The 115,343-nt window shown below is 47.0% G+C and carries 106 protein-coding genes and 4 riboswitches (1 of these 110 cut by a window edge); of the genes, 43 read left to right on the plus strand and 63 right to left on the minus strand.

Features of this window, described 5'->3' with window-relative positions:
- The first annotated feature begins 1,732 nt into the window (after positions 1 to 1,732).
- Complete coding sequence (locus tag P403_RS0107290) at positions 1,733 to 2,518, plus strand: alpha/beta hydrolase family protein (RefSeq protein ID WP_029332049.1); 786 nt, start codon at positions 1,733 to 1,735, stop codon at positions 2,516 to 2,518.
- 16 nt (positions 2,519 to 2,534) lie between these two features.
- On the opposite strand, the gene P403_RS0107295 is transcribed toward P403_RS0107290, so the two are convergent.
- From P403_RS0107295 to P403_RS0107305, 3 genes are read right to left on the minus strand one after another with little or no spacing between them, the layout of a single operon-like run.
- Positions 2,535 to 3,107 (minus strand): ferric reductase-like transmembrane domain-containing protein, encoded by a 573-nt coding sequence (locus P403_RS0107295; RefSeq protein ID WP_029332050.1) that lies wholly within the window; start codon positions 3,105 to 3,107, stop codon positions 2,535 to 2,537.
- On the minus strand, positions 3,095 to 3,985 hold the full coding sequence (locus P403_RS0107300; protein WP_029332051.1) for an FAD:protein FMN transferase: 891 nt from the start codon (positions 3,983 to 3,985) through the stop codon (positions 3,095 to 3,097). Before P403_RS0107300 ends, P403_RS0107295 begins: the two co-directional genes overlap by 13 nt.
- An 11-nt stretch (positions 3,986 to 3,996) precedes the next feature.
- Entirely contained in the window at positions 3,997 to 4,305 is a 309-nt protein-coding gene (locus P403_RS0107305; RefSeq protein WP_029332053.1) for a hypothetical protein, read from the minus strand.
- Positions 4,306 to 4,418: 113 nt separating this feature from the next.
- Here P403_RS0107305 and P403_RS0107310 point away from each other — a divergent pair, with 113 nt between their 5' ends.
- From P403_RS0107310 to P403_RS0107320, 3 genes are all read left to right on the plus strand, one after another.
- On the plus strand, positions 4,419 to 5,096 hold the full coding sequence (locus tag P403_RS0107310) for a response regulator transcription factor (protein ID WP_029332054.1): 678 nt from the start codon (positions 4,419 to 4,421) through the stop codon (positions 5,094 to 5,096).
- Positions 5,089 to 6,255 (plus strand): sensor histidine kinase, encoded by a 1,167-nt coding sequence (locus tag P403_RS0107315; RefSeq protein ID WP_029332055.1) that lies wholly within the window; start codon positions 5,089 to 5,091, stop codon positions 6,253 to 6,255. Before P403_RS0107310 ends, P403_RS0107315 begins: the two co-directional genes overlap by 8 nt.
- An 80-nt stretch (positions 6,256 to 6,335) precedes the next feature.
- Entirely contained in the window at positions 6,336 to 6,743 is a 408-nt protein-coding gene (locus tag P403_RS0107320; RefSeq protein WP_029332056.1) for a DUF2231 domain-containing protein, read from the plus strand.
- A 67-nt stretch (positions 6,744 to 6,810) separates the two neighbouring features.
- Here P403_RS0107320 and P403_RS0107325 read toward each other — a convergent pair whose 3' ends face one another.
- From P403_RS0107325 to P403_RS0107345, 5 genes are all read right to left on the minus strand, one after another.
- Positions 6,811 to 8,046, minus strand: coding sequence for a DEAD/DEAH box helicase (locus P403_RS0107325; RefSeq protein WP_029332057.1), 1,236 nt, complete (start codon positions 8,044 to 8,046; stop codon positions 6,811 to 6,813).
- 102 nt (positions 8,047 to 8,148) lie between these two features.
- A complete protein-coding gene (locus tag P403_RS0107330) occupies positions 8,149 to 8,448 on the minus strand; it encodes a DUF3817 domain-containing protein (RefSeq protein WP_029332059.1) in 300 nt (99 codons plus the stop codon).
- Between the two features lie 77 nt (positions 8,449 to 8,525).
- Positions 8,526 to 9,491 (minus strand): ring-cleaving dioxygenase, encoded by a 966-nt coding sequence (locus tag P403_RS0107335; protein WP_029332060.1) that lies wholly within the window; start codon positions 9,489 to 9,491, stop codon positions 8,526 to 8,528.
- 121 nt (positions 9,492 to 9,612) lie between these two features.
- Entirely contained in the window at positions 9,613 to 9,813 is a 201-nt protein-coding gene (locus tag P403_RS0107340; RefSeq protein WP_012371797.1) for a cold-shock protein, read from the minus strand.
- A 259-nt stretch (positions 9,814 to 10,072) separates the two neighbouring features.
- Positions 10,073 to 12,451 carry an immune inhibitor A domain-containing protein gene (locus tag P403_RS0107345; RefSeq protein ID WP_029332061.1) on the minus strand — a complete coding sequence of 793 codons (2,379 nt, stop codon included), beginning with the start codon at positions 12,449 to 12,451 and terminating at the stop codon, positions 10,073 to 10,075.
- Positions 12,452 to 12,698: 247 nt separating this feature from the next.
- Here P403_RS0107345 and P403_RS0107350 point away from each other — a divergent pair, with 247 nt between their 5' ends.
- The 3 genes from P403_RS0107350 to P403_RS0107360 all read left to right on the plus strand — a co-directional run bounded on the left by P403_RS0107350 (position 12,699) and on the right by P403_RS0107360 (position 16,612).
- Positions 12,699 to 14,192 (plus strand): HD domain-containing phosphohydrolase, encoded by a 1,494-nt coding sequence (locus P403_RS0107350; RefSeq protein WP_029332062.1) that lies wholly within the window; start codon positions 12,699 to 12,701, stop codon positions 14,190 to 14,192.
- Between the two features lie 22 nt (positions 14,193 to 14,214).
- Positions 14,215 to 14,649, plus strand: coding sequence for a GyrI-like domain-containing protein (locus P403_RS0107355; RefSeq protein ID WP_029332063.1), 435 nt, complete (start codon positions 14,215 to 14,217; stop codon positions 14,647 to 14,649).
- Between the two features lie 427 nt (positions 14,650 to 15,076).
- Positions 15,077 to 16,612 (plus strand): M4 family metallopeptidase, encoded by a 1,536-nt coding sequence (locus P403_RS0107360; RefSeq protein WP_029332064.1) that lies wholly within the window; start codon positions 15,077 to 15,079, stop codon positions 16,610 to 16,612.
- Between the two features lie 254 nt (positions 16,613 to 16,866).
- Here the strand turns inward: P403_RS0107360 and P403_RS0107365 are convergent, their stop codons facing one another.
- The 4 genes from P403_RS0107365 to P403_RS0107380 form a co-directional block, all read right to left on the minus strand.
- The gene (locus P403_RS0107365; RefSeq protein ID WP_029332065.1) at positions 16,867 to 17,730 is read right to left on the minus strand and encodes a hypothetical protein; all 864 of its coding nucleotides are present in this window, start codon (positions 17,728 to 17,730) and stop codon (positions 16,867 to 16,869) included.
- Between the two features lie 69 nt (positions 17,731 to 17,799).
- The gene (locus P403_RS0107370; RefSeq protein WP_029332066.1) at positions 17,800 to 18,783 is read right to left on the minus strand and encodes a YhdH/YhfP family quinone oxidoreductase; all 984 of its coding nucleotides are present in this window, start codon (positions 18,781 to 18,783) and stop codon (positions 17,800 to 17,802) included.
- Between the two features lie 295 nt (positions 18,784 to 19,078).
- Positions 19,079 to 19,585, minus strand: coding sequence for a hypothetical protein (locus P403_RS0107375; RefSeq protein WP_029332067.1), 507 nt, complete (start codon positions 19,583 to 19,585; stop codon positions 19,079 to 19,081).
- A 61-nt stretch (positions 19,586 to 19,646) separates the two neighbouring features.
- A complete protein-coding gene (locus P403_RS0107380; protein ID WP_029332068.1) occupies positions 19,647 to 20,408 on the minus strand; it encodes a hypothetical protein in 762 nt (253 codons plus the stop codon).
- Positions 20,409 to 20,553: 145 nt separating this feature from the next.
- Between P403_RS0107380 and P403_RS0107385 the strand changes: the two genes are divergently transcribed.
- Positions 20,554 to 22,188: a glycosyl hydrolase family 28-related protein gene (locus P403_RS0107385; protein WP_029332069.1), complete on the plus strand. Its 1,635-nt coding sequence runs from the start codon at positions 20,554 to 20,556 to the stop codon at positions 22,186 to 22,188.
- Positions 22,189 to 22,228: 40 nt separating this feature from the next.
- On the opposite strand, the gene P403_RS0107390 is transcribed toward P403_RS0107385, so the two are convergent.
- The 3 genes from P403_RS0107390 to P403_RS0107400 form a co-directional block, all read right to left on the minus strand.
- Entirely contained in the window at positions 22,229 to 23,050 is an 822-nt protein-coding gene (locus P403_RS0107390) for a DUF1028 domain-containing protein (RefSeq protein ID WP_029332070.1), read from the minus strand.
- Positions 23,051 to 23,152: 102 nt separating this feature from the next.
- Complete coding sequence (locus tag P403_RS0107395) at positions 23,153 to 24,559, minus strand: YfcC family protein (protein ID WP_029332071.1); 1,407 nt, start codon at positions 24,557 to 24,559, stop codon at positions 23,153 to 23,155.
- 173 nt (positions 24,560 to 24,732) lie between these two features.
- Complete coding sequence (locus tag P403_RS0107400; protein ID WP_029332072.1) at positions 24,733 to 25,014, minus strand: putative quinol monooxygenase; 282 nt, start codon at positions 25,012 to 25,014, stop codon at positions 24,733 to 24,735.
- Between the two features lie 144 nt (positions 25,015 to 25,158).
- Between P403_RS0107400 and P403_RS0107405 the strand changes: the two genes are divergently transcribed.
- The 5 genes from P403_RS0107405 to P403_RS0107425 all read left to right on the plus strand — a co-directional run bounded on the left by P403_RS0107405 (position 25,159) and on the right by P403_RS0107425 (position 31,711).
- Complete coding sequence (locus P403_RS0107405; protein WP_029332073.1) at positions 25,159 to 25,644, plus strand: cupin domain-containing protein; 486 nt, start codon at positions 25,159 to 25,161, stop codon at positions 25,642 to 25,644.
- Positions 25,645 to 25,718: 74 nt separating this feature from the next.
- Complete coding sequence (locus P403_RS0107410) at positions 25,719 to 26,609, plus strand: aldo/keto reductase (protein WP_029332075.1); 891 nt, start codon at positions 25,719 to 25,721, stop codon at positions 26,607 to 26,609.
- Between the two features lie 14 nt (positions 26,610 to 26,623).
- Positions 26,624 to 27,556 carry an aldo/keto reductase gene (locus P403_RS0107415; RefSeq protein ID WP_029332076.1) on the plus strand — a complete coding sequence of 311 codons (933 nt, stop codon included), beginning with the start codon at positions 26,624 to 26,626 and terminating at the stop codon, positions 27,554 to 27,556.
- 109 nt (positions 27,557 to 27,665) lie between these two features.
- Positions 27,666 to 28,112 carry an OsmC family protein gene (locus tag P403_RS0107420; protein ID WP_029332077.1) on the plus strand — a complete coding sequence of 149 codons (447 nt, stop codon included), beginning with the start codon at positions 27,666 to 27,668 and terminating at the stop codon, positions 28,110 to 28,112.
- Positions 28,113 to 28,549: 437 nt separating this feature from the next.
- Complete coding sequence (locus P403_RS0107425) at positions 28,550 to 31,711, plus strand: DUF3427 domain-containing protein (RefSeq protein ID WP_051667327.1); 3,162 nt, start codon at positions 28,550 to 28,552, stop codon at positions 31,709 to 31,711.
- Here the strand turns inward: P403_RS0107425 and P403_RS0107430 are convergent.
- Positions 31,686 to 32,090 (minus strand): (deoxy)nucleoside triphosphate pyrophosphohydrolase, encoded by a 405-nt coding sequence (locus P403_RS0107430; RefSeq protein ID WP_029332079.1) that lies wholly within the window; start codon positions 32,088 to 32,090, stop codon positions 31,686 to 31,688. The two genes, P403_RS0107425 and P403_RS0107430, sit on opposite strands and share 26 nt — an antisense overlap.
- A gap of 448 nt (positions 32,091 to 32,538) precedes the next feature.
- Between P403_RS0107430 and P403_RS0107435 the strand changes: the two genes are divergently transcribed.
- Positions 32,539 to 33,726 (plus strand): class I SAM-dependent rRNA methyltransferase, encoded by a 1,188-nt coding sequence (locus tag P403_RS0107435; RefSeq protein WP_029332080.1) that lies wholly within the window; start codon positions 32,539 to 32,541, stop codon positions 33,724 to 33,726.
- A gap of 110 nt (positions 33,727 to 33,836) precedes the next feature.
- On the opposite strand, the gene P403_RS0107440 is transcribed toward P403_RS0107435, so the two are convergent.
- Positions 33,837 to 34,826 (minus strand): zinc-binding dehydrogenase, encoded by a 990-nt coding sequence (locus P403_RS0107440; protein WP_029332081.1) that lies wholly within the window; start codon positions 34,824 to 34,826, stop codon positions 33,837 to 33,839.
- A 108-nt stretch (positions 34,827 to 34,934) separates the two neighbouring features.
- Between P403_RS0107440 and pepT the strand changes: the two genes are divergently transcribed.
- Entirely contained in the window at positions 34,935 to 36,167 is a 1,233-nt protein-coding gene (gene pepT / locus P403_RS0107445) for a peptidase T (protein WP_029332082.1), read from the plus strand.
- Between the two features lie 48 nt (positions 36,168 to 36,215).
- Here the strand turns inward: pepT and P403_RS0107450 are convergent, their stop codons facing one another.
- From P403_RS0107450 to P403_RS0107465, 4 genes are all read right to left on the minus strand, one after another.
- The gene (locus P403_RS0107450) at positions 36,216 to 37,229 is read right to left on the minus strand and encodes a WxLIP family cell surface protein (protein WP_029332083.1); all 1,014 of its coding nucleotides are present in this window, start codon (positions 37,227 to 37,229) and stop codon (positions 36,216 to 36,218) included.
- A gap of 16 nt (positions 37,230 to 37,245) precedes the next feature.
- Complete coding sequence (locus P403_RS16280; protein ID WP_051667329.1) at positions 37,246 to 37,953, minus strand: WxL domain-containing protein; 708 nt, start codon at positions 37,951 to 37,953, stop codon at positions 37,246 to 37,248.
- Between the two features lie 15 nt (positions 37,954 to 37,968).
- Complete coding sequence (locus P403_RS0107460) at positions 37,969 to 39,453, minus strand: hypothetical protein (RefSeq protein ID WP_029332085.1); 1,485 nt, start codon at positions 39,451 to 39,453, stop codon at positions 37,969 to 37,971.
- A gap of 256 nt (positions 39,454 to 39,709) precedes the next feature.
- Entirely contained in the window at positions 39,710 to 40,576 is an 867-nt protein-coding gene (locus P403_RS0107465) for a prohibitin family protein (protein WP_029332086.1), read from the minus strand.
- A gap of 294 nt (positions 40,577 to 40,870) precedes the next feature.
- Here P403_RS0107465 and P403_RS0107475 point away from each other — a divergent pair, with 294 nt between their 5' ends.
- Both P403_RS0107475 and P403_RS0107480 read left to right on the plus strand, forming a co-directional pair.
- The gene (locus P403_RS0107475; RefSeq protein WP_029332087.1) at positions 40,871 to 42,493 is read left to right on the plus strand and encodes an ABC-F family ATP-binding cassette domain-containing protein; all 1,623 of its coding nucleotides are present in this window, start codon (positions 40,871 to 40,873) and stop codon (positions 42,491 to 42,493) included.
- A 165-nt stretch (positions 42,494 to 42,658) separates the two neighbouring features.
- Positions 42,659 to 44,548 (plus strand): PhoX family protein, encoded by a 1,890-nt coding sequence (locus P403_RS0107480; RefSeq protein ID WP_029332088.1) that lies wholly within the window; start codon positions 42,659 to 42,661, stop codon positions 44,546 to 44,548.
- Between the two features lie 85 nt (positions 44,549 to 44,633).
- Here P403_RS0107480 and P403_RS0107485 read toward each other — a convergent pair whose 3' ends face one another.
- From P403_RS0107485 to P403_RS0107510, 6 genes are all read right to left on the minus strand, one after another.
- Positions 44,634 to 45,092 carry an SRPBCC family protein gene (locus tag P403_RS0107485; protein WP_029332089.1) on the minus strand — a complete coding sequence of 153 codons (459 nt, stop codon included), beginning with the start codon at positions 45,090 to 45,092 and terminating at the stop codon, positions 44,634 to 44,636.
- 104 nt (positions 45,093 to 45,196) lie between these two features.
- Entirely contained in the window at positions 45,197 to 46,144 is a 948-nt protein-coding gene (locus P403_RS0107490) for an ATP-grasp domain-containing protein (protein WP_029332090.1), read from the minus strand.
- Entirely contained in the window at positions 46,141 to 47,199 is a 1,059-nt protein-coding gene (locus P403_RS0107495; protein ID WP_029332091.1) for an LLM class flavin-dependent oxidoreductase, read from the minus strand. The genes P403_RS0107490 and P403_RS0107495 overlap by 4 nt, the downstream gene beginning before the upstream one ends.
- A 72-nt stretch (positions 47,200 to 47,271) precedes the next feature.
- A riboswitch (SAM riboswitch) is annotated at positions 47,272 to 47,376 on the minus strand.
- Positions 47,377 to 47,567: 191 nt separating this feature from the next.
- The gene (locus tag P403_RS0107500; RefSeq protein ID WP_084157651.1) at positions 47,568 to 48,239 is read right to left on the minus strand and encodes a DUF975 family protein; all 672 of its coding nucleotides are present in this window, start codon (positions 48,237 to 48,239) and stop codon (positions 47,568 to 47,570) included.
- 66 nt (positions 48,240 to 48,305) lie between these two features.
- Positions 48,306 to 49,595, minus strand: a complete 1,290-nt coding sequence (locus P403_RS0107505; protein ID WP_029332093.1) for a DUF2325 domain-containing protein — start codon at positions 49,593 to 49,595, stop codon at positions 48,306 to 48,308.
- Positions 49,596 to 49,687: 92 nt separating this feature from the next.
- Positions 49,688 to 50,467, minus strand: coding sequence for a DUF817 domain-containing protein (locus P403_RS0107510; RefSeq protein WP_029332094.1), 780 nt, complete (start codon positions 50,465 to 50,467; stop codon positions 49,688 to 49,690).
- Positions 50,468 to 50,626: 159 nt separating this feature from the next.
- On the opposite strand from P403_RS0107510, the gene P403_RS0107515 reads away from it, so the two are divergent.
- The 4 genes from P403_RS0107515 (at position 50,627) to P403_RS0107530 (ending at position 53,242) form a co-directional block, all read left to right on the plus strand.
- The gene (locus P403_RS0107515; RefSeq protein ID WP_029332095.1) at positions 50,627 to 51,295 is read left to right on the plus strand and encodes a YczE/YyaS/YitT family protein; all 669 of its coding nucleotides are present in this window, start codon (positions 50,627 to 50,629) and stop codon (positions 51,293 to 51,295) included.
- 156 nt (positions 51,296 to 51,451) lie between these two features.
- Positions 51,452 to 51,901, plus strand: coding sequence for a MarR family winged helix-turn-helix transcriptional regulator (locus P403_RS0107520; protein ID WP_029332096.1), 450 nt, complete (start codon positions 51,452 to 51,454; stop codon positions 51,899 to 51,901).
- A 16-nt stretch (positions 51,902 to 51,917) separates the two neighbouring features.
- Positions 51,918 to 52,553, plus strand: coding sequence for a nitroreductase family protein (locus tag P403_RS0107525; protein WP_029332097.1), 636 nt, complete (start codon positions 51,918 to 51,920; stop codon positions 52,551 to 52,553).
- Positions 52,554 to 52,606: 53 nt separating this feature from the next.
- A complete protein-coding gene (locus tag P403_RS0107530; protein ID WP_029332098.1) occupies positions 52,607 to 53,242 on the plus strand; it encodes a nitroreductase family protein in 636 nt (211 codons plus the stop codon).
- A gap of 134 nt (positions 53,243 to 53,376) precedes the next feature.
- On the opposite strand, the gene P403_RS16595 is transcribed toward P403_RS0107530, so the two are convergent.
- Positions 53,377 to 53,523, minus strand: coding sequence for a hypothetical protein (locus P403_RS16595; RefSeq protein WP_160167777.1), 147 nt, complete (start codon positions 53,521 to 53,523; stop codon positions 53,377 to 53,379).
- Between the two features lie 145 nt (positions 53,524 to 53,668).
- Between P403_RS16595 and P403_RS0107535 the strand changes: the two genes are divergently transcribed.
- Positions 53,669 to 54,991, plus strand: a complete 1,323-nt coding sequence (locus P403_RS0107535) for an NAD(P)/FAD-dependent oxidoreductase (RefSeq protein WP_029332099.1) — start codon at positions 53,669 to 53,671, stop codon at positions 54,989 to 54,991.
- 34 nt (positions 54,992 to 55,025) lie between these two features.
- Here the strand turns inward: P403_RS0107535 and P403_RS0107540 are convergent, their stop codons facing one another.
- The 5 genes from P403_RS0107540 to P403_RS0107560 form a co-directional block, all read right to left on the minus strand.
- Positions 55,026 to 56,471 carry a DEAD/DEAH box helicase gene (locus P403_RS0107540; RefSeq protein WP_029332100.1) on the minus strand — a complete coding sequence of 482 codons (1,446 nt, stop codon included), beginning with the start codon at positions 56,469 to 56,471 and terminating at the stop codon, positions 55,026 to 55,028.
- A gap of 123 nt (positions 56,472 to 56,594) precedes the next feature.
- Positions 56,595 to 57,668, minus strand: a complete 1,074-nt coding sequence (gene rlmN / locus P403_RS0107545) for a dual-specificity RNA methyltransferase RlmN (protein ID WP_029332101.1) — start codon at positions 57,666 to 57,668, stop codon at positions 56,595 to 56,597.
- A gap of 145 nt (positions 57,669 to 57,813) precedes the next feature.
- A complete protein-coding gene (locus P403_RS0107550) occupies positions 57,814 to 58,617 on the minus strand; it encodes an ABC transporter permease subunit (protein ID WP_029332102.1) in 804 nt (267 codons plus the stop codon).
- Positions 58,614 to 59,495 carry an ABC transporter ATP-binding protein gene (locus tag P403_RS0107555; protein ID WP_029332103.1) on the minus strand — a complete coding sequence of 294 codons (882 nt, stop codon included), beginning with the start codon at positions 59,493 to 59,495 and terminating at the stop codon, positions 58,614 to 58,616. Before P403_RS0107555 ends, P403_RS0107550 begins: the two co-directional genes overlap by 4 nt.
- A gap of 42 nt (positions 59,496 to 59,537) precedes the next feature.
- Positions 59,538 to 60,170, minus strand: coding sequence for a class I SAM-dependent methyltransferase (locus tag P403_RS0107560; RefSeq protein WP_029332104.1), 633 nt, complete (start codon positions 60,168 to 60,170; stop codon positions 59,538 to 59,540).
- Positions 60,171 to 60,254: 84 nt separating this feature from the next.
- Here P403_RS0107560 and P403_RS0107565 point away from each other — a divergent pair, with 84 nt between their 5' ends.
- The 3 genes from P403_RS0107565 (at position 60,255) to P403_RS0107575 (ending at position 63,493) form a co-directional block, all read left to right on the plus strand.
- On the plus strand, positions 60,255 to 60,584 hold the full coding sequence (locus P403_RS0107565) for a heme oxygenase (protein ID WP_029332105.1): 330 nt from the start codon (positions 60,255 to 60,257) through the stop codon (positions 60,582 to 60,584).
- Between the two features lie 161 nt (positions 60,585 to 60,745).
- Positions 60,746 to 61,492 (plus strand): uracil-DNA glycosylase family protein, encoded by a 747-nt coding sequence (locus P403_RS0107570; protein WP_029332106.1) that lies wholly within the window; start codon positions 60,746 to 60,748, stop codon positions 61,490 to 61,492.
- Positions 61,493 to 61,629: 137 nt separating this feature from the next.
- A riboswitch (Lysine riboswitch) is annotated at positions 61,630 to 61,805 on the plus strand.
- Between the two features lie 104 nt (positions 61,806 to 61,909).
- On the plus strand, positions 61,910 to 63,493 hold the full coding sequence (locus tag P403_RS0107575; RefSeq protein ID WP_029332107.1) for a Na+/H+ antiporter NhaC family protein: 1,584 nt from the start codon (positions 61,910 to 61,912) through the stop codon (positions 63,491 to 63,493).
- Between the two features lie 465 nt (positions 63,494 to 63,958).
- Here P403_RS0107575 and htpG read toward each other — a convergent pair whose 3' ends face one another.
- Complete coding sequence (gene htpG / locus P403_RS0107585) at positions 63,959 to 65,824, minus strand: molecular chaperone HtpG (RefSeq protein ID WP_029332109.1); 1,866 nt, start codon at positions 65,822 to 65,824, stop codon at positions 63,959 to 63,961.
- Between the two features lie 84 nt (positions 65,825 to 65,908).
- On the minus strand, positions 65,909 to 66,766 hold the full coding sequence (locus tag P403_RS0107590; RefSeq protein WP_029332110.1) for a hypothetical protein: 858 nt from the start codon (positions 66,764 to 66,766) through the stop codon (positions 65,909 to 65,911).
- A gap of 148 nt (positions 66,767 to 66,914) precedes the next feature.
- Here P403_RS0107590 and P403_RS0107595 point away from each other — a divergent pair, with 148 nt between their 5' ends.
- Both P403_RS0107595 and P403_RS0107600 read left to right on the plus strand, forming a co-directional pair.
- Positions 66,915 to 67,736 (plus strand): SDR family oxidoreductase, encoded by an 822-nt coding sequence (locus tag P403_RS0107595; protein ID WP_029332111.1) that lies wholly within the window; start codon positions 66,915 to 66,917, stop codon positions 67,734 to 67,736.
- A gap of 266 nt (positions 67,737 to 68,002) precedes the next feature.
- Positions 68,003 to 69,163 carry an ArgE/DapE family deacylase gene (locus tag P403_RS0107600; protein WP_029332112.1) on the plus strand — a complete coding sequence of 387 codons (1,161 nt, stop codon included), beginning with the start codon at positions 68,003 to 68,005 and terminating at the stop codon, positions 69,161 to 69,163.
- A 47-nt stretch (positions 69,164 to 69,210) separates the two neighbouring features.
- Here the strand turns inward: P403_RS0107600 and P403_RS0107605 are convergent, their stop codons facing one another.
- From P403_RS0107605 to P403_RS0107615, 3 genes are all read right to left on the minus strand, one after another.
- A complete protein-coding gene (locus P403_RS0107605; RefSeq protein WP_029332113.1) occupies positions 69,211 to 69,576 on the minus strand; it encodes a hypothetical protein in 366 nt (121 codons plus the stop codon).
- A 112-nt stretch (positions 69,577 to 69,688) separates the two neighbouring features.
- On the minus strand, positions 69,689 to 70,930 hold the full coding sequence (locus P403_RS0107610; protein WP_029332114.1) for an MFS transporter: 1,242 nt from the start codon (positions 70,928 to 70,930) through the stop codon (positions 69,689 to 69,691).
- Positions 70,931 to 70,947: 17 nt separating this feature from the next.
- Positions 70,948 to 71,403, minus strand: a complete 456-nt coding sequence (locus tag P403_RS0107615; protein WP_029332115.1) for a CBS domain-containing protein — start codon at positions 71,401 to 71,403, stop codon at positions 70,948 to 70,950.
- Between the two features lie 178 nt (positions 71,404 to 71,581).
- Between P403_RS0107615 and P403_RS0107620 the strand changes: the two genes are divergently transcribed.
- A complete protein-coding gene (locus tag P403_RS0107620) occupies positions 71,582 to 72,004 on the plus strand; it encodes a MarR family winged helix-turn-helix transcriptional regulator (protein WP_029332116.1) in 423 nt (140 codons plus the stop codon).
- A 148-nt stretch (positions 72,005 to 72,152) separates the two neighbouring features.
- On the opposite strand, the gene mmuM is transcribed toward P403_RS0107620, so the two are convergent.
- The 4 genes from mmuM to P403_RS0107640 form a co-directional block, all read right to left on the minus strand.
- Positions 72,153 to 73,085 (minus strand): homocysteine S-methyltransferase, encoded by a 933-nt coding sequence (gene mmuM, locus P403_RS0107625; RefSeq protein WP_029332117.1) that lies wholly within the window; start codon positions 73,083 to 73,085, stop codon positions 72,153 to 72,155.
- The gene (locus tag P403_RS0107630) at positions 73,060 to 74,463 is read right to left on the minus strand and encodes an amino acid permease (RefSeq protein ID WP_029332118.1); all 1,404 of its coding nucleotides are present in this window, start codon (positions 74,461 to 74,463) and stop codon (positions 73,060 to 73,062) included. The genes mmuM and P403_RS0107630 overlap by 26 nt, the downstream gene beginning before the upstream one ends.
- 80 nt (positions 74,464 to 74,543) lie before the next feature.
- A riboswitch (SAM riboswitch) is annotated at positions 74,544 to 74,645 on the minus strand.
- Between the two features lie 108 nt (positions 74,646 to 74,753).
- A complete protein-coding gene (locus tag P403_RS0107635) occupies positions 74,754 to 76,160 on the minus strand; it encodes a polysaccharide pyruvyl transferase family protein (protein WP_029332119.1) in 1,407 nt (468 codons plus the stop codon).
- Between the two features lie 303 nt (positions 76,161 to 76,463).
- Positions 76,464 to 77,378 (minus strand): ketopantoate reductase family protein, encoded by a 915-nt coding sequence (locus P403_RS0107640; protein WP_029332120.1) that lies wholly within the window; start codon positions 77,376 to 77,378, stop codon positions 76,464 to 76,466.
- A gap of 193 nt (positions 77,379 to 77,571) precedes the next feature.
- Here P403_RS0107640 and P403_RS0107645 point away from each other — a divergent pair, with 193 nt between their 5' ends.
- The 7 genes from P403_RS0107645 to P403_RS0107675 all read left to right on the plus strand — a co-directional run bounded on the left by P403_RS0107645 (position 77,572) and on the right by P403_RS0107675 (position 85,831).
- Positions 77,572 to 78,288 (plus strand): GntR family transcriptional regulator, encoded by a 717-nt coding sequence (locus P403_RS0107645; protein WP_029332121.1) that lies wholly within the window; start codon positions 77,572 to 77,574, stop codon positions 78,286 to 78,288.
- Positions 78,281 to 79,822: a gluconokinase gene (gene gntK / locus P403_RS0107650; RefSeq protein WP_029332122.1), complete on the plus strand. Its 1,542-nt coding sequence runs from the start codon at positions 78,281 to 78,283 to the stop codon at positions 79,820 to 79,822. The genes P403_RS0107645 and gntK overlap by 8 nt, the downstream gene beginning before the upstream one ends.
- Positions 79,823 to 79,844: 22 nt before the next feature.
- Positions 79,845 to 81,191 (plus strand): GntP family permease, encoded by a 1,347-nt coding sequence (locus P403_RS0107655; RefSeq protein ID WP_029332123.1) that lies wholly within the window; start codon positions 79,845 to 79,847, stop codon positions 81,189 to 81,191.
- Positions 81,192 to 81,210: 19 nt separating this feature from the next.
- On the plus strand, positions 81,211 to 82,611 hold the full coding sequence (gene gnd / locus P403_RS0107660; protein WP_029332124.1) for a decarboxylating NADP(+)-dependent phosphogluconate dehydrogenase: 1,401 nt from the start codon (positions 81,211 to 81,213) through the stop codon (positions 82,609 to 82,611).
- 219 nt (positions 82,612 to 82,830) lie between these two features.
- On the plus strand, positions 82,831 to 83,394 hold the full coding sequence (ahpC, locus tag P403_RS0107665) for an alkyl hydroperoxide reductase subunit C (RefSeq protein WP_028105377.1): 564 nt from the start codon (positions 82,831 to 82,833) through the stop codon (positions 83,392 to 83,394).
- 14 nt (positions 83,395 to 83,408) lie between these two features.
- Complete coding sequence (ahpF, locus tag P403_RS0107670; RefSeq protein WP_029332125.1) at positions 83,409 to 84,938, plus strand: alkyl hydroperoxide reductase subunit F; 1,530 nt, start codon at positions 83,409 to 83,411, stop codon at positions 84,936 to 84,938.
- A 350-nt stretch (positions 84,939 to 85,288) separates the two neighbouring features.
- Positions 85,289 to 85,831, plus strand: a complete 543-nt coding sequence (locus P403_RS0107675) for an ECF transporter S component (RefSeq protein WP_029332126.1) — start codon at positions 85,289 to 85,291, stop codon at positions 85,829 to 85,831.
- Positions 85,832 to 85,892: 61 nt separating this feature from the next.
- On the opposite strand, the gene P403_RS0107680 is transcribed toward P403_RS0107675, so the two are convergent.
- Positions 85,893 to 87,386 carry a malate:quinone oxidoreductase gene (locus tag P403_RS0107680; RefSeq protein WP_029332127.1) on the minus strand — a complete coding sequence of 498 codons (1,494 nt, stop codon included), beginning with the start codon at positions 87,384 to 87,386 and terminating at the stop codon, positions 85,893 to 85,895.
- A 208-nt stretch (positions 87,387 to 87,594) separates the two neighbouring features.
- On the minus strand, positions 87,595 to 88,965 hold the full coding sequence (locus tag P403_RS0107685) for an amino acid permease (RefSeq protein WP_029332128.1): 1,371 nt from the start codon (positions 88,963 to 88,965) through the stop codon (positions 87,595 to 87,597).
- A 162-nt stretch (positions 88,966 to 89,127) separates the two neighbouring features.
- Positions 89,128 to 89,204: riboswitch (glycine riboswitch) on the minus strand.
- A 213-nt stretch (positions 89,205 to 89,417) separates the two neighbouring features.
- On the opposite strand from P403_RS0107685, the gene P403_RS0107690 reads away from it, so the two are divergent.
- Positions 89,418 to 89,960 carry a histidine phosphatase family protein gene (locus P403_RS0107690; protein ID WP_029332129.1) on the plus strand — a complete coding sequence of 181 codons (543 nt, stop codon included), beginning with the start codon at positions 89,418 to 89,420 and terminating at the stop codon, positions 89,958 to 89,960.
- Here P403_RS0107690 and P403_RS0107695 read toward each other — a convergent pair.
- Positions 89,946 to 90,929: a PD-(D/E)XK nuclease family protein gene (locus P403_RS0107695; RefSeq protein ID WP_029332130.1), complete on the minus strand. Its 984-nt coding sequence runs from the start codon at positions 90,927 to 90,929 to the stop codon at positions 89,946 to 89,948. The genes P403_RS0107690 and P403_RS0107695 overlap by 15 nt on opposite strands.
- 248 nt (positions 90,930 to 91,177) lie before the next feature.
- Here P403_RS0107695 and P403_RS0107700 point away from each other — a divergent pair, with 248 nt between their 5' ends.
- Positions 91,178 to 92,422, plus strand: a complete 1,245-nt coding sequence (locus tag P403_RS0107700; protein WP_029332131.1) for an MFS transporter — start codon at positions 91,178 to 91,180, stop codon at positions 92,420 to 92,422.
- A 51-nt stretch (positions 92,423 to 92,473) separates the two neighbouring features.
- Here the strand turns inward: P403_RS0107700 and P403_RS0107705 are convergent, their stop codons facing one another.
- From P403_RS0107705 to P403_RS0107715, 3 genes are read right to left on the minus strand one after another with little or no spacing between them, the layout of a single operon-like run.
- The gene (locus P403_RS0107705) at positions 92,474 to 93,004 is read right to left on the minus strand and encodes an NUDIX hydrolase (RefSeq protein WP_029332132.1); all 531 of its coding nucleotides are present in this window, start codon (positions 93,002 to 93,004) and stop codon (positions 92,474 to 92,476) included.
- Positions 93,005 to 93,514 (minus strand): LURP-one-related/scramblase family protein, encoded by a 510-nt coding sequence (locus P403_RS0107710; protein ID WP_029332133.1) that lies wholly within the window; start codon positions 93,512 to 93,514, stop codon positions 93,005 to 93,007.
- A 24-nt stretch (positions 93,515 to 93,538) separates the two neighbouring features.
- The gene (locus P403_RS0107715; protein WP_029332134.1) at positions 93,539 to 94,018 is read right to left on the minus strand and encodes an LURP-one-related/scramblase family protein; all 480 of its coding nucleotides are present in this window, start codon (positions 94,016 to 94,018) and stop codon (positions 93,539 to 93,541) included.
- 160 nt (positions 94,019 to 94,178) lie between these two features.
- Between P403_RS0107715 and P403_RS0107720 the strand changes: the two genes are divergently transcribed.
- Both P403_RS0107720 and P403_RS0107725 read left to right on the plus strand, forming a co-directional pair.
- Complete coding sequence (locus P403_RS0107720; protein ID WP_029332135.1) at positions 94,179 to 95,765, plus strand: FMN-binding glutamate synthase family protein; 1,587 nt, start codon at positions 94,179 to 94,181, stop codon at positions 95,763 to 95,765.
- Positions 95,766 to 95,904: 139 nt separating this feature from the next.
- Positions 95,905 to 96,900, plus strand: a complete 996-nt coding sequence (locus P403_RS0107725) for a tRNA dihydrouridine synthase (protein WP_029332136.1) — start codon at positions 95,905 to 95,907, stop codon at positions 96,898 to 96,900.
- A gap of 48 nt (positions 96,901 to 96,948) precedes the next feature.
- Here P403_RS0107725 and P403_RS0107730 read toward each other — a convergent pair whose 3' ends face one another.
- From P403_RS0107730 to P403_RS0107755, 6 genes are all read right to left on the minus strand, one after another.
- The gene (locus P403_RS0107730; RefSeq protein WP_029332137.1) at positions 96,949 to 97,473 is read right to left on the minus strand and encodes an SF0329 family protein; all 525 of its coding nucleotides are present in this window, start codon (positions 97,471 to 97,473) and stop codon (positions 96,949 to 96,951) included.
- A gap of 365 nt (positions 97,474 to 97,838) precedes the next feature.
- Positions 97,839 to 100,613 (minus strand): glycoside hydrolase family 3 protein, encoded by a 2,775-nt coding sequence (locus tag P403_RS0107735; RefSeq protein ID WP_029332138.1) that lies wholly within the window; start codon positions 100,611 to 100,613, stop codon positions 97,839 to 97,841.
- On the minus strand, positions 100,610 to 101,713 hold the full coding sequence (locus P403_RS0107740) for an alpha/beta hydrolase (RefSeq protein WP_029332139.1): 1,104 nt from the start codon (positions 101,711 to 101,713) through the stop codon (positions 100,610 to 100,612). Before P403_RS0107740 ends, P403_RS0107735 begins: the two co-directional genes overlap by 4 nt.
- A gap of 255 nt (positions 101,714 to 101,968) precedes the next feature.
- Entirely contained in the window at positions 101,969 to 103,165 is a 1,197-nt protein-coding gene (locus P403_RS0107745; protein ID WP_029332140.1) for a DUF4317 domain-containing protein, read from the minus strand.
- 125 nt (positions 103,166 to 103,290) lie between these two features.
- Positions 103,291 to 103,470, minus strand: coding sequence for a hypothetical protein (locus P403_RS0107750; RefSeq protein WP_029332141.1), 180 nt, complete (start codon positions 103,468 to 103,470; stop codon positions 103,291 to 103,293).
- Positions 103,471 to 103,498: 28 nt separating this feature from the next.
- A complete protein-coding gene (locus P403_RS0107755) occupies positions 103,499 to 103,717 on the minus strand; it encodes a hypothetical protein (RefSeq protein WP_034801050.1) in 219 nt (72 codons plus the stop codon).
- A gap of 400 nt (positions 103,718 to 104,117) precedes the next feature.
- Between P403_RS0107755 and P403_RS0107760 the strand changes: the two genes are divergently transcribed.
- The 3 genes from P403_RS0107760 to P403_RS0107770 all read left to right on the plus strand — a co-directional run bounded on the left by P403_RS0107760 (position 104,118) and on the right by P403_RS0107770 (position 106,099).
- Positions 104,118 to 104,750, plus strand: a complete 633-nt coding sequence (locus tag P403_RS0107760) for an HNH endonuclease family protein (protein ID WP_029332143.1) — start codon at positions 104,118 to 104,120, stop codon at positions 104,748 to 104,750.
- A gap of 15 nt (positions 104,751 to 104,765) precedes the next feature.
- Positions 104,766 to 105,008: a hypothetical protein gene (locus tag P403_RS0107765; RefSeq protein WP_029332144.1), complete on the plus strand. Its 243-nt coding sequence runs from the start codon at positions 104,766 to 104,768 to the stop codon at positions 105,006 to 105,008.
- 80 nt (positions 105,009 to 105,088) lie between these two features.
- On the plus strand, positions 105,089 to 106,099 hold the full coding sequence (locus P403_RS0107770; RefSeq protein WP_029332145.1) for a serine hydrolase domain-containing protein: 1,011 nt from the start codon (positions 105,089 to 105,091) through the stop codon (positions 106,097 to 106,099).
- A gap of 168 nt (positions 106,100 to 106,267) precedes the next feature.
- Here P403_RS0107770 and P403_RS0107775 read toward each other — a convergent pair whose 3' ends face one another.
- From P403_RS0107775 to P403_RS0107785, 3 genes are all read right to left on the minus strand, one after another.
- On the minus strand, positions 106,268 to 107,203 hold the full coding sequence (locus P403_RS0107775) for an aldo/keto reductase (protein ID WP_029332146.1): 936 nt from the start codon (positions 107,201 to 107,203) through the stop codon (positions 106,268 to 106,270).
- 115 nt (positions 107,204 to 107,318) lie between these two features.
- Entirely contained in the window at positions 107,319 to 107,912 is a 594-nt protein-coding gene (locus P403_RS0107780; RefSeq protein ID WP_029332147.1) for a DUF4230 domain-containing protein, read from the minus strand.
- Positions 107,913 to 108,022: 110 nt separating this feature from the next.
- Positions 108,023 to 108,505, minus strand: a complete 483-nt coding sequence (locus P403_RS0107785) for a hypothetical protein (protein WP_029332148.1) — start codon at positions 108,503 to 108,505, stop codon at positions 108,023 to 108,025.
- Positions 108,506 to 109,398: 893 nt separating this feature from the next.
- On the opposite strand from P403_RS0107785, the gene P403_RS0107790 reads away from it, so the two are divergent.
- The gene (locus P403_RS0107790) at positions 109,399 to 110,082 is read left to right on the plus strand and encodes a Panacea domain-containing protein (RefSeq protein WP_051667333.1); all 684 of its coding nucleotides are present in this window, start codon (positions 109,399 to 109,401) and stop codon (positions 110,080 to 110,082) included.
- 909 nt (positions 110,083 to 110,991) lie between these two features.
- Here the strand turns inward: P403_RS0107790 and rlmH are convergent.
- The 6 genes from rlmH to P403_RS0107820 form a co-directional block, all read right to left on the minus strand.
- Positions 110,992 to 111,471, minus strand: coding sequence for a 23S rRNA (pseudouridine(1915)-N(3))-methyltransferase RlmH (gene rlmH, locus P403_RS0107795; RefSeq protein ID WP_029332150.1), 480 nt, complete (start codon positions 111,469 to 111,471; stop codon positions 110,992 to 110,994).
- Between the two features lie 72 nt (positions 111,472 to 111,543).
- Positions 111,544 to 111,705 (minus strand): CxxH/CxxC protein, encoded by a 162-nt coding sequence (locus P403_RS16410; protein WP_084157652.1) that lies wholly within the window; start codon positions 111,703 to 111,705, stop codon positions 111,544 to 111,546.
- A 358-nt stretch (positions 111,706 to 112,063) separates the two neighbouring features.
- On the minus strand, positions 112,064 to 113,356 hold the full coding sequence (locus P403_RS0107805) for a S1C family serine protease (protein ID WP_029332151.1): 1,293 nt from the start codon (positions 113,354 to 113,356) through the stop codon (positions 112,064 to 112,066).
- A 107-nt stretch (positions 113,357 to 113,463) separates the two neighbouring features.
- Positions 113,464 to 114,255 carry an MBL fold metallo-hydrolase gene (locus P403_RS0107810; protein ID WP_029332152.1) on the minus strand — a complete coding sequence of 264 codons (792 nt, stop codon included), beginning with the start codon at positions 114,253 to 114,255 and terminating at the stop codon, positions 113,464 to 113,466.
- Between the two features lie 10 nt (positions 114,256 to 114,265).
- On the minus strand, positions 114,266 to 115,102 hold the full coding sequence (locus tag P403_RS0107815; RefSeq protein ID WP_029332153.1) for a two-component system regulatory protein YycI: 837 nt from the start codon (positions 115,100 to 115,102) through the stop codon (positions 114,266 to 114,268).
- Positions 115,103 to 115,108: 6 nt separating this feature from the next.
- Positions 115,109 to 115,343, minus strand: partial view of a YycH family regulatory protein gene (locus P403_RS0107820; protein WP_029332154.1) — the final stretch only. The gene runs 1,082 nt beyond the window's last position; 235 of the gene's 1,317 nt are visible here — the last part of the coding sequence; its start codon lies beyond the right edge, outside the window; its stop codon occupies positions 115,109 to 115,111.

Here is a 115,343-nt window from a genome sequence, read left to right on the forward strand (position 1 = left end):
ATTTGTCAGGTCCTTTGGATGAACGGCGCAGTCGTATGGGATTCAAAGCTTCTTCCTTTCCGTTGCTTTTCTCAAGCGCATGACTTGTCAGGTCCTTTGGATGAACGGCGCAGTCGTAGGGGATTCAACGCTTCCTCCTTTCCGTTGCTTTCCTCAAGCGCATGACTTGTCAGGTCCTTTGGATGAACGGCGCAGTCGTACGTGATGCAAAGCTTCCTCCTTTCCTATGCTTTCCTCAAGCGCATGATTTGTCAGGTCCTTTGGATGAACGGCGCAGTCGTATGGGATTCAAAGCTTCTTCCTTTCCGTTGCTTTCCTCGGGCGAGGCGCAAGCCGTTGCTTCTTGTCCCGTAAGGACAAGAAGCAGGGTCTCGCCTGCCTCTGACAGCGCGTTAAAACGCGCCTTATCCCGTAGGAGTCAACGGAAAAGCAAAGCTTTTTTAAGCTCTCCCTAAGAAGAACGACATGTAACGCGAATACCTTGGCGCGCATGCCAGCTTGAATCGCTTCCGTAGCGAAAAGCGGGCGTCCGCGACCCTGCAACGCAGTGAAGCGGCGTGGACGCTCGCCGCTCGGAGACGAGACAAGGTGGAGCAGCGCGGCACACTACGCACCTTTTTATACCAGTACGCTTCCATTCGAAACGGAACATCTCTGACTTGGAATCAACGAAAAAGCAAAGCTTTTTTAAGCTCCATCCAAGAAGAACGACATGTAACACGAATATTTTGAAGCGCATGCCGGCTTGAATCGCTTCCGTAGCGAAAAGCGGGCGTCCGCGACCCTGCAACGCAGTGAAGCGGCGTGGACGCCCGCCGCTCGGAGACGAGACAAGGTGGAGCAGCGCGGTACACTACGCACCTTTTTATACCAGTACGCTTCCATTCGAAACGGAACATCTCTGACTTGGAATCAACGAAAAAGCAAAGCTTTTTTAAGCTCCATCTAAGAAGAACGACATGTAACGCGAATACCTTGGCGCGCATGCCAGCTTGAATCGCTTCCGTAGCGAAAAGCGGGCGTCCGCGACCCTGCAACGCAGTGAAGCGGCGTGGACGCTCGCCGCTCGGAGACGAGACAAGGTGGAGCAGCGCGGCACACTACGCACCTTTTTATACCAGTACGCTTCCATTCGAAACGGAACATCTCTGACTTGGAATCAACGAAAAAGAAAGCTTTTTTAAGCTCTCCCCAAGAAGAACGACATGTAACGCGAATACCTTGGCGCGCATGCCAGCTTGAATCGCTTCCGTAGCAAGCGGGCGTCCGCGACCCTGCAGCGCAGTGAAGCGGCGTGGACGCCCGACGCTCGGAGACGAGACAAGGTGGAGCAGCGCGGCACATCTTCATCTCAGTACGCTTCCATTCGAAACGGAACATCTCTGACTTGGAATCAACGAAAAAGCAAAGCTTTTTTAAGCTCTCCCTAAGAAGAACGACATGTAACGCGAATACCTTGGCGCGCATGCCAGCTTGAATCGCTTCCGTAGCGAAAAGCGGGCGTCCGCGACCCTGCAACGCAGTGAAGCGGCGTGGACGCTCGCCGCTCGGAGACGAGACAAGGTGGAGCAGCGCGGTACACTATACGCACACTTCTATCCTGGCTCTAAACAGGCAGAAGTAAAACGTTCTTTCCCTACTTTATTTTTTGTTCATAGACTTAACGATTGCTTTGCTTCCTAACTTGTATCACACTATGAAACATACGAAACTTTTTAAAGGAGCGAATGAGATGGAAACGATCACGAACAAAGCTAGTCTTTCTTTAATTGCCATACCGAGCGGAGGGGACGAAGAGTTATTCTGTCGCCTGTATTCTCCGGCAAGTACAGGTCCTGCTCCGTTAATCGTCCTCTTCCACGGGTTTCCCGGGAAACAATTGAACATGGACTGGGCGGTCCGTCTCCAAGAAATCGGCTACCATGTCCTCGTGACCTCTTATCGCGGCAGCATCGGCAGCCCGGGTGCGTTCCGTTTTCGTCATGTCCTGGAAGATGCGACAGCAATCATGGAGCATGTCGCTTCTCCGACCTTTATAGAACAGCATGATGTGCTCAGCGACCAAATTACGATTGTCGGTCACAGCATGGGTGGATTTGCTGGTCTACACGCTTTTGCTGCTGTTCCGCACATCAAACATTACATCGGAATTTCTCCGTTCAACTTCGGTTTAATCGGTCAACTGATCCTCGACTATCCGGAACACGAGGACGCCTTACGCGGCGTTCTCAGTCGTGGTGCGTCTTTCCTCACAGCGACTGACGGCGATACGTTACTCGAGGAGTTAAAAACCAACCATGCAAGTTGGAACCTTCTTGCGCTCAAGGAAGAACTAAAGGACCGCTCGGCATTGCTCGTCACGTCTGAACGGGATGAAACATCCGTCAAAGCGCTCCACCACGACCTCCTTCAAAACGCCGGTTACTTCGAAGAACTCGTCGTCGACAGTGATCACAACTACATCGAAAATCGGGAAGACGCTTTTGTCGCATGGACGAAGTGGCTCGAGCAACGATAATAAAACCGGAATCCTCTTAAGACGTCGAGGATTCCGGTTTTATTTGAACTTTTGTTTTAGGACGCAGACGCATCCGGTAAAGAATCAATGCGATGAATGTCAGTGTCGAAGCCGCATACCAGATTGTCGTAAACAACGTTCCCGTATCTGTCCCGATGAAGAGACCATGGAGCGTCATCAATCCCCAAGCCGGTAAGACAAGCCAGTGCGTTAATTTCCATAAGGTTTTTCCGAGCGTCTCTTTTAGGAAGTCCGACGTGATCAGGACAAAACCGAAGAGATAAAGACTGATTGTCCCAAAGGCATTCCACAGTGGTTCGTAAGAAGCGTTACCCGGTATCAAAATCTCGAGGATCGATAGCGGTGCATACGTATCCACGACAATCAACGTCGCGTGGAGGACAATCGCGAGCAGTCCGGCCCATCCGCTATAGAGGTGGATGTTATGAAGTCGTGCTTTTTGTTTTCGGAGATTCGGAAACGAGCCTAATAATCCAGCTAATACGGATAACGTCATCAAAAAGTGACCTGCTAGCCCACTCAGACGAATCATCGTCCAGGTCGAAAACATCCATTTCAACCAGTCCATAGTGCACACTCCCCTTTCTTCTCGGATAGGATTTCACCTGACGCGTCGAGTAACAATAATCGTCCATTCGGAAACCATTTGAATAACTTCTCTTGCCGTTCCTGTTCTGTCATCTGAAAAGCAAGTTTCGTCATTACTTCTGCTTCATACAGCTGTGGAGCAGAAGCCGTCACTTGAATGAGCGGTGTCTCAATCGGTCGCCCCGTTTTACCGTCAAGTAAGTGATGATTCATCCGTTCGCCGACATGCCAGGAGCGATAAATTCGATTCGAGGTTGCGATTGCCCCTTGTCGAAGGCTGATTTCCGCGATTTCTTCGTCTGTATGTGGATGTGTAACGCCAATCTTCCATGGTGTTTCGTCCGACCAGACGACGACATCACCGCCCGCTTCAATCAATCCGCGTCGACATTCTTTCCGAAGGCGTTGCGCCACCATCATTGCTGCTGCGCCTTTCCCGATTCCACCTAAGTCAATTGCTCCTCCACCGACACGTGTCACTTCAAGTCCTTCGAGAATAAATGGTGTAATCTCTGGGGGACCAACCCGTTCCGACTCAGTCGCATAGTGAAACGGAAAGGAATCCCGGTATCCGTTCGCCTGTTGTTGTTCAAGAAGAAACGGAGAAAAATAATGCTCCGTCTGTTCAAAATAACGAATCGAACGCTTTAGTAACCGAGCGAGTGGTAACGAAATCGATAAGGTTTCACCGATTCGAAGGCGATTCAACCGATTCACTTCACTCGCTTCAGCAAATCGTGACCACTCTCGATCAACGTAGCTGAAAAATCGTTCAATCTCCTGCCATTCTTCTTCAGAAATCTGATTTTCCGTCACGAATCGAATCGTATTATGCATCGAATAGAGTTGTCGTTCCATCACTTGACCTCCTATTTCGAGTGACTCGAGCGTCCGTCGCTATTTCCGCTCGGCTGGCTGAATCCAGAAGAATCCTCTCCTGACCATCCCTCATCATCATCATCATAATATCCGCCATCATCGTCTGACTCCTCGTCACCATAAGAATCCCTTTGCGTCGGTTGACTCGGGAAATTCGTTTCATTCGAATACGTATCCCCTGTACTGACCGGTGTCGTCGATTGTCCATCTGAGCTGACACTTAATTGACCAATCGCTAGACCGATAAACACCGTACTACTTAAACCGACCATCCATTTTGCAAACGGCTTTGGTTTCATCTTCCTTCATCCTCTCTCGTTTGTTGTTATCTTTACTGTAGCGCTAAAAACTGATAACTAGCTGACGGCAACTATGGGATAATAAGAAAAAATGAACGTGGGGGGGAAAATTCATGCGTGTATTGATTGCAGAAGACGATCAGCGACTCGCGAAGATGCTTCGACTTCATCTCGAACGTGCCGGCTACCAAGTCGATGTCGCACACGATGGTGTCGATGCACTCAATCAATGTCAGACGTTTCGTTACGATTTGCTTGTTCTCGATTGGATGATGCCCCATAAGAGCGGTATCGAGGTCGCAGCTGAACTTAGAAAAAATCGTTTTGAAGGTGGTATTTTAATGTTGACGGCACGTGATACAGAAATCGACCTCGTCCATGGTCTCGATAGTGGTGCCGACGACTATCTCGTCAAACCGTTTCAATCGAATGAATTGCTTGCCCGTCTCCGAGCACTGAGTCGTCGACAAAAAAAGGCCTTCGTCGATACGGTATCTTTTCAAGGACTTGAACTCGATGTCTCATCGCAAATGATTTCCTATAATCAGCATCCACTCGAATTGACACGTCGTGAATTTGAATTTCTATCACTCTTATTACGCCGACCGGAACAAGTGATGGGCCGTGAACTGATCATCGAAGTCGTTTGGGGAATTGGTGCCGACGTTACCGACAACGCTCTCGATGCCTTGGTCCGTCTCGTCCGTAAAAAATTAGAAGCAGTTGGCGCTGCACCACTCATCAAGACCGTCCGCGGTTTTGGGTATCGTCTTGGTGACCCCCATGCTTGAAATGATCCGAAAACGACTGACGCTTTTATTCAGTGGGACTTTTTTACTGTTGTTGATCCTCATACTCGTTGGTGTCTACTTTACGACGGCACGGTTACTCGACCAAACAGAGCTCACTCAATTAAAAAACATCTCGAACCGTGATGTCTTCGAACGAATCGAACATGGTGAAGACGGCTTGACGCCTAACCCGATTTATTTTCAAGTGCTGGACGAAACGGGTGCAGAACAGTATTCGAGCCTTCCGGATGATTTAACGGAAGGGACCGTTCAGCGTTTCGTATCCTCTGCTCAAGAAACTGAAAAAGTGACTGTCGAGGACCACCATTTTTTATTGTATCAACGCAATACGAACGAAGGCTCCATCGTGCTTTTAAAAGAAACGTCTGCTACACGCGATACACTTCAACGTTTAATTGCTGTCTTATCTGGAATCGCTGTCTTATCAACGTTGATTTTGATGGGACTCAGTTATGTTCTCGCTGGTCGAGCCGTCCAGCCCGTCCAACAAGCTTTCGACCGGCAACGTCGCTTCACGTCGGACGCCTCCCATGAACTGCGCACACCACTGACGATTTTATATAGTGGAATCGAATTGCTTGAAGCTGAATCGCTTAGTCGTGAGGGACAGACGATTCTCGACGATTTAAAAGCCGAGACGACTTCGATGCAATTACTCGTCGCGGACTTGCTGTTACTTGCCCGCGGGGGGCAAGCCGTGACCCTGCAATCTGTTGATTTCAGTACGCTCGTCTCAAAGACCGCTGAACGGTTCGCCCATACATTATCCAACCGGACACTGCGCATCGAGATTGAACCGAACCTCTCAATTAAAGGGGACGCTAACCAGTTGACGCGCTTATTAATGGTCTTTCTAGAGAATGCTTCTGTCTACAGTGATGGCGCGATCGAGGTCCGCTTGTTCAAAGCACCTGGCGAAGTTCAGCTAACAATCGCTGATGAGGGAATCGGTATCCCGAAAAGCGATCAGGCAAAAATCTTCGAACGCTTCTATCGCGGGGACCATGCTCGCCACGGAACAGGGACCGGTCTCGGTCTCGCAATCGCTAGCTCGATTGCTGATGCCCATAACGCGAGCATCGAGGTCGACTCCAGTCCAAATGAAGGAACACGGTTTACGATTCATTTCCCACATTAAGTAAAGCCGTCAGCTAACTATCAGGTAGCAGGGGTAAAGTAATGAATAGTCATACACTCATTACTTAAGGAGGATTTATCATGCTATTCGGTGTTCCGCTCCACCCCTTACTCGTCCATGCTCCAATCGGTCTGTTACTGTTCGCTACACTACTATTAGTCTTTAGTTTAAAATGGGTTCAATTGAAATTGTTTGCTCTGATCACCCTATTCACCGGTCTCCTCGCAGGGGTCGCTGCGTATCTATCCGGAGATGAGACAAAAGACTATGCCCGTTCGACGTTCAATGCGACACGGGCTGCGATTGAAGATCATGAACACTTTGCGCTTTACAGTCTGATTGCTTTCGGTATTTCCTTTGTATTGTTGATTTTCAATTATCGATCAAATAAAAAAATGCTTCTTATCTTCAGTCTAATCGTCGCAGTGATTGGTAGTGGATTACTTGCTTATGCCGGTCATCTCGGCGGACAGATCGTGTACAAATAAAGAGTCTTATCAATCAAAAAATCCCGTTTCCGATGAATGGAAACGGGATTTTTTTGATTGACTTTGCTTACTTCCGGTGTGTCCGTCCTGGGCGACGATTATTCGACCGGCGTGTATTGCCACGGCCTTCCGTTGTCGGCTTTTTCGTGCCTTTACTTTGGTCATGCTGTGCCCGAATCATTTCATCTGACAATTCAACGACGATTGGTGTAACTTCGACCCCAAGTTCGCGTTCCATGTCACGGAAACTCCGACCGTCTTTCGGTGTGACGATCGAAATCGCGACGCCGTCGTTTCCGGCACGTCCCGTCCGCCCGATCCGGTGGACATAGCTTTCTGCATCGTCCGGCAAGTCATAGTTGAAGACGTGTGTGACGCCTGTGACATCCAGTCCGCGTGACGCAACATCTGTCGCAATCAAGAATGGCGTTTTTCCTTGATAGAACTTCGCCATCGCCTTTTCACGTTTTCCTTGCGTCAATCCACCGTGTAACTCATCCGTCGGGTACCCTTGCATTTGCAATTCTTCGTTTAATTTCGTTACACGACGTTGCGTCCGACAGAAAATGATTGCGGCATACGGGCGCATTTCGTCGAGCATCGTCCGAAGTGTCGCTTGCTTACGACGATCCGTCGTTTCGACGACGAATTGTTCAATCGCATCGACCGTTACTTTTTCAGCTTCGACTTGAATTTCAATCGGGTCACGAAGGTAAGTTTTCGCGAGTTGCTCGACTTTTGGTGGCATCGTCGCAGATAACATGACGAATTGACGATCGACCGGTGCTGCCGCGATGATGTCTTCAATTTCCGGTAAGAAACCGATTTGAAGCATTTGATCGGCTTCATCTAAGACGAGTGTCTTCAGCGCGCTCAAATCAAGTGTTCCCCGTCCGACATGGTCTAAAATTCGTCCAGGTGTCCCGATGATGATTTGCGGCATCCGTCCGAGACGTTGGATTTGTTTAAAGACATCTTGTCCGCCATATACAGCAAGTGCCCGAATGTCTTCCATATTCCGAATCAACTTATGTGTTTCGTCGGCAATCTGACGCGCAAGTTCACGTGTCGGTGCGACGATCAATGCTTGAACCGTCTTGCTCTCTAAATCGATTTGCTCGAGAATCGGTAACAAGAAGGCAAGTGTCTTCCCTGTACCTGTTTGTGCTTTTCCTATTAAATCACGTCCCGCAAGCAAATGCGGAATAGCTTGTTCTTGAATCGGCGTCGGTTGCTTGATGCCTTGCTTTTGTAGTTTTTTTATCCACAGTTCTTGAATGTTTAATGTTTCGAATGTTGACATAGTATCCTCCTAAAAATTATCCACAGAAAAAAGCTGTGGATAACCTGCTTCGCATAGACAAAAACAGTTATCCACAGCCGTGCTTTTACTAGTATACACAATTTACGCGTTTGTTGCTTCCTGTTTTAGCTTTCGATCGAGCACAAACGTACCAAACGGAATGAAGGATGCGATGAAGGCAATCCCTGCTTTGACAAACGACCAGCGGTACTTAAATTTAACGACGGCAAGCCATAACGCATACATGACAAACAATACACCGTGCATGGCTCCAACGACCGAGACTGCTTCAGGAATTCCTGCCATATATTTTAACGGCATCGCAATCAGCAACAATACTAAAAATGAAATTCCCTCTACAATCGCAATTAACCGAAATTGACCTAACGTAGTTCTTAACATCCCGTCACTCCTTTTTCGTGATTCCTTCTTTTAGTATACGGGACGTTGACGTATCTGTGACCCGTGTCACAGGATTGTCAGATTTCGAGTGGACGGAGACGTGCTTCAATCTGCTCACGTTGTGGTTCTAAAAATGGTGGTAGAGCGAGCGTCTTTCCGAGTGTTTCAACCGATTCATCGGTTGCGAACCCTGGCGTATCCGTCGATAACTCAAACAGGATGTGATTCGGTTCCCGGAAATACAAGGCTTGGAAGTAATGCCGATCAACTTTTCCGGAGTTTGGAAGACGGTAGTGGTTTAAACGCTCGACCCACAAATCGTACTCCGCACTGTTCGGTACGCGGAACGCAACATGGTGGACACCGCCGCGACCAAGACGTTCGCGGTCGAGATCCGGTCGCGCTTCGAGGTGGACTTCGGCTCCGATTCCTCCTTGACCCGTTGCATACACTTCAATATCTGCAAACTCACCTACGAGCGACGGATAACTGCTGATTTTTTTAAAGCCGAGGACTTCCGTCAAAACGAGCGCTGTTGGTTCCGGGTCGTTAACGGTCAATGTCACGGCACCTAAGCCGACGATTGCATGTTCTGCTGGAATCTCGTCGTGTTTCCAAGGTACGCCACCCGGGACGCCTTGTTCGCCATCTTCCGCTACGAGGATTAAACGTGTCCCTTCTTGGTCACGAAAGGCAAGCGTCTGTCGCCCTGCCCGTTCGATGATTGAATCATGATCAATCTCTTTTTGCTCAAATCGCTGTGCCCAAAACTTGAGTGCTGCCGTTGTCTTAACGCGAAGTGATGTTGAAGAAATACTCGATGCACCAGGTACACCTGTTCCAAGATGCGGAATGTCGAAGAACGTTAGATCAGTCCCAGGATTCCCTTCCGCGTCCCCATAAAATAAATGATACGACGTCGTGTCGTCTTGATTCACTGTTTTCTTAATTAAGCGCATTCCAAGGACTTGCGTGTAAAATTGATAGTTCCGTTCCGCCATCCCGGTCAAAATGGAAACATGATGAATACCGAGTAATTCCATCTTTGCCACTCCCTTTTAAATTTGATTATATGCAAAGCATAGCGCACAGGTATCTTAGATTCAAGATATTAAGACAATAAAAAAACCGCTCTTCCGAAGAAGAGCGATTGAATAGTTGAAATTAAAGTTTTACGACGTTAGCAGCTTGTGCTCCACGTGCGCCTTCAGTGATTTCGAATTCAACTTCTTGACCTTCGTCAAGTGATTTGAAACCTTCACCAGTGATTGCTGAGAAATGTACGAATACGTCTTCTCCGCCTTCAACTTCGATGAAACCGAAACCTTTTTCTGCGTTAAACCATTTTACTTTACCTGTGTTCATGGGAACAACCTCCAAAAATAAATTACTTAATACATATGACGATGCATATGAAAGAAATTCATTATTGTCCCGAAATACATGGAGCGACGAAAAGATTGTTCGTGACGCAATGTGAATCAGTAGTGACAATAACAATATTAAGCTAACGCCAGTATAGTATGGATGCGCTTTAAAAGTCAAGTTGTCTGACCAATATTTTTCCAATTGATTCCACTTTTCAAAAGAAAAACAGACCTGGTTTCCCAGATCTGTTTTGTTCTTAACGGTGGATCCAGACAGCTCCAGCAGAGTTATCTTTCGCTTCACCGATGACTTGAATTTTAAGACCATTGTTCGGAAGAAGTTTCCCTGCATCCGGAATCAATTGGTTGATATACGATTTAGAATCATCGAATTTCGTTACACCCGAGAGACCTTTGTAATCGTAAAGACCACGTGTTGGTGAATCGATCAACCAAGAAGGTGCTTTATCGTAGCTGAATGCAGCATCCGCAACTTGGTAACGTGTGCTACCTGATACGACTGGCTTGCCTTTAAGCGTACCAACGATTGCTTCAGGGTGTGAATCGACGACACCGAGGAATCCTTCACCCGGGTGAACACCGACCCAGTTATCTGTGAAGCTAGAATCTGCGTACCAAACGACGAGACCTGTGTTGTATTTCACGCCACGCGCATGCTCAAGTGCTTTATCTGAGCCTGCGTAGTTACGCCATTCGAGGTAGTACGCATTGTCTGCATAGCTGAATCCGTCAGACGCGATGAAACCGTCGAGTTTAAACTTCGGTGTACCTTCTGCATCATCTTCGAAGACGACTTTACCATCGACTGTCAATTTCGCGTTATCAAGTGCGAAACCGTCGAGTGCAAGACCAGCATCACCTGTGTAATCAAATTTAAGCGTTACTTTTTTGCCTGCAAATTCGCTGAGGTCGTATGATTTATCGACCCATGCGCCTTTTGAAGACTCAGCACGTTGATCACCATCTGTATCTTCGTCACCGATGACGTCGATGACTTTTTCTACTCCACCAGCTGTCGCTGTAACTGTCAAGAAGTCATAATCGAACTCGACATCAAAGTACGCTTTGTAATCAAATTTAGCAGCTTTAGCAGCTGTCAAATCAAATTCTGGTGACGTCATTGACGTATGAAGATCGTTTCCTTTTGTGCTGTAGTAGTATTTTTTACCGAACGCCGGTGCAATTCCTTTGACCGGTTTTTTCGGTAAGTCTACTTTGATGATTCCTGGGTTCTTCGATTTTGTAACACTTTGATCGATATAAGAAGCAGTTCCTGCTTTTGATAACGAATCAAAATCGATTGTCTCGATATTCGCCCAGTTTCCACCCATCACGTTTTGGAAGAATTCTTTATTTTGTGGTGAGAAACTTGTTGGTTCTGTTCCGGCAACTTTCCCGTTCCAGCTACCGCCACTCATGATTGACCATGATGCGACCGGCTCGCCTTGACCTGTGTACTGTGTATCGTACTCATCTGGAAGACCTAAGTCATGACCGAATTCGTGTGCGAAAACACCGACCGCGCCGTCTTCAGGTTGAACCGTGTAATCATAGGCAGCCATTTTACCGCCCCAATAATCAGCTTTTGCTGTCGTGTTCGCTACAGGATAAACGCCATCAAGCGTCCAGCGGTGTGACCAAATCGCGTCATCTCCGAGCGTTCCGCCCCCAGCTTCCTGTCCAGTTCCTGCATGGATGATCATCAAGTGATCGACGAGACCGTCCGGCTCGTTTAAGTTGCCGTCTCCATCCATATCGTATTGATCGAATTGATCGTACTCTGCTAAGTTGATGCCTGATTTTACTGCAGCATTTAACGAGTCTTTGACGAGACCACGTGGGCCCTTAGCGCCTGGAAGGTTATCATTCCCGCCTTTAGGATTATCCGAACCGTAGTCTTTGGCTGTACCTGGAACTGTTAACCAGTTCGAGACCTTACCATCGACCGTGTAGCTTCCGCCTGATTGTTCTTCATAATACTGTTTAAACGTCTTGACCTTGTCTCCGTTAAAGAGTTCGAACTCTTTATTACCAAACATTAAATCTTGATAATGCTTTTGGTTGAAGTCATTCGAATACATGTATCCATCTTCTTGCACAACATTGTTATGCTTAAAGTCACTGTACTCAACGAGTAGAACAAGGACTTTATCTGTCCGTGTATCACCGTTGTATTTTGCTTGTTTGGCTTTGTCGACTTTGACAAACCCATCTTTTTTACCTTTTTTATAATTATCGTGCTTCTTGTTCAACTGTTTTGCGAGTTGATCTTTTTGTTTCGTCAAAAAGTCTTTTGTTTTTTGATCGAATTCTTTCGCTTTTTCTGACTCATGTTCAGCTGCTGGTTTACCGTTCGACTTTTTATCCAAATACTTTTGAACAGCCTTTTGTTTCTCAGCTGCAGATGATGCTTTTGAGACGACCCCACGATCCTGCAATACTTTTAAGAGACGTTCCTGATCGACTGTGTTCAAGTCCATCGGCGCTCCTACTGCTGCTTTTTCAGCAGCATCAACAGATTTTACCTTCCCACCAGGTAAAACCGGACTAACTGCGAATGCAGCTGCCGTGATTCCAGATAAAACGGCTAAGCTAAGCTGTTTCTTTTTCCCCACGTGAACTTACCCCCTATGTAGTAGTGAAAAGCATACTTTTAATATACTTTTCTGAATATTCAAATCATATGTTATTTTAGTTCGTTAATCAATTAGTTTTTGTATAATTAGGACTTTATAACTATACCTATTTTTGGAATTTAGTTTAATATTCTTACATTGTGCCGATATTAATAAGATAGACCATTATATAGTACTAGAAAAAAATTCTTTGTTACCCGCTTGGATTAAGAAGAGGAGGAGTTCCATGCAACCTTTAAAACGTTTTGAGCGACAAGTCTTAACAAACTATTTAATCGGCTCATTCGTTGCCGTTTTCGGTGTCGGCAGTTTGTTCATCTTCGAAACACTGACCTTCAGTCCACAAGAGCGGATACTCTTGCTTGGTATCATGGCAGAATCCGTCACCCTGATGTTCAGCTTGGAATATACAATCTATCGTCGACACGTTCGGTCCCTTTATATAGTATTTCAATCAAAACAGCCCACTGCCGACGAATTGAAAATTGCTTTTCAGACGACGCATCACTTCCCTGTTTTGACGATGCAACGCATTCTTGGTCCACACTTTCTCGGATTATCACTTCCTTCTTCTACCTTGACAGCTTTCGCCATATACCGTGGTTGGCTCGACATGCCCTATTATTTGATTGGTCTCGCTTGTTTCGGGGCGATTCTCGTCGCGATTCTTCATGCTCTGATTGAATTTTTTCTCACGTACCGGGTCACGGAACCGATGTTGCTCGAGTTGACGAAACGATCTCAGGCGGCAGGTTACGGCGACATCGTCTTAAAGAAACAACATATGGTCAGCTTGCGCCAAAAAATGTTGATTAGTACACTCATCATCGGTGTATTTCCAATCTTACTGTTCGTCCTCGCTTCTGCCGTTCAGTTAACGGAAAACGAAAGTCTTCAGTCTTACTGGAGTTGGGCGACGTTAATTTTGATTGTCATCCTCTGCCTTGCGACATTTTGCAGTCTTCTACTATATGAAAACATCAAAAAACCGATTCTTGCTTTGCAAGAAGGAGTTGCTCAAATCGAGTCGGGTCAATTGAATACGATTTCCAACCCCTACTCCGATGAATTCGCACACTTGATTGGTGGATTTAATTTGATGGTCGAAGGAATCGAAGGACGTGATTTAGAAAATGAACGCCTTTTAAACAGTTTATTTACGTTGTTTGCCGCGACTTTAGATGCTCGCGATCCTTATACGGCAGGGCATTCTTTACGGGTAGCGGAATATTCCGTTGAAATCGCCCGTGCCGCTGACTTACCTGATGAGCAAATCGAGTTATTACGAAAGTCTGCTCTTCTTCACGATATCGGTAAAATCGGTATCCGAGATGCCGTTCTTTTGAAGGACGGACGATTAACGGAAGAAGAATTCGATGAAATCAAGCGCCATCCGGTGATCGGTGTCCATATTTTATCGCAAGTTGATTTACCAGAGACGTTACAACCGATTCTTCCTGGGGTAAAGTACCATCACGAACGTTATGATGGCAAAGGCTATCCGGAAGGCTTGACCGGCGACGCGATTCCGCTTTTCGGACGAATCATGGCAATTGCCGATGCCTATGATGCCATGACTTCCGATCGCCCCTATCGAAAGGGGATGCCCGCTGAACAAGCATTGTTGATTCTCGAAGAAGGAAGCGGCACGCAGTGGGACGCAACTTTCACTAAACTTTTCTTAGACTTAAAGCGACGGAACTTGACCACTGCTTCTTGATTTCTGACGAAAGGAGTCTCAGATGCATCCTAAAATTGTTGAACGTCACGAGCTTTATGTAATCGGACTCAGTATGACGTGCGAAGAAAATGAACTCCATACATTGATGCCTGAACTATGGCGTGAATTCTCACGTCGAGCGCATGAAATTCCGGCAGTCGTACCGGACAGTTTTCCATTAGATGTCTCGCTTGCTCACCGCGGAACGAAGTATACGCAATGCGTCGGCTTACCTGTCTCTTCACTCGAACGGGTTCCTAAGGGAATGAAAGGATACCACCTCCCTCCTGCTCGCTATGTCTTTTGGAGACATGAAGGACCAGACATCGAGATTTGGAAATCGTTCGAAAAGATTCAGCGTTTTGCACACAAACAAGGGATTGAACTTGATCCGCTTGATTTTAAAATCGATGAGACCCGTGAAGGTACCCATCACTTATATCAACGAATTCTCTAAGGACTACTCAAACGAGTAGTCTTTTCCGCGTGTGGACAAACTCTAGCGTGAACTTACGATATCGAGATGCAATCCGTTCGCGCTTCCCTGTCTCGCCTCGTATCCATGCCCGGCTTTCCGTCACGTTATTACCTAAAAAGCGTCATGTTTCGTTGACTGCTACGGGAAAAGACGCTTGATCTACCGATAGCACGTTGTCTACAGTTTGAGGATTACTCATAGAATTTAAGGCCAGGAATCCCACTTCTTCAGTGATGGAAGTGCTAGAAGAGTATTTCTTCACTCGATTTGTCTCAATGACTAAATTGTTCAGTACGGGTACTAAATACCTATTTTCAGAAAATTCTATTTAATCCGAATGCCTTATTCTCGTTCTCTATTTTGTTTGGCATAGTTAGACTCAACCCAAACAAGGAGGCGATTTATTTTGAAAAAGTTTCTCGCTACATCGCTTGTCGCAAGTGTACTTGTCGTTCCTACAGTCGTAGGCGCAGAAGGTCTTCAATCTGGTAAGTTGACGAAAGCATCGTCCGAGCCAGCTGCATCAATCGTTAAAGAGTATGTCGAAGGTAAAGGTGACTTCTCTGTACAAGATGTTCAAAAAGATGGATCATCTCACATCGTACGTCTCCAACAAGAAGTGGATGGCGTCCCGGTCTTCGGTAGTGTCGTCGTCGGTAACGTTGCGAAAGACGGTACTTTAAAAGCAATCGTCAATGATGCAGTCAAGGTCAAAGGGAAACCAGGTCTTGATAAGAAAATTGCAATCTCTGAAAAGAAAGCTTTAAAATTGTATAAAAAATCAATCAAAGCAACAGAATTCGAAGTGGCTCCGACGAGTGAACTCGTTGTCTATCCAGTCAAAGACGATGCTGTCTATGCTTATAAAATCACATCGACTGTCTTAGCTGGCGACGAGCCGTCACGCTGGACATACTTCATCGATGCAAACTCTGGTAAGGTCATCAACAAATATGACCAACTGGCACATGCGAAACCAGTTAAGGCAATCACCGGAACAACGACAGTCGGTTCAGGTACGACGGTTCTTGGAACAAGTGCTACATTCAACACGACGAAGAATGGTTCTTACTACTACCTTCAAGATTCAACACGCGGTAAAGGCATCTCGACGTACGATGCAAAAAACCGGACATCACTTCCAGGATCACTTTGGGCGGATGCCGACAACGTTCTCAATGCTACTTATGACCGTGCCGCTGTCAGCGCACAAGTCAATGCAGTGAAAACATATGACTTCTACAAAAACACATATGGCCGCAACAGTTACGATAATGCGGGTGCAGCACTCAATTCAACGGTTCACTATTCTTCACGCTACAACAATGCGTTCTGGGATGGATCAAAAATGGTCTACGGTGACGGAGACGGTTCGACATTCACATATCTTTCTGGCGCACTTGATGTAGTCGCTCACGAATTGACGCACGCTGTCACGGAATACACAGCAGGACTCGTTTACCAAAACGAATCGGGTGCGATCAATGAGGCTGTTTCGGATATCATGGGAACAGTTGCAGAGTACTCAGTTGGCTTAAACTTCGACTGGCTCGTCGGTGAAGACATCTACACACCAGGTGTAAGTGGCGATGCACTTCGTTCAATGTCTAACCCAGCCGCTTACGGTGACCCAGATCATTACTCAAAACGTTACACAGGTACGGCTGATAACGGTGGTGTCCACACGAACTCTGGTATCGTCAACAAAGCCGCTTACCTCTTAGGTAACGGTGGTACACATTACGGTGTCACTGTACCAGGCGTCGGCGTACCGAAACTTGGTGCCATCTACTACCGTGCCCTTAACGTCTACTTGACTCCGACTTCGAACTTCAGCTACCTCCGCGCAGCAGTCGTTCAATCGGCGAAAGACCTTTACGGTTCTTCAAGTGCTGAAGCAGCCGCTGCAGCAAAATCATTTGATGCAGTTGGCGTCTACTAAGAAAACCTCCTCCCAAGGATTTTCTCTTTCCTCTCGAGTCGATGACTCGGGAGGTTTTTTTATTATGGATTCAACGTAAAAAAAGCACGTTCACTCGACGGAATGAACGTGCTTCAGATTTGAGATAAAATGAAAGACAGGACTGTGCATCTTTGTGAGATGACGATCCTGTCTTTTTTATCGTTGCGTTCAAATCCAACTCGCCATGTCCGGCTTTTGACTAGAAAACCTGACTAGCTCCAATCTCAATCGATTCATTTCCCAAGATCACGTGCGAGACGCAAGCGCGTCGAACCGTTATCCGGGAATGCCTTGAGTTGCAATTTTTCACCTTCATACCATGTGCCGTAATCCGTCTTGACGACCGGATCACCAAGTGCTGATAAGCCTGACGCTGAGACATTCATCCAGTCGATTGCTTCAACGATTCCATCCGATACGACGAGCAGGTACCCGGCGTTCGAGAAATGGTACGTATTGACGGCATCTTTTTGTGTGTTGCCGAGCTTGCCATACTTCGCCTCAAACGTTTCAAGCGGTTTCCCGAGGTATTGTTCCGGCTTGTCAATCGGCTGATTCGCGACGACTTGTCCGAGTGTCGAAAGGAGTTTCTCATCCTTTAGACTAGACGGAGCCTCCATCTGAACATCCGTTTCCGGGATGTAGCCTTCGACCGCATCACTTAACTTCAGATGTACCATGCCGTCTTTTGCGTCGAGGACTTCATAAACATCCCCTAAGTCCGCCTTATAGATGACACTAGTCCGATTTGCATCTTGATAGACATCTGCAAACGGTCGTTTGATCCATGCCGCTGAACTAATCTCAGGTGCTGCTTCTTTTTTCGATTTCTTCGACTCTTTTTTCTTCGCTTGATCGGCCGAATCTTTTTCTTTATCCTTTGCCGTTTCTTTGGCCGAAGCATCTGTTTTCGGTGTTTCGACCGTCGACGTCGCTTGCGAAGGATCGTTATGCGCGACCATATAGCCCCATCCGCCGACGATCAAAGCCGTCGCCAATAGGCCACCGAACGCAATGCCACGCCGGTTGCGCTTTTGTTTCCGACGCATGTGACGCGATTGCCGTGCCTGATCGTGCTCTTGTTCCTGTTGACTCATATTTGGTTCCTCCTGAATTGACCGAGTGATGTTTCATTCACTATACCATCTAATCCAGAACCAAATTGTTTAAATTTCGATGACAGTTCTGCCTTGATGTGTCCCTTCAAGCAACGACTTGACGACTGCCGGAACATCACTCAACGCTTTCATTCGGACCATCTCGGCAATCGATAAATGCCAGTCGTTCGCGAGATGATTCCATAAACGCTCACGCTCTGTGATTGGTAACTGAACAGCATCGATTCCAATCAAACGAACACCACGTAAGATGAACGGATAGACGGTCATCGTCAGTTCAGCACCACCGACGTTACCGCACGTCGTGACGAGTCCACCGTACTGGACGTAACGAATGACCGAGGCAAGTAGCGGACCACCGACCGTGTCGATGATCCCGGCATACAGGCCTTTTTTCAAAGGTCGCGTTGTTTCTTCCAGGAGTGATTGCCGTGAGATGACTTCCGCGACACCTGCTTGCTTCAAGCGGTCATGCTCGGCTTCTTTCCCGGTCACGGCATGGACTGTAAACCCGAGTTTCACGAGGAGTGCGACCGCAACACTGCCGACGCCACCTGTCGCTCCCGTTACGAGGACCGGACCATCTTGCGGCTTTACACGTTGAACGAGTTCATCAATCGACTGGGCAGCTGTCAGACCGGCCGTACCGTAACTCATCGCTTCAAGCGTCGTGATGCCGTTCGGTAGCGGCGTAATCCAGTCCGCCGGCACGCGGATATACTCTTGAAAACCACCCGATGTATTCATTCCGAAATCAAAGCCGTTGACGACGACCGCTTGTCCTTCGCTGAAGCGTTCATCAGATGACGTCACGACATGACCTGCCGCATCGACGCCTGGTGTATGTGGGTAATTTTTCGTCACCCCGCGATTTCCCGTGACGGATAACGCATCTTTGTAGTTGATGCACGAATAGGCGACACGAATCAACACATCACCTTTTGGTAAGTCGTCGACTTGTTTTTGTTCGAGTGCCCCGACGAATTGTCCTTCTTCCTCACGTACGACGAATGCTTTAAATGAATTTTTCATATCAATTCCTCCTTCAATATTTACTATTCCCCTAGCCTATACCCGAACCAAAGCAGTGGTCTACCTTTTTTTTAAGGAATAACAACATGTTATGCATAAAAAACCGCGATGCCGAAGCAATCGCGGTTTTTTGGCATCTGACGGAAAAAGTCTTTTCCGCAGGTAGTCAAAAGTGACAGGTAAACATGTCATCGGTCCGTGGTCATAGGTGTGCCGTGGCCGTTGTGATTCCCTTGTGGAAGCGTTTGAGAGTCAGAAATGCCATCCTTGATCAGGAGTCTCATCTGATCAAGGCTTACATATAACGGTGACCGTCAAAATCAATTTCCGTTCGGTAATTCGCGGCATTGATCGCATTCGAGATGCGGTGAGCAGCCCTCTCCATCTCTTGTGCCTTGATCCGGTATGCCTCAGGATCGTACAAAGCATGCCGGATGACCGTCGTTCCTTCAAATCCATACTGGAATTCGCGTTTCGGACGTGCGGCGAGTTCTTGGAACTGTGTCGCTTTTGCCCGTAATTGAGTCGCCAGTTCAATCGCTTCGACGAGCGGAATTGCTCCTTCTGTCGTCTCGATGGTCGTTGACAAGTTTGCTGCATAGACCAGTCGATCAAGTGTCCGCATATCACGCCGGACTTCATCCATAGCCGACTCGACATCGAGTAACGTCCGTTCTTGACCAGTCGGTAGGGCCTCCCCTTTTTCAAGGTCGATGAATGCAATACGCTCCATCTCTTCGACTAGTTGCTCCAATTGTTTCCGTAAGATACTTTTTAGTTTCACTGCGTCTGCTAAGTACATTCTTCAGTCCCCCGTTTCCTGACCTTCTGTTCCATGATACGTCGGGACTTTCTGAAAGGTTTCATCGGAATCGGTTGAGATAATTTGAAAAATCATGTTCGATGTCTGTCAGCGCAGTCGGTGGTACTTGAATTGATTGTTTTGAATCATACCGGATTACCTCATATAGATGCTGCAGTTCGGTTGACGGATGAAATCCGATTCGTTTGAACCACTCGCTGAACGACTCCGTCTCCCGGCGTTTCAGCCGCGCCGGCAACTGACGATTGAACAAAACGACCTGTTGCCGAACTTGTTCGACCGGCAATGGTGGGAATGTCTCCTCTGAATCCACCTTAGTCTGTCGGTATTGCTGCGGTGGCATTACTTCGTCTTCGGGTGCACCTTTTAAGCGACGACGGCGTTTTCGGAAGCGACGGACGAGTAGGACAAGTAACAGAACGGCCGCCAGACCCAGTCCAATCAAGAAATAGGGAAATCCTTCTGTCTCTTCAATTCCCACACCTTCTTCAAATTTTTTAAATCCAAGTGAGATGAACTTAAATTTATCTTTAGGTTCTCCTCCCATTTCACCTTTTTCATCCGTCTCGTAACCATAAACCACACCCTCAGGTTTCGGTTCTTTCTTCCAAAGTAACTTCAGCCACCACCAGTCGAGCGGCTTGCTTTCACAATCTTCTCTACACTGTTGCGCCGTCGCCGTCGCCGGAAAAACTTCGACATCACGCAGTGCCTGATACCCGGTCTCGGCTAACGGTTTCATGATTCCAAGCGCCAGCAAAACTATACCCATCATCAACAGTAATCGACTTCGAAATCGCATGCTCCCACCTCTTTAATGTCATTTTTATCCATTATATAATGAATCAAGCCTAATTTACGGAATTTTTTGATTTTAATCAAAAAGGGCTTGAACAACAGACAGGATGGGAAAAGAAATGGAGTGATTTCTAGAGAGGAGTTCAATCATGGTCATATTAGAAGATACGCACGATCCCTATCAAAACGGGCGATTGATTGCTGAATATACGGAAAGTAATACGAATCTTGCGGCCATTACCCATGCTGAACAATTGATGAACGAAAGTCCGTTCGTCGCACCGCGTCGCGCGCCGCATCCGAGCCGCTACTTACGTTCGTTAATCTCACCACTTTTTTTAACGGACCGTGCTAAACATATCTTGCCCCTGACAAAAGCTTTCGTCAGTGAACAGGATGAGGTCCGGCCGAGCTGGTTCGGTCGACTCACCTATGAATTCGAACAACTGGCCTGTCAGGTCGAAAAAGTCGATGTCCGGACGTACGGAGCCATCGGTGACGGAAAGACCGATGATACGCTTGCCTTCAAGGAAGCACTTGCTGACGGACATCGCCAAGTCCACGTCCCTGCCGGCACATACATCGTCCGCGGGATTCGTCTCCCGAACTATACGATTTTGACGGGTGATGGGAAAGGTCGGACGATTTTAAAATTACATGATGATGCCCCGAAAGGACGCCGGTTAATCACGAACCAAAATTACTTACTCGGTAATCATCATCTGCTCGTCGAAAAAATGACGCTCGACTGGAACATCGAGCGGATCGGTGCTGCTAAAAAGAGCAGTACGTGGGGCAACCATTCGAGTTGTCTGACCTACGCCCATGTGACATACGGCTGGGTCTTCGACGTCGAAGCAGTCGAGCCCGGGCTCCATTGTTTTGACATTTCGACGCCTTACTACAATTACAACGGGGACGGCGCACGGGCGAATTTAAGTAGTTCCTTCATTTGGTTCGATGGCTTGACCGGATCCGGTTTCGGTGATGATGGCATCACGACGCATCATAGCGATCACTTATTCATCTCGAACTGTTTCATGCATGACCCGAGTGGGCGAGCCCACGCCGTCGGCTTTTCGAACTCGAACGGCATTGAAATCGATGATGGCTCACGTGATGTCTGGTTGTTCAACAATGCGACGTCCCGTTGTTTCGGCGGGCTCGAAATCAAGGCACATGCGACATCGTCCGCTGCTTCGACTGTTAAAATCGTCGGGCACCTCTCAATCGATGACCATCGTTCGTTCAATTTCCGCCATATCGGTCACCATCAAGCAACAGACCCGACGTCACAAACTGCCTATAACATCATCGCGACACGGCTTGTCGCACAGACGCCTCAATATACACCGCTTTATGCAAACTCAAAACCGCGGGCACTCGTCGTCTCGGCATATCGGAACGTCGTCATTCATGACTTCACCGTCCTCGGTGACCCGAACTATGATTACCAGGAACAGCCGGTGATCGGAATCCAGTACAAAGCGGAAAACGTCACCTTGAGCCAAGTTAAGATGACGGGCTTCCGTCAGGCTAAAACGGACATTCAAGTCTTCGGTGGTGAAAACGGTGCAGATGACGTCCGGCTCATCGATGTCCGGATTGAAGATTCCGCACGCCACGGGATTACGATCGGCCCCCACATTGAACGCGTCCGTCTGACGAACGTCGCCATCAAAGGAGACGGGACGGTCGGCTTGAATGCTAAATCCGAACCGGAACTCGAACGCTTCATCGCAACTGGTTATCAAGTACCTGTCCGGACCCATCCGTCCGCATAAAAAAAGCTCTGCCTGACCGCGGTCAGTGCAGAGCTTTTTCTCATTGGGCGCGAAGATACGCGAGGACACGTGTGTCGATTGTACGGTCCTGATGCTCACGCATCTCGAAGTTTTCCGTATGCAGGTACGTCCGGAAAGCTTCTTCGAACGATCCCCGGTAACCGAGTTCGAGTAACTTATCCATCACTTCCGATTCGAGCGCATCATCAATCGGCTTGATTTCTTCCGGTTTACTTGGTTGCAGGTACAGCGTGTGCAGCTGATAAATCCGTTCGAGTTCTTGAATCGGACTCGGATGATCGTCGACACGCAAATCGATGTAGCGGTCATTGAAACCACCATATCCGCCGTTTTCCTTGACGACGAGAAGCGCAGCCGACTGCATTCCGCGTGAGTCTCCGCCTGCTGCTTGTCCGGCAGCGAGTGCACGTAACAACCGTTCACCGAGCGGTCCGTCCGTCGCCTCGAACACACGGGCCATCTCTTTGACCGTGTTGCCGTCGACTAAGATATTCCCTTGTGCGGCAAAATGTTTACCGGCGATTCCACCTGCCCAGTCGTTACAGGCGTCTCCCGTGAAGGTTGCGCTCCGCCCCGCTGCGTCGATCATTCCGACTTGCCGCTCTGCCCGCCCTTCGTCCGCGTCCGTCAACAATTTTAAGACTTCTTCCGCCGACTTCCCTTCAGAAATCATCCGTAATCCTTCCGGACCATATGTCGTATTGGCGAATGATTGGGTCGCGATTGCCCCGACACCCGCTTTCGCAAACGGGACGGCGCTACCGACCGCAAGAAACTTCGATTGAACAGCGACTCCCCATGCTTGTTCTTTTTCACAATAGCCAACGATTGAATATGTCATGTTGAAATCCCCCTTATGAACTTATAACTAACGTTCGTCTTAGAAGTTCCCGATTCCTGCACGGGAAAAACCTTCCGCGCCCATTGCACGGAAGGTCGACGTTCATTGAATCCCTAATGTGACGGCGAGAAGCAAGGCGACGCAGGCAAGTGTCACCCAAATCGCAAACAACTTCCAGACGAATCGTAACCATTTTTCATACGGGATGCCGGCAATTGCAAGGAACGCCATCAAATGGGCACTCGTCGGAAAAATCATATTCGTCAACCCGTCCCCATACTGGAAGGCGAGGACTGCGACTTGTCGTTCAATCCCTAACAAATCAGCGAGTGGCGCCATGATTGGCATCGTCGTCGCTGCTTGTCCACTCCCGGATGGAATGAAGAAGTTTGTAATCAACTGGACGATGTACATGCCGATGACGGCAAGCGACGTCGGTAAATGTCCGACCGCGTTCGATAAACCATAGATGACTGTGTCGATGACACGACCGTCTTCCAAGATGACGACAATCGCACGTGCGAAGCCGACGATTAAAGCACCGAACGTCACGGCTTTCGCCCCGTCAATCAAACTTTCGAACGTCCGATTGACACCGAGTGTCGCGATTCCGGCGAGCATTCCGATGATGAGGAACGATGCCGTCAACTCCGTTAAGTACCAACCCCACTCAAAGATTCCGATGACGTTCAGGGTGATGCCGCCAATCAAAACGATGAGAACAAACGCATGCTTCTTCGAAAATCGTGAAAAGGTTGTCGTCGTTTCTTCTTTCCGATGTTTCTCTAAGTCATAAACTAAGCTGCGCTCCGGGTTTTTTTTAACCTTTTGTGCATAATTCATGACGTATAAAATCGTCACGAGTAAAAAAGCTAAGTAGATTGCCGTCCGGTAACCAATCCCACTGAACAATGGCACTTCGGCAATCGACTGTGCAACACCAACCGTAAACGGATTGAGCATGCCGCCGGCAAAACCGACCGCTGCCCCGAGACTGACGATGGCAGCGCCCGTCATCGCATCGTAACCGAGTGCCCGGGCGAGCATGATACCGATCGGGACGAAAATAATCGTTTCTTCTGCCATGCCGATCGTCGCTCCAGCAACCGAAAAGACGAACATCGTCATCGGAATCATGATATGACCTTTTTGACCGAATCGATTGATCAATTGATTGATTCCGGATTCGATCGCTCCCGTCTCACGGATGATGCCGAAGACACCACCGACGAGAAAGATATAGAAGATGATGCCAGCACCCGCTTCCATGCCTTTTGGTATCGCTTCAAACAATCCAAACAAATTAACGGGTGCCGACTCGACTGCCCGGTATGTACCATCGATGACGACCGTCTGTCCATCTTGTTTCTCACGATCAAATTGACCTGCTGGTAACGTATACGTCAAGATAACTGAAATCAGTAAAATCCCCATGATAATCGCATATGTATGAGGCATTTTAAAGAAAGAGCGTGAAGACGGATCTTCCTGGACTTTACGTTCGTTCATTTAGTTGCCTCCTCTTAAGTCTAAATCTAGCTACTCTTAAGATAATGCCCTATTTTTGGAAAAAATAACAGATGTTCGAGGGAATTTTAATTTTTTTGTAACAAAAAAGAGAACTTTCGTTCGCTTTAGACATAAAAAAAAGCCTGACGATTGCCAGGCTTTCTTACTACTTATTATACAGTGAACGTTTGCACGTCAAGTGGCTTAGCGAGTGCAGTTTGTGCGAATGCGACGAACTGTCCGAAATGCGCGCTCGTGTTGTGTGTTTCGACTGCTGCTTGATCTTCCCATTTCTCAATCATCATAAAGACGTTTTCGTCCTCTGTGCTTTGGAATAGGTCATAGCTGACGTTTCCTGCTTCTAAGCGTGAACCGTCGACCAATGCTTTAGTAGCCTCCAAAAATTCAGTACGTTTTGCTGGTTGTACTTCTAATTTTGCTTCGATTGCGATCATGTGAAATCCTCCTTTATTTTTCGTTAACTTAGCTAGTTTAGCACCTCGATTATGCAAGTGCTACAAAGATGCCTAGACGATTACGTTAGTCTGATTTCGGGTAAAAAAATGGTATGTTTTTGACATCAGAGAGGAGTGTACACGATGGGTGTCGAGCTTTTTCATTTTGAGGATGATGGCGTGATTCCAAATAACCCACGCTATCCGGTCTTGATTTATCGTCATGTCTTTGAGGACCCGTCCGCCATCGAGACGACATTTCACGCGAATAATTGGCAGAACAGCTGGGTCGACGGTATTTTTGATTTCCATCATTACCATAGCGTCGCCCATGAAGTCATCGGCATTCTTGAAGGACATGCCACTGTTCAGCTCGGCGGACCGCTCGGAAAGACGTTTACGCTGACTGCAGGTGACGTCATCGTCTTACCTGCCGGAACCGGACATAAAGCGCTTGATACGAGTCGCCGCTTCAAAGTCATCGGCGCCTATCCGAACGGTCAAGACTATGACACGTTGACGGGTGATGCCTGCGAACGACCGGGTAATCTCGAACGGATTGAACACGTCGAGCGTCCATCGACCGACCCCGTTTATGGTCAGACCGGTCCGTTGTTTGAGTACTGGTGAGCAAACGGTTGACGTTTTTTTCTCATCCATCCGTGGTAAAGCCTATTATTGTGAATTTTGGAGGAGGAAACGAAATGAATGAGACAGAACGGACAATCCTGCTCGCCGCCTTAAAACAACAGACGGTGACATTCCCCGATTCAACGCACGTTCGGGCACACGGTCAAGGAACGTGGCATATGGGCGAAGAACCCGCAAAACGCGAAGCTGAAATCGAAGCTTTGAATGTCGGACTCGACAGTGGAATGGAATTGATTGATACGGCAGAAATGTACGGTGAAGGGGCGTCGGAACAATTAATCGGTGAAGCAATCGAAGGACGACGTGAAGAAGTGTTTCTCGTCTCGAAGGTTTATCCTCATAATGCTGGAGGAGACAAGCTACGCGAAGCGTGCGAACGTTCGTTACGTAACTTGAAGACGGATTATCTCGATCTTTACTTACTCCACTGGCGCGGTGACATCCCGCTCCAAGAGACGGTCGATGGTCTCGAACAGTTGAAGGCTGAAGGAAAAATTCGCCGCTGGGGTGTCTCGAACTTTGATGTCGCAGACATGAAAGAATTACTTGCGTTAGAAAACGGCGATCAATGTGCTGTCAACCAAGTACTTTATCACCTTGGCTCACGCGGGATTGAATACGAATTGATGCCGCTCTTAAAAGAGCACGGCATTCCAGTCATGGCGTACTGCCCATTAGCAGAAGGCGGGAGTCTCCGGGAGAAGCTACTTGATCACCCAACCGTTGAACGCCTTGCTGAAACACATGGTGTCGACCCGGCACAAATCTTACTCGCCTTCGTCGTGCGGAGCGGTGATGTCATCGCCATTCCGAAAGCCGGTCAGGCGAAGCACGTCGAAGAAAATGGTCGCGCCGCACTCTTACAACTGACGGATGAAGAATTCGCAGCACTTGATGAAGCATTCCCTGCTCCAACTAAAAAAGAACCGCTCGATATTGTCTAAGGAGGAATTTGTTTATGGATACGAAAGTCAAACTCGGAAAATCAGATCTCATGGTCCACCCAATTGGTCTTGGAACAAATGCCGTCGGTGGGCATAACCTTTACCCGAATCTCGATGAACAAGCAGGACGTGATTTGGTTCGTGTCGCTTTGATGAACGGCATCAACTTTTTAGATACGGCCTTTATTTACGGACCAGAACGTTCAGAAGAACTCGTTGGTGAAACGTGGAGCGAGACGGTCGAACGCAAAGACGTCATCCTCGCAACGAAAGGCGCGCACAAAATCGTCGACGACGAGGTCGTCATCGATAACTCACCCGAGTTTTTGAAACAGTCGGTCGAAGAGAGCCTGAAGCGTTTAAAAACGGATTACATTGACTTGTTCTACATCCACTTCCCGGATGACGCGACACCGAAAGATCAAGCGGTCGCTGCACTTGCCGAATTAAAGGAACAAGGAAAAATCCGAGCGATCGGTGTCTCGAACTTCTCACTCGAACAATTAAAAGAAGCCAACAAAGACGGACATGTCGACGTCTATCAAGGTGAGTACAACTTGTTCAAGCGGGATGCAGAAAAAGAAATCCTGCCTTATATCCGCGAACACGGGATTTCATTTGTCCCGTACTTCCCGCTCGCTGCCGGATTACTTGCCGGAAAATATGACGAGAACACGAAGTTCGATGATTTACGTGCGAAGGATCCCCTTTTCCAAGAAGATGTCTTCAAGGACAACTTAGCAAAAGTCGAGCTACTTCGCCCGATTGCAAAAGAAAAAGAGGTCGACGTCGCGCATGTCGTCCTCGCTTGGTACCTGGCGCAAGATGGCATCGATGCCATCATTCCTGGTGCAAAACGTGCCGATCAAGTAACGGATACGCTCCGGACGATTGAAGTCGAGCTGACGGATGCAGACATTAAAAAAATCGATCAAATCTTTAGTTAACATCATACAAGCCCTCGGTCGTAAGATGACCGAGGGCTTGTTCGTGAGCAAATAGCGCGAAAATCAAAAAGACAACACGTATGATAACAACAGAGGAGGCGATTTTGAAATGAAACATCATTTTCATTTAACAGCAGACTGGCCGGGAAACCGAAACGACATCGGCGACATCGAGACCGGTGACTTAAAAACGAAGATCTCGATTCCGGAGGCAATGGATGGTCCTGGCGTCGGGACGAATCCGGACGAGATGTTACTCGGAGCAGCCGCGACCTGCTACATCATCACGCTTGCCGCGATGCTCGAGCGCAGCAACATCAAAAAAGTATCACTGACGATGGAGTCTGAAGGCATCGTCGATGTGACGAACGGTGTCTTTACGTATGACCAAATCATTCATCGTCCCACGTTGATTTTACCTGCCGATACGACAGAGGCAATGGTCAAGATGGCACGTCGCCTCGCGGAAAAAGCGGAAGGTTCATGCATGATCACCCGTGCGCTTGCAGGAAATGTAAAAGTCTCGCTTGAAGCGGTGATTGAAGTAGAAGCTTAATCGATGACTTTCTCCATATAAAAATAGATTTTTATACTTCGCTCAATTTTGGCAACGTGCTTTCCTACGGGATTCGCGTTGCCCTTTTTAATTAGAAGATCTTTCTTTAAATAAAGAGCGGTCTGAACCTGTCTAAAAAAGATTCTTCCTTTTTTCGTGCTTTCCTCGGGCGAGGCGCAAGCCGAGGCTCCTTATTCTGACGAATAATGAACCTGGTCTCGCTTGCCTCTGTCAGCGCGAAAACGCGCTTCTTCCCGTAGGAGTCATGAAAAAGGAATCTTTTTTTACATCATCATTTTAGTAAAATAAGAAAAAAAAATCTCTAATTATTTTTGAACAATTGCAGAGTAATTTTCATTTGGAATTAGATTGTTGCTGCACGATTTCCAATTACTTCGTATACTGAATTTAGTTTGGAATTTATTGGAGGTAATCAGATGTCTTCGTTTCAGGAACAATTGCAGAACCAACACTCTACAACAGATCCTTCTACAAAAAACGCACCTATTCAAACAGCAGATTATACAACAGAATTATTAACTCATTTAAATGAGCTTTTTTATAAATCGATTGTTGATCTTCAACAAAATCAATTGACTGAAGAAATGATCGAAACGACGAATCGCTGGCTGTCCGCATTAAATGAACCGAGCTTGACGGTTCCATTACAACGACAATTAACAGCGTCTTCAACACCGCTCCCACTTCAATATGAAAAATCATTAAGAGCCTGGGATTTAATCGCACCCGGTCAGGAAAATCAAGAAAAGTTACTACATCATTTGATTGATGAGTTGGCTACTGCTCAATCGGCGGACTGGATGGTGAGTTTCACTCGACATTCTGGTATTCAAGCGTTAGTCCCAGCCCTTCAAGAAGCGGAACGATTAAATAAACCAATTCGTGTTCTCACTTCGTTTTATATGAATATCACTGAAGCGAAAGCACTTCGTACACTGATGCAGTTCCGTAATGTTGAGATTAAAATTTATGAACCGATCAAAAAGAATCAAGCATTCCATCCAAAAGCGTATTTATTTACGCGAGAAACTGATTTACATAGTGCCATTATCGGTTCGTCTAATTTATCAAAATCAGCACTTACAAATGGCCTTGAGTGGAATGTCCGAATTCCTCATTCTCCGCTTACTTCTCTTGTCTCTCAAGCACAGACGTTGTTTACTAATTTATGGACGAGCAACGAAGCAATCACATGTACAACAGAAATTTTAGAACAGTATGAACAACACCATTTAGATATGCCAAAGATCAGACAGTTTGTTGTAAACGACCGTGTTGCTGAAGACGCTGTAGACTATGACACGATCCACCCCAATGAGATGCAGCTCCCGGCCTTAGAACAGCTTCACCGGTTGCGCTTAAAAAACCAAACTAAAGCCATGGTGATTGCTGCAACAGGAACAGGTAAAACCTATTTAGCTGCTTTTGATGTAAAACAATTTGAAGCTAAACGTGTACTCTTTATTGCGCACCGTGGAAAATTACTCGCTCAGGCAGAGCAGACTTTCAAAAAAATTTTTACCGATTCGACAGCTACTTTCGGACGCTATCAGGCAAATCAAAAAGAAACAGACAAACAATTTACTTTTGCTACCATTCAAACATTTTCAAAAGAAGTTCATTTGGAACAATTTGATCGTTCCACATTCGACTATATTATTATTGATGAATTTCATCACGCAGCATCAGATTCGTATCAAAAGGTTTTAAATCACTTTACACCGCAGTTTTTACTCGGCATCACAGCAACGCCAGAACGAATGGACGGACTAAATATCTTTAAATTAGTCGATCATAACATCGCATATGAAATTCGTCTCTATGATGCACTGGCTCAAGATTTATTAACTCCGTTTCATTACTTTGGGATTCAAGATGATGAAGAAATTGACTATGAAATGATTCCTCAAAAAAACGGACTTTATATCGAAAAAGATTTAGTCCAAGCACTTGAACGGTCTTCCCGAACGGAATATATCCTTGAGATGATCAATAAGTTTGGCAACAGTGGCTCTACTCAAGTCGGTCTTGGTTTTTGTGTCAATATCAATCACGCTGAATTTATGGCTGCTGAATTTAATAAGCACCACATCGAAGCATTGGCGATCACAAGTAATCAAAGTGAAGTAGAACGAGAACAAGCTATTCAGCGGTTAGAAGACGAACATGATCCATTATCTTTCATCTTCACAGTCGATTTATTTAATGAGGGTGTCGATATCCCTAAAACTAACTTGATGCTTTTCTTACGTCCGACGGAATCACCAACAATTTTCATCCAACAACTTGGGCGTGGATTACGCAAGCATGATTCGAAAGAATACGTGACGATTTTAGACTTTATCGGGAACAGCCAGCGTGCATTTGTAGCCCCACTCGTTTTATCCGGACAACAATCATTCCATTCCATCGATCGTTATCATGTCGCAAACGCTGTCCAAAATCACTTCCCGATCCTACCAGAAGGATCACTCGCGATTCTCGATCGTGTAACCGAAAACTTTATTATCGAGCAAATGAAGAAAATTGAGTTTTCTACAAGTAAACAGCTACGTGAAAGTTACCAGCGCCTTACGACAATGATTGGTGATACACCGTCACTCAATGACTTAGTGACGCATCGTGATGCTCCGGCCATTGAAGCAATCATTCAACAATGGAAAAGTGTACTACGATTAAAACAACTTGAGAAAGTCGCAACGGATGAAGAACTCTCCCTTTTACTCAATCCGGATGCACGAAAAGTCATTGAACATATCGAAAGTTGGTTCCCAATCCGTGAGCCCTTTAGTTTATTGATGGTGCAATTACTTTTAAATCAAGAAACGATTTCGGTCGATGATGTTATTCAGGCAGCTGCAAACCGCTTTGCGATTTCAACTTCTGCGATATCCCATCGCTCGTCTCTTACTCAGCATTTGTTCAAACGATGGTCGACACCACTAAAAAATGACCGGCTACCGCTACTTGCTGTATTAAACGATGGACGCTTCCAGTTTTCAACGCAAATGACAGAAGCGTTATCCTCCAATGAACACTTAGCTTCATACTTAAGTGAATTGATTCAGGCTGGACTGCATGCTTTTGAACAACTATCGGGAGGTGAAGTCTGGTTAGCAAGTAATCAATCATTGATTTCGCGGATGACGTATAATCGCTCTGTCATCCAACGTTTACTCGAGTCACCGCACCAAGAAGGTTCCTGGCGAGAAGGTGTCGCACAAGCAGGGGAAGATTATGTACTGTTCGTTAATCTGCACAAAAACGAATCGATTGAGGACCAACTCAACTATCAAGATTACTTCATTGATAAAAAGCATTTCCATTGGCAATCCCAAAGCATTGCGACTGCACATGGAAAAGCAGGAGAACTCTATCGTCACCATCAGGAACGCGGTATTAAGATTCACTTATTTATTCGTAAAGCAGAAAAAGAGCAGGGCCGTTCCTTACCTTTTACGTACTTTGGTGAGCTGATTCATAAAAGTAGTCAAGGTTCTAAACCGATCAATGTCGAGTGGATCTTAAAAGAACCTTTGACGGCAGAAGAATTTATTTCGTGGAAAAAGCTCTCATAATTTTTTCAACAGCCGGGATATCTGCCGGAGCCCACTCTAACTGTTGTAAATTTTGAACGCTTACCCATCTAAGTTCTGCGTGTTCCAGCGCTTTAGGTATACCTGCAACAATTTCCGCGTAATATGTCGACAGCTCAACAATGATTTTTTCGTATTCATAAAGTGTTGTTTCAATATGTTCTTTCACTTGAACCGTACAATTTAATTCTTCGTTGATTTCACGGGATAGTGACTGTTCCGGTCGTTCTCCTTGTTCGATTTTTCCGCCAGGAAACTCCCACATGTTCGGTAACGACATTGCTTCACTTCGTAAGGCACAGAGTACTTCATTGCTTGAATTAAATATTACAGCACCGACAACTTGGATTGTTTTTTTCAAAATAACGTCCACCCCTTCTTTAAATCTTGTCTACAGCATTCAATATAAGTATAGAAGATGATTTATTTTATACATGAGTTAACAGAAGATCATCCTCGTAATTACGAAGGTGGTCTTTTTTCGAAGCAGAACCTTCGTTTCCACTCGACTCCTATGGGAAAAGAAAACATGACCGGTCATGTTTTCGTCAGAGCTGAACAAGACCCGAATCGGGACAAGCATTGGACCGAAGCGCGGCTTGTTGCTCGCCCATGGAAAGCGAGTGGAAAGAGAAGGTTCGATTGAAGAACGTTCACTTAAATTATCTCCACCTGGATCATCTTGACTTATCCACAGAAAGCAACAATCGACACGCTAAATATTCATCAATTTGAATTATCCACATGTGGACAACTTTTCCTATGCTATAATTTGACTACTTATCCACAACCAGAAATGAGGAACTCATGTGCCACGCGAAATCTATCCTGTCGTCGTCAAAGCGACGGCTGTCGAACAAATCAAAAATGGTCAGCCTTTATTGTATAAAGAACTGTTCCAAAAAAGTAACCATCTTAAAGAAGCAGGTGCGTTACTCCGGCTGACTACAGAAGATAAAGAATACCTTGCGACCGGCTATTTTGGCAAGCAAGAAAAAGGACTTGGCTGGTTACTCTCGACGGACGAAATTCAAGAAATTGACGACGTCTTTTTTAAAGAAAAAATTGAGACTGCCCTCGACCAACGCGATGCCTTTTTTGAAAATGAATTAATCGATACGTTCCGCGTCTTCAACGGCTCAGGTGACGGCATCGGTGGTTTGACGATTGATTGTTTTGACCACCATTACTTGATTACATTCGAAAATGAAGGGATTTATTCGTTTAAGCAGGAAATCGTCTCTGCCCTCGAGTCGTTAATCCACTTTAAAAGCATCTACGAAAAACGTGCCTTCCAAATTGATGGTCAACCCGTCAAAGGCGATGATTTCTTAGCCGGTGAACGGGGAGATTTCCCGGAAGTCCTCGAGGAGAACAGTCTTCCGCTTCTCTATCACCTGGACGCCGGCATGCGGACGGGTCTCGACATTAACCAACGCGACCTTCGTACAATCGTCAAACAACATGCGACAGGACGAACTGTCTTGAACCTGTTTTCCGATACAGGGACGTTGACCGCCGCTGCGCTGCTTGGTGGAGCGCTTGAGACGACGAGCGTTGATTTCTCGACCCGGAGCCGGAACAAGACGATTGAACAACTTGAACTGCATCAGCTTGATCCAGCGGCGCAAACGATCCTCGTCCAAGATGCGTTTGATTACATCGATCAAGCTGATAAGAAAACACGTTTTGATTTTGTCATCGTCCATCCACCGGCACTCGTCAAAACACAAGCACGCCACTTCCGCGCCGAAGTCGATTTACCCGCTTTAATCCAACAAACGATTCATATGACCCATCGCGGTGGACTGTTGTTGATTACGACGGATTGTCAGCTATTTGATCAACAGCGCTTCATGAAAATGGTCGAACAAGCTTTCAAAAAACTTCGTCAAACGTACGAAATCGTTTGGGAAATTTCCTCTCTTGAAGACTTTCCAGAGCATCCTTCTTTGAAAGAAGCGGAACGTAAAGCTGTTCTTGTCCGCCGTAAATAACCTCAAAACAAATAATTCTGCTAATCTTCTATCGATTAGCAGAATTATTTTTTGTATTAAAAGGAAAAATAAACCATACGCCGAATCTTTTAGGTTAGTCGACATTCTGATTAAACATCATATACGCTGACCTTTCCGAAATGCGAGTGTTGGTCGAAGGCTTTATATGCTTCGTTTAACGCTTCCACTTGGCGCGGGACACGCGAATCGATGCGAAGTTCAATCGTCCCGTCGGCGATGAGTCCAGCAACTTCTGCTAGATGTTTTTGTTGGCGACGCATCTCCTCTGTTTTTCCTTTCATCAATGGTAAGGCGACGAATAAGGCTTCAAGTGTCAATGCTTTACTATGCATCGGCGTCAAATCTTGTGTCGTCCGTGTCGCGATCGAGATGATTTTTCCGCGTTCTTTCGCTAAGACGAACGACTCTTGCAGATGATCACCGCCGACCGTATCGATGACGACATCAAACCCGTCAGGTGCAACACGTTCGAGTAGCGCTTCACTCGTTTCGTCGCGATACCGATGGACTTGTATCCCATGTCCTTCTAACCAGTTCGCTTTTTCATCATTCGCGGCACTCGCCGTCACGTCGCACCCGTAATGTGTTGCGAGCTGTGCGACGAGGTGACCGACCCCACCCGTTCCACCGACGACATATAGACGCATCCCGGGTTGGACCATCGCCCGTTCTTTTAAGGCCTCCATCGCCGTCAAACCGATCACGGGCAGGCACCCGGCAACTTCTGCGCTTAGTCCTGCTGGTTTAAGGACGGCCATACTTTCCGGGACAAGCATCTCTTCTGCAAGTGCACCGGATCTTTCCCCTAATCCGCCACCAAAGGCGATGACGTGATCGCCGACAGAAAAAGTCGTCACACTCGATCCGATTTCAACGATTTTCCCCGTTACATCGCCCTGGAGAATTCCAGTTGTCGGAGCTGCCGCCACATGACCAAAAAACATTTTCGTATCAAGTGGATTCAAGCTCGTCCCCGTAACACGTACTCGTAATTCGTTTTCCCCCGTTTTAGCGAGTGTGACGTCTTTTTCTGTTAACGTAGCGTCCGGTCCATACTGATCGACAACAAATGCTTTCATCTGTATTCCCCCTTTTTTCTTTCCCATTTTAGCATGGTTCAGAATACTCGAATATTATCGCTTCATGATATGATGAACGTAACTCAACTCAGAAAGGACGTTTTTTCATTGAAACAAGATTTGATTCGTCGATTGACTACATATGCAAAAATCGACACACAATCCAGCTATGAAAGCATGACCGTCCCGACGACGGAAGGACAGTGGACACTCGCTCGTCTTCTCGTCGAAGAATTAACAGAAATCGGCATGACGGATGTCTCGGTCGACGCCAATGGTTACGTCATGGCGACACTTCCTGCGAACACAGACGCCGACATTCCGACGATTGGTTTCCTCGCCCATCTCGATACGGCGACGGATTTTACAGGAACGAACGTCAATCCGCAGCTCGTCGATACTTATGATGGAGAACCGATTGTCTTAAATGACACAATTCCAGTCGTTTTATCACCAAAAGATTTCCCATCCTTGACGAACTACGTCGGGCATACCTTGATGACGACGGACGGGACGACATTACTCGGCGCCGACAATAAAGCCGGCATCGCTGAAATCATGACGGCGATGGCTTATTTGATTGCACATCCGGAAGTGAAACACGGACGGATTCGTGTCGCCTTCACACCGGATGAAGAAATCGGTCGCGGACCGCACCATTTTGATGTTGAAGCATTTGATGCCCAGTTTGCGTATACCATCGACGGTGGACCACTCGGTGAACTCGAATATGAGAGTTTCAACGCGGCAGGTGCTAAAATCACGTTCCATGGGACGAATGTCCATCCGGGTACGGCAAAAGATAAGATGGTCAATTCGCAAAAGCATGCGATGGCCTTCCAGAACCGCTTGCCAGGTGATGAAGCGCCCGAATTCACGGACGGATTCGAAGGATTCTACCATTTGATTTCTTTTGAAGGGTCCGTCGAAAAAACGGTCGTCCACTACATCGTCCGGGACTTCGATCGCCACAACTTCGAGGCACGAAAACACTTCTTAACGGCGCTCGTCGAGGAATGGAACAAAAAGTATGGCGCCGGTAGTGTCGAAATCGAATTAAATGATCAATACTATAACATGCGGGAAAAAATCGAACCGCATATGCAGATCGTCGACATCGCGCATGCCGCGATGGAATCGCGTGGTATTACGCCAATCATCAAGCCGATTCGTGGCGGAACTGACGGTTCGCAGCTTTCCTACATGGGATTACCGACACCGAACATCTTCACAGGTGGTGAAAATTACCACGGAAAGTTCGAGTTCATTTCTGTTGATAACATGGTGAAGGCGACAGAAGTCATCGTCGCCATCGCAAATGGGTTCGCTGAAAAAAAATAAGTACCTTCACACGTGCGGCCCTGCTGATTCAGCAGGGCCGCTTGTTTATTATTCGGAAGATGCTTTTCGTTTCAAGTGATAAATGTAACCGAGTAAAAGAACGATGATGGAAAGCGAAACAATCATCAACATTTTCGATGTTTCTCCAAGGAACGAATTCGGATGTTGTTCGACGTCAGGAACCGTTTTTTTCATCTGTTCCACTTGTTTTTCACTAATTGTAAAATCATCCTGCCACGTCCAGTTTTTTTCTTTCCCGACCACTTTAACATCGAGTTGATATGTTCCCGGCTTCAAAATCCCCATTGATGTAAGTGGGAACGTCATGTATGTCGTCGGAGCGAATTGAGCCGTCATTTCTTTTCGAACGATGACCTTTCCACCTTTTTTGACGACAGCTTCCACCTGAAATTTTTCACTGATGGCAGGTGCTTGGTTCGCGAGGGTGACGAGGACGCTCGGACGAGACAGATAGGAAGTTGCTTTTACTCCCTCGAACAGTAAATCCGGTTCAATCTCCCGGATTGATGACCGAACCTTTACACCAATGACGTACGCTTGGCGACTTTGAACACCGACTTCTGCGGATGCCACTTCTCGTTTGTCCTGTTTCTTGATTTCAATACCTGCGAGTAGGACCCCTTCAATCGCTCGTTTCGGCAAAGTCAGCTTCAACGAAACGATTTTCGACTCCCCTGCTTTAATTGTAATAGGCTTTTCCGAGACGCGAGCTAACTCGGATAGGGACACTTCTGCGAGCGTCAATGGTCCTTTCTCTTCATATACAATCAATCCGTTCCCGTTCGTCGTCGCATTTCGGAGCGAGACAAGGTAGGACTGATCGTCTGATCCGTGATTATAAATCCGAATTTTCATATCAGTTCGTTGTTCCGGAGGTATCCTTAAATCGAAATACGTGACACCGGAATCCACTTGAAATTCATTCGGTATCGCTTCAACCGAAAAATTGACGTTACTCTCGGCACTGACGACTACTCCGGTCATGAGTAGATAGATGACTCCACTTAATCCAACAAGATACTGTATACCACGTTTAATCAACCCATCCCCTCCTTAATCAAGGAATCGAATCCGTTAATACCCAGTCGATTGTCGCGACGTGCGTTCCTTTGATTTGCTGATTCAATGGAACATTCAATGTAATGTTGGCATTCGACCAAAGTGATCCGTCCGTCTCAGGTGATACATCAGTACCCAACCAAGATAGTAACCAAGAGTAAGGCGATCCAGCTGTCGACGTTAAAATATCTACTGCTTCACCACCCGCAATTAATTCAATCGCGCTTGTCACGGGTGCCGTCGCTCCGATGTTATAGGTAGGTGTATTCACGATACCTTCCGCTATCGATAATGATGCTCCAGGCAATGTGTTTTCCCCTCCGCTCGTGAACGTATTCAGCTTGGCAGTAACCGTCCATTCAGACAACACGACACGCCGGTCTGTCACTTGTAAAAAGGGTTTTTCGTCAGTCGATTCAAAAATAGCATCACTTCCAAGAATTTCATGTGTCCCAAAGTTAAAGTTCGGGGCATAATCTAGCGTCAACGGTCCTGTATTACCAGTCGGTGTGTTTTCACCCTTACCTGGATCAGGTGTGTACGAATCATCGGGATTGGTTGGATCCAGAATGTCAGGTGCTTTATTCGTCTCAAAAGTGATGGTCGCGGTTGAACTTCCTGACGACGTTTCTGCAAATACGAGGGACGGTCCACCTAGTAATAGGGCACTAGCAAACAATGAAGTAACGATTGACTGTTTTTTCATTCAAATCTCTCCTTCTCATGGTGCATTGACTAATGTCCATTGAATTTGCGTCTGATACGTAGTAGCTCGTGGTCGTTTCCCTGTCAAATCGAGAATGATTCCTTCACTTGGTCCATACGTCAAAATCGTTGATGTCGCTCCCATTTTCCCGGATGCAATTTCGTTATCAATGGTTTGTAACGTTTGATTTGTCGCACCGACTTTAAAAAGCAGCACGTCATCTAGTACATCACCTCCCTCGCTCGAGAGTGGTGCCGTCAACCTAGCGCGAAGTTTCCAATCATAATTCAAAGCATTTTGATGCGATATTTCAATCGTCATCGCTGTTTTTCGATTGATTACGCCTTCTCTCCCTTTGATTTCCTGTGTTCCAAAATCGAGAACTTCAGGTACTTTAAGGTTAAATACGGGACCGATTGTTAAAGTCGCCGTTCCAAGACCACTATTTAAAACATCCAAATCGACTACACTACTCGTCAATGAACTTTCAAATGTATACACTGAATTTGTTCCGACCGGAAGTGGATTGACTTTGAAACTTAACGTAAAGATATCTTTTGATAAAAGTGAGAGTGCAAGCAAAGAACCGACTTCTGCATAAATTTGATTACCGTTTTGTTGAATCGAACTGGCCGGTACATTTGCAACTTTTGCGCCCAGCAATCCTGTATAGGAATAACTCAAACTGATTGTCCCTGCCTGAATCGATTGCATCACTTCCTGTGGGAGTTGAAAAATCACGTATTTGCTTCCTAATCCTAAACTCAAAACGGATTGCATATCCGCAGCCAACGTAATTTTCCTTTGCGCTGCTTCATAAGCGGCAGTCAGGTTGACCGATCCTACCAACGCGACATCGAGTGCTCCTCTTTGTTCCGTTTTTTCCGCTCCTTCGTCGACAGGTATTTCCTTATCCTCTAATGCAGGATTTTGTGACTTTGATGCCGTTGATGATTCATCCTCGGATTTTAGTGATTCTTTGTCTTCTGGTACTTGAGGTTCTAGTGTCGAGGGTATGTCACTCTCGGGTGTTGGGGACTCTTCCTCTTCTGGTACTTGAGGTTCTGGTGTCGAGGGTATTTCAGTCTCGGGTGTCGGGGACTCTTCCTCTTCTGGTACTTGAGGTTCTAGTGTAGGGGGTATTTCAGTCTCGGGTGTTGAAGACGCTTCCGGTGATGCAGGCTCCATGTGATCAAGTTCGTCGTTTTCCGGTGGCACGACCGCTTGATCCTCACCTTTTGCCCTATCGTCTCCTTTCTTTTTTGTTTCTTCGATAAATTCATTTTCTGCTTCCTTCAAGGTGTTTTCACAATAATCGACTACATCGATTGGAATTTGGTCAGGTGACGGTTGTGCTTCGAGAATGCTTACACATTCTTTTAACGTCGGATTACCTTTAATCGTAATCGAAGTTGCATTCGCTAAAGCGTGTGTACCTGACAAGAAAATAATAAGCACTAGTATTGTTGGGATAGATTGGATTGGAGATTTTTTTATCAACCACTACCTCCCCCTCCTAACGACCAATTACGATTAACTCATTCACGACTTACTTCAACAATTACCTTATAAATACTAAAATAAACCAATTATTTTACAATTAAAAAGAAGTATCCTTCTTATTTTTTTCCTGAAATATGTTTATATGCTTGATATAACTCATTTATTCTATCGTTTCATTTTATCAAAATTATAATTTAGTGTTTAAAATCGTCAAAAAAATACACCTTCTCGTCTGAAGGTGTACTTTCATTACTTATTTCTTCTCTGTTTCTTGATCTGGAAGTGGTAACTGCACCATGCTGCCCGATCCACTCACGAGTGGTGATTTTCCGTCCCATTTCTTGACAGCTTCATATTGAATCATTTCGGCAGTCAACGTTTTTTGAAGTTCCTTCTGTGCTTTCGCCAAACCTTGCGCTTCAATCAAACGCGCATCGGCTTCCCCTTGTGCTTCGACACGAAGTCGTTCTGCTTCAGCTTTGGCAATCGCGAGATCCGTTTTCTTCTTATCTAGCTCTTGTGAGGCTTTAACACGAGAATCGATGGCTTCTTGTGTTTTTTCATCTGGTTTTGGAGCACCGAGTGCAACGTCCTCAATGATGAAACCGATTTTTTTAACGTCTTCTGCAAATTGCGTTTGGATGCTCGTTGAAACATTTCCTGACTCTTCACCGAACAATTCGAGTACAGTTACTTTCGAAATTTGCTCTCGTGACGCATCATATAAACGTTGTTTCAAATAGCCATCTGCGATTTCATCGATTTCGATTGGTCCAAACTTATTGAATACTTTCGTGACTTGATCGGGAGAGACTGCAAAACTGTACGTAAAGTCGACAACGATGTTCTTCCCGTCTTTTGTCGCGAGCGTCATATTGTCGAGCGACTTCGTTTGCGTTCGAATCGGATACTCCGTCACACGTGTGATCGGTGAAACGACGTGCCAACCTTGCGAAAGTGTTTCGTCCTGGACACCGCTTGACGGTTTGTAGACGACTCCGACTTGCCCCGGTTCAATCTGTTCAACGATGAACGGTGTCATGGCAAGGAGTGCGACGACGATGACACCGGCAATGATCATCGCTGGGTTAATTCTTTTCTTTGGTTTGATTTCTCTCATTATGAGTCCCCTTTGTCAATTTTGTCTTGGATATATTTATACAGTTCGATTCCTAACAAGGCGATGAGTGCGAAAAACAGTAAGGTAAACAATGTTGCCATGATTTCTCATCCCTCCTTCATCCTGTCTCTTTAACTTATACGGTTGATTTCAAAAAATGTTTCATGACCCTGGTTGCTAATTTTTGCAATCCGGTCTAAGATGTAAAGAACTTTGTCCTTAAAACGAGCGGTATCATTTTGTGGTACACTCGTAACAGCACATCACACACTAGAAACGAGGGTTCATCTCTATATGATTACAGTACAAAACGTCGGCCTCCGCTTTGCGGACCGCAAATTATTCGAAGACGTCAACATCAAGTTCACACCAGGTAACTGTTACGGTTTGATTGGTGCGAACGGCGCCGGTAAATCGACTTTCCTCAAAATTCTTGCAGGAGACATCGAAGCACAACAAGGCGATGTCATCATCACACCGGGTGAGCGTCTTGGCGTACTCCGTCAGAACCATTATGAATATGAAGAGTTCCAAGTCATCGAAACGGTCATGATGGGACACAAACGCCTGTATGAAGTCATGAAAGAAAAAGATGCGATTTATATGAAAGAAAACTTCTCCGATGAAGACGGCATGCGTGCCGCTGAACTCGAAGGGGAATTCGCGGAAATGAATGGTTGGGAAGCTGAATCGGAAGCCGCGATGCTCCTTCAAGGTCTTGGAATCAAAGAAAGCCTGCATACGAAAACAATGGCTGAATTAACAGGTGGAGAAAAAGTTAAAGTCTTGCTCGCGCAAGCGTTGTTCGGTAAGCCGGATATCCTGTTACTCGATGAGCCTACCAACGGTCTCGACCTAAAAGCCGTCAAATGGCTCGAAGAATTCTTGATCGGTTTTGAGAACACGGTCATCGTCATTTCCCACGACCGTCACTTCCTCAACAACGTCTGTACGCACATGGCCGATCTCGACTACGGTAAAATTCAACTCTATATCGGGAACTATGATTTCTGGTATGAGTCAAGCCAACTCGCTTCGCGGATGGCTGGCGATCAAAACAAGAAAAAAGAAGAAAAAATCAAAGAACTTCAAGCCTTCATCGCGCGTTTTAGCTCAAACGCTTCAAAAGCGAAACAAGCGACGTCACGGAAGAAGTTGCTCGATAAAATCACACTTGACGACATCCGTCCGTCATCACGCCGCTATCCGTTCGTCGGTTTCTCACCAGAACGTGAAATCGGAAATGATTTATTGACGGTCGAAGGTCTTTCGAAGACGATCGATGGCGTCAAAGTGCTCGACAATGTCCGTTTCTCATTAAATAAAACAGACAAAGTGGCGTTCATCAGCCAAAGCGATATCGCCATCACGACACTGTTCAAAATTTTGATGGGTGAGATGGAAGCAGACAGCGGAACATTCAAATGGGGCGTTACGACGTCGCAATCATACTTGCCAAAAGACAACTCGGAGTTCTTCGAAGGGTCTGACAAAACGATTCTTGATTGGCTGCGCCAATACTCGCCAGCTGATGAAAGTGACACGTTCCTTCGCGGTTTCCTCGGTCGGATGCTCTTCTCCGGTGAAGAAGTCATGAAAAAAGCATCAGTCCTCTCTGGGGGAGAAAAAGTCCGTTGTATGTTATCGAAAGCGATGCTCAGCGGTTCAAACGTCCTCGTCCTCGACGATCCGACGAATCACTTAGACCTCGAATCGATCACGGCACTCAACGATGGCTTGATTGCTTACAAAGGTGCGATGCTCTTCAGCTCGCATGACCATCAGTTCGTCGAAACGATTGCGAACCGCATCATCGAACTCACACCAAACGGAATCGTTGATAAAGAAACGACGTACGATGAGTACCTCAACAACGAATCCATCCAACAACAGTTAACTGCGTTATACGCACATTGATCTGTCGGCTGTCCTTTACATAAAGGGCAGTCTTTTTTTGTAAATCCATTCTTAACCTTCCGACACCAGACTGTCTCGCTTTCTTTACACCGCATACACAATCCCTTGTTTTAATTAAGAACGTAGCCACAACACGAGTTTAAAACAACATGGGGGGAAACAAATATGAAACGTACACTTATGGTCGGCCTATCGGCAGCACTTTTATCGTCAAGTCTGATTCCAACACTCGCAGATGCTAAATCAAACGAACATCATTCAAATAAAGCCATCAAACACATTGAATTTTTATCGATGGATGCACCAAAAACGATTGATCAAATGGTTAAAACGTATACAGATGCTAAAGTTAAAATCACATACAAGAACGGGAAAACAGAAGTAAAAGCACTCGATTACAACCAATTGTTCTTGTCGCAAGATAAAATCGTCGACAACAAAGGACAAAAAATCGCAGCCGGTACACCAATCGATGTTAATGGTGACCCAATCATCGACCGCAGTGTTCCCGATAAGCCGGAAGCATTCGTCTCGGATGCACCGGACTCGAACAGCTTGCTTGAAGTCCACGGCAAAAAGTACTTGGTCTCCCACTTCGAATACGATTCAATCGACAATGCAGGAAACTCCGTCCGCGGACTTCCGGCATCGATGACATTGACAGAAGTCACACAAGATAAAAAGACCGGTAAACTGGCGGTCAAAAAATCGAGTAAAATCGACTTCAAAAACGTCAACGGATTATGGACACCATGTAACGGATCAACGACGCCATGGGGAACACACCTCGGTTCGGAAGAATATGAGCCGGATGCACGTGCGTTCGAAGCCGATTCAAATTCATCCGCTTATAAAGAAGTCGCTGCATTCGCAGAACGTTACTTCGGTGACGCAAGTAAAGCCAATCCGTACTTCTACGGTTATACACCTGAAATCTCAGTCGACCGTAAAGGACAATCGTCTGTCGTCAAGCACTACAGTACAGGTCGTTTCTCACACGAGATGATGCAAGTCTTGCCTGACCAAAAAACGGCGATCTTTGGAGATGACGGCAATAACACGATGATGTTCATGTACGTCGCCGATAAGAAAAAAGACTTCTCAAAAGGAACACTTTACGCAGCGAAGTTCAACCAAACGAAAGCGACTGAAGGCGGTGCCGGTAAACTCGAATGGATTAAACTCGGTCACTCGTCAGATGCTGCTGTCAAAAAGATCATCGATAACGGAACGACGTTCAGCGACATCTTCGAAACGGCGACTGAACCAACACCCGGTTTCACAGCAGTCAAAACGGCAGCAAGCAAAAACGTCGAGTACTTGAAAGTAAAACCAGGCATGGAGAAAGCAGCTGCTTTCCTCGAATCACGTCGTTATGGCGCGACACTCGGTGCGACATCTGAGTTCAACAAGATGGAAGGCATCACGGTCAACGAAAAAGACAAAAAAGCATACATCGCGCTGTCCTACGTGTCAGGTAGCACAGAAAAACAAGCCGGTGCCGTCCAAGACGACATCCAGTTCGAAAAACGTGAATCTGGCGTGACGTATGAACTCGATCTCGGTCGTGCTAAAAAAATCGACAGTTCTTATGTCCCAACACGGATGAAGGCCCTTGTGATTGGTGAAGATTTAGCGAAACCGGATGCTTACGGAAATACGGCGAATCCAAACCTCGTCGCAAACCCGGATAACCTTGCTTACTCTGCTGCCTCGAATACGTTGTTCATCGGTGAGGACAGCTCACTGCACACGAACAACTTCGTCTGGGCATACGACTTGAAAACGAAGAAACTTTCACGTATTTTATCGGTTCCCGTCGGTGCAGAAGCTACAGGACTCCGTTCGCTCGACCGTGTCGGTGGCTATAGCTACTTGCTCAGCAACTACCAACATCCAGGTGAAGGTCTTGACGGCAAACAGATCACAGCAGTTGACCCGAAAGAGCTTGAACAAGCGATGCAAGATGGCATCGGCATCCAAAAAACAGGTGGTGTCGGCTACCTCTCCGGTCTTCCGACAGGCAACACTAAATCGTACTCGCACCACCATTAATCTGAACAACGAACGACTGCATCGTTCTTCACTAAAACAGGTGTCTCCCGTTTCCGTCATGACTGGAATGGGAAGACACCTGTTTTTAGTTTTGAATTTGTTTAACCTCTGCTTCGAGCCGCTCGAGAAATCCATTGACGATTTTCTCGTTCTCGCGTTCTCCGCCTAACGATAAGAGACTGCGACCGACGAAGTTGACACCTTCATTTTTCCCCGTGTAAATCAAACGACAGGTCGTCGCATCAATCCGCTTCAGCGCAAACGACATCTCGAGGCGAAACATCTTTGCTAACGTAAAACCAATCGTATTTTGTTTATAGTCCGGTTCATTCGTATAGGCAAGATCGGTCACGATGTAGGTTTCAAGCCGGTTCCCTTGCATATAGGTTTGGCGGTACGTCGATCCGACGACACCCGGTTTACGTTCAATCACCTCATGCTGGACGACACCCGGAATGAGTCGTTGCAGTCGATCATGGTCAAACAGATGCCACGCTTGTTCAATCGGAATCGGGAGTACCTTTTCTTCGCGCCACGTCACCATGACACCACCTCCTTTTAGTTTAAAAATACCCCGATGTCCGTCGTTCTAACGCTCGACTCCGGAACAATCAGGGTATTTTCCTTACTTTAAGTGGTTTTTAGTGTTCACTTCACGGTTTGACGTTCTAACGCGTGACCGAGGAATTTTGCAAGTTCCAGCATCCCGAACTTCCCAGCCGCCGCTTCAGCGTCTGAATTGTAATTCGTATTCGTATTGACGTCGTACGTATAGATCGTCCCGTCTGCATCCTTGATGAACTCAATCCCGGCGACCGCGATTTGGTTCGCCTTCAAAAATGCCTCGTATTGCGCGATGATCGGGTCATCGAACCCCTCAACGACTTGGAATTTCATCGGCGTCTCTGCCACCTCTTCTCCGACCGGGCAGAACAAATCATCGATGACACATGCATCGGCAGGGCAGAGCTCGAATCCTTCCGACGTATCGACACGGACCGCATAGACGAACTTACCACCGACGAATTCACAACGCGTAATGTACGGTTCAGGTGCTTGAATGTACTCTTGAATCAACGTGATGCCGTCGACCGGCTCATCGAATGTCGGTCCGTCAAGATAGGTCTCGAGTGCTTCAATCGAGTGGAACAACTGAACGCCGAGTCCTTTGCCGGCACGATTGTGTTTCGTGATGAACGACGATACTCCGATGTTTTGAGCAGCTTGGACGATTTGATCCCGCCCGACGGCTGCCGTCGTTTTCGGAACACGGATACCTGCTTTGCGTAAGGCGGTGTACTGGTTAACCTTACTGACTTCAAGTCGTAACGCACGGCTTCCGTTGAAAACCGTCCGATCATGTTCTTCGAGCCAAGCGAGGACCCCTTCCGTCAATTCTGGTGCATAGCGGTGCCCCCGTGTATGGGACGAGGCACTCATCCGGCTGTAAAAAACGCCCTCTGGTGGTGTTTCATCAAGTGGAACGATGCCTTCGTTGAGGTGCCACTGTTCATACGGTAAGTTGAGTTCCTCGAGTCGCTTGATTAAATGATCCGTCCATTCCTGATTTTCGTGTAAAATATGAATTTTCGTCATTTTAGTTGACCTACCTTTCGTTTCGCTTCGACACGTGGCATGACCTCGCGGGCAAAGCGTTCCATTTCTTCGAGTTGGGGAGAAAATTGAAGCAAGAGCAATGTCACGCCGACCGCTTCAAATTCAAGAATCCGTTCTGCGATTTGATCCGGCGTCCCAATCAGGTTCGGACGCAAGCCACGGTTTGAGACGGAATAGTCATTTCGTTTGACCTGTTGTTCGAGTTGCGATTTACTGACGAAGTCGTCATACCCGGCGTATCCGGCACCGTCTTCTTTCACGTCCGTAATCCGGCGCCATTCTTCGAGCGCTGCTGCTTCCGTCTCGCGACAGATGATATAAGCCGCCAGTCCGAAACTCGCAAGCGGCTGCTTCCCGGTCGCCGCGCGGCGGGTTTTCATATCCGTAATCTTCGTCGCGACTTCATCGACTGTTCCTCCGTGCATGACATAGGCATCACAGTGATTGACGATTGTCTGTTTCCCCGTCTCGCTCTCACCACCGGCGTACAGCTTGATACCGGGACGCTGAACGGGTTTCGGGTGAAGCTCTGCCCGTTCCAGCTGATAGTAGTCCCCGTCAAAACTGTAGGGTGATGCGTCCGCCCATAATCCTTTCATGACCGTCACGAATTCTTCCGTTCGGGCATACCGTTCGTCATGGGCTGTAAAAATCCCATTGTACTGACGGGCTTCTTCCTCCCACCAGGCCGAAACGACGTTGAGCGTGAACCGTCCATTACTCAATTGATCAATGTTTGCCGCCATCTTTGCTGTTGTTGCCGGATTATGAAAACCGGGTCGGACGGCTGTCATGATTTCCAACCGTTCCGTTGTTGCCGCGATGGCTGCTGCTGTCGTCCACGCCTCAAGACTCGGTTCGGCTATTCCTTTGATGTCGTTTAAATTCAATTCTGCAATCAATGTCGTCGAAAAGCCAATCCGTTCTGCCGTCTGTGCGACGTGTTTCGCATAATCGAATGTCGCCGGCATTTGTTCATCCTCGACGTTCCGTAACCAACCTCCGAAGATTGGTAGCCAAAATCCGTATTCCATCCCCCGTGCCCCCTTTTTGCATAAAAAATCGCTCTTTTCGTTTAGAAAAGAGCGACGAATGTCTACTGTCGGCTCTTATCTTCAAAGGAATGAATTCCTTTTGGAAGTAGCACCTTCCGCTCATGCGGGGTTGCTGAAGTGTCGTCGGGCCAGTCCCTCGACTTCTCGTGATAAGAATGATTGAAGTTAGCGTACATCTTTTAGCGGAGTAAAGCAACCTTTAAACCTTCTTTTCCTATCGGAATTAAAAAAACATTTGGAAAATCACTCTGTTTCTTGATACTTCTTTGTCTAGAATCTAAAAACAGGGATTGCACATCGGTTTAAGATGGCAATCCCTGCTTTATATGGTGCTGTTCAAAATCAATTCATTCTGGTGATACGAACGGTGGGTCATTGTGATTTGCATCCATCATGGCTGTCCGGTGACCAGTCGTCGAAACTTCTTCCCCACGCACGCGATCGTAGAACTTCGCGATTGTGACGCTGAAGTACGGGCCAATCCAGAGGAAACCGATTCCGAGCGTAATGATTCCGAGCAAGAACCAGCCGATGAACGAAAGGACAAGGAAAAATGCCTCTTTTTTATGGCCATCCATCATTTGGCGTGAACGTGTAATCGCATCGAGAATGCCGATTGACGGTTCGTCGCGCAAAATGTAGTACGTCAGCATGTACGAAAATGACTTGATGATTCCCGGAATGATGAACAGCAAGAACCAGAGCCCTAAGAAAATCGTCTGAACGATCGCAAGACCAACGGCTTTCAGAAACATTTTGTACGGCTCAAACAAGTCGGCGATTTTCGTCTCTTCGTCCCGGGCGACAGATAGTGCAAGCCATGACCAACCAATCGCAATTGGGAGCGTGACAATCGACAAGAGTAAGCCAATCAAGTCGATGAACTCGAAATCGTTACCTGATGATGCGGCTCCATTTGGAACACCTTGAATGATCAGAAACAATAGCATCATTAATGCCATGAATCCCCAGCGTCCCTGCAACGACTCGCGCGCTGCTAATTTTAATTGTTTTGACATCGAAAGATCCTCCTCAAAAATAAGTTCTACTCTACTTTACGGTACATCTTTGAGGAGGTTTCATTTTTAACGCTTGTCTTTTTTTAATTTCTGAACTGCTGCTTTTTCAAGCTGTTGCTGGCACGCCGTATACAAGGAGCGTCGTCCATCGAGTCGTTCGATCGCAAACGGAATATCATGTTTTTTCGCTTGTACGAGGACGTGTGCCGCTGCTGCGTGGGAAACACGACTTTTGACGACGACAATTGCGTCGGTCTTTTTCGCGAGACAGGCGATTTTTTTTGCGGCTTGGGCGTCTCCGCCCAAATGGATTAACTCGATGCCCGTCTCCGCAAAGAAGTCACGGTAGACGGCACGTTGTTGCTCATTACCGACGATGACGAGACGCATCCCGTCGTAGGAAGCAAAATCGAGCGCCGTTTTGTCAACGAATTCGATGGGTTGACCGGGTAACGTCGTCGTATCGAGGCGTTCGAGCTGATGGGCTTTTTTCTCCCGGAGGCGTCGTTCTTTTTTGACTTTCTTCGCCTTCGGTTTCCGCTGCATCATCTTATCGTAACGTCCTGTTTTCGTTTGTTTGTTCGCGAGGGATGTCGCGGCGGACTCGGGCGAACCACTCGATACGTCGCGCTGCGGTAACTCCGTCACGATTGGTACCTCGTAATGAAATGCATGTTTCCAGACAATCGTCAATGTCTCCGGATGACCTTTCCACATGACGAGATCGACGAGTTGTCCTGCTTTCAGCTGGAAGAACCGCATGTCTTCAAGTGGTGTCGTATAGTAGAACGGTTTTCCTGTCTCATCTTTCAGTGGACCATCAATCGTTGCTTCGATGATCCCGTGATTCTTGACGATGCACTTTTCAAACACGATCCGCTCTGCGAGTGGTTTTACCTGGTCCGTCGCGACGACGGCTAGGATTTCAAGTGATGTCCGCCGCTCATCTTGATGCAGGACTTGGACACGGACTTCCATCCCGTGCTCCAGGTTCCAGTCGCGGATTTCTGTTTCCGAGATATGACTGTTCGACCACTCGCGTAACGAACCACCCTTTAATTGCCGTTCGAACGTATAGGAATACCGTTGTTCGATAGTCCGTTCAACTTCTTCCTTCACTTCCTCGATGACTGTAGCAGGCGGACTGGCTGGTGCCCCCCGGCATTCTGCCGGCTCCGCCTCCAAATCTTCTAACCCCGTCGTTGTTTGACGTGGCGCATAGTACTGCGACAGCTGGACCCATTCATCGATTCCGTTGATCTCATCGAGTAACAAGTTCCAGTCATCCGCTGTTTCGACGATGTTCAGTTTGCTTGTCACTAACGCCTTCGCTCGTTCGATTACGTGATGCATCATGTTAAAAACCCCTTTGCTATTTTTTCCAACTATAGCAAGGTCAAGATGCTTCACCATTACAAAAAAACAACCAGGTATTTTTTTGTTAAGGGTTACGGTTTGACGTGAACGGCCGGATCACCTCTCCGGTATTTTTCGACGACGACAATCAAGACGGTAATGATGACGAGTAAGAACCACGAGGAGAGTTTTCCGAAATCGACAAGCGCCCAGCCCTCTTGTTGATGCGGATAGACCCAACCCTTGAAAAAGGTGACGATGTTTTCCGCCAGCCAGATAAACCAGGCAATCAATAAGAACGATAAAACAAGCGGGAGACGGTAAACCGTATCCTCTAGTCGGAAGTAGACCCACGATTTAAAGAAGACGACGATGACGAGTCCCATCAAGAACCACCGTAAATCGAGCATCCAGTGGTGCGTAAAAAAGTTTAAGTAAATCAAACTCCCGACAGCAAGTGCGAGGGTCGGACGTGGAAAGAACGTAAACCGAAGATCGAGTCGCCGAAATGCCTGACAGACGTAACTCGCGACACTGGCATACATGAAACCTGCGTAGAGCGGAACACCCAGCACCTTCGAAAATGCGTCTTCCGGATAACTCCACGAGCCGACTTGGACTTTAAACAGCTCAAGTCCTAATCCGATGACGTGAAAAATAAGAATCAGCTTGAATTCCTCTTTCGTTTCGTAACGGGTCAACAGTAACATGACTTGAACGAACAGACACCAAAGCAGCAAGACATCATAACGGGCAATCGGTTCATTCGGCAGATAACGCGATACTGCGAGTGCAGCAAAAATCGCGACCGGAAAGACACAACAGAGTGCTTCAAGATATGTAAAACGGATGAGATGGCGGACAAATCGCATCGATGTTCCTCCTCTTCTTTCTTTACATTATACGAGACGTTTGCCGTACCTCCCTCCTCCTCAAGTTGGACATTCAATAATTTGTTACTTCTGCTTTCGTTCATGAACGTGATACAGTTAACGAATATCTATCCTTTTGAATCGAGGTGACACACAACGATGTTCAAACGTCTCCATACGTCCTGGTTGCTGCGCGCAACGTTGAAATGGTTCTTATTTTTAAGCGGTCTCTTTTTGCTCGCCGTCGGTTCCTCCATCATGATCACCGCTAATCTCGGTGTCTCGACTTGGGATGTCCTGCATCTCGGTCTTCAAAACAAAACACCTTTATCGGTCGGAACGGTCATTCTTCTCGTCGGTCTGCTGCTCGTCTTCGTCAAGTACTTACTCGACCGGATTCGACCGCAAATCGGGACACTCGTCAATGCAATCTTCGTCGGTGTCTTCATGAACCTCGTACTTGGCTCGCATTTACTTCCATCGTTCTCGGCTGTTTGGCTAAACGCTGTATGGCTCATCTTCGGTATCTTCATCATCGGAATGGGGGCAGGGCTGTACGTCGCCGTCGGATATGGCGCCGGTCCACGCGACGGACTGACCTTGACGTTAGCGGAACGTTTCGGAACCTCGATCCGGATGATGCGGACGATCATGGAAATAACGGCATGTGGTCTCGGTTGGTTACTCGGTGGTCCGGTCTTTTTCGGGACGATTCTCTCGATCTTTTTGATTGGACCGTTTCTTCAATTTTGGTTAGTTTATTTCCGACGGATGATTGCCGCAATCGATGCCGGCGTCATTCGACCGAACGAACAAAAAATCAGCTAAACCGCCTGACTCGATATCGTTTCGAAAGAAATGGTATCTTTTTTTCGTGGATGAAGCAGATTAGTTGCACCTATAAAAAATACACGTTATATTCGTTTACATATCAATCTTTGATACGTCAAAGGTTTCTTGGAACGAAGGGAAGGATGTGATGACTTGAGTATTTCATGCACAGAAAAAGGACGTCTGATTTATGCGCTCGTCTCCGTCAATAAGACGATTGCTCAAAAATTTGATTTATGTACGGACGGTTTTAGCCAGACCCGAATGGACTTATTAGCCCAACTCGAGGTTGGCAAGACCATCAGTCAAAAAGAATTACAGCAACGGGTCAATGTCGACAACGCTGCCGTGACACGCCATTTAAAGCATCTCGAAACGAACGGGATGATTCAACGTGTCCGGTCAGCGACGGATAACCGTGTCATCCTCGTCTCATTAACAGATGAGGGAGCTACACGCATCACTCAGTTGCGCCAGCAAAAAGATGATTTCCTCGAACATCTATTAGAGGATTTCACAGGTGAAGAACAGGCAGCACTCGCACAGATGATTCAACGCATCGAAAATAATGCGTCAACATTACCTAAAACGACTACACGCTAAAAAGGAGCACTTACTCATGACAACTCAAACATCTACTGATTTTATGGAAATCGTAAAAGGCCGTCGCTCAATCCGCAACTACGACACGGACGTAAAAATCTCTAAAGAAGAAATGACACAAATTCTTGAAGAAGCAACGCTCGCACCGTCTTCCGTCAACATGCAACCATGGCGTTTCCTCGTTATCGACAGCGAAGAAGGAAAAGCGACACTCGCTCCACTCGCGAAGTTCAACCAAGTCCAAGTCGAGACATCATCTGCTGTCATCGCGGTCTTCGGTGACATGAACGCGATCGATCAACTTGAAAACATCTATGATACAGCTGTCGCACAAGGACTCATGCCGCAAGAAGTTCGCGACCGTCAAGTTCCAGCAATCAAAGGTATGTATGAAAACGTCCCTGCTAGCGCACTGAAAGATAGCATCTTGATCGACTCTGGTCTCGTTTCCATGCAATTGATGCTCGTCGCTCGTGCACACGGTTACGATACGAACCCAATCGGTGGGTACGAAAAAGACCAAATCGCAGAAGCATTCGGGATGGATAAAGACCGTTATGTACCAGTCATGCTCCTTTCAATCGGGAAAGCTGTTGATGCAGGATATCCATCAGTCCGTCTTCCAATCAACGATATCGCAGACTGGAAATAAGTTCGATTCGCTTCATCAAAAAATAGAGAACACAACAAGGGAGATTGAATACTATGACAACACAAACAACTACTGACTTTATGGAAATCGTAAAAGGCCGTCGCTCAATCCGCAACTACGACACGGACGTAAAAATCTCAAAAGAAGAAATGACACAAATTCTTGAAGAAGCAACACTCGCACCGTCTTCCGTCAACATGCAACCATGGCGTTTCCTCGTCATCGACAGTGAAGAAGGAAAAGCGACACTCGCTCCACTCGCGAAGTTCAACCAAGTCCAAGTCGAGACATCATCTGCTGTCATCGCTGTGTTCGGCGACATGAATGCGGTCGATAGCATCGATACAATCTACGACATGGCTGTTGAAAAAGGGCTTATGCCGCAAGAAGTCCGCGATCGCCAAGTACCAGCAATCAAAGGGTTCTATAGCCCAGAAGATACAGACACACTTCGTGACAGCATCTTAATCGACTCTGGTCTCGTTTCCATGCAATTGATGCTCGTCGCTCGTGCGCACGGTTACGATACAAACCCAATCGGTGGATACGAAAAAGATCAAATCGCTGAAGCTTTCGGCATGGATAAAGATCGTTACCTCCCTGTCATGCTGCTTTCAATCGGGAAAGCCGTTGACGCAGGATATCCATCAGTCCGTCTTCCAATCAACGACATCACAGATTGGAAATAAGCAATCCGCACGACGAAGAGAGCACCTCGTTTTAACGGGGTGCTCCGACTGTAGACAAAGTTCTATCGGAAGATAAAAGCGTCTTTTTTCGTTGCTTTCCTCGGGCGAGGCGGAAAGCCGGGATGGCAGACGGTTTAGAGCGCAATCCGTCTCGCATCGCTTTTAAAGCGAAAAGCAATCGGTCGCGACCCTGCAGCTTTGCTGTAGCGGCGCGGAAGATTGCCGCTTTGAAGACGAGGCGTGACAGGGAAGCGCAAACGGATTGCCTCTCGATATAACATGTTCACGCTTCATAAGCGTTTGTCTACACGCTGAGCACCTCGTTTTACGGGGTGCTTTTTTGCTGCACTTCCTGTCCCTCCTCTGCATTTAAGTTCAGTTCCAGTCGCTCCTTTTGTATACTGAACCAAAAAGGAGCGGATGCAGATGTATGATGTGACGATCATCGGCGCAGGTGTCGCCGGAATTTTTCTGGCCCACGAACTCGTACAGGACGGACAATCCGTCTTAGTGATTGACGCCGGAAAACCGTTAGCCGAAAGAACCGCGACAGATGCTTATCTCGGCTTTGGAGGACTCGGGAAATCAGAAGGAAAATACAATTATTCGACCGGGTTCGGAGGCGAACTGGAACAAAAGTTAGGTCCGGACACGACACTTCGCTTAATGCAACAAGTCGATGCCGTTCTTTGCCAATATGGGGCCGATGAGGTACCCCTTTATTCGACCCACAACCCGTCGCTTGCAGCGCGTGCAAAAAGTGCTGGTTTACATACGATTGAGACGACCGTCCGTCACCTCGGGACTTCACTTACGAAACAGGTGCTCGCAAAACTTGAAGACATGCTGATGCAGACGGTCACGTTCCGATTTTCGACGGACGTCGAACAGATCGAGAAGCAGGCAGATACTACATTCATACTCAAAACCGTGTCAGAGACATTTTCGAGTCGCCGAGTTGTCCTTGCGACCGGACGCTCCGGCACGAACTGGATGCGCCAGCAGCTCACGCAGCTTGGACTGACGCCAACAAAGACACGTCTCGACCTCGGGATTCGGATTGAAATGGATGAAGCGCCTTTTCGGACTGTATTACAGGACACGTTCGAAACGAAACTGGCATACGCATCTGACGCTGGAACGGCCGTCACCTACTGCATGAATCCGACCGGTCGGATCATCCGCAAATATCAAGAAGGTCTCGTCATGCCGGACGGACAAAATTTCCGCGAACAGACGACGGGGACGGCAAATTTAAACTTCACGTTGTTTTTACCACGCTATTTCGATACGTTGACCGCAGCGAATCAATTTGCGACTTCAGTCATCGGACAAATCAACCAGGGGTCGGACCGGATCGTCATCCAACGTCTTGGTGACTTGCTTGCCGGCGTAGCTTCTACAGCAACCGGAATCGCTCACAATCAAGTCGTCCCGACGCTCGAAGCAACACCAGGAAACCTGCTCGCCGAGGTCCCGGACACTGATCTCACCGTGTTACTCGGATTTTTCGAGCGGCTCGAACGTTTGCTCGAAATTCCGCTCTCCCCTGATACATTGCTTTACGGAATGGACGGGAAGTTCTACGCTCCGGTCCTTGCGACCGGACGCGACTTCGAAACAGACATCACGGGACTGTATGCAATCGGGGATTGTTCCGGCGCGACCCATTCGCTTTCGCAAGCAGCGGCGAGCGGTCTCCACCTCGGACAAGTCTTACAGCAAAAAACAGCCGTTTCGGGAGAGTAAAGCTCTCTCAAAACGGCTGTTTTTCATTCAGTTCTTATTTTTTAAACGCTTCATATACTTTCAGTTGTTTCCCTTTGACCTTCGTCGTCTTCATCGCGCGTAAGACGAGTGGCCCTTTACCGTTCAGAATCTCGACATACGTTACCGTATCTTGAATCGTGATGATCCCGATATCCTGAGCAGTCATCCCTTCGATTTTCGCAATCGTTCCGACAAAATCAACGGCCCGAAGTTTCTTTTTCTTCCCGCCATTGAAATAGAGCTTCATGATGTCAGCGTTCAGTTGCTCCGTTTTTGATGTGCGGACATCCGTCGTCGTGATTTTCTCTTCGAACGCATCTGCCGTCCGAATCAATTCACGTTCCGTCGGTGCTTGACGTTTTTCGATTGCTTCGCCACGGTACTGTTCGACTTCACGCAGACGGCGCATATCCGCTTCCGTCACGAGGCTGATTGCTTTCCCCATTGCGCCCGCACGCCCTGTCCGACCCGTCCGGTGCACATAACTTTCTTTTTCGACCGGCATGTCGTACTGGATGACGTGGGTGATGTTTTCGATGTCAATTCCACGTGCTGCGACGTCTGTCGCGACCAAGTAACGGAATTCGCCTGCACGGAATGCCTTCATGACCGCAAGGCGCTCGTCCTGTTCCATCCCGCCGTGAATTTTCTCGACCGGATACTCCATCGCCGTCAGTCCTTGGGCGACGAAATCGACATGTTCTTTCGTCCGGCAGAAAATCATACAACGGTCCGGATTTTCGACGACCGTGACGTCTTTCAGGATTGCGAATTTCGTCTTATCGGTCACCGGAATATAACTGTGATCGATTTGAGCGATTTCGGTTGCATTTGTCGTGATTTCGACCTCTTTTGGCGACTTCATGTAGCGTTCGCTCAGCTTGTGAATGTCTTGCGGGAATGTCGCCGAGAACAGCATCGTCGTCCGTTGTGTCGGTAGTTGTTTTAAAATCGTATCGACTTGCTCGAGGAAGCCCATGTTCAGCATCTCATCCGCTTCATCGAGGACAAGGTATTTGACCTTTTCAAGCGAAAGTGTCCCTCGCTCGAGGTGATCGAGCACACGACCTGGTGTTCCGACGACGATATGGGTTTTTTGTTTTAATTCCGTGACCTGACCACGGAACGGCTGTTTCCCGAAAACGGCTGTCGCTTTAATCCGCTTGTAACGTCCGATGTTCATCACGTCTTCCGTGACTTGCAGCGCCAGTTCACGCGTCGGTGTCAAAATTAGCGCTTGTGGTTTATTTTCTTCCCACTCGACGAGTTCACAGAGTGGAATGCCGAACGATGCCGTTTTCCCGCTTCCTGTGCGTGATTTGACGATGATATCTTTTTCAGACAAGGCGACCGGAATGACAGCTTGTTGGACATCCGTCGGCGTATGGTAACCAAGTTGTTCAATCGCTTCTAAAATTGGTGAACTGAGTTGAAAATCAGTGAATGGTTTTTTTGGCATGTGAATCCCTCATTTATTATATAGTTTCGAATTGACCGTACATCTCATGACCTCTCATTATGCGCTACTTTCCGCAGGACGTCAAAAGAGCTTCCCGTCAGAGTGACAGGAAGCTCCACTTGCTTATTTTGCTGCGACTTTATCTTTTTTGATTTGTTTACTACGTAACTGTCCACATGCTGCGTCGATGTCTGTCCCGTGCTCGAGACGAACACCACAGTTGAGACCGTTCTTTTTCAACGTATCGTAGAATGTCGAGATATCTTCTGACGTACTCCGTTGGTATTGACCATGCTCATCAACCGGGTTGTACGGAATCAAGTTGACATACGTCAAGTGACGTTTGTCTTCGAATAATTTCGCAAGTTCGATTGCTTGTGCTTTTTGGTCATTGACTCCACGAAGTAAGATGTACTCGATCGTGATTTTACGATTCGTCGTCTTGACGTAATAATCGATGGCCGGCATCAATTTTTCGAGCGGAATCGCACGGTTGATTTTCATGATTTGTGTGCGCAACTCGTTGTTTGGTGCGTGCAATGAAATCGCCAAGTTGACTTGAAGTTTTAAATCTGCGAATTTGTAGATTTTATCAGCAAGACCACTTGTCGAAACAGTGATGTGACGTGCACCAATTGAAAGACCGTTGTGATCTTTGATGACGTTCAAGAAGTCGACCATGTTGTCGAAGTTATCAAACGGCTCACCGATACCCATGACGACGACGTGGCTGACACGTTCTTCTTTACCGACAGCATCGAGGTGATGTTGGACGTTCATGATTTGTTCGACGATTTCACCAGCTGACAAATCACGGCTCTTCTTAATCAATCCACTCGCGCAGAAGCTGCAGCCGATGTTACAACCGACTTGTGTCGTCACACAGACAGAGAGTCCGTATTTGTGACGCATGAGGACTGTTTCAATCAAACTGCCGTCATACAACTTGAAGAGGAACTTGATTGTTCCGTCCGCTGATTCTTGTTTAACTGATTCTGTCATCGAGCCAATCGCAAAACTCTGATCTAACAACTCAAGGCAATCCTTGTTGACATTCGTCATTTCAGCGAAAGTAGTGACACGTTTACGATAAAGCCAATCCCAAACCTGTTTCGCACGGAACGGCTTGTGACCTTGATGCGATAACCAGTCTGTCATCTGCTCAATTGTTAATCCATAAATGGATGGTTTATTCATTAGTGAGACCTCATTTCTTTTTCCAGAACTATAACATTCCTTTATCTTAGTAAAAATCGAGCACTTACGCAACGTTCAAATCCTAAATGTTCACTTTCTGTAGATTTCGAAAGGCTGTTTCGCTTTGTTTTGTCAAAAAGATGCCTCAAATCGATAAATTTCGTTTTCGAAAACTGATGAAAGCAAAACTACTGAACATCAGACAGATTAGCACAAGTAGAATAAGGTGCAACAGTAAATGTTCTGTCCCCGCCAGCAATCGTCCCGTATCAAACAAACTGAAGATCGATCCATAACGCATCCAGTCCGTTTTTTCACTTAAGCCCGCTCCAATCGTCAAGACAATCGAGAGGACGAGGACACCGGCAGCGACGGAAAAAGCACGACGCTCATCGTCAAAGAGTGTCGCGATAAACAACGTAAAACTCGCAATCGCATAGAGTAAAAACAATGCATTGACTTGCAGGCGCAATAAAGTCATACCATCAATCGAGATACCAGACATCGTCCAGTCCGCCATCAGTAAAACGAGCCCATTCAATAGAATGAGACAGGTACTCGCAATCAGCATGACGATGAGCGCTGCTGCCGTATATTGAATCCGCGTGATCGGGGCTGCAAGATATAAAATCAATTCGCCATTGTCGATCGGACGGGCCAGTAACCGGGCTGCGAGTGACAACATATAAAACGTCGCAATGACTTGAAAAATCAATCCGTAATAATTGCCCCCTAAGAGATCGAGCAGATTGTTGAACGTCACCTTGTCATATTGAAATGCCTGTAGCACCTCTTTTGGGAGAGCTTCGAGTTTTGCCTCGAGCAGACCGGTCTTCATCATCGAGGGATACAAGGCGGCGAGCAACCATAAGTACAAACTGGTACCAAGCGAATAGGCAACGATCGGTTTGACGTTCTGCTTGAGTAAAGACCAGACGACCACGCTCATGATTCGTCACCCTCCCCGTAATAGTGCAAAAAGACATGCTCCAAATCATCCGTCGCCGTCTGAATCGAACGAATGTCGTACGCGGTCAGGAGACGGAGAACTTGATTCAGTGTCAATTGGTCACTTGTCAAAAAGGAGACACGTTGTTGCTTTTGCGTCGCCCCGACTTGAATCGCAAATTGTTCCGCCTGTGCAGCAAGACCGAATTCGACCGTATACTGTTTCCGGCTCGACCGGATCAGTTCATGGATATCGGATTCAACGATGATTCGTCCATTTTTTATCAACGCTGCCCGGTCGCACGACTTCTCCATCTCCGGGAAGTGGTGCGAACTCATCAAAATTGCTTTTCCGAGGCGACGTTCTTCCTCTAACCACGTCAGAAATCGTTCCTGCATCAACGGATCCAGTCCGCTCGTCGGCTCATCAAGGAGATAGACCGGTGCGTCCTTCATGAAACATCCGACGAGTGCGAGTTTTTGTTTTGTACCTTTCGACATCTTCCGCACCTTCGTTTTCGGATCGAACGGAAAGCGCTCAAGTAAGTCCGCTTGACGCTTCCGGTCCCCACCATGCAATTGTTGCATCAACTGTAAGATGTGGTCTCCCGTAAAGTCTCCCGGCAAACTGATTTCTCCCGGCAGATAACCGACGAGTCGTTTCACTTCTTTTGTTTCAACCCAGCAATCAAATCCACCAAACGTCGCCTGACCGGAGTCAGCAACAATCAAGCCCATCAATTGACGAAGTGCCGTTGATTTCCCTGCCCCATTTGGACCAATGAAGCCAAAGACCATGCCCGGCTCGACAGAAAAACTGACATCGAATATTCCTTTATCCGACGCGAACGCTTTCGTGACATGTTCGAGATGAATCACTTCAACCGCCTCATTTCTTTTTTAGGAAATGGCTACAGTTAGTTATACCCGTTCTGTTATCGTGTCGGACGTAGCGAATCGATAAATCACAAACCGTTCATCATGATTTTTTTCGAATAAATCGCGTAACCGGACTTCCTCGATTTGTTCGAACGCCGTCTGGTTCTCTAAAAAATACCGGTATTCATCTGCCGGATAATAAAGAATCAGATCGATGGTCCGTGGCGCCTGCTCGACCGACTGTAAGATATGGTTGACGACCTTGATAAAAATTTGAACGGAAAAAGGATTAAAAAAATAAAACTTTGTCGCTTCTACCGGAATCGGATAACTTTCTGCATAGACATGTTCAAATTGAAGACTCCCGCGCCGTTTTTTAACTTTTTTTAAGTAGTTCACCTGATTCGTCAGTGCATCCTCATAAAACTGACCGTTCATCTCGAGTTCGATGACGGAACAGTCAAACCGATCGTGGAGATAAAAGTTCAAGCGTCCCTTCCCGCACCCAAAATCAATCACCGTATCTTCAGGATGAAACGGATAGACCGCGCATAGCTCATCCAGGGCTGCATATGGGGTCGGTTCATAACGGTTATAGTGACTGAAGGCATTGTAGAGGTGCTGGACATCAATCGTTTTAATGTGGAGCCGGGCTTCATATTCTTGTTCCTTCATAGTTCAACTTCCTTCTTTCAAGCATCGTTGTCTCCATCGTACTATACTAAAGAGGTACGTAAATCGATAAAAGGGGATGTTTTTATGATCGTCGTAACGAACCGGATTAAAGTCAAAAAAGGGATGGCTGCTGCACTGGCACCTCGCTTCACACGCCCGAGTGGTCTCGACTCGATGGACGGATTCATTCGTGTCGAAGTTCTATTAACGCAAAATATCGAAGAACATGACGAAATGAACGTCAACATGTACTGGGAAGACATGAAGCACTTTGAAGCATGGCGGAACAGTGATGACTTCAAGGAATCGCATAAGCGTCCTGCGCAGCAAGAAGGAGAGGCACAGGAGTCACCGATGCTCGGCAGTGAAATCATCACCTATGAAGTCGCTTCTGTGAAAGAAAGTACACGTTAATTGATACGACTTAAATCCCCGAATCCTTAAATCGATTCGGGGATTTAATTTTTCAAACGTTATTTTGCAATTAACCTCGCACAATATTTAACAAGGGTTAAATTGTATATTGTTCCATTTATTGTTATTATATGTCCAATACTAGAGAGAGAGGACATATTATGATTGATTCCTTAACGATTTTTGAACAAGTCATTCGAGATTTGCCTGTCGACCGGTCGTTGACACGAGAAGATATTTGTACAGATGATTTTTTATTGCAGACGGAACATGAGTTATCGGTCTATTATTCCCCAATCGGTGACTACATCAATCCTTTCGCAAAAGTCATTATCGTCGGAATTACGCCAGGACTTGAACAGATGCGAATCGCGTTCGAAGAGATGGCCGATGCCTTACACCATGGCGTTTCGTTAGAGGAAGCGGCAAAAATCGCCAATTATTCAGCTAGCTTTTCCGGTGTGATGCGTCGAAATCTCGTAACGATGCTGGACGAACTTGATTTTGCGACAATGCTGTCGATTCCGACGACCGCTACTTTATTTAATGAACACCAGGAGCTACTCCATGCGACCTCCATCTTAAAACATCCTGTTTTCTATCGCGGGAAAAACTACAGTGGTCATCAACCGAAGATAGATCGTATCCCTTTGCTCCGACACTATGCGTATGAACACTTCGCAGCAGAATTGAATCAATTAAATGAACCTGCCCTGATTATTCCGCTCGGCCGAATCGTTGAGGCGACGGTCCGGACCTTACTTCATCAAGGACGGATTCGAAAACATTTTCTTTTATCGGGTTTTCCTCATCCCTCTGGTGCCAATGGCCATCGTAAACGTCAATTCGAAGACAACCGTTCCTACCTCAACCAACAATTGATTCACTACTTCACTAGGTCGAATTAAGTTACTACACGCTAACGATTTTTTTAATATACTGAACTCTATTTTTGTAGTACTTTGATATTTTTAAAAAAACAGACTTGAAACTTTTTTCTGAAATATGATAAGGTTTTCTTATTAAAAGAATATGACTATTCTATCGATGAGGTAGAGGCGCGGTCTTAATGAGTATTTGATCTGAGGATGACAACGAGGACGATCAAGGAAAGGTAATGCTGCCGAAGTATCGTCAAGTGTCTGACTTGATGGTACTGGTCGAATTGGGAAATACCCGTTCGATTGCCATACGTGTTTTGTATGGAGCGCTCCAATTCGGCTAAGAAAGACGCATCCAGCAAGGGTGTCGGCTTTGTTGCCGGTGCCCTTGCTTTTTTGTATGCAATGGGTCTCATCTTCTAAAAAAAGAGGAGGAACCACACAATGGTCAATTATTCAGATTCAATCGTTGCGCTCATTCCAGCTGTCATTGCAATCGCACTTGCAATCGTGACGCGCAAAGTCGTTATTTCACTTGGTGTCGGTATTTTGATTGGTGCTTTATTGCTGCATCGCTTTAATCCAATCGATACGGTCGTCTATCTCGGTAAAAACATCTTTAGTCTATTTTGGGCGGATGGGGCGTTAAATGAATGGAACGTCTTATTACTCATCTTCTTACTATTACTCGGTGTCCTATCGACGCTGATCCAAACATCGGGCGGTGCACATGCCTTCGGTGAATGGGCAACAACACACGTCAAGACAGCGCGCGGCGCTCGCCTCGCAGCATTTGGTTTAGGTATTTTAATCTTCATCGATGATTACTTCAACAGTCTTGCTGTCGGGAATGTCAGTCGTCCGTTAACGGACCGTCGTGGCGTCTCTCGGGCAAAACTTGCATACATCATTGATTCGACGGCTGCTCCAGTCTGCGTCATCAGCCCGCTTTCAAGTTGGGGAGCGTTCATCATCTCGATCATCGCTGGTATCTTAACGACGCATTCGATCACGGAGTATTCCGCATTCAGTGCTTTCATGATGATCGTGCCACTCAACTTCTATGCGATTTTCGCTCTATTGCTGACGCTTTACATCGCGTACACAGGGATTGCGGTCGGACCGATGCGGACGCATGAACTTCGTGCATTAAAAGGTGAACTTTTCGACGCAAGTAAAGGAACACCGATGGGGATGGCAGAGGAAGTCAAAGAACACGAAGGTGGGAAAGTACGTGACCTCGTCGTTCCGATTATCGTTCTCGTCATTGCAACGGTTTCCGCATTACTCTTTACCGGTGCTCAGGCACTCGCTGCTGATAATCGTGCATTTACGTTGATTGGTGCATTTGAAGCGACAGACGTAACACGTTCACTCGTTGCTGGTGTCGTCATCAGTTTAGTCGTTGCTTTCCTGATGTTGATTGGTCGGAAAATCCCGGCGCGCGAATACGGACACAGCATCTGGGCTGGGATGAAATCCATGTGGCCTGCTGTCGTCATCTTATTATTCGCTTGGACAATCATCGCTGTTATCGGTGACATGAAAACAGGTGAGTACTTAGCAAGCTTCGTCAGTAAGTCGATTTCTGCTTCGTACCTCCCCTTCTTATTGTTCTTGATCGCAAGCTTAATGGCATTCTCGACAGGTACAAGTTGGGGAACATTCGGGATCATGCTGCCGATCGGTGCTGACCTCATCATGGCGGTCGAACCGAATCTCTTACTTCCGACGCTCGCTGCCGTTCTTGCCGGATCCGTCTTCGGAGACCACTGTTCACCAATTTCCGATACGACGATTCTCAGTTCGACAGGTGCCGGTTCGCATCATATCGATCACGTCACGACACAACTTCCGTATGCGTTGGTTGGTGCAGCGACATCGGCAGTCGGCTACCTTGTGCTCGGTTTAACCGATTCATCCATCATCGGCTTCATCGGTGCACTTATCGCCTTCTTACTCGCACTCGTCGTCCTGAATGTCGTCTCGAAACGCGGCAAAGTGCCAGCTGAACTTCGCGCTGAATAATAAAAAAAGAACGCTCAGCTTAGCCGAGACGAGAAAAAAAGAAGGGATTGCCATCTACGATGATGTGCAATCCCTTTTTTAAGTTGTAGACAACATGGTATGGAGAAATAAAAAGAGTCTTTTTTTCGTTGCTTTCCTCGGGCGAGGCGCAAGCCGTTGCTCCTTGACCCTAAAGGACAATGAGCAGGGTCTCGCCTACCTCTGGCAAATCGCGTTCAAAACGCACTTTTTCCCGTAGGAGTCAACGAAACATGACGCTTTTTAGAGAATGTCGTGAGGAAAAGCAATCGGCCGTGACTTTACAGCTTTGCTGTAGCGGTGACGAAGGTTGTCGCTTTGAAGACGAGTCAGGACGGAGTAGCGAGAAACATCGACCTATCCGTTTAAACTCGTCGATTTTCAAAAAAACACAAAAAAAAGCGATTCTTCTCACTTAAGAGAAAAATCGCTTTTTGACCATCATACTTACACCATCAAGGCACACACTTCATTTGCAAACGCAACCGGATCTTCGATTGGTAAGCCTTCCATGAGCAACGCTTGTTGGTACATCAATTTCGTATAGCGTTCAAATTTCGGACGGTCTTCTTTAAAGGCCGTTTCAATCGCTTCGAAGACGTCATGCGACGTGTTCAACTCTAAAATTTTCACGGCTGAGACGTCTTGGTTGTTTGGCATCGACTTAAGAATTTTCTCCATTTCAATCGAAACGGCACCATCCGTCGCAAAGCAGACCGGATGTGATTTTAAGCGTGACGAAGCTTTGACTTCTTTGACTTGCCCAGCAAGCACTTCCTGCATTGCTGTAAACATCTCGACTTGTGTTTCGGTCGTTTCTGCTTGATCCGCTTGCTCGATTCCAAGATCACTGCTCGTAACCGATTTAAATTCTTTTCCTTCATAGTTGAGCAACATTTGAATCGCGAACTCATCGATTTCTTCCGTGAAGTACAGAATATCGAACCCTTTGTCTTTAACGAGCTCCGACTGTGGCAACTTATCTAATCGGTCGGTACTTTCTCCTGACGCATAGTAGATGTATTTTTGCTCTTCCGGCATCGCCGCGACGTATTCAGCGAGTGTGACCAGCTTCTTCTCTTTTGCTGAGTGGAACAGGACAAGGTCTTTGACCGTCTCTTTATGCATACCGTAATCATTGTAGATTCCAAACTTCAATTGACGACCAAAGGCTTGATAAAAGGCTTCATACTTCTCGCGATCGTCGCGAAGCAGTCCTTCGAGTTGCGTCTTAATCTTACTTTGAATATTTTTCGCAATCAGCTTGAGTTGACGGTCGTGCTGCAATAACTCACGTGAAATATTGAGTGACAAGTCTTCCGAGTCGACCATCCCTTTGACGAAGCTAAAGTGGTCCGGCAAGAGGTCACTGCATTTTTCCATGATCAAGACACCGTTCGCATACAGTTCAAGACCTTTCTCGAACTCTTTTGAATAATAGTCGAAGGACGGTTGCTCCGGGATAAACAAAATCGATTGATAACGGACGGCACCATCTGCACTGATATGGATGTGTTTGACTGGTGTATCAAATCCATATCGTTTTTCTTGATAGAAGTTCGTGTAATCCTCGTCCGTCAGCTCCCGCTTATTTTTCCGCCAAATCGGCACCATGCTGTTGATGGTCTTGACGACCTTCACTTCTTCCATCTCGTCCGACCCTTCGACCGGTTGACGTTCTGTCTCTTCCATCTCAATCGGGTAGCGGATGAAATCGGAATACTTTTTGACGATCGTCCGCAAACGATGTGTATCTAAATACTCGTCATAATTCTCATCTTCTTCGTTCGCTTTGATATGCAGCGTGATTTCCGTCCCGACTGCAGCTTTTTCGACTTCTTCAATCGTATAACCGTCGACACCGTGCGATTCCCATTTGTATGCTGTTTCGCTACCGAATGGTTTCGTGATGACCGTGACGACGTCCGCGACCATGAAGGCCGAATAAAAGCCGACACCGAACTGTCCGATGATGTCGTGTCCATCTTGCGCAGCGTTCTCCGCCTTAAAGGCAAGTGACCCACTCTTCGCGATTGTTCCGAGATTCGCTTCGAGCTCCTCTTTCGTCATCCCGATTCCTGTATCACGAATGACGAGCTGACGTGTCGTTTGGTTCGGTTCAATCGTAATCTTATAGGCATCCTTTTCGAACGTCAGTGTCTCGTCCGTCAATGCTTTGTAATAAATCTTGTCTATCGCGTCACTAGCGTTCGAAATCAACTCACGTAAAAAGATTTCCTTATGTGTGTAGATGGAATGAATCATCATTTCGAGTAAACGTTTCGACTCTGCCTTGAACTGTTTCGTTTCCATTTCCGATACCCCCCTAGTTCTTTTTAGCACTCTAACTATAAGAGTGCTAATACATATCTATTATCACGGATTGGAAAAATAGTGTCAATCCCCTTCTTCGAGTCGTTTTCGGACATACTTTCCGATGTTTCGTAAGTGCGCGGTCGATCCATACGTGCCATGACTGACACCATGGCAATCCGGGCGATTCCCGAGCCCGATGAACTGTTCACTCGGCTTAAAATGAAGACCGATGATTGGAACGGAAAATTGTTCCGAATACCCGAGTTCGACGACGGCATCCGGGTACCCCGGGACCGGCTCGGGTGCTTGCCATGTAGCCGTCGGATCGATTGTCCGGTAACGTTCCGTATGTTCCCGTCCGAGAAGAATAATGCCGCGTAATCGAAAAAGACGAATCAATCTCAAAAGGAACGTCTGACCAAATACGGTTTCTTCCAGTTCATGTCGCTGAGCGATCGTTCCCATATACCGTTTCGTCGGAAATGGAAAGAAGTCCGTATGGATGACCGGCTCTCCCGTCCCGTAAAAAGAAGCTCCGAATCCATTCAGAAAACCTTCCAATTTTCCTCCTCCCTCCCGTCCGAACCACGTTTTATAAATGTCGGGCTGCTTGAAGTAACGATTATAGGAATCAATCATTTGATCGAATCGTTGGTCCGTCCGGTACTCTGTAAGCGGCGTGTCGACTTCCCTTAAGACGAATGGTCCCGTCGTCTCATAGCGTAACGTGCCATCCCGGTCCAAAAACTGGCCTGCCGACGGATTCGTCGCAATCGTAAGCCAACTACGTTCGCTTATGTCACCAAACCATAAGACAGGTGTCGTCCGGTCAATCAACTCACTCCGGAACTGCCCTTTTTCTAAATCGATTTGGTACAGAATCGCCTCATCGAGTAATTTTTTTGCGTATTCACGTTGTTCAGATGTCAGCGTTCTCATTCCTTTCCTGTCGGGTTTTCACTTTTCATCTGTTCCCGTTCTCATGAATTGCTAGACAGTTCAGTAGGTTTATCCTCTGAAGTCCAGGGAATCATTCATAAGGTGAACAACATGCGGAGCAAGAGTACTTAGAAGGAGGAAATTACACATGGGTCGATTAGAGAATAAAGTAGCAGTCATTACAGGTTCAGCAACAGGAATTGGTCAAGCAACGGCACTCGTCTTTGCGGAACAAGGAGCGAAAGTCGTCTGTGCTGACGTCAATCTTGAAAAAGCACAGGAGACGGTCGAAAAAATCAAACAGGCTGGTGGACAAGCGGAAGCGATTCACGTCGACGTCACGCAAGTCGATAGTGTCGAAAATCTTTCAACACACCTGAAAGAAACGTATGGGACGATTGATGTCCTCTTCAACAATGCCGGCATTGATCAGCAAGGCGGAAAAGTCCATGAATATCCGATTGAACTGTTTGATCAAATCATCGCGGTCGACTTACGCGGTACATTCTTGACGAGTAAATTCTTGATTCCATTAATGCTTGAAAAAGGCGGATCAATCATCAATACGTCATCAATGTCAGGTCGCGCTGCTGACTTGAACCGTTCAGGTTACAATGCAGCAAAAGGCGGAATCACGAACTTTACACGGGCGATGGCAATCGATTATGCGCGTGACCGTATTCGTGTCAACTCGCTCTCACCAGGTACGATCGAAACACCACTCATCGACACGCTCGTCGGTGGAAAAGACGAAGACCAAGGAAAACAATTCCGTGATGCCAATGCATGGATCACACCAATGGGTCGTCTCGGGAAACCACGTGAGATGGCAACGGTTGCCCTCTTCCTCGCTTCCGACGACAGCTCTTACGTGACAGGTGAAGACATCACAGCGGACGGCGGAATCATGGCCTACACATGGCCGGGTGAGATGTTGATTGATGATAAATGGAAGACGGATGCTGAATAACGATCCATTTGACGCATAAAGCATCGCAATAGCTAAATAAAGAGGAGGATGATTTCGAATCGTCCTCCTCTTTTTCGTATGTCCTTCGACTTACTAAATCAACAATCTGCGCCTTTTGACCACAGTCCTTTGACGCATCCTCTTAAAAACGGACCATTTGATTCTAAGAAATACCGCGATTTTAAATTTTCTCCTCGCTTGTTTATCTCTCGGAGCGCTTTTTTTCGGGGAATACTCTAGTGAATGTAAATCAAGGAGGAATCAGCATGACACAACAACAACAAATCGAATCACTGCAACACTGCCTACAAATTCCGAGTGTCAATCCGCTCGACGGGGAACGAGACGTCGCGACTTTTGTCTATGACTACTTGACCACTCACGAAATCGAAACCGAATGGATCGAGGTCGCTCCAAAACGAATTTGTCTCATCGCGACCCTTCCGGCAAGCGAGATAGCCGCCGAACCAAAAATAATCGGCTTCTCGGGTCATCTTGATACCGTACCTGTCCAAACGACCGGTTGGACAAAACAACCTTTTGGTGGTGAAATCAGCGACGGACGGATTTACGGTCGCGGGGCATCCGATATGAAGTCTGGTGTGATGGCAATGGTCAATGCGATGATCGAGTTAAAGGACTGTGCCGACCGCCCGAATCATCTCAAACTGCTCATTACATCGGATGAAGAAAACGGTATGACCGGTGCGAAACATTTGACGGAACGTGGTGACGCCGACGATTTAGATGCGCTGTTGATCACAGAGCCGACAAGCGGGATGATTGGTTATGCTCAAAAAGGTGTCATCGGAATCGAAGTGACGTGCGTCGGTAAAGGGGCTCATAGTTCCGCACCGCAACTCGGAAAAAATGCCATCGATGACCTGTATCGTGTCATTCGGGAAGTGAAGTCGGACCGTTTCACAATCACGGACAATCGCCACCCGGAACTTGGTCCTGTCGTCGCCTCGATTACGTCGATCCAAGGCGGAGAAGGTCCGAATGTCATCCCGAGTAACGCTTCCTTTTACATGGACATTCGGACGATTCCCGGGTTCGGACGCCTCGAGATTCTAGAAGCTTTTGCGCATATCGAACAACGGCTGCTTCAAGAAGATCCGACGTTTGCGATGACCCTACGTGTCATCAAAGAAATCCCTTCGTGTGAAACGGATGCGAATGCACCGTTCCTCGAAACGGTTGCACGACACATGGAAACCATCACGGGTCATCCGGCGCGTCGCGTTGCGATTCCGGGTGGGACGGACGGAGCCATGTTCAGCCAAGCCAACCGGTCGTTCCCGATTGCCGTCGCTTCGTTCCACGACTTCCGTCTCGCCCACCAAGTCGATGAATCGATTCCCTTGTCGGAGTATCTCCAGACGATTGCGTTATGTAAGCAACTCGCACTTGAACCCCTAGCCTGAACGAAAAAAGCCGCTCAAGCCTTCTCTTTCGAAGACTCGAGCGGTTTTTACGTATAGACACCGATACTGGCAAGCGCTTGTCCGAGGTAACTTTGATCACTTTGCAACGTCATTGTATGTTGACTCTTCCATCTGATTTCAATCGAAACGTGACCAAGGCGATGATAGGTCAACGTCATGTGAAAATCTGCTTGCGTATAGGTCGCAGATCCACGAAGTTGCTCATGGACCGTTAAAAAATCATGCGCAAAGGAATCATACTCAGCGAACGACATATTTAATCGATGACTGGTCTGGTTGTCCGATTGCGATGGGACGACATCGATTTCTAGTCGTTCCTCCAGGCGATTGACCTGTAAAATACGCCATTCGACCTTCCCTTCATAACCGATGAAAGCAATCGTATGTTCCATTCGTTCCCTCCATTCTGTTTCCTACCATCGTAAGCGACGATCGTCTTTTTTGTCGACCTAATCAAAAACACCCTTTCTTCCGCTTCTGCAGAAGAAAGGATGTTCGTTTACATCAATGCCCGCTATCGATTGTATCGATATGACGGATGTGTTTGAGATTGACCCCGATGATGACGACAGAGAGTAAGACAAATCCGCTCCCGACGTAAAACGGTAAGTTTGCGTTAAAGATTTCAGCCAATTTACCGGCCATGAATGGCGCGATGGCTGCCCCGAGGAAACGTAAAAAGCTGTATGCAGCAGATGCGGTCGAACGTTCGACCGGTGCCGCGTCCATGACGGCTGTCGTAATGAGTGTGTTGTTATTACCGAGTACTGCCCCGGCAAGAATCACACAGACGATGACGACAGCTGGTGTTTCCGTAAAGATCCCCATCAATAGTAAGAGAACGGCGAACAGTAACAGCATCAACACCATCGCTTTAATCGTCCCGAGCCATTGTTTTAACTTCGGTGCCGTCAAGACAGACGTGATGGCGAGCAACATCCCCCATCCCAGGAAAACGAACCCGAGACCTTGTGCCGGCAGTTTCATGACGAACGGCGCATAGGCCATGATCGTAAAGAAACCGACGTTATAGAGGGCCGCGACGATTCCGAGTGTCAACAGCGACCGGTGTTTCATCGCTTGGAACGGCGCGAGCAAGGAAATCTTTTGCCGTGGTGCTGTCGTTGTTGCAACTGGTTTTGGCATCAAGAACAACAAGACGAGGAAGGCGATGACCATGATTGTCGCGACACCCATGAATGGTGCGCGCCATGTGATCGAACCGAGTGTCCCTCCGAGGAGTGGTCCAATCGAAATCCCGAGACCAACGGCTGCTTCATATAAGATGATTGCTTTTGCCGTCCCGCCTGACGAAAGGGAGACGATGGCGGCAAGTGCCGTTGCGACGAACAAGGCATTCCCGAGCCCCCAGCCGCCACGTAAGGCGACAAGCGTCCAGATGCTATCGGCTTGTGATGCAAATCCCGCGACCGTCGCGATGACGGCGATTCCTAACATCAATGTTCCTTTTTGACCAATCCGTGATGAAATCGCACCTGTGATCAGCATTGCGAATGCCATGACGGCATTATAACTTGTAAATAAGAGCGTGACTTCACTTTTTGAGGCTTCTAAATTATCAGCGATCGTTGGTAAAACCGGATTGACGAGCCCCATCCCCATGAATGCCGTGATACTCGCAAAAAATACTGCCCACACGGCAATCGGTTGGTGGAATAATCCATGCTTGCTTTCTTCTAACACCGTTTCCGGCGCAAGCGTCGTTGTTTTATTGGCAAGTGCCATATTGTCCCTTCTTTCTCTTATAAGAACCGTTTAAAGGAGTGACGGATGACGTCGCCCCGACTGATGATTCCGACAAGCTTTCCTTGTTTTAAAATCGGTAATTTTTTAATCCGTTTCGAACCGAGCGTCGCTGCGATTTCTTCCATCTCCGTTTCAACATCTGCTGTGACGACTTTCCGGCGTGCCATCTCCATGACCGGACGGTTCAGAATGTGACGTACCCGCGCGTCATAATCTTCTTCATCCCCTTTGATGACATCTACATATAAAAACGTATCGACGATGATGTCTTTGTGCTTTCCAATCGCCCGCATGATGTCACCATCACTGATGTACCCAACGACTTCGCTCTCGTCATTGATGACGGGAACACCGCTGATTCCGGATTGGATGAAACGTTCGACGACATGGCGGATGACGTCTGTTTCGTGGACTGTGATCACTTCTTGTTTCATCGATTCATAAGCTTTCATCGGAATTCTCCTTTTGTGTGCGTTCTGAATAAATAAGTTGTATGATGCAATTAAATAACAAAAATGATTGTATAATACAACTAAAGGACTGTCAAGTTTCCTGACCTCTCATTGACAGGGGCTAAGTCCTTGCGTAATGATGGGAAACATGAAGCATTTAGGAAAAGAGGGGATTAACATGTCTGATCAGGCACTCGAAGTGATTGAACTAGAACTTGCGATTCTGATTCGTCGTTTGACGACAGCGACGGCCGATAACCGAAATTTAGATCGCGCGTCGTATTTGTTACTGCGTCAACTGTCCGAGTCTGGTCCAGTCGGGGTGAAGACCTTAGCTCGCGAATTGCAACTTGACGTCTCTACCGTCAGCCGGCAAGCAGCAGCACTCGCGCAAAAGAAATTTGTTGAAAAAGTACGCGATGAAGCAGATGGCCGTGCCTTCTTCTATCACATCACTTCACTTGGACAGGAAGAATTGACGATTTACCGGACGGCACGCCTCGCGAGCATCGAACGCTTACTGACAGACTGGTCAGGCGATGATACGGAAGCATTTGGACGCCTGCTCCAACAATTTAACCGTGAACTGCGGGAACGGTAATCAGATACGCCTTAAAACGTCATGAACGAGAAGAATAGGGATAGAAAACGCCGATGACTCCGTATGAAAAACGGGATCATCGGCGTTTCTTGCGCACAGGGCGGAACCGTCCGGCACTACGATTGATTTCAGCTCGATTTTTGCAACATTACGTTCTTTCGATGGCGGCATGTATCCGTTCAATTTGTTCCGGTGTCGTCCGGCAACAACCGCCAATCAGGCGTGCCCCTGCTGCATACCACTCACTGGCAACTTCATCAAAAGCTGTACACACCGATTCACCAGACCATGTTTTCTCGACGGGATCATACTGTTCCCCGGAATTCGGATAGACGATGATTGGGACGTCCGTCAGTTGCTTCAATCCCGTTACGAAATCTGTCGTGATTGACGCCGGAAAGCAGTTTGCACCGAGCGCAGCGAGTTGCGGATGGTGGCCGACTGCTGCGACACAATCCGCAATCGTCGTGCCTTCACTGATGTGTTCCGCATCGCGAAGGGAAAATGCGAGCCAGGCCGAGTGTTCCGGAAATTCTTCCAATATCCGAAACAGGACGGTTGCTTCTTGAAGCGACGGAATCGTTTCGAAGGCCAGCAGATCTGCTCCTGCCGCAATCAATGCCTCGATTCGGGGACGATGAAAGTTCTCAAGGGTCGCATCATCGACGCCGTAGTGTCCGATATATTCTGATCCATCGGCCAAATACGCCCCGTACGGACCGACTGATCCGGCAATCAACGATTGTGCTCCTGCTCCGGCGACTTCTTGACGTGCACGTTGTGCCAAGTAGACCGTCTGCTTGATCAGTTCGATCGCTGCACCCGTCTCGATTCCCCGTTGTTCAAACCCTTGCAAACTTGCTTGATAACTCGAGGTGATGGCACAGTCCGCACCGATTCGAAAATAGTCGGCATGGACACGATGAATCTGCTCCGGCTCTTCGACCAAGACCCGTGCCGACCAGAGTGGATCGGCGAGATCACTCCCGTGCCGCTCCAGTTCTGTTGCGAGCGCCCCATCAAGTAAAATAAACGGTTTTTCGTTAAGTAAGGCTTCAACTGGATTTTTCTGTTTTGACATCTTCCACACTCCGTTTCTGTGATTTTTTCGTCAGGTAATGCACGAGATAACAAAGTCCGATAAAGGGAATTCCAAAATATAAGGCAACACGCTGCGTCGGATCAAAGGCAATCCCGATCAGTGACAACAGGCAAATCAAAAAGGAGACGATCGGGACAACTGGATAAAATGGTGTCCGGTACACCAAGTCTTGCACGTCGTGTCCTTCTCTCAGGTAACGCCGCCGAAATAAGTATTGCGAAGCACTGATGCTCATCCAGACAACGACGACAGCAAGTCCTGAAATCGAGACGAGTGCGATATAGACGCTTTCTGCTGCGTAGACACTCGATAGTAGTGCAAACAATCCGCCGAGCATGCTGGACATGACGGCACGTGTCGGAACACCGTTTTGACTCAATTGAGCAAAGAACGGTGAAATCATCCGTTGATCCGACAGTGACCACAACATCCGTGACGCAGCATACAAACCGGAGTTCGCTGCCGATAAGATTGCTGTCAAGATGACAAAGTTCATGATGTCCGCCGCAAATGGAATCCCGATCCGTTCAAACACGGCAACGAACGGACTCTCAAGCACACCTTTTGCATCCGTCGGCAGTAAAATCGCCAGGACGATGATCGTGCCGACAAAAAACACGACCAGCCGGACAATCGTCGTCCGAATGGCCAGAGGAATCGTCCGCTTCGGATCAACCGTCTCGCCTGCCGCAACACCAATCAGTTCTGTACCTGAATAGGCAAAGTTGACGGCGAGCATCGTCATCAAAATCGCAAAGGCCCCGTTCGGGAAGAGTTCCCCTTCCGTCAGCGGTCCGAACAACGGAGCTGCTTCTCCTGACGCCAGTGGAATAAAGCCGACGATTGCTGCTGCCCCTAAGACGATGAAGGCGATGATCGTCATGACTTTCACGGCAGAAAACCAAAATTCGACTTCGGCGAACACACGCACTGTCAGTACATTAATCACTAAAATAATGATGACGAACAATCCGCTGAACAACCAGACCGGCACGTCCGGAAACCAGCGTTGCATCAATAAACCAGCTGCTGTGAATTCGGACCCAAGCGCAACCGTCCACGTCAGCCAGTAGAGCCAGGCGACCGTACAGCCGGTTCCCGGTCCAATGTACTTTGTTGCATAACTATGAAAGGCACCGGTTTCCGGCATATGTACAGCGAGTTCCCCTAAACAAAGCATCACGAGATAAACGACGAGTGCCCCAAGCAAGTAGGACAAAATCGTCCCGATTCGACCTGCTTGCTCTAATGTGTACCCCGTACTTAGGAACAGCCCCGTCCCGATGACGCCACCTAACGACAGCATGACGATATGACGGGATTCCATCTTTCGTCGAAATGTTGTTTTTTGCTCCATCCTCCACCACTCCTCTTTCTCGCTCAATAAAAAAACGCACTCCTGTACAGACAGGGTGCGTCGGTCGACAACATCAAGAGCGCTTATCGATCGGGTACAACACCCGCAGGAATTAGCACAGTATCTTTCGACCTGTTGCTGAGGCTTCAAAGGGCCAGTCCCTCCACCTCTCTGGATAAGAATGTAATTTTTCATAACAATAGCAGTCCTTTTTTGAATTGTCAACACAATTCAGATAATACAATTCAAAAAAAACGTCTCACACTGCATTGGCATGAGACGTTCTTTTATTATTTTTTTACGAAGAGATTAGCTGTCTTAAGGGCCACCCGAACTGCTTTACGGTTCAATGTACCTTCTTGATGTTTAACCACCTTCGTCTGCTTGTTGAGTTTATCTTGTAACGTTTTAATCTTTTTGTCTTTATCTTTATCATGTTTTTGAATCGCAGCGATTTTTTTCTCTTCTTCTGGAAAGAATGATTCAAAACGTGCGATTGCTTCTTCCATACTGATTCCTGTAATCGGTTTAACCGCTGGGAGGAGTTCTGTTTTCGCCATTTCACGATCAAACGGCACGTTCTCTGGATAGTTCGTGTCTTGATAGATATGCTCCAAGTCGTTCGTGTTCAAGAAGTCAAGAAAGTTATCGAAGTTTTTCACTTGAATCCGCGCCGGGCTTTGGAAGTCTGCTGTTTCGACGACGTCCGAAAGCCGTGTATACGCCGTGATGTCATTTGCCCAGATGTGAGTCAATTGATGGTAATCTGTTAATTCACGCATCCTTGCATCTTTAGGAATCAAAATACTCGGTGTTCCAGTGAGTGTCGCTGTGATGTTTCCGTGGAGACGTGCACCAAAGCTCAAGTCAGCTTCTTTGAGGAAGTCGAACCACGTTTGAGCGTTTAAGAAGAAACGAACACGGCCATTCATATACACCGGGTGTGACATTCTAGCTGCATAATTCATATCTGAAAGGTCTCCAAACGGATGAGTTCCAGTGTACGTCAACTTCAATTCTTTCATCCATTGTGGGATGAAATAGTGATTTGGATACTCTTCCATTCCACGTGTGATAAAATCAAGGACATTTTTGGGTGAAAAACGTGATGAATTGACACTAATCATCGAATCTTTCGTGATGTTTGTCTCACGGATGTGAAGATCACGACCGAATGCATACATCGATGGGCAACCGATGACTTTATGATCGATGCCTTCACGGAAACCAAGGCGTGTCAGGTATTTCGACGTGATTTCACCACGAAGTCCAATGATTCTCGAACGTTCGAGGACTGCGCTGACGAATGCTTTAACATCCTCGTCGAACGGGAATCCGCCTTTTAAGTCCGGCTCGAATGGTGCGCGTAGACCAACACCGATCACGACGACGGGAATTTTCAATTTTTTAATCAATCGTGTGTATTTTCGAAGGGACGATGCGAACTCTTGACGGAATGCATCCGCAAGTGGAATGACGTAAAGATCAAAATTTTCGTTGATCTCATCTGCACGTTCTTCATCATAGTAGTAATAGTCAGGCGTGATCGTCGTTCCTTCCGTCATCAATGTTCGGAAGATACTGTACTGATAGATCAAATTCCCAACGTTCCCTCCGATTGAATTTTCTCTCATTATATACTCAGCATCAAACTGTTCAAAGGGTGTCATACCTGCACGAATAATAATACGCTTCATGTCAAATTATCCCCTCTCACAAATCCAAAAAAACATTAACAACTTATATTTTAGAGATATCTAAATCATATCCCTTACTTATATTTAAGTCTATTTTAATTAAAGAGATAGAGTATCATTTAAAAGAATATTCTCATCATTTAAATTTTATTTAATATTTTCCCCACTTATAATCAGAGTCAGTCAAGAAAAATTTACGAACATAACATTTTCTAGCTACATAAATAGCTTCTCTTAAGGTAAACAATAGAGTCACCTTGGAGAAGCTATTTGTAATTCTCGATTTCGAAGCCCTTCAACAGCTTAAATAGTAATTGATAGCTGTTCATATATCTTTAAATTCGTATGAATCATCCGTAACGTCGGGTATAGCGATGGCTCCGCTCCTTCTATTAAACTGCCAAACAGATGGTCTGCTTCGACCATGCCTTGTTTTTCCATATCCCGTTGCAAGGATGACTTCATATCCGGTGCCATTTGATGCATCCGTTTTTCCTGCTCCTGTTCGATCTGGTCCACGAACGTTGCCCCTTGACTGTCCATGGCTTGTTTTGCTTCTTGTAAGACATTCCGAATGACACGATTCCCTGCAGCATCGTCGCGAATCGGACCAATCGGTGCCCGAAATAGCGAAGTCACTCCGGAAAAGGTCGTAATGAAGAGATACTTTTGCCACATATCTTGTATGATGTGGTCTGATGCTTTAATCGATGCTTTTGTCCCTGCAAGTGCTTCCTTCACCTCAAGCAAGCGATCCGTCCAGTCCCCATCTCTTGGACCAAATACAAGTTGATGGGCAGGACTCGTCTGAATGACGCGTCCATTCGCATCAAGCGTCGATTCAATGAAGCATAAGCCACCGAGGACACGGGTCTCGCCAAATTTAGCGACGAGTTGTTCGATATGCCGCATCCCGTTCAAGACCGGTAACACATATGTATCAGGACCGACGAATCCTTCGAGATCTCCGATGACATGCCCCAGGTGATACGCTTTCGTCGACACGATGACTAGGTCAAACGTCTCTTTTGTTCCGACTTGGATTAAACGTGGCGTCAACGACACGTCTCCGTGTGGACTAATGATTTCAAGACCCGTTCGCTCTAACTCCTCTGCCCGACGCTCACGGACAAGAAACGTCACGTCTTCCCCTTTTTCTGCTAGGCGTCCTCCGAAATATCCTCCGACAGCCCCTGCACCTACGACTAAAATCTTCATCATGTATCCTCCTTCGTATAAAGAACAGCATGTTTTTCTCAGAAAATTGTTTTCTACATCCTATCATACTGCAGGTAATGCGAATGTAAACCAAACGAAATAAAGCGTTTTCATTAAAGCGCTTGCATTTTACATTCAGTCGTTTATACTACTTGTATACAAGTATACTCATAAAACAAAGCAGGTGATTTTTATGTCTGATTTTTTATACCCGATTAAATGGTTATCAAAAGCATCAACTGGAGACCGGGTCGCCCATGAACTCCGGATGCGCATCATCTCCGGAAAGATTGAGCAAGGGACCATCCTTTCTGAAAATAAATTAGCGACGGATTTTTCCGTCAGTCGTTCGCCCGTTCGCGACGCTCTAAAAGTTCTCGCTGCTGAACGCATCATCCGGCTTGAGCGGATGGGGGCCGTCGTCGTTGGTTTGTCGGAAAAAGACATCCGTGAGATTTATGACGTCCGTCTGTTAATCGAAACGTTCGTCTTCGAACGAATCGTCCGGATGGACCGTCAAGAACTCGTCCGCGAACTGAGCAAGATTCTTGAGATGATGAAAGTCGCGATCAAGTTTAATGATGCCGACGAATTTTCGTATCAAGATGTTTTGTTCCACGAGACGATCATCCGGTCGATTGATCACAGCTATGTCAGCATGATTTGGCAAAACTTAAAACCGGTCATGGAAAGCTTCATCCTCTTATCGATGCGGACTCGCTTCGAAGGACAGATGGAGGATTTCGACCGGATCATCGCCAACCACGCACTTTATATCGAAGCCATCGAAACAGGAGACCGTGAACGGATGGTCACGTCTCTCCACCAGAACTTCGACGATGTCCAAGAAGTCGAAGATTTATGGCAATCGCAACAGATGATGACGAAAGGAGTCGAACCACATGACTGAATACATGCTAGGAATCGATATCGGGACGACGAGCACGAAAGCCGTCCTCTTTACGACAAAAGGAGAAGTCGTCGGTCAGACGAACGTCGGCTATCCACTCCACACGCCAAACCGCTCGACTGCTGAACAGGATCCGGAAGAAATTTTCCACGCCGTCCTCGAAACGATTCGTCTGCTGACGAAGCAGTACCCGAACCAAAAACCAAAATTCGTTGCTTTCAGTAGTGCGATGCACAGCTTGATTGCCATCGATGAGGACGACCAGCCCTTGACTGCCTGCATCACCTGGGCAGACAGTCGGAGCGAAGCCTGGTCGAACCGGATTAAGGAAGAGTACGGAAATGATGTCTACCACCGGACCGGTACACCGATTCACCCGATGTCCCCTCTCGCGAAAATCTTTTGGCTCGTCGAAGACCGGCCGGAGATTGCCGAGCGGACGAAAAAATACATCGGAATCAAGGAATTTGTCTTCCAGCGTCTGTTCGGACGTTACGTGATTGATCATTCGCTCGCATCGGCGACAGGATTGTTCAATATCCACGACATGAAGTGGGACTTGAAAGCCTTAGAGATCGCCGGCATCGATGCTTCAAAATTGTCGGAACCTGTCTCGACGACGACACAGTATTCGGACATTAATCCAGAATATGCAAAACAAATCGGACTTGATCCGGCAACACCTTTCATGATCGGCGCCAGTGACGGGGTCCTATCGAACCTCGGCGTCAATGCCATCCGTAAGGGCGAAATCGCCATCACGATTGGGACGAGCGGTGCGATCCGGACGATCATTGACTGCCCGCAGACGGACGAAAAGGGACGGACGTTCTGTTACGCCCTGACTGAAAAGCACTGGGTCATCGGTGGTCCGGTCAACAATGGCGGGATGGTCTTACGCTGGATTCGTGATGAGCTCGCGTCGGCTGAAGTTGAGACGGCGAAACGACTCGGGATTGATCCGTATGCAGTCTTGACGAAAATCGCTGAACGGGTCCGTCCGGGTTCAGACGGACTGTTGTTCCATCCATATCTATCAGGCGAACGGGCACCGCTTTGGAATCCCGACGTCAGTGGCTCATTCTTCGGATTGACGTTGTCACATAAAAAAGAGCATATGATTCGTGCCGCTCTAGAAGGTGTCATCTACAACCTGTACACTGTCTTCCTGGCACTGATTGAATGTATGGATGGTCCTGTCACACGGATTCAAGCAACCGGGGGGTTTGCGCGATCTGAAGTGTGGCGTCAGATGATGGCCGACATCTTTGAGTCGGAAGTCGTCATTCCAGAAAGTTTTGAAAGTTCATGTCTCGGGGCTTGTATTCTCGGATTGTATGCGACTGGGGAAGTCGATTCATTCGAAGTAGCTGCTGAGATGATTGGGGAAACACATCGTCATGTACCGAATGAAGAAGCGATGCACGAATACCGTCAATTGCTACCGATCTTCATCAGCTTGGCACGGACGCTTTCAGCTGACCATCGGCGGATCGCAGAGTATCAACGTAGCTTGATTCAGCAAGAAAACTAATTTATCTTATGGGGGAAGTCACATGCCGTTAGTCATCGTTGCCATTGGGATCATCACACTACTCGTTTTAATCATGGGGTTGAAATTAAACACGTTCGTTTCATTAATCATTGTCTCGTTCGTCGTCGCTATACTACTTGGAATGCCGCTCGACCAAATCGTCACGACGATTGAAGCCGGTCTCGGCGGAACACTCGGTCACCTCGCGCTGATCTTCGGACTCGGTGCGATGCTCGGAAAATTAATTGCTGACGCCGGTGGTGCACAGCGAATCGCGATGACACTCGTCGCGAAATTCGGGGAAAAGAACATTCAATGGGCAGTCGTCGTCGCTTCATTCATCATCGGGATCGCGTTATTCTTCGAAGTCGGACTCGTTCTATTAATTCCAATCGTCTTTGCGATTTCACGTCAGCTTCGCGTCTCGATTCTCTATCTCGGGATTCCGATGGTCGCAGCACTTTCTGTTACACACGGCTTTTTACCACCTCACCCCGGTCCAACTGTCATCGCGGGTGAATACGGGGCAGATTTAGGGCAAGTCTTACTTTACGGTTTCTTAGTCGCTGTTCCGACGGTCATCATCGCCGGACCGCTCTTTACGAAAGTCGCAAAACGTCTTGTGCCGGAATCATTCAAAAAAACAGGTAACATCGCCTCACTCGGCGAACAAAAAGAATTTGATTTAAGCGAAACACCTGGATTCGGAATCAGTGTGTTTACAGCAATGCTACCGGTACTCTTGATGTCGATCGCCACGATTTTGACATTGTTACAAAAAACGCTCGGCTGGGACGGCAATGCAGTCCTTTCTGCCATCCAGTTCATCGGGAATGCTTCCACAGCAATGTTGATTTCGTTACTCGTCGCAGTCTACACGATGGGACTTGCACGTAATATCCCAATCAAGACCGTCATGGATTCATGTACGACAGCGATCACACAAATTGGAATGATGTTACTCATCATCGGTGGTGGCGGTGCCTTCAAACAAGTCTTGATCGATGGAGGCGTCGGTAAATATGTCGCTGAACTCTTTGCTGACACAACACTTTCACCGATTTTACTCGCGTGGTTGATTGCCGCAATCTTACGGATTTCACTTGGTTCGGCGACGGTCGCTTCACTGACGACAGCTGGACTCGTCATCCCGCTCCTCGGTCAATCAGACGTCAATCTCGCCCTCGTCGTGCTTGCGACTGGTGCTGGTAGCTTAATCGCTTCGCACGTCAACGATGCCGGGTTCTGGATGTTCAAAGAGTACTTTGGTTTAACTATGAAAGAAACTTTCGCGACGTGGACGCTGCTTGAGACAATCATTTCCGTCTTCGGACTTGGATTCGTCCTCCTCCTCAGTCTCGTCGTCTAAAAAAAGGAGTCGTTACACTATGCTAAATTCAATCGGAGTCATCGGCCTTGGTGTCATGGGACGCAACATCGCCATGAACATGGCGAGCCATGATGAAAACGTCGCTATCTATAACTACACACCAGACTTAACGGAACAACTCGTCGCGAACCGCGAAGGGTTACCGCTTCATCCGTACTATGACGTCGAAGCCTTCGTCCGCTCACTCGAGCGTCCACGCAAGATTTTCGTCATGGTCACGGCGGGAAGTGCCATCGATTCCGTCATCGATTCGCTTATCCCGCACCTTGAGACGGGCGATATCATCATGGACGGTGGGAACTCCCACTTCCTCGATACGGAACGTCGTTTTGATCAACTAAACGAGCACGGCATCGAGTACATCGGTGTCGGTGTCTCGGGTGGTGAAGTGGGAGCCCGGACCGGTCCTGCCATCATGCCGGGCGGAACAAAAGAAGCGTACGATCAAGTCGCGCCGATTTTGACAAAAATTGCAGCACAAGTGAACGGCGACCCATGTTGTGTCTACATCGGACCTAAAGGGGCCGGACACTTCGTCAAGATGGTCCATAACGGAATCGAGTACGCTGACATGCAGTTGATTGCAGAAGCTTACAGCTTCCTCCGTGTCCGCCTCGGACTCGATGTCGAAGAAATTGCGGACATCTTCTCCTCATGGAACGACGGCGAGTTAAAAAGTTATCTGATCGAAATCACGGCTGACATTTTACGGAAAAAAGATGACGAGACGGGTCTTCCCTTGATCGACGTCATCCTCGATCAAGCCGGTCAAAAAGGAACGGGCAAATGGACGAGCTTGCAGTCCATTGATAATGGGATCGCTTCCTCTATCATTACGGAAGCCCTCTTCGCCCGTTATCTCTCTGCCGTCAAAGCAGAACGTGTCGCTGCCGCCTCTGTCCTCGGTGGACCGGAAGCCCGTCCAGCGCTCGACAAGGACGTCTGGATTGAACGTATCCGCCAAGCACTCTACATGGGTAAGATTGCGGCTTACGCACAAGGCTTCACCCAGTACCGCACTTCATCCGAACTGTATGACTGGAACTTACGTCTTGAAGAGATCGCCTTGATTTTCCGTGGCGGCTGTATCATCCGCGCCGAGTTCCTCAATGTCATTAGCGAGGCGTTCGCAACGGACGCATCACTCGACAACTTGATGCTCGCGCCGTACTTCGCAGACAAGGTACAGGCGTATCAAACGTCGCTCCGTCAAGTCGTCGCAGAAGGTGCACTTACAGGTCTCGCGTCACCGTGTCTCAGCACGTCACTGACGTATTACGACAGTTACCGGACAGCGAATTCAAATGCCAACATCCTGCAAGCACAACGTGATTATTTCGGAGCCCACACATATGCCCGGACCGATCGCGAAGGAACGTTCCATACCGAATGGCAATGACTTATACAGCTCCATCAACCTGTTTCATTCAGGGAGATGGAGTTCTTTTTTTGTTCATAATTCATTTCTTGAAATAAGAAATTACAGGTTATACCTTGACAAAACTAGCGCACTATATGAAATTAGTATTAGATTAGAATTATTCTAGTGTGATAAGTACAGTTATTCTTAACGACTAGAACAGATTCTTAAATAGAACCCAACAGGAGGATTTTTATCATGTCTTTAATCGGAAGTGAAGTAAAACCATTTAGTGCATCAGCATTCCACAACGGAGAGTTCGTCGACCTTACAGACGCTAACCTTCGTGGAAAATGGAGTGTCGTTTGTTTCTACCCAGCAGACTTTACATTCGTTTGCCCGACTGAGCTCGAAGATCTTCAAAACCAATACGCAGCACTCAAAGCGCTTGACGTTGAAGTGTACTCCGTTTCAACAGATACGCACTTTACACATAAAGCTTGGCACGAAACTTCAGAAACAATCGGTAAAATCGAGTACGTCATGATTGGTGACCCGTCACACGTCATCTCACGTAACTTCGAAGTCTTAAACGAACAAGATGGACTTGCTGATCGCGGAACGTTCATCATCGATCCGGACGGCGTCATCCAGACTGTTGAAATCAACGCGGGTGGAATCGGCCGTGATGCAAGTACACTCGTCAACAAAATCAAAGCAGCACAATACGTGCGCAACAACCCAGGTGAAGTTTGCCCGGCGAAATGGGAAGAGGGTTCTGCAACACTCACACCTAGCCTTGACCTCGTAGGGAAAATTTAAGGAGCGGATTTGAGATGGCTTTAGCAGCAGATATTAAAGCACAACTCGCTCAATACCTCGATTTGTTAGAAGGAGACATCGTCCTCGCCGTCAGCGCCGGGACGGACTCCGTCTCACTCGAGATGAGCGAACTCGTCGAAGAAATCGCGAGTATGTCACCACGCATCAGCATCGAACAGGCGACGCTCGCCCGGACACCGAGCTTCAGCGTCAATCGCGCTGGTGAAGTGAGTGGAATCACGTTCGCAGGGATTCCGCTCGGTCACGAGTTCACGTCACTCGTCTTGGCTTTGCTCCAAGTCAGTGGTCGTGCGCCGAAGATCGATGCGCCTGTCATCGAACAAATCAAAGGCATCAAAGAGACGTATCACTTCGAATCGTACATCAGCCTCAGCTGTCACAACTGTCCGGATGTCGTCCAAGCCTTGAACGTCATGAGCGTCCTCAACCCGAATATCAGTCACACGATGATTGACGGTGGCGCGTTCAAAGAAGAAGTCGAGCAAAAAGAAATCATGGCTGTCCCGACCGTCTTCGTCAACGGCGAAGCATTCGGCAACGGACGGATGTCACTCGAAGAGATTCTTGCGAAGCTCGGTACGGGTACAGATGCAGCCGATTTCGTTGACAAAGATCCGTACGACGTCCTTGTCGTCGGTGGTGGTCCTGCCGGTTCAAGTGCTGCGATTTACGCAGCACGTAAAGGCATCCGGACCGGGATCGTCGCAGAACGTTTCGGTGGACAAGTCATGGATACGATGAGCATCGAGAACTTCATCAGCATGAAGTACACGGAAGGTCCGAAACTCGTCGCGAGTCTTGAAGAACACGTCAAGGAGTATGGCATCGATGTCATGAACCTGCAACGGGCAACACGTCTCGAGAAAAAAGACCTCGTTGAACTTGAACTTGAGAATGGTGCGGTCCTCAAAACGAAAACGTTGATTTTGTCGACAGGTGCACGCTGGCGTAACGTCGGTGTCCCAGGCGAACTTGAGTTTAAGAACAAAGGTGTCGCGTACTGTCCACACTGTGATGGTCCACTCTTCGAAGGAAAACGCGTTGCGGTCATCGGCGGCGGTAATTCCGGTGTTGAAGCGGCAATCGACCTCGCAGGTCTCGTCAAACACGTCACGGTCCTTGAGTTCGCACCTGAACTGAAGGCAGATGCAGTTTTACAGCAACGTCTCGCAAGTCTTCCGAACGTCACGGTCGTCGCAAACGCCCAGACGAAGGAAATCACGGGGACGGATAAAGTAAACGGCATCACGTATGTCGAGCGTGAAACAGGCGTCGAACAACACGTTGAGCTGGAAGGCGTCTTCGTCCAAATCGGTCTCGTGCCGAACACGGACTGGCTTGGTGATACGGTGGAACGTAACAAATTCGGTGAAATCCTCGTCGACCGTCATGGTGCGACGAATGTCCCTGGTGTGTTCGCAGCAGGTGACTGTACCGATAGTGCGTATAAACAAATCATCATCTCGATGGGCTCGGGTGCGACAGCTGCACTTGGTGCCTTCGATCATATGATTCGTAATTAATCGTTTAGACGTCTTGCTTCGGCAAGGCGTTTTTTGATTGCAAAATCTAGTATGAACAGAAGCTCCATCAACTAAAGAGGATTTTTCCCGTGCTTTTCTCGGGCGAGGCGCAAGCCGCGGCTTTTACGACCAACAGGTCTTAAAGCCGGGTCTCACCTGCCTCTGACAGCGTGTAAACACGCTTTTCCCGTAGAAGTCACGGGAACTCCTCTTTTACGTCTATACTTTCGTTAGTAAAGATTAAGATTCAAACTGACCCCTATAAATTGTTCGATATTGACACTTTTAGCTAGTCCAGTATTTTGATAGATTTAAGCTATTCAAAATCTATCATAAAGAAGGTCTGACTCATGCAAAACGCAACACCGTATTCAAGCACTCGTACCCGGCAACTCGTCATCACCTCGATGTCGATTGCACTTGTTTTTGTCGCAACATTCTTTATTAATATTAAATTGCCAATCGCAGCGAACGGCGGACTTGTCCATATGGGGACGGCGATGTTGTTTATTATCGCCCTCTTGTTCGGACCGCGAACTGCCATGATCGCCGGAGCAGTCGGAATGGGACTCTTCGATATCGTATCAGGCTGGACACTTTGGGCTCCGTTCTCGTTCGTCGGACGTGGTCTGCAAGGTTTCGTTGTCGGTTATATTGCCTGGACATATGGTCGTAAAGCAACGAATGTCAGTGTCAACGTACTTGCAATGATTGCTTCTGTTCCATTCATGCTTGGCGTTTACTATATCTGTGAAGGGATTCTTTATAGTAACTGGATCGCTCCTGTTGCCTCAATCCCAGGTAACCTCGTTCAAAACGTCGTCGGAATCCTCGTTGCGATTCCAGTCAGCGCAGCCCTAAAGAAAACAGCATTTTTCCGCCAACGCGGATAATCCATATGAAAAGCCCTGTCTCCTAACGATTAGGAAACAGGGCTTTTTCATTTTGTCGTTTTTAATGAATCGGTTGTGCGGCTGTTAATTTAAGGGTCTCGGTCGTTTCCGCATGGATTTCGTCAAACAGATCCGGGTGCGCAACAAGCGATGTTCCGTATGACGGAATCATCTCCTTGATTTTAGCTGTCCAACCGTCGATTTGATTCGGAAAACATTTTTCGAGCACTTCGAGCATGACCGGTACAGCGGTCGAAGCTCCCGGTGACGCACCGAGTAAGGCCGCGACGGACCCATCCGCCGCACTGACGACTTCGGTTCCGAACTGAAGCGTCCCTTTTCCTTGTGGTGTATCTTTGATAACCTGAACGCGTTGTCCCGCGACGACGACATCCCAGTCTTCAGTTTTTGCGTTCGGAATGAATTCACGTAGCTCGTTCATCCGTTGTTCTGTCGAAAGCAGCACTTGTTCAATCAAATATTTCGTTAAGCCCATTTCTTTTGCTCCGGCAGCAAGCATCGTCAAGACATTGTTCGGTTTGACGGACGCGAGCAAATCGAGATTCGAACCGGTCTTAAGGAATTTCGGTGAGAACCCGGCGAACGGTCCGAATAACAGTGATTTCTGCCCGTCGATGTATCGTGTATCCAAATGCGGGACTGACATCGGAGGTGCTCCGACTTTCGCTTTCCCGTACACTTTTGCATGGTGCCGTTCCGCGATGTCCGGATTTTTACAGACGAGGAACAAACCACTGACCGGGAATCCGCCGATTTGTTTTGATTCGGGAATCCCTGTTTTTTGGAGCAATGGCAGACTGCCGCCACCGCCGCCGATAAAGAGGAACTTCGCCGTATGATGTTCAATCCGGTTGTCCTGTTCGTTTTTGACTTTGACTTCCCAGCCGCCGTCGACTCGTTTCAAGTCTTCGACGCCGTGCCCATAATTGATTTCAACGCCCTGTCCTGCGAGGTGCGTGAATAAAATCCGTGTCAGCGCACCGAAGTTGACGTCTGTCCCCGAATCGATTTTTGTTGCAGCGATTGGTTCCGGCGACGTCCGCCCTTCCATGATGAGCGGAATCCATTGCTTCAGCTGCTCCGGATCATCGGAAAATTCCATCCCTTTAAAGAGTGGATTCGCTGATAGCGCTTCCAATCGTTTTTTCAGAAACTCGACGTTCTCCGCTCCTTCGACCATACTCATATGCGGAATCGGCATGATGAATTCTTCTGGATTCGGTAAGACGTTTTCTTTGACGAGATGCGACCAAAACTGGCGTGACAGTTGGAATTGTTCATTTACTTTCACGGCTTTACTGATATCGATCGTTCCATCTGCATTCTCTGTCGTATAGTTGAGTTCACATAACGCGGCATGACCCGTGCCCGCATTGTTCCACTCATTCGAACTTTCTTCCCCTGCGCTCGGTAACTTCTCGAACACTTTAATTGTCATGTCAGGCGCAAGCTCCTTCAATAAGACCCCTAGCGTCGCACTCATGACTCCTGCACCAATCAATATTACGTCTGTTTGTTTAGGCATACTGCTCATGATATCCTTCCTATCCCCGTTGATATTATGGACCTGCCATGAAAAATAGAGCGCTCTCATGACGACAACTTACCTTTCCATTATAACCCTATCACAGGTCGTTCATATATTAAAATATTGGGTGTTTGTCCCTAAAAAAATCATCCGAATTGCTGCAACGAAAAAGAAAGGCGCCTCTCTTCCTATATAGAAGAAAAGCGCCTCATTTTTACGCACTATGCCGTTCTGCTTTTTGATGCTTTTTCATCCGCAACTGATACAGGACAAACAATCCGATAAACCAAACCGGTGTCAGGAGTAAAGCCGGACGGGTTTCATCCGCGACGAGCATGACGACGAGGATCAGACCGAACAATCCGAGGACGAGGTAGTTGACGAACGGTGTCCACGGCGCTTTGAACGTTGACGCCGCATGCAATTTCGGTTGTGTTTTCTTGTATTTCAAGTGACAAACGAGAATCACACCCCAGACCCAGATGAAACAGATTGCACTGATCGTCGTGACGATGCTGAAGGCCTGTCCCGGAATCAATTTACTGAGTAACGCCCCGCCCGACACGACGAGTGTCGAGACAAATAAAGCATTCGCCGGGACATGGTTTTTATTGAGCTTCGAAAAATTAGCCGGTGCCTGTTTTTGATTACCTAAGTTGTACAGAATCCGACTCGTCGAGAACATCCCACTGTTACAGGCTGAAGCAGCAGACGTCAAGACAACAAAGTTGATGACGCCGGCAGCGAGCGGGATTCCGATCAAGCTGAACGTTTTGACGAACGGACTTTCCGTCGCATTTAGTCCCGTCCACGGATTGATCATCAGGAGGACCAGTAACGCTCCGACGTAGAAGAACAGAATCCGTAACGGAATCTTGTTGATGGCCGATGGAATGTTCTTTTTCGGATCGGCTGTTTCCGCTGCTGAAACCCCGATTAATTCAACTCCGACATAGGCGAAGACGACCATCTGGAAAGACAACAGGAAGCCGGTCACACCGTTCGGGAACATTCCGCCGTGTTGCCACAAATTACTGACGGTTACAGGACCTGAATCGGTTTGGAAACCGATGATCAGTAAGACGATCCCGACACCAATCAAACCTAAAATCGTAATGACCTTAATCAAGGCGAACCAAAATTCAAGTTCCCCAAACAGTTTGACTGTCAGTAAATTAAAGCCGAGTAAAATCAGGAGCGAGATCACAGCCGGAATCCACTGCGGAATATCGAACCAGTATTTCACGTACACGCCGACCGCAATGACGTCCGCCATCGCCGTCATGATCCAGCAGAACCAATACGTCCAGCCGGTCACGAACGCGGCACGTGGACCGAGATAATCTTCTGCGATATCCGTTAATGATCCGTATCCGGCTTTTGACAATAACAATTCTCCCAGTGCCCGCATGACGAAGAAAATCGCAATCCCGACGAGTAAATACGCAAAGACGATCGATGGTCCCGCGAGTTGAATCGCTTTCCCAGATCCTAAAAACAATCCTGTCCCAATCGTTCCCCCAATCGCAATCAACTGGACGTGCCGATTCGATAAATCCCGTTTCAATCCTTCTTGTTGTTCCAAACCTGAACTCCTCCTTGAATGCTTTCTCTAGTTCCCCCGGTCGGACTGTTCTGTCAGTCCAACAAAAAAAAGAGACTGGACGGGTGTCCAATCTCAAAAAAATCATCAGAATAGCAAATAATCATCCCTTGACTGGCGACGCCAATTCAAAGAATCAAGATTTAGTACTCTTCTGTCCTTTTGCCTGAGATTGTGAACCCTTCGGCGCCGCATCATGCGGTCTCTCCAGAAGCTGCTCCTGCCATAGTGTGACCCATGACAATCATAGCTTTCTCTTTTATTCGGTTGCTGAGGTGACATAATCACCTGAATTGTTTTTAATACTATTAATCTTCCGATTGTTTGTCAACCGTTTTATAAAATTTTTCATTTCTTCTTTCATAGTTTGAAACAGGAATCGATGTTGATTTTCTAGAAAAAGTAAATCACTACATTCGAACAGGAGAATTATCATGAAAAAACTTTACTTGATCCGCCACTGCGAAGCATCAGGACAAGAACCGGACGCTCCGTTGACGGAGAACGGCCATAGACAAGCTAAAGAATTGGTTTCCTTTTTTGAATCCCGTCCCGTCGACCGTATCCTATCAAGTCCTTTTCGCCGAGCAATTGAATCAATCGAAGCTGTTGCTTTTCAAACAAATTGTTCCATCGAAATCCAAGATGACTTGCGTGAACGTGTCCTAAGTCGTCAACCACTGACCGATTGGCAGGAGCATCTCCAAAGAACGTTTACTGATTTTGATTATGCGTGTCCGGGCGGAGAAACGAGCGCAGAAGCGACGCGGCGCATCCAAGACGTCCTGAATGACGTTTGGTCTCACTCTGCTGAGACGACTCTTCTTGTCACGCATGGCAATCTACTTACGCTATACCTCCACTCACTCGATTCTTCTTTTGGTTTTGAACAGGGACAACACCTTCGCAATCCCGATGTATTCCTCGTGACAGAAGTTGACGATGCTCTCGTTTTCGACCAGTTAGATCTCTTCTGATTCCACTGATTGGTTGTACCGACCGTAACGTTCGAGTTCAAAAACGGTTTTCTCGAAATCGAGTAAGCCGTTTTCTTGAAGTTGTAAATAATTTTCGCGATAGGCAATCGTCATATTTTTACCCGTACTTATCCTTTTAGGTCTTTTTAAGTCCAACTCATACTCAAAAGAGTCTTTTAATAGGCTAGACATACACGTGTCACGATAGACTTTGACGTCATCGTTTGTTTTCGCTTCAATCTTCGCACGCAATACCGTTTCTTCCAGTTGCCAGTAATGATTTTGTTGCTCATTTCCCTTCCACCAAAACCCCCAAAATCCACCTCTTGCGTTTGCTACGTAACCCCACTTCCCATCAAGCACGTCTTGTAAATCACGATAAAACCCTTGCCAGGAGAATGTTGTCCATTTCGCGACCGGAAGCGTTTTATACGAATTGATCTCATCGTCCAGCCGCTTCAGATGTTGAAGATAGTCTGCTAAAATCGCATTCTTCGGAAGCTTCCAATCATCATGTTCTAAAATCTTAATCATTTCTTGGCGTGTGAACAGTTGATAACCTGCTTTATGAATACTCCGATGATTTGACTGTTCGACAATTTTGTAATAAATCGGCAAAGGGATACAGTCTCGTGTTACGACATTCGTTTTTACTTCTTCCAAGTAACGTTCGAGTTGTCCGGAATGTTCCGAAGTGAATGTTTTATCTTCAATTAAGATTGCATATTTTTCATTAATAATGGCTAATATATCTAATCCTTTAAATTGACGAATGATCCGGACTTGATGAATGGTTTCTTCCAAGGAACGGTTATGTAGTGAAAACACTTTATGAATAAACCGTGTCGCAACACGATGTAACTCCTGATCGACTGAATGCAGATCCGCTTCCCCCCACTTCAGCAGCCAACATAAAAAAGCATCTTGTGACAGTTCGCTCGTGGCGTAATCAAATAAATTAGGCTTCATCAATAGAGACCCTCCTTTTCCTTTTATTAATTATATCCAATAAATGGATTAAACGCCTACAGTATTAATTCATTCTTTTAACGAATGAATTAAGTTTATATTCATGCCATTTACTTATAGTTCTTATAAGATATATCTATTTTACTTCCCCTTCGAACTCGACTACATTTAACGAATTGATAACAAAGTGAAGTAGTTCGAATCCTTGTCTACAGGGAGATTCGGCTTAGGAAAAGAAGGGGTACATTATGTCTACACAAGCAAGTCACACACGAAAAGGGTATTTGATGATGGTGGTTCTCTGGTTCGCGTATGCGACGTTCGCCATGAACTGGGTCGCCGGATCCTCATTAACCCCGCAAATCACGGCTCATTTTTTCGGAGACCGGACCGTTGACCCGTTGATTTCACAGCTCGTCAATTACTCAATCACGACAGCACGCGTCTTTGCGAACATCCTGGCAGCACTCATCTTGATGAAACTGGGACCGAAAAAAGCACCGATGCTCGCCCTGTTGTTCCTGATGATGTCGATCGTCGCCATTTATCTGCCGAACTACTGGGCTTATACGGCAGCACGAATGGTCATGGGACTTGGTGGTTCGATGGTCATCGTCTACATGAATCCGGTCGTCACTCGCTACATCAGTAATCCAACGGAAAAATTGCGGATCAATGCGCTCAACACTGTTTCTTATAATGTCGGAGCATTCGTCGTTTCATTACTGTTTACGTTTTTTGCGACCCAGTTCACGAACAACTGGCAACTGACATTGACGATTTTTGCTGCGTTGACCGCCGTTCTGTTCCTTGCTTGGTTGATGTTCAGTGAAGAGTTCGATTTGAATACGGCAAGTGATCAAAGCGAAGTCGTCACGGCTTACGGCTATCGCGATGCCATCAAAGACGGATTTCTTTGGAAGTACGCATTAGCATTCGGTGGTTTCTTGACGCTCTACATTTTGTCACTCGTCGGTCTCAAACCGGTGTTTGATACGTACACCGAACTGAACGGTTCACTCGTCAACCTGCTTGTCTCCGGTGCCGGAATCATCGGAACTTTTGTTGGTCTGAAAATCGGCAGTCGCGGCACACCGCGAAAACCGATTCTCCTGACTAGCGGACTCATCATGATTGGCAGTTTCATCGTTACGGTTGCGTTCGGCAACATCTCGCCACTCGTTTCGTACATCTTTGCCTTCATTTCCGGTTTTGCGATGTACATCCAGTATCCGATTTTCATGAACTTGGCACATGAGATGAAAGGGATGACACCGCAAAAAATCACCGTCCTCTTCGGTCTGTTTTGGGCAATCGCTTATGCGACGCAGACGATTTTCACCATCATTTGGAGCTATGCCCTCGGTCATATGGGCTATACCGTCTCGATGGTCGTCTTTTTCGTCAGCTGTTCGACTTATCTGTTATTCAGCTTTTTCTTACCTGAAACAAAACCGAAGCAGACGCAACCCGCTTCGAAAAAAACGGCGTAACATTGCAAAAACCCATCATGTTTCCTAACGGAAATACGATGGGTTTTTTAGTTACAATAACGCGTATGATGTAATGTTGCCGCGTTGCTTACATAACGCGAACAATGTCGAAACCAAACCTTCATGATACGGAATGAACGTCCCTGCTTGAATCCGGGCGATGATTTCCTCCTCCGTCGCCCAGGCGACACCTTGCACTTCTTCCTGTTGTAAGACGAGTGTCGACAAATCGATATCTGCCTCAATTAAGTAAACATCATCGAACCCTTCATCAAAATGCGACGTCAGATGTGGGCGCAGGCCCTCAAAATCATAGCGCAGGCCAATCTCTTCAAACAGCTCCCGTGCTGCCGCCTGCTGGCTCGTGTCTCCCGCGACGGCACTTCCACCGACAGTCAAGTCCCATAAGTTGGACCAGCCTTCTTTAAAAGGTTGCCGTTGCTGAATCAACATTTTACCGCTTGAGTTAAACAGACAGACGTGCACGACTAGATGATAATCGCCCGCTTGTAACTTCTTTCCCCGTGTCCATGTCCGTCCTGTTTTCTTGCGGTCCGCTGTATAGATATCCCATTGTTCCATTTACTTCTTCCCCCCTGCCCAATTGTCTGCGAACAGCGCCGAGACCGTTTTGTCTGCTTTCGCCCGGTCGAGTCCGAGCACGACACTTAAAAACAGTGCTTCCGCCGCCTCATCAAACAGTGTCAGTTCGTACTGTTTTCCGAAACGAACCCACCGTCTTTTGCCTTGACCGATTTTGTTTCCTTGATACGTGACACTGAACGTCATCGTCGCCCAGTTGATGTCGATTTGCAGATCCCGGCTGTCGATCCGGTAATCCGCAAACATCAAAAACCCGGTTTTTTGAATGGTCGCAACGACACGCCCGTCCACTTCCACCAGGATATGCGGCAGCATGCTGAACGTCTGTTTCGTCACGCGGCCGATCTCGGCAGCTTCTTGTACGAGTTGCCAATTTTTCTGCATTTGCAACAACTGTCCGGTCACTTCATGTGTGACGTGTCCGGTTTCATCTTGAATGGTAAAACGTCGGTTCAAATCGATTGTCTGGTTCATCAAAAGTAGTTTCATCGGTTCCTCCCTGGGTTCGATTGGTTATGAACTGGCTTCTTCGTCCTCTTTGACACAGTCAATTGCGACGACCAGCGCAATCAACACCTTCTCGACGTCTGGATCAAAGACTTGAATCTCGTAGCTGTCACCAAACGTGAACCATTTTTTCTCGACGCTCCCGACGACTTCCCCGTGACGTTTGATTTGAAAATCCATGTCCCACCAATCGCCGTCGATTTCTAAATCTGCCGCGTCAATCGTGTAACGGTCTTTAAAGAATGTAAATGATTTTTCGATCGTCAGTGTTTCGCCATCGACCTCAACAAAAAACTTCGGCAACAGGCTGAATACTTTCTTCGTGATGAGGGCGACTTCTTCCCCATCGACGCTCGAAATCGAAAAGGTCTTCGGAATCTGCATGAAGCTTCCTTCGACAAGATAGACATCCTGTTCCTGCTGATCTTGAATCGAAAAACGTCCCCGTAAACTGAATACTTTCTGTTTCATATAGAGTGTGTGCATGGCTCTTCATCCTTTCGAAATTCAGAAGTTTTACTACTTTACGTATCGTTCCAGCATTTAGTTTCAACACAATACGAATATTTCACATAGTTAGTTAGGTTTGTTAGCGTCTCGTGAGTGGTATCAGAATAAGACTATAGTCCACTTAGGAGGTCCACTCATGTCCATTAATACTGTCATCTTGATTACCTTACTTCTGCTCGTTGCGCTCGTCGTCATCGTCCCGCTTATTGTCGTCCTTTATTTATGGGCGACCGATTCACGTCAAAAAGAACATGCCGTCCTCCGAAATTTTCCTGTCCTCGGTAAAATGCGTTATATCTTAGAAAAGATGGGCCCGGAACTTCGGCAATACCTGTTCTTAAACAACAATGAAGGCAAACCATTTTCCCGAAACGATTACAAATCAGCCGTCATCGCCGGTAAATACAATTCACGGATTCTCGGTTTTGGATCAGAACGTGACTTCGATGAAGCCGGTTTTTATATCCAGAATGCCCTCTTTCCGACGAATCGTGATGAACTCCGGGTCGCGAACGATAACAAAGTCCCGACCTACTTATATGAACTCGATCAAGATAATTTATTCACCCGGAAAGAACATCTCGTCGAAAAACAAGTTGCGCCCTTTTTATTACGGGACGACGACGCCCCGATCATCGGTCAAGCGACGTGCCGCCAGCCGTTTCAAGTCCGCGGACTGATCGGACAATCGGCGATGAGCTTCGGTGCACTTGGCGACCGGGCGATCACTGCGCTGTCGATTGGCCTCGGACGCGCTCAAGGCGCCTGGATGAACACGGGCGAAGGTGGACTGTCCGACCATCATTTAAAAGGGGACGTCGATATCATCTGCCAAATCGGGCCCGGACTGTTTGGCGTCCGAACGGAAGACGGTGACTTTTCATTCGAAGAGTTTGAACAGAAAAGTCGAATTCCTCAAGTCAAAGCATTTGAATTAAAACTTGCCCAAGGTGCAAAAACGCGTGGTGGTCACCTCGAAGGTGAAAAAGTTACACCGGAGATCGCCAAGGTCCGGAAAGTCAAAGCCGGTGTCGGCATCGATAGCCCGAACCGCTTTAATGAGTTCAAGACGAACGCCGAGATGCTGACGTTCGTCGAGAAGTTACGCGACATCGGTGGGAAGCCGGTCGGTATCAAAATCGTCGTCGGGAAAGTCGATGATATCAAGGATCTCATCGCCTACATGGCGGAGTCCGGCAAACACCCAGATTTCATTACGATTGACGGCGGCGAAGGCGGGACCGGAGCGTCATTCCAGGAACTCGCCGACGCGGCGGGCCTTCCGATCAAATCGGCGCTCCCTTATGTCCATCAGCTCCTTGTCGCATACGGGATTCGCGACCGGATTAAACTGTTTGCGTCCGGTAAGTTGATCAGTGCCGATAAGATTGCCGTCGCCTTAGGGCTCGGTGCTGATTTCGTCAACATCGCCCGCGGCCTGATGTTCAACGTCGGTTGTATCCAGGCGCAAGTCTGTCACACAAACCATTGTCCAGTCGGTGTCGCGACGACGGACCCGAAACTACAAAAAGCCCTCATCGTCGACGAGAAGAGCTTCCGGGTGACGAACTACATCATCTCGCTTCGGGAAGGTCTCTATAATTTGACGGCAGCGGCCGGACTTGAAAGCCCGACACAGCTGACAGCTGAACATATCATCTACAAGGACCAAAATGGTCATGTCACGAAAGCGACGGCACTGAACTACAATCCACTGAAATGATGGACGCATGCAAGCGGCTGACTCCTAGGACCTGTAGAGTCAGCCGCTTGCACTTTTTCTGCAATACGCTTAAAGTATATAGTTGATGAAATTTTAATTGAGCAAAATGACTTACCTTAAGGAAAGGGTTTTATATACGATGAAAAACAACTTTTGGCAGGACCTGCCACGACCATTTTTTGTACTTGCTCCAATGGAAGATGTCACGGACGTCGTCTTCCGTCACGTCGTCGCGAAAGCAGCGCGGCCGGATGTCTTCTTCACTGAATTTACGAATACGGAAAGTTACTGTCATCCGAAAGGCAAACAGAGTGTCCGTGGACGACTCGAGTTCACCGAAGACGAACAGCCGATGGTCGCCCATATTTGGGGCGACAAACCGGAATATTTCCGTGAGATGAGTATCGGGATGGCGGAAATGGGCTTTAAGGGCATCGACATCAACATGGGTTGTCCCGTCCAGAACGTCGCCGTCAACGGAAAAGGATCCGGACTGATCAACCGTCCCGACGTCGCAGCTGAACTGATCCAAGCAGCGAAAGCCGGTGGTCTGCCGGTCAGCGTCAAGACACGTCTCGGCTATTCGAAAGTCGAGGAGTGGCACGACTGGTTACGCCATATTCTCGAACAGGATATCGCCAACCTGTCGATTCACCTGCGGACGCGTAAAGAAATGAGTGCCGTCCCGGCGCACTTCGAACTGATTCCGGAAATCAAGAAACTTCGGGATGAAGTCGCACCGCAAACCCTCTTGACGATCAATGGAGACATCAACGACCGGCAACACGGGCTTGAACTCGTCGAGCAGTATGGTGTCGACGGCGTCATGATCGGTCGCGGGATTTTCCATAATCCGTTTGCCTTCGAAGTCGAAAAGAAAGAGCACTCGAGCGAAGAATTACTTGATCTGTTACGTCTGCAACTCGACCTGCACGATCAGTATTCAGCTGAATTCGAACCCCGTCTGTTCAAACCGCTCCGTCGGTTCTTCAAGATTTATGTCCGCGGTTTCCGCGGGGCAAGCGAACTGCGCGCCCGTTTGATGGAGACAAATTCAACGGATGACGTTCGGGCGCTGCTCGACGAGTTCGTCGAACAGGAAGGCATTCACGCCGTTAATTCGTTTTCGATTTAATGTAATCACGCAAAAGAGCAAGGCATCGTGCCTTGCTCTTTTTTGTCGTCAGTTCGCTTCCGCTTCCAGTCGAATCTTTAAACAGGTCAATTCAAATGGTGTGTCGCAGGTCACCCGTTCGAGCCGCCGTTTTCCGACACGCCGGTCGAGTAAGGCAAAGCCGCGGATAAACGGATGCGAGTGCGTTAATGCTTCCTCAATCGAGAGCGTCGGATACAGCAGCAAACCCTGTTGCACGGCATAATTGGCATGCCACCCTTCTTGTTCCAACTCACGTTCGATTTGTTGGTCTAATTCACTCGATGCCTTATACCAGTCTGATTGAAAGATTTCCAACGTAATCCGTTCCGGCTTTTTCGGTAACCGTGCTTTGGCTAACGCATAACGCCGGTCTGCTTCCAACGTAAACCGTAAATCTTCCGCCTTAAAAAAGGGTTCGCCATCCAGCGTCATCCAGACTCGAGCTTCACCATCGTGAAAATGACGGTCGACGGTCGCATAGAGATTTATACGCGGCTGAAGCGGTGGTGCGACGAACGATAAGATCTGCTTTCTAATTTTTGAGAATTGCATCGGGTCCTCCTTTTACACACATCAAACACCAGGCAGCTACTGACTGCCTGGTCCAGCGTGTAGACAAACGCTTAAGAAGCGTGAACATGCGATATCGAGACGGATTGCGCTCTAAACCATCTGCATGCGCCGCTTTCCGACACGGTATTACCTAAAAAGCGTCACGTTTCGTTGACTCCTACGGGGAAAAGTGCGTTTTCAACGCACTTTCAGAGGCAGGCAAGACCCTGCTCGTTGTCCGTGAGGACCAAGGAGCAACGGCTTGCGCCTCGCCCGAGGAAAGCAACGAAAAAAGACGCTTGATCTCCCGATAGCACTTTGTCTACAGTCTGCACCAGGCAGCAATACACCGCCTGACGTTTAGTTTACCCGTTTTTCATATGGAACGATTCCGTTAACGTAAAGGTGATGTTTTTGAGCTCCAATCCACCGAGTGCAAAGTAGAGTTTGAAGTAGTTGTGTGGATTAAAGACAAAGACGTCTTTCGTCTGCGTCACCCATTCGCCGTCCGTGCCGTTAAACGTAAACGTTGCGACCGGCATGTTGTTCGCAAACAACGTCACCGGCATCTGCGCGAGTTCACCGGCGTACGACCGGGCTTCGAACGTGACGTGATACATACCCGTTTCTTCTGCCGTCACGGCGAAGACATGACTGCTTCCGGTCGACGTATCGAGTTCGTCGAAGACGATCGGGACACCACTCTGCAGTTGCTGATGCGTCACCGCCTGTTCGTTCAGATCATCCGTTTCTTCCAGTAATCCAGTGACGTCGACCGTCGCTTCCTGACCAAGCGTCCGCTCCATGACCGGTGACCGAAGGATGAACTGACAGATGTTCGCCGCACTCCGTAACAACTCCGCCCGTGTCAACGTGCCGTCTGCAAGCGACGACAACGTATCATCTTCAAACGGATTCGCGCCCGGTTCCCCGACGACCATGTAGAGATCGTTTTGCGAGCGGACCATCGTCGCCGTCTGTTGCCGGTTGGCGTCCGTTCCTTCGGCATTGATTTTCGCCCACCAGTCGGTCATGACGACACCGTCAAAGCCCCACTCGTCACGGAGAATCCGGGTGTTCTGATCATAGAGTCCTGCGGTCCAGAGACCATTGACGGCACCATACGTCGTCATGATCGCATAGGCCTGCCCCCGTTTGACGGCATGCTCAAATCCTTTCAGATAAATCTCCCGTAGTGCCCGTTCCGAGACAATCGAATCGAGATCATGACGGTGGAACTCCTGGTTGTTGGCACTTAAGTGTTTCAGTGTTCCCGTCACGCCGACCCGGTGCATGCCGTCCAGTTCAGCGACCGCCATCATCCCTGTCAAATGCGGATCTTCCGAGAAGTACTCGAAGTTTCGTCCGTTGAGCGGATGACGGTGAATGTTCATGCCAGGTCCGAGCAACGTGTCGACGCCATTTTTCCGAAGTTCGAGTCCTGTCATTTCAAACAAGTCCGCCACGAGCTCGACATTAAACGTCGAGGCGACAAGCGTCCCGTTTGGCAGCGAAAAGGCTTTTGTTCCGATATCCATCCGGATGCCGGACGGACCGTCGGCACAGCAGGCTGCCGGGATACCGAACGCCGTCAACCGGTCGGTCACACCGCCGAACGCTGCTGCCGTTCCCGGAGTAACGCGCGGGGAATTCATCCCTTCACCGCGAACGATTGCCGCGAGATCCTCATCCGTCAACTGATCGAGGAACACGTCGAGTGATGTCTTGCCTTCGGAGACGTCCTTCAATGTCAGGCCTTGATCGTCCGAGTAGGTCCGTTCTGCCGGACGTTCCGCTAAGCGACGGGCTTCCGGATCAATCGTCCGCAACGGTGTTGCTTCATACGATACGTCGTAACCGGTCTCCGTCTGTTGCGGCTTCAAGCGGTCGAATGCCGTGACCGGTGCCATGTTTTCACTTAACGTCTCGATCACCTGTAACTGCCCGATTGTTTGCGTCGCCACGTGCGCCGCCGTCCGGACGTCTGTTCCGACATACAAGTGATAGTCACCTGCTTCAATCACATAGGACGACTTGTGTCCGGTCACGCCGGCATCATCGTAGCTCGTATATTCCGTCAGTGGAACCGTTAAAGTCAGCGTTTCACTTTGACCCGCTTCAAGGAGTTTGGTCTTCGCAAACGCTATAAGTCCGCGGCTCGGATTGCCGAGCTTCCCTTGCGGTTTCTCAAGATAGACTTGAACGACTTCTTTTCCGCTGTGCGTCCCTGTATTCGTGACGGTGACGGTTAACGTCACCTGTTGCTCCATCATGTCGACCGTCTCCGTCGCGACGTCAAACGTCGTGTACGATAAACCGAAGCCGAACGGATAGAGGACGTCGTCTTTCGCAAACGTCTCGAAGTAGCGGTATCCGACATAGATGTCTTCCTTATAAATCGCCCGGTCTTCATGACCGAAGTACGGTGTTGACGGGTACGCATCAAGTGAGCGGACAATCGTATCCGGCAGTTTCCCGGACGGTGTGACTTCTCCCGTCAAGAGATCGACCAACGCGTTTCCGCCTTCCATCCCGCCTTGCCATCCGTAAAGGATCGCACTTGGATTGAAATCAAGCGCCCACTGCATGTCAATGACGTTGCCGACGTTCAGTAAAACAACCGTTTTCGGGAATGCCTGCGAGACTTTTTCAATCAGTGTCAATTCGACGTCCGTCAGCAGGTAACTGCCCGGGTCTGCTGTGTTATCACGGTCTTCACCAGCCGTCCGACCAATCATGACGATGGCGACGTCCGATTGCGACGCTGCCCCAGCGACGATTTCATCCGTAACCGGCATTTCTTCCTGCGACCATGGTTCCGCCGCCCAGCCTTCGCCTTTATCAAACGGATGGTCCTGCAGCCAGGCTTCGTAAACATCAAGCAGCGACTGGTTTACCGTCAAATCCGGATGACGTTGCAGGGCTTCGAGTGGACTGACTACATGTGAGACATTGACCATCCCGCCTGATCCCGTTCCGCTCTTATAGTAGTTGAACTGATTGCGTCCGAAAACGGAAACCGTCGTCCCCGCAGCAAGCGGTAACGTCTGCAAGTCATTTTTTAACAGGACCGCGCCTTCTGCGACCGTCTTCCGGGCCAATGCCGTGTACGCGTTCCAATCCAATGTATATGTCGTCATCTGCTCATCCCCTCATTTCCTGTTGGTTGAATAAATTTTGTTTTGAGACCGTTCGCGATTTCCGTGATGCAGTCTTCTGCTTGCGGGTATTGCCCAAGTTTTTCGATGAAGGCATGATCCATGCCGTTGTACTGAATCCGTTTTGTTTTCACGCCGGCCCGCGCGAGTTTTCGTCCGTACGCTTCGCCTTCAAGACGGAGGTAATCGTACTCCGCCGTGATGATCAGCGCCTCCGGTAAGTTTCCTAACTTGTCACTGAAAAGTGGTGACACGTGCGAATCCTGTACGTTCGCCGTTCCTTGCAGGTACAAGCGGTTTAACAGTCCATCCGTGTCTTCCAGGGCTGTGACAATCCCTTCAAGCAGCTCCCGATTCTCGTTCATTTCGTAGTCATCAAGACGCCACTCAAAGTCATCCGTCGGCAGAGCCGCGAGATTGACGACCGGATAGAGCAGGACTTGGTACTGGATCATCTCTGTTTGTTGCTCACGATCGAGCAGCGCACAGACCGTCGCTAAGTTTCCGCCGGCACTGTCACCGGCGACAGCAAGCTGCGCGCGGTTGATGCCGAGCTGATACGCCTGTTCGTACGCCCATTTGACGGCCGTGAAACAGTCGTTCAGACCGCTCGGAAATGGGTGTTCCGGTGCGAGTCGGTAATCGATTGAAATCACGACGACGTTCGCCCGTTCTGCCAACAACTTACACGGATGCTCGACCGGATCAAGTGTCCCGCCGAAAAAGCCGCCGCCGTGGAAATAGACAACCGCCGGTAACGGTTCTGTTGACCGGGGACGATAGATTCGTGCCGGAATCGATTGTTCCGCACTCGGTATCATGATGTCTTCCGTCGTGATGTCTGTCTTCGTCAGGTCGGTATTGACCCAGCCCATCCCGGCCCGCGCCGCTTCGAGTGAAAAAGGACCGGCCGGTGAACTGTCTTGTTGCTGCTGCATCATGACTTCCAAGACGCGTGGATCGAGTACGCCACTTTCCGTCCGGTCCGGCACCGGTTTGATGACGACTTCAACGCCATCTTGCAATTCACCAGTCGTTTTTTGCGCTAACCGATCGACCAATTGCTGATACTCCTGTCCCATGAATCTTCCTCCTTTAACTCCATCATTTGCTTGCTTATCAGAGATCATTCATTTGTCAAAATAAGTATCGAAACCGCTTTCGTAAATTGTTAAAAAATTTTCCTGGTCCCCTTTATTTTCAAAAGAGACCGCTTACAAAACCAATCATACGCATCTTTATCCGATTAATCAATCATTCTGGATGATTCAAAAAAAGCCACCCGTCTTTTGCGTATTTCCCTTGTCGGAATGACGCGAAACGAGTGCCTTTTTGAATTAACTCAAAATATTTTCTTCTGAAACGAGCGTGAACCCGTCGATGACCGTGTCTTCCTCGACTTCGATCAACAGACATTGTTTGCCGTTGTAATTGACCTGCTTAATGTACTTCAAGTCTTGCGCACTGACGGAGATGTTCGCGACTTTCGTATTGATTTTAATTGATTTCGCTTCATAGTTCGGGACGATGTTACTCGCCTTCATTTCATATGTCGTATCATCGATGACTGTTTTGAAGGCCCGTTCGACCTGTTCCGTGTCGACGTCTTCGATGCCGCTCGCTTTTAAGACCCGTTCGACTTCTTTGACGTCAAGCATCGGTATCTCTTCCGTCTCATCTTCCTTTTCGTCTTCAAGGACAAGCAGGTGATTGACTTCTTCATAGACACCGGCCAGCGTTTTGGAATCGACTTCTTCGCCGATGACGAGCTTGACGATTTCTTCAAAGACCGCTTTGTCTTCTTCCGCCGTCACGATGTGGTCCCCGTTCAGGACGTTTTCAATGAAGGCAAGATCCGGTTTGTTCGGTTTACTCGCCGTGTAGAGGACACGGTTGACGTCCGCCGCATTATCGGTAAAGCACGGGAATAAAAAGCCGCCGATCGGTGAAGCGAGTTTGATGACGGGATTGATCAGCAGGTTCGACTTAAATTCAAGATCGACATAGTCAAAGACGAGCGACTGTTTCGGCAGTTCCGTCTGGTTGAGACTGCTGAGAATGAACGGTGTCGTATAGACTTCATCGTTCTTATCGACTTCCGTCTCGTCCGCCTGCCGTTTCGTCGTCTTGTAATACTGCCCCCGGATGAACGTGACGACGATATCGTTTTCGTACTGCACGTCCTGGACCATCTTCAGCGCAATCTGTTGCATCTGTTCCGTCCAGTCTTCCGTTTCTTCCGTGTACAATCCTTCATACAACAGCTGTTGCGTATGTCCGGTCGCGCCTTCTTCCGGTTGCTGGAACTTAACTTCAAACAGCTTGATGTCGAGTTTTCCGGTCAGGACTTTTTTGAAGTTCGCAAGGAACAATTCCTGTTGTTCAAGCTCAAGAAAAGCGAACGGCCGGCTTTCTTCATAGAAAATTTCACTCGTTTCCTTGCGGATATATACATTATAAATTTCGTTGATTTTAAGTAGTTCCGAGTCGACCTTAAAATGGCGACGGATATCACTGATGTCTTGTTTGTTCATGATGCGGTTTCAGCTCCTTGGCGTTTGAATTCCTGATGCCTCCTAAAAAAGGAGTGCCTCCTGTCCAAATCGAACAGAGGTACCCCTTTACTATACAAGATTTGAATCAGCTTCGCTGACAGAGTTCAATTCTTCGCCCGTGAACGGAATAAATAATGTTTGATCAGATAACCGACAAGAACAATCAGCAACGCGATGGAAAAGTAGACGATGAAATTCAGCGCGACCGGCAGAAAAATCGATACGACATAAATAATCATCACAGTGACGGCATAAAACAGCAAAAATTGACTGATGGCTTTCAATGGATTTCTCCTTTCGACGGAATTCATATTACTTCTGTTCGAATGCTCTAAAACTGTAAGAGTTCGTGATTGGTTCATGAATCACCAATTCGTAGCCGAGACCTCGTTGATCTGCCTGCTCGACAATCGATTCAATCTGAATTGTATTGAGGTGACGCTGGACGAAGACAAGTGTAATGATCATCAAGACGAGCAGTCCCGCTAAAATAAAACTTGTTGTAATGGACGTATGTAATCTTTTTTTCATCCCCTCAGCTCCTTCCTTCATTCATACGTTTTCTCTTATGTAAAGTTCCTGATTTTCCCATCAGTCTTCTTGGATGAGATAGACTCGTTGAAAATTTGTTTAAGAAAAGTTCAACTAAGTAAAAAATTATATATACAAATCATGTAAAAGAAAGCAGGTACCCTATGGTGAATCAAATCATCGGTCTCGTGTCAGTCTTCCTGATTCTCGGCTTGATTTTAATTTTTTAAGTAATTTATTTCTCTATTACTTTAGTCTTAATTTCCAAAAAATATTTTTAATCAAAAGTATTCAACTTTTGTAATGTTTACAATATTTTAACCCTATCCAAAATATTCAATGGCATACTGAAAAATGTAAGAGGATTCTCTCATCATACCTACATAAGAGGAGGCAGTTCATGTTCCAGAAAATCAAGTTACTCGCCGTATCGTTTGTTTTGTTCCTCACTGCATTTCAGTTCGACCTCTCACCCGTTTCCGCACTCCCGTCCGGGCTTCCGTCAAAAGCCACTGTTCAGTCTGAGCTCAACGCACTGACAGTCAAGACCGAAAGCACGATGACCGGTTACTCCCGTGATCTCTTCCCGCATTGGAGCAGCCAAGGAAGCGGATGTGATACCCGTCAAGTCGTCCTCAAACGCGACGCGGATTCTTACGTCGGCAATTGTCCGGTCACGTCCGGCTCATGGTACAGTTATTACGATGGACTAACGTTTACGAACCCGTCTGACCTCGACATCGATCATGTCGTACCGCTCGCGGAAGCCTGGCGCTCAGGAGCAAGCAGCTGGACGACAACGACACGCCAAGCGTTCGCCAATGACCTGACCGGTCCGCAATTGATTGCCGTCTCCGCAAGCTCGAACCGTTCAAAAGGAGACCAGGATCCATCAACCTGGAAACCAACTCGTGCCGGCGCAAGCTGTGGTTATTCGAAGATGTGGATCCATACAAAAAGCCGCTGGGGTTTAAGTCTCCAATCCTCTGAAAAAACAGCACTGCAAACGATGCTGAACACGTGTACATACTAAAAAGGAGTCGATTCGATGGAAACAAAAACCTCTACGTTTACCGCCACGCATGGCGTGATGACAAATGAAGTCGGCGTCATCAGTGGCGAACTGGAATTACGGACGACTTGCCAGGAAGACGGCACACTCGAACTCACGATTTCTTACGTCGGCTCAACCGACGTTTACACATTACCCGGTAAAGATTATCAGCTGCATGATCTCCGCGACCACGAAGTCGTGCACCGGATGCTCGCGACAGTGCTTGAGCGTGCTTAAAAACAGAGAGGACTATTATCTGTTTTCAATCATAAACAACTCTAAGAAATTGATAAGATATAGAGAGAGGTGTTGTGCATTTGCATCCATCCCATCGTCAGTTGATTTCCTACGTAAGTGATATCAAGGAACGAAATCATAGTAGTGCCGCTGCCTTAGTTGTCATGCAGAATGACAAGATTATTTTGGAGCATTACGAAGGATTTCATTCCAATGCGGAATCAAACGAAATTGGTATAAATTCCATGTTCAACATCGCTTCCGCTCGCAAAAGTTACCTGGCGTTAGCAATTGGATTTGCCTTATATGAGAAGAAACTTCATAGCCTTGATGATTTGGTTTCCAAATACTTGAGTACCTACGATAATAAAGTCTTGCAAGGTACAACAATACGACATCTTGTCACTCACTCACATGGGCTGAATGAACGACCTGACGGATTGATTTACAGAGAGTTCAATGCAGGTGAGAGGTGGGCCTATCGTGGCATCAACGTCCGAATCATGACTGAGCTTTTTAAGCACCTGTATGGGTACGATTTCACTCGATTGTTAAAAGAGCGTGTCTTCAGTCCATTGGGATTTGAGTATACAGACTGGTCAACGGAAGCAGCAAAAAAACTAGTTCAAGTCATCGATAATCCTGATTCGAAAGCAGATTTTGCACTTTACCCTTCTGATGATGGCATGGGTTCTAACCTACACACCACAGCAAGAGAATTAGCACTTTGGGGAAATCTTCATCTGAACGATGGTCGTCATGAAGGCGTTCAAATCGTCCCGAAAGAAGTCATTCAACTCTGCACCTCTATTCAAAGTCTTGAATATGAAGATACACAACTGCCTGCCAATGGACTGTTTTGGTACGTGCAAGACAAAGTACGAAATAAAAGCGAGATAGGAGAGCGCGTCCCGCAAGAAGCCTATCAAATCCTCGGAAACACAGGTCCCCTCTTACTCGTGATACCAGAAAGTCGTCTTGTGGTAGTACGTATGTATAATAAACGGTACAACTTTGGTGGAGACAATTATCTTCATTATCTTCGTGAGTTTAGTAATCTAGCCTCGGACACATTTTCAATGAATGGTTAAAGAGCATCCTCTACAAGGATTCAACGATTTCTCAGAGGTAAGGATATCATTCGATTTTGTAAATGAAATAAGGTCATCGAAACGTTTTCCTGTTTCGATGACCTTTCCTATGATTAATGTAATCAAACGATTTAGTCTCTAGAGATACTAAAAATAAATCGATTCAATTCACCACGGTAACTTCGCATTTTTTATCTGATTCTCCCACAACCCCCGTATCTCTTCGAGGACACCCATCGACAACTCACCTTCGGATGCAGATAGGTTGTGCTGCAATTGTTTACTGTTTTTAGCTCCAGGTATCGTCGTCGATACCTCTTCGTACGAAAGAATATATTGTAATGCCGCTTGCACCATCGACGGGTCTTGACCGAGGATACTGCGAACATTTTCAACTAACGCAGCTCTTTTCTCGATGTCTTCATCGCTCCAGCGATCCCGAATTCCACTGAATATACTGTGTCGATCATACTTTCCCGTTAACCAACCCGAATCCAGCGGAATCTTAGCAATGATTCCGACTCCTTGTTGATGGGCTGATTTCATCGCCATTGCAGGTTCCTGATGAAACATATTGAACATCACTTCAATGACCTGGCTGTTTGTACGATGCAAGAGTTCTTTCACTTCTTTTCCCGTATCGACCGAAGCACCGAAGGCCCGAATTTTACCTTCCGTTTTTAATCGTTCGAGTAATTCAAACTGTGGAGATTCACTCGTCAATGTCGCAAACGAAGGGTTATGCAGTAAAAGACAATCCAGATAGTCTGTTTGTAATCGACGTAGGCTGTTTTCGACTGATAACAAGAGCTGTTTCGGTTCAAAATTTTGCTCTCCATTTGAATGATGCCCGCATTTACTGCTAATCACGATTTGATCCCGTTTTCCTTTGACTGCTTTCCCAATCAATTCTTCGCTTTTTCCAGCTCCATAATTAGGTGCCGTATCAAAAAAGGTACACTCTTCATCGATTGCTTGCTCGACTAACCGTACCGCATCCGAGTCGGCCATTTCACCCCAATCTTTTTCATTGCCTAACTGCCATGCACCAAAACCAATTTCCGAGACTTCGATTCCGGTATTTCCTAATAATCGTGTTTTCATGGTTCTTCTCACCCTTCCTCTTCTTATGATTGTCATCAGTAAATTTCCTTGGTCTATTACTTCCATGCATCAGATAATAAAAGACGGTCATCTATGACCGTCTTTTATCATTCATTCAGTAAAGTTCAATCGTCACATCGTCATACCCGTTTGTTTTAAGGAAAGAGGTTAATAGTTTTTTGATTCGTTCATCTGCTTCTTTCAAAAAACCCTGCTCGATTTTTTCCTCTTCAATTTTTCTTTTTTCTTTATTAATGTCATCGAAAATCTGCTGGGATTGATAGTCAGAAAAAATATTCCCTTTGACATCCGTTACCTTGGCTGTATCTGTATCCGCTACATTATCAAGAATCGTCGCATTCGGAACCTTAACGTATAATTGCTTTGCTGTTTCGTCATAAGAGATCTGTAATTTCGAAAGGTCCGTTCCCGCTTTTAAATAACCATCATATTCAATTAGTTTGATTGCCTCTGCTAGCTTCATGTCGGTGAACGGTACCTTTTTACTGCTTCGACTGACTATGACCTTGCTGTATTCATATTTCAAAGTAGTCCATTCCGATAATTCTACTAACCGTTCTTTTACAAGAGCAGTGTCAGAGCTTTTAGTCGTAGAAAAGAGAGAAGGTTTGAAATAGAAAACGGCTCCCGCACCAATCACTCCGAGAATTAATAAAACAACAAACATATTCATGATTAGTTTCTTCATCTGTAAAATCTCCTTAAGTCTGTATCATTACACTCCTGGCATAGAGAATATGTCAAAATTTCGTTAAAAAGAGGTGAAGTAATCAATATCAATCACCTCACCTCTTGAGTTTATACTTCTTGATACTGACTGGATTCCATCGCTCGTTTACATACCGCATAACACTCTTCGATATGTGCATTTCCCAAGTATTTCATCGCCCCAAAGCTGATTCCGGCCGAGACAGCCTGACCCACAAAAGGAACGTACTTCGTGACTTGTTTGATTGCCATTTTAGCTCCCATTTTTTTCAGTAACTGCGCCACTACTGTTTTTGTAATGTACTTACCCACTAGTTCACTACCGACTGAAGAAATGATAATCGCAAGTCTTCCTTTTATTTCAGAATCGAGCTGATCAATCTGCTCAGGGGATAGTCCAAACTTTCGGTTAATCGCAGGAAGAAGCTCCATCATGATGACAACATCCGCTCCGACATCTGCCCCGGGAATCGGCACGACCGCTGCGGCGGCTGAAGCCGATGCTCGTTTATTCACCATTGCGTTACACTCTGCTTTAATACGATCTAACTCTGAAATAGAAATAGGTAACATGTTATTTCCCCCGGTCCTTAAATTAATTTCTATACTAATAAAAGATAGAATTTCATAATAAGTATCGGTTTCATTCCTTAATTTTACAACGGTTTTTTATTATTTACTGTCAATAGTGATTTATTCGTAATACCTCAAACCTTACGAACATAATGCTTATAAAAAAGATTACTTACTAACTACTATGTAACAGTCGCTGCTCATTTTTTTATTCAGAGGTATCATACTGATGTATCTTTCCGCTCATTCACTGCCGTTTCTAAAACGTACTCTTTTAAATTTTCCTTCTTTGTTTCAATAATGACTACATACTACATACATAAGAAAGACCATCTGAAACGCTTCTTAACGTTTGAAATGGTCTTTCTTATCAACTCTATTCACTTATGATACGGTTCTCCGTATCGCATCTAAATGAGGTTTTAGTTGAATTAATTGCCAGTTTTCACAATAAAACTTTGCAATTAATATTTTGACTTCTTTATAAATCATTTTGTCTTGTAGAAACTAATATACTCAGACCACGCCCTTGTCCATAATTCCATATTTCAGCTTACGGATATGTATTTTTTGGAAAATGAAAAACTCTTTCTTTCAATAGTTCAATAGCAACTATGGCCATTTGCCTTAGTTTCCTGTCACATATACTTTTTTATATTTAGTTGTAGTACTACAATCAGAACTAAAGAAAAACAAAGGAACTCTACATAATTTTTTCAAGGAGAAATATCATGGTAGATCAACTTAATGAATTTAATTGTAATAGCCAATTCTAATGTTATTATGTGTATTTTCATCAAGATGCTATTATAAACGTCAAAATACATCTAGCTTTTCAAAAACAATTAGTTATTGTATCATTAAAGAACAACAATTAAAAGGAGGAGGTAAATATGGACTCAACAACTGCAAAAGATGTTTCAGCATATTTAGTTAGCAGTCCTGAATGCTATTTTGGTAATTCTTTTGATGGAAATATGAAATTACAAAAACTTCTCGTATTTTCTAACTTAATTCACTATACTCAACATCAAAAGTTTTTATTCGATGAAGATATGTATGCTTTTAAAAATGGTATCGTTGTCGAAGATATTAGAATCCCTTTTCAAAATGACTATTTTGAATTTACAACTGCATTAGAAAATTTAAATCCAGTTTTTGATGAAGCACAGCTTTCATCGATTAATATGAGTATTGATATATTCAATAAATTAAGTGCAAAAGAACTTTCTGATTTGCATCATGAATTACAAACTTGGAATATTAAATTTAACAAATCAAGATTAGGTAGTCATTATATTAAAGATTTAAGCTTAATCAAACACGAGGATATATTCGAAGATGACATAGAAAAACTGAAAAAAGTTATTTCTAGTTATAATTCAAATAGAGATGATCGAATAATTTTTGAAGTTATTAACGACGTTACGTTTTACTATGATCCATCAGAAATCTCTTTAGACGATAATCCTGAGTTTATGGACTATCTTGAAACAGTTTCAAGAAGTGTAGGAAATGGCGAAGACTACACATTCTTTTTATCTTATGACGTAGATCAAGGGTTGTACTATTATTAATTTTGGATTAGGTCTTCTTCTCCGATTACCTTTCGCTGATAATGGTGTTCTTTCTGGTAAAAGAACCTTCTTAGTAATTGGAGAAGAAGATGGATACATATTATTACTTAACGTTAGTTCTACAATAGGAAAAGAACATAAATTATTACTAGATTCAAATGAAGAAATTATAAAATATAACCCACCTTTCAGAGTCCCTTCATTTGTTAAATTCGATGCACTTTATAAAGTTGAAAAATGTGATGATTTAAAAAACTGTATTTTATCTCGTAGTCGAACAATTGATAATACTGAGTTTGAAAGATTACAGTCACTTTATCTCGCGTACATTGAAGATAAAACAATTCCTTGTTCAACTACTACAGTACGTCAACTTAGAAAATATCTTACAACAAGCTGATTATAGAATTAAGATATGGTAATTAATTTACCCTTACTTTTACGTGATAAGCACAGCAACTATCCAACTATCCCAAGTTTTTAGATAGTTGGATAGTTGCTGTGCTTTGAATACTTAACTAAAATACGCAAAACTTCTTATGCTGTTTGAACTAAGCCTCATAATGTCCATATCACTACCTCATCAACATTGTGTAAGAATCACATTTGTATTGCAAAGTACATAAGTAATACCCCGTAAAAATTGGAATTGCATGTCCAACTCTTCCGGGGCAGTTCAAATGGAAAATTTTTATTAGTGTCCATCATTCAGGCTAAGTTCAAATTACAGACGAAGGTTTTCACATAAAAGATATTGGATTTGATTTAAAACTATAAAAAATTAAAAAAAGAAATAATAAAATACCCTCGTTAATTATAAAAACCACTTTATACACTTCAGATATTTATCTAAATAGAGATAACACTTTCTGTGATAAAGAAATCATACTATCTTTATTTTCATCTCACTTACTTATGGTACGGTTCATTCCGATTAATCCGATATGCCCGGTAAATCTGTTCACAGAGAATCATCTTCATCAATTGATGCGGAAACGTCATCTTCGAAAATGAAATCGTATCGTTTGCCCGCTTCATGACTTCCGGTGCGAGACCAAGTGATCCGCCGATGACAAACGCGATTTTGCTCTTGCCGTACGTCGCCAGTCGGTCGAGTTCTGTTGCAAACTGTTCACTTGTCCGTTGCTTTCCTTCGATAGCAAGTGCGTAGACATGAACATCCGGTCCAATCTTCGCTAAAATCCGTTCGCCCTCTTTTTTCTTCACTTGTTGCATCTCGGCGTCACTTAATTGTTCCGGTGCTTTTTCGTCCGGCACTTCGATTTCTTGAATCGAACAATAGGCGCCAAGCCGTTTCGTATATTCGGCAATCCCTTGCTTCAAGTACTTCTCTTTCAGCTTTCCGACCGTGATAATGGTAATTTGCATCATTTTTCTCGCTTTCTGACAGAAAATTCAGGAGTTATCCACAGAGTTATCCACATGTCCACATGTTGATAATTATTTTTTGCTTGACACAAGATATGTTGCGGGCTGATCACAGTACTCACAAGTGACGGTTTTTTCTGAATTCACTTCTTCCAAAATCGGGTATTCTTCCGTTTCATCAACGACTTCGTCAAGTGCTAACTCGACATGTTCCAAGCAGACATATTTATCCACAGGTCTTCTCCTCCTTTTTAGTTATCCACATTTATCCGCTACCAGTATAACAAAAATCGGCTTCTTCAACCGCTTAAAAGTTATCCACATGGTTGCGCCAAATGGTATTCTCGCTTCTTTTCGTTCCATGATTAACCTGCTGCTCATCGTGTCGGCTGCACGCGACTCCTACAGGAAAAAGCACGGCTCGTCCGTGCTGTCAGAGGAAAACGAGACCCTGGCATCTGCCGTCAGGCAAGAAGCCAACGGCTCGTTCCTCGCCTGAGGAAAGCGCGTGACAGCAAGACACGATGAAAAACACAATCCATTCCTCACAAAAAAACTACCCGTACATGTACGAGTAGTTAATCTGAATCTGTTATTGCACCGTCGCCGCTTGTGCCGACAACTTCACATCAAGGGACTGTTTATCCCCATTCCGGTAGAACGTCACTTTGACGGTCTGTCCGACTTTCGCATCACGGTACAGGACACTCTTGAGATCTGCGAATGAATTAATCTTTGTCCCGTCGATTTCGACGATGACGTCATTTGCTTTCATCCCTGCTTTTTCTGCTCCACTGTTGTTCGTCAGACCGACGACGACGATTCCTTTCGTCACGTCACTCGGCAGTTTCAGGCGGTCCTCACGGTAGCCGCTCGGGAACTCTTGAACGTCCCGAATCTGAATCCCGAGTTGCGGGCGAATGACTTCACCGTTCTGTTCGAGGTCACGCATGATCGGTAACGCTTCGTTGATCGGAATCGCAAAACCGACGCCTTCGACGCTTGCTTCCGCAATCTTCATCGAGTTGATGCCGATTAATTGACCGGATGTATTGATCAGTGCTCCGCCTGAGTTACCGGGATTGATCGCCGCGTCCGTCTGAATGACTTCCGTGTTGAAGTCCTGCTGCCCATCCTTGTTCGTATCGACCGGCACCGTCCGTTCCTGGGCACTGATGACACCACGCGTAACCGAGTTTGCGAAGATCCCGAGCGGGTTCCCGATCGCGAGGACCGTTTCACCGGCACGTAACGTATCGGAGTCACCGATTTTCGCGACCTGTGTCACTTTTGCTGCATCGATGGATAAGACGGCTAAATCATACGTCGGATCTTCGCCGAGGACTTTCGCTTCGAGCGCCGTTCCGTCCGATAACGTGACAGACAAGCTGCTTGCCCCTTCAACGACGTGATAGTTCGTCACGACATAGGCTTTATTGCCATCTTTTTTATAGATGACGCCGGATCCTGCTCCTGTCTCTTGATCCGCACCGCGGAATGAACTTTGTAAGTTCGTCACACTGACGACGGCTTCTTTCGTTTTACTGACGGCACCGACGATATCATTCTCGGCTTCTGTCGCTGTCGTCGCTGCCTGTTCCGTCGTCGGCTCGGCTGGTGTCGGACTCGTCATTTGATCACGGGCAAAGGGCCAGGCGATCAAGGCAATCAGTAAGGCGCCGATGACGCCACCGATTAAGCCGACAAAAAATGCTTTACCACCACCACCACGCTTACGTGGAGGTTCGTCTGTTTCTTCATATGGTTCACGATAAGGACTGACCGGTTCTTCTTCAGTCGGTCGTCGCGGTGGAAATCCGCTCTCCTCATCGGTCGATTGATTGATCTGTTCCGATTCATTCCGTGGTTCTTCAGGTCGATCCATCGGCACATGCCTCCTTCATAAACTCTCTTTACACAAGTATACCCCCATCACCTGGCAAGTTAGCCAAATGTGGGGGTCTTTTGAGCATATTCAGTAATTTCCCATAATCAGAGCTTCAGGAGTGGTGTCGGAATGACGGGATCGGTATCAAGCAAATGAATCTTGCTGAGGTCGACGTCCCGGCTCGCCAGTGTCTGGGAGACACTCATCCGGGCCAGTTCCTTCATGTTGTTGTCCTTGCTCAAGTGGGCCATATGGATCCGTTTCGTCCGCTCGTCGAGCACCTCGCTCATCGCGACTGCCGCGTCTTCGTTCGAGACGTGACCGTAGTCGCCGAGGATTCGGCGTTTGACGCTCCACGGGTAGTGTCCCATCTGGAGCATCCCGATGTCATGGTTCGCTTCGAAGATGTAGGCATCGGCACCACGGATCGTCCCTTTCATCCGGTCCGAGACGTAGCCGGTATCCGTGATGTGGGCGAGCCGTTTCCCTTCATGGGCGAACTGGAAGAACATCGGATCGGCTGCGTCATGGCTGACGTTAAACGATTCGACTTCGATATCGCCGAACTGTTTCACTTCGCCGACTTCCCAGAGGAACTTCAAGGCGGGATCAATCTTGCCGATTTTTGCTTCCATCGCGTCCCATGTCTTTTGGTTCGCATAGAGCGGGATATTGTACTTGCGGGCTAAGATGCCGACCCCTTTAATATGATCCGAGTGTTCATGGGTGACGAACAGCCCATCGATGCCTTCCGGTGACCGGTGAATCTGGTCGAACAATGCTAGCATTGCCTTTCCTGTCAATCCGGCATCGACGAGCAGCCGGCTTTGTTCACTTTCGATGTAGAGGGCATTTCCCGTCGAGCCGCTCGCAAGAACGCTATAGTGTAGGCTCATCGTGTATTCCTCATTTCTCTGAAACTGTATCGAGGCGTTCGATCGTCTGAACACCCCCGTCAATCGCGTTGACGAAATAAAGTTCTTCCCCGTCGAGTTCGATCTGCCACGTCGGCGGTAAAATCTGGACCGATTTTGTCCCTTCCGTCACGAGACAGAAATAGCCAAGCTTATGGCCTGTCATTTTTTTCGAGGCCGGGAAAAGACCTTGCTCCGACAATTGGATGACGGCTTCGCTCGCTGACAACAACGTCACGTCCTGTGCTTGGCGGACGACTTCGTTCAAATGACGTTGCTTATAGCTGACGATTTCCTTGTCATCGTTCAGCTGCAGGACGAGCAGAGACGGACCAATCATCGCCTCATCGTCCCGTGATTGCTCCGGTGTCGAATACAGCGGTTGTCCTTTATACGTCTGCACGAACGTCAGTTCATTTTGTTTATTATCAAACTTCCAAAACGTGTAGTCTGAACCGTGATTAACGGACGACTGGACGAATGAAGTCGCCGAGTCGCGCATCGCTTTTGTGTCGAGCGGTGACGGCTTCGACAACCGAACAGACCATTCGACCTGATTTTTGACTGATATGATCGCATCTTTAATCGGTGAGCTCTCTTTAGGTGCCAGTGAGCTCGAATCGACTTCTGCCGTCAAATAACCGATGTCGCGAGACGCGGTCTGCAGTTGTTTTTCGTCAATCTTCCGATCTTTTAAAATCGTCTTTCCGGACGCCGTCGTCGCGACGATCCGTGGTTCAATCATCCGATCCATCAATTGAACGACCAGGTAGACGTTCAGGATGAGGAAAGTCAGAATCAACAACGTCTTTGCTTTACTCCAATCCATTCAACATTACCCCTCATTTCCAATTGCTTGATCGACTGTGCTCCATTCTCCGTCCCGTTTGACGAACCATGCCGGTTCAAACAGGGCGTAGCGACTCGTCGCGATTTTGTATGTCATGCTGTAGCCGACTCGAATTCCGGTGATGTCCTGCATAAGGTCTGCTTGCTCCAGCTCTTTCACCGTCTGTTCAATCGTCGGTAACGTCGTTTCCTTTAACAAAAGTTTCCGGTCTGCCCGTAAC

Source organism: Exiguobacterium oxidotolerans JCM 12280, from assembly GCF_000702625.1.
Taxonomy (GTDB): domain Bacteria; phylum Bacillota; class Bacilli; order Exiguobacteriales; family Exiguobacteriaceae; genus Exiguobacterium_A; species Exiguobacterium_A oxidotolerans.

Excerpts from the sequence above, each read along its gene's own strand:
- P403_RS0107805 (WP_029332151.1), bottom strand. The coding sequence starts at position 113,356 with ATGGATCGACCTGAAGAACCACGGAATGAATCGGAACAGATCAATCAA.
- P403_RS0107635 (WP_029332119.1), bottom strand. The coding sequence starts at position 76,160 with ATGAAGCGTATTATTATTCGTGCAGGTATGACACCCTTTGAACAGTTT.
- P403_RS16280 (WP_051667329.1), bottom strand. The coding sequence starts at position 37,953 with ATGAAAAAACAGTCAATCGTTACTTCATTGTTTGCTAGTGCCCTATTA.
- P403_RS0107695 (WP_029332130.1), bottom strand. The coding sequence starts at position 90,929 with ATGAAGCCTAATTTATTTGATTACGCCACGAGCGAACTGTCACAAGAT.
- P403_RS0107530 (WP_029332098.1), top strand. The coding sequence starts at position 52,607 with ATGACAACACAAACAACTACTGACTTTATGGAAATCGTAAAAGGCCGT.
- P403_RS0107760 (WP_029332143.1), top strand. The coding sequence starts at position 104,118 with ATGTTCCAGAAAATCAAGTTACTCGCCGTATCGTTTGTTTTGTTCCTC.
- P403_RS0107330 (WP_029332059.1), bottom strand. The coding sequence starts at position 8,448 with ATGTTAAGAACTACGTTAGGTCAATTTCGGTTAATTGCGATTGTAGAG.
- P403_RS0107680 (WP_029332127.1), bottom strand. The coding sequence starts at position 87,386 with ATGAGCAGTATGCCTAAACAAACAGACGTAATATTGATTGGTGCAGGA.
- P403_RS0107620 (WP_029332116.1), top strand. The coding sequence starts at position 71,582 with ATGTCTGATCAGGCACTCGAAGTGATTGAACTAGAACTTGCGATTCTG.
- P403_RS0107700 (WP_029332131.1), top strand. The coding sequence starts at position 91,178 with ATGTCTACACAAGCAAGTCACACACGAAAAGGGTATTTGATGATGGTG.
- P403_RS0107740 (WP_029332139.1), bottom strand. The coding sequence starts at position 101,713 with ATGGGACAGGAGTATCAGCAATTGGTCGATCGGTTAGCGCAAAAAACG.
- P403_RS0107630 (WP_029332118.1), bottom strand. The coding sequence starts at position 74,463 with ATGGAGCAAAAAACAACATTTCGACGAAAGATGGAATCCCGTCATATC.
- P403_RS0107465 (WP_029332086.1), bottom strand. The coding sequence starts at position 40,576 with ATGAGAGAAATCAAACCAAAGAAAAGAATTAACCCAGCGATGATCATT.
- P403_RS0107300 (WP_029332051.1), bottom strand. The coding sequence starts at position 3,985 with ATGGAACGACAACTCTATTCGATGCATAATACGATTCGATTCGTGACG.
- P403_RS0107515 (WP_029332095.1), top strand. The coding sequence starts at position 50,627 with ATGTTCAAACGTCTCCATACGTCCTGGTTGCTGCGCGCAACGTTGAAA.
- P403_RS0107340 (WP_012371797.1), bottom strand. The coding sequence starts at position 9,813 with ATGAACACAGGTAAAGTAAAATGGTTTAACGCAGAAAAAGGTTTCGGT.
- ahpC (WP_028105377.1), top strand. The coding sequence starts at position 82,831 with ATGTCTTTAATCGGAAGTGAAGTAAAACCATTTAGTGCATCAGCATTC.
- P403_RS0107705 (WP_029332132.1), bottom strand. The coding sequence starts at position 93,004 with ATGGAACAATGGGATATCTATACAGCGGACCGCAAGAAAACAGGACGG.
- P403_RS0107320 (WP_029332056.1), top strand. The coding sequence starts at position 6,336 with ATGCTATTCGGTGTTCCGCTCCACCCCTTACTCGTCCATGCTCCAATC.
- P403_RS0107610 (WP_029332114.1), bottom strand. The coding sequence starts at position 70,930 with ATGGCACTTGCCAATAAAACAACGACGCTTGCGCCGGAAACGGTGTTA.
- P403_RS0107735 (WP_029332138.1), bottom strand. The coding sequence starts at position 100,613 with ATGACGACATATACATTGGATTGGAACGCGTACACGGCATTGGCCCGG.
- P403_RS0107400 (WP_029332072.1), bottom strand. The coding sequence starts at position 25,014 with ATGATCGCAATCGAAGCAAAATTAGAAGTACAACCAGCAAAACGTACT.
- P403_RS0107490 (WP_029332090.1), bottom strand. The coding sequence starts at position 46,144 with ATGACGAAAATTCATATTTTACACGAAAATCAGGAATGGACGGATCAT.
- mmuM (WP_029332117.1), bottom strand. The coding sequence starts at position 73,085 with ATGTCAAAACAGAAAAATCCAGTTGAAGCCTTACTTAACGAAAAACCG.
- P403_RS0107495 (WP_029332091.1), bottom strand. The coding sequence starts at position 47,199 with ATGGAATACGGATTTTGGCTACCAATCTTCGGAGGTTGGTTACGGAAC.
- gnd (WP_029332124.1), top strand. The coding sequence starts at position 81,211 with ATGCTAAATTCAATCGGAGTCATCGGCCTTGGTGTCATGGGACGCAAC.
- P403_RS0107325 (WP_029332057.1), bottom strand. The coding sequence starts at position 8,046 with ATGTCAACATTCGAAACATTAAACATTCAAGAACTGTGGATAAAAAAA.
- htpG (WP_029332109.1), bottom strand. The coding sequence starts at position 65,824 with ATGGAAACGAAACAGTTCAAGGCAGAGTCGAAACGTTTACTCGAAATG.
- P403_RS0107385 (WP_029332069.1), top strand. The coding sequence starts at position 20,554 with ATGGTCATATTAGAAGATACGCACGATCCCTATCAAAACGGGCGATTG.
- P403_RS0107510 (WP_029332094.1), bottom strand. The coding sequence starts at position 50,467 with ATGCGATTTGTCCGCCATCTCATCCGTTTTACATATCTTGAAGCACTC.
- rlmN (WP_029332101.1), bottom strand. The coding sequence starts at position 57,668 with ATGAATAAACCATCCATTTATGGATTAACAATTGAGCAGATGACAGAC.
- P403_RS0107765 (WP_029332144.1), top strand. The coding sequence starts at position 104,766 with ATGGAAACAAAAACCTCTACGTTTACCGCCACGCATGGCGTGATGACA.
- P403_RS0107380 (WP_029332068.1), bottom strand. The coding sequence starts at position 20,408 with ATGCGATTTCGAAGTCGATTACTGTTGATGATGGGTATAGTTTTGCTG.
- P403_RS0107350 (WP_029332062.1), top strand. The coding sequence starts at position 12,699 with ATGCAACCTTTAAAACGTTTTGAGCGACAAGTCTTAACAAACTATTTA.
- P403_RS0107485 (WP_029332089.1), bottom strand. The coding sequence starts at position 45,092 with ATGGTGACGTGGCGCGAAGAAAAGGTACTCCCGATTCCGATTGAACAA.
- P403_RS0107775 (WP_029332146.1), bottom strand. The coding sequence starts at position 107,203 with ATGAAAACACGATTATTAGGAAATACCGGAATCGAAGTCTCGGAAATT.
- P403_RS0107615 (WP_029332115.1), bottom strand. The coding sequence starts at position 71,403 with ATGAAAGCTTATGAATCGATGAAACAAGAAGTGATCACAGTCCACGAA.
- P403_RS0107395 (WP_029332071.1), bottom strand. The coding sequence starts at position 24,559 with ATGAACGAACGTAAAGTCCAGGAAGATCCGTCTTCACGCTCTTTCTTT.
- P403_RS0107690 (WP_029332129.1), top strand. The coding sequence starts at position 89,418 with ATGAAAAAACTTTACTTGATCCGCCACTGCGAAGCATCAGGACAAGAA.
- P403_RS16595 (WP_160167777.1), bottom strand. The coding sequence starts at position 53,523 with ATGTTATATCGAGAGGCAATCCGTTTGCGCTTCCCTGTCACGCCTCGT.
- P403_RS0107480 (WP_029332088.1), top strand. The coding sequence starts at position 42,659 with ATGAAACGTACACTTATGGTCGGCCTATCGGCAGCACTTTTATCGTCA.
- P403_RS0107295 (WP_029332050.1), bottom strand. The coding sequence starts at position 3,107 with ATGGACTGGTTGAAATGGATGTTTTCGACCTGGACGATGATTCGTCTG.
- P403_RS0107600 (WP_029332112.1), top strand. The coding sequence starts at position 68,003 with ATGACACAACAACAACAAATCGAATCACTGCAACACTGCCTACAAATT.
- P403_RS0107415 (WP_029332076.1), top strand. The coding sequence starts at position 26,624 with ATGGATACGAAAGTCAAACTCGGAAAATCAGATCTCATGGTCCACCCA.
- P403_RS0107715 (WP_029332134.1), bottom strand. The coding sequence starts at position 94,018 with ATGCACACACTCTATATGAAACAGAAAGTATTCAGTTTACGGGGACGT.
- P403_RS0107355 (WP_029332063.1), top strand. The coding sequence starts at position 14,215 with ATGCATCCTAAAATTGTTGAACGTCACGAGCTTTATGTAATCGGACTC.
- P403_RS0107745 (WP_029332140.1), bottom strand. The coding sequence starts at position 103,165 with ATGAACAAACAAGACATCAGTGATATCCGTCGCCATTTTAAGGTCGAC.
- P403_RS0107725 (WP_029332136.1), top strand. The coding sequence starts at position 95,905 with ATGAAAAACAACTTTTGGCAGGACCTGCCACGACCATTTTTTGTACTT.
- P403_RS0107785 (WP_029332148.1), bottom strand. The coding sequence starts at position 108,505 with ATGTTACCTATTTCTATTTCAGAGTTAGATCGTATTAAAGCAGAGTGT.
- P403_RS0107595 (WP_029332111.1), top strand. The coding sequence starts at position 66,915 with ATGGGTCGATTAGAGAATAAAGTAGCAGTCATTACAGGTTCAGCAACA.
- P403_RS0107405 (WP_029332073.1), top strand. The coding sequence starts at position 25,159 with ATGGGTGTCGAGCTTTTTCATTTTGAGGATGATGGCGTGATTCCAAAT.
- P403_RS0107640 (WP_029332120.1), bottom strand. The coding sequence starts at position 77,378 with ATGAAGATTTTAGTCGTAGGTGCAGGGGCTGTCGGAGGATATTTCGGA.
- rlmH (WP_029332150.1), bottom strand. The coding sequence starts at position 111,471 with ATGCAAATTACCATTATCACGGTCGGAAAGCTGAAAGAGAAGTACTTG.
- P403_RS0107560 (WP_029332104.1), bottom strand. The coding sequence starts at position 60,170 with ATGAAGGAACAAGAATATGAAGCCCGGCTCCACATTAAAACGATTGAT.
- P403_RS0107505 (WP_029332093.1), bottom strand. The coding sequence starts at position 49,595 with ATGATGCATCACGTAATCGAACGAGCGAAGGCGTTAGTGACAAGCAAA.
- P403_RS0107290 (WP_029332049.1), top strand. The coding sequence starts at position 1,733 with ATGGAAACGATCACGAACAAAGCTAGTCTTTCTTTAATTGCCATACCG.
- P403_RS0107525 (WP_029332097.1), top strand. The coding sequence starts at position 51,918 with ATGACAACTCAAACATCTACTGATTTTATGGAAATCGTAAAAGGCCGT.
- P403_RS0107575 (WP_029332107.1), top strand. The coding sequence starts at position 61,910 with ATGGTCAATTATTCAGATTCAATCGTTGCGCTCATTCCAGCTGTCATT.
- P403_RS0107475 (WP_029332087.1), top strand. The coding sequence starts at position 40,871 with ATGATTACAGTACAAAACGTCGGCCTCCGCTTTGCGGACCGCAAATTA.
- P403_RS0107790 (WP_051667333.1), top strand. The coding sequence starts at position 109,399 with ATGGACTCAACAACTGCAAAAGATGTTTCAGCATATTTAGTTAGCAGT.
- P403_RS0107780 (WP_029332147.1), bottom strand. The coding sequence starts at position 107,912 with ATGAAGAAACTAATCATGAATATGTTTGTTGTTTTATTAATTCTCGGA.
- P403_RS0107810 (WP_029332152.1), bottom strand. The coding sequence starts at position 114,255 with ATGAGCCTACACTATAGCGTTCTTGCGAGCGGCTCGACGGGAAATGCC.
- P403_RS0107755 (WP_034801050.1), bottom strand. The coding sequence starts at position 103,717 with ATGAAAAAAAGATTACATACGTCCATTACAACAAGTTTTATTTTAGCG.
- P403_RS0107440 (WP_029332081.1), bottom strand. The coding sequence starts at position 34,826 with ATGAAAGCATTTGTTGTCGATCAGTATGGACCGGACGCTACGTTAACA.
- P403_RS0107675 (WP_029332126.1), top strand. The coding sequence starts at position 85,289 with ATGCAAAACGCAACACCGTATTCAAGCACTCGTACCCGGCAACTCGTC.
- gntK (WP_029332122.1), top strand. The coding sequence starts at position 78,281 with ATGACTGAATACATGCTAGGAATCGATATCGGGACGACGAGCACGAAA.
- P403_RS0107305 (WP_029332053.1), bottom strand. The coding sequence starts at position 4,305 with ATGAAACCAAAGCCGTTTGCAAAATGGATGGTCGGTTTAAGTAGTACG.
- P403_RS0107645 (WP_029332121.1), top strand. The coding sequence starts at position 77,572 with ATGTCTGATTTTTTATACCCGATTAAATGGTTATCAAAAGCATCAACT.
- P403_RS0107535 (WP_029332099.1), top strand. The coding sequence starts at position 53,669 with ATGTATGATGTGACGATCATCGGCGCAGGTGTCGCCGGAATTTTTCTG.
- P403_RS0107335 (WP_029332060.1), bottom strand. The coding sequence starts at position 9,491 with ATGGAATTACTCGGTATTCATCATGTTTCCATTTTGACCGGGATGGCG.
- P403_RS0107315 (WP_029332055.1), top strand. The coding sequence starts at position 5,089 with ATGCTTGAAATGATCCGAAAACGACTGACGCTTTTATTCAGTGGGACT.
- ahpF (WP_029332125.1), top strand. The coding sequence starts at position 83,409 with ATGGCTTTAGCAGCAGATATTAAAGCACAACTCGCTCAATACCTCGAT.
- P403_RS0107655 (WP_029332123.1), top strand. The coding sequence starts at position 79,845 with ATGCCGTTAGTCATCGTTGCCATTGGGATCATCACACTACTCGTTTTA.
- P403_RS0107375 (WP_029332067.1), bottom strand. The coding sequence starts at position 19,585 with ATGTACTTAGCAGACGCAGTGAAACTAAAAAGTATCTTACGGAAACAA.
- P403_RS0107365 (WP_029332065.1), bottom strand. The coding sequence starts at position 17,730 with ATGAGTCAACAGGAACAAGAGCACGATCAGGCACGGCAATCGCGTCAC.
- P403_RS0107815 (WP_029332153.1), bottom strand. The coding sequence starts at position 115,102 with ATGGATTGGAGTAAAGCAAAGACGTTGTTGATTCTGACTTTCCTCATC.
- P403_RS0107565 (WP_029332105.1), top strand. The coding sequence starts at position 60,255 with ATGATCGTCGTAACGAACCGGATTAAAGTCAAAAAAGGGATGGCTGCT.
- P403_RS0107605 (WP_029332113.1), bottom strand. The coding sequence starts at position 69,576 with ATGGAACATACGATTGCTTTCATCGGTTATGAAGGGAAGGTCGAATGG.
- P403_RS0107390 (WP_029332070.1), bottom strand. The coding sequence starts at position 23,050 with ATGACATATTCAATCGTTGGCTATTGTGAAAAAGAACAAGCATGGGGA.
- P403_RS0107425 (WP_051667327.1), top strand. The coding sequence starts at position 28,550 with ATGTCTTCGTTTCAGGAACAATTGCAGAACCAACACTCTACAACAGAT.
- P403_RS0107500 (WP_084157651.1), bottom strand. The coding sequence starts at position 48,239 with ATGTCAAAACAATTAAAATTAGCAGCGCGCGAGTCGTTGCAGGGACGC.
- P403_RS0107590 (WP_029332110.1), bottom strand. The coding sequence starts at position 66,766 with ATGAGAACGCTGACATCTGAACAACGTGAATACGCAAAAAAATTACTC.
- P403_RS0107720 (WP_029332135.1), top strand. The coding sequence starts at position 94,179 with ATGTCCATTAATACTGTCATCTTGATTACCTTACTTCTGCTCGTTGCG.
- P403_RS0107710 (WP_029332133.1), bottom strand. The coding sequence starts at position 93,514 with ATGAAACTACTTTTGATGAACCAGACAATCGATTTGAACCGACGTTTT.
- P403_RS0107540 (WP_029332100.1), bottom strand. The coding sequence starts at position 56,471 with ATGCCAAAAAAACCATTCACTGATTTTCAACTCAGTTCACCAATTTTA.
- P403_RS0107420 (WP_029332077.1), top strand. The coding sequence starts at position 27,666 with ATGAAACATCATTTTCATTTAACAGCAGACTGGCCGGGAAACCGAAAC.
- P403_RS0107730 (WP_029332137.1), bottom strand. The coding sequence starts at position 97,473 with ATGCAATTCTCAAAAATTAGAAAGCAGATCTTATCGTTCGTCGCACCA.
- P403_RS0107550 (WP_029332102.1), bottom strand. The coding sequence starts at position 58,617 with ATGAGCGTGGTCGTCTGGTCTTTACTCAAGCAGAACGTCAAACCGATC.
- P403_RS0107370 (WP_029332066.1), bottom strand. The coding sequence starts at position 18,783 with ATGAAAAATTCATTTAAAGCATTCGTCGTACGTGAGGAAGAAGGACAA.
- P403_RS0107410 (WP_029332075.1), top strand. The coding sequence starts at position 25,719 with ATGAATGAGACAGAACGGACAATCCTGCTCGCCGCCTTAAAACAACAG.
- P403_RS0107570 (WP_029332106.1), top strand. The coding sequence starts at position 60,746 with ATGATTGATTCCTTAACGATTTTTGAACAAGTCATTCGAGATTTGCCT.
- P403_RS0107310 (WP_029332054.1), top strand. The coding sequence starts at position 4,419 with ATGCGTGTATTGATTGCAGAAGACGATCAGCGACTCGCGAAGATGCTT.